This is a genomic window from Spirosoma litoris (assembly GCF_054776755.1).
The window spans coordinates 57672-173014 of record NZ_BAAHBI010000020.1 but is presented as its reverse complement, the minus strand read 5'-3'; the positions used below and the strand labels follow the sequence as shown (position 1 = coordinate 173014).

The following is a 115343-nucleotide window of genomic DNA, read 5'->3' as shown; positions in this document are numbered from 1 at the left end:
CGCGAAAGCCATCCGCACGATATTTCAATTCAGAAAGAAGCCCCGAACTACTCAGCTCGGTAAGCAAATTAAGGTCAGAGAGGTTACGATTTCTCTGGCCTTAATTTCCAATCATAACCTTTCCAGTGCCTTCCTGAAGGAGTTTCCCACTTCCCAAAAATTGGATTCCCTTAGCCAGTCCTGTATAAGCGTTTGGCAATGTAACCGTGTGCGCGTTCATAATCTGAACAGGTTGCGTTCCATCAGGAATACAAGTACAATTCCAGGTGGTTGGGGCGTTCCAGTTGCCGCTTCTAATCGAATAGACTCCCGTGGGGGCAACTACTGTTACAGTCGCATTCTCACTTTTATCACTCAGACAAACCTTAGTACCCGTCGTTCGCTCACAGCGGGCGTAGTATTGGGTGGTGCCGGTTGGCGAAACAGGCATACTAACCGCTGCATCATCGGCAGCCTGATACCATTTTAGTACGGAGCCTGTATCTGTACAACCGGTGGCATTGAGTGTTATTGAACTACCAGCCGTAATAGTTGTACTCGTACTGGTAACAACGGGCGGAGCGGTACTTAAAATGGTAAACGTAGTAGCAACACGACAGACACTTCGTTCGGGAGTTGACACATAAAACGTTGTGGTACCAGGCGTGGCTGTATTAGGAATGCCGGAGCCCGCTACCCCTACCGGATTGAATGTCGGAATTACAGCTATTGGCGTAGTACTCGTAAGGCTCGTAAACCAGGTTGGGGTGCCCGTAAAAAAAACAGGGGCGCTTCCCTGTAAAGTAAAGCTTCCTGTTACATTGCTAGAATAGGTAGCCACAACCAGGATGTAAGTTACGCCCTGCGTAAGGGAATGCGTTAGCTGAGACAGATAGGCAGGACCACTATCGTCATCACCATGCAGAAAATTAGTAGCTGGGCTTGCGGGATTAAAGGATGTTTGATACAATGATAAGTAAGTATCATTATAGCTATCACTCAGGGTAGCCGATGTAATGCCAAACGTTTGCGTACCACTCGAAGGCGCTGTAAACGTGAATGCCTGATAATAAACTGACCGGCCAGCCGTGTAGCTAGTCACGTCATCTCCCGAAGCACGTATGTACGTTGGCGAACTGGTTGATAGCGTTCGGGTAACTGTATTGGTTTGTGCAATTGGCACGATGAGGCCTCCATCACTAGGTACGGTTGCATTCTGGCAAACCGAATACGAGCCGACAATGGGAGTTACAACGGGGTTGACTATAACATCAACTGGCAAACGTGAGGGACCCGCTCCACAACCACTTGGACTTATCGAAAAGACATAACGAACAGTAATCGGCTGATCGGTTGTATTGATCAATGTTTCATTGACTATCGCCGAACTACCCACCGCACTGGTATTACTGATGCCAACTACAACAGCACGTGTCCAGCTAAAACTAACGCCCGTTGTGCTTGAGGTGGCCGTATAGGTAAATGAATATCCTGAACAGGCGGTTGCCGTTGCTGGTGAGCTGAGTGTATTTCCCCCGATTAGGGTATAGTCTTCAATCACAATCCGATCGTCCGATGAGACTCCCGTTGAGGCATTAGCTCCCAAACCCCGCCGGGCAAAAGCCCGCCCAATAGCGCATCGATACCGCCCTCCAAACAAAAGCTGGTCGGCTTGTAGAATAGCATCGCGAGATTCTACAAAACTGGGGCTACAGGGTTGCAAACGTAAGCCTTCGGTCACCAACTTTAGGGCCGCTATGTTACCCTGCATAGCCGTTACGCTGGTGGGCATATCGTAGATGTTAGCGGTAATCTGGTTATCCTGCAAGATAATTTCCCAGGTCATATCCCACAACATGGTAGCCCAGATGGTGCCAATTCCGTGCGGTATCGAGAAATCCGTATCGCCTACTTTGGCATACGTAACAGCGCTATTGACATTGGCCATATCGTAGGAATAGGGATATTGGCGGATACCCAGTCCGATGGTCGGCTCTCCACTGGCATACGTGCCTATTCCCCGTGGCAGATTAGCGCTGGCAACATTGGCACTCAACGATGACCAGGGGGTTGTCATCATCAACGCCAGGTAATCGCTCCAACCCTCTCCTCCTTGCTCAGCGTTTTGCAGACAGGCTGAATTGGCTGGCCCTCCTGTCAGTCGAGTTGACCAACCATGCCCGTATTCGTGCGAAATAATGCCGTTGTCAAAATCACCATCTGGCTGGTACGTATTCGCATTACTCCAGAGGTACATCTGCATACGGCCATTTACTCCATCTTCGGGTACATAAAAATTGGCATTGTCCAAACCACCCCCATCCTGTGCATCGGCAAATATATAGTCGTTGCCAAGCCCGCCACGCTCCTGATTGTTGTTCTGAAAGTTGCCGCTTGGCTCGTCGAAACCAAATTTCCACAGCACATCATGAAGCAGGTTATTCCAATAAAATAGATTGGTAATGGCTGCATTCTGATTGCTCGTAGCTGTATTTAAACCTTGTGCATAAGGATAATTAAATTCCAGCGTGGCCGATGAAGGACTAGCTCCTACCCCATTATCGTTATCGGTATCTTCCTGTGCCCAAACGTTATTTCCCCGTGTTGTTATATAGTCGACACTACCATCGTTATGCCAGCCATTCGTTGCTCCGGGGCCGGTGCCCGTGGGTGCAAATCGTACGTATGGATTGACCGACTCCGTACGCGAACCGTGATTGGGACTTTCGAGCGGGTAATCAAAAACGGTATAGCCATTGGGCGACAAACTCTCTTTTCTGAATCCAAAATAAGCCGATGAACTGGGGCAATTATGAGGGGAGGTCAGGTGGTTAGGCATGCCGAAGTTACAATGAACGATGTCATCTTTTTTCTTAAGTATCTCGCCCGAAAACGCATCGACATGGATATTCCAACCGTTTCTGGCATCTTTTGTCAGGAAGCGTACATTCCAGGTAAGCGCCAGTTTTTCAACGAGTTTCTGCCCTTTCTGATCAGCTTCGACCGGAAGCCAGTACAGCTTTACATCAATTTTTTCGTCAGACAGATCGGGAATTAAATAGGTGCTTTTGGTAAGCGTCCCATCGGTTAGCTTTGTAATTATCGGTGCCTGCGTTTGCGACAAATTAGCGGAAGACAGTCCTACATTGGCAGTAGCTTTCCGCAAAGCGTCGAACGGGGTAATCGCGCCTTTTAGCGCGCTCGTTCTCGGTAAAAGGTTGATACCAGGAATAAAATTGTGATTTAGAGCAGCCACCTGACCACCGATCAGAACAATACTCATGACCCGATTATATACCTCTACCGACTGATAACCCTGATTAAAATAAACGTGATACCAACCTGTGGTGGGCGACCGATAGGCGCTTGACACGACAAGCCCATTCACATCGGCAGCCGTTAATTTTTGCTGCTCTAGGGTAGAAAGCACGTATTTTCGGGCAGTTTCTACTTCAACCTGCGCATATGACCGAACCGGGTTAATTAGCCATAAACCTAACAAAGTGAGCCAGATACCCGGATATTTACTAGCCTGTGCGTAAAACTGTTCCATCATTGGCAGAACGATGTGTAAAGGGCTTCGGGTATTCTGCAATGAAGATGGGGCAATAACTAATTTTCTCAGCAGAATTCAGATTAGATGTAATACACCGCACTTGTCGTGCCATGTGTAGTAAGGTTAACTTCGCGGATACCGATACGGTAATGATCAACGGCAAATTCCGAAGTATCCTGTCTCATCTGGTAGAAAGTTGACGGCGAAAGCAACACCAGCAGATTACCCCGCTGCACAATTTTATCGACATGATAATGGCCACAAACAACCGTTACATGACAAGGTAATTCGTGGACTAGCTCAAGGAATTCATCACTTTGCCGAAAGGGATACTTGGTATCCATAAATTCTACATCGGCCGGAAGGGGCGGGTGATGCATCATAATCAGCACATTGTTGTCGCGCAATGCCGTTAAATAATCGCGCAGCCAAGTCCACTGGGCCGTCGAAAATTCGCCTTTCGATGAATCTAAAAACAAAGCCGGACGCCCCTCAAGCGGCAATGCATAATACAACTCAGTATCATGCAGATCGTGGTCTTTTTGAAACACATCGGCCAACATAACAGGGTCGTCATGATTACCTGCAATCACGTAATGCGGAATGGGCAAGTCGTCCAGATGCTTTTTCACCCACTCGTAAATAGACCGATCGCCGTGTACATTACACAAATCCCCCCCCACAACTAAACAATTGGGTTTTAGACTTTTCACGAACTCCAGGGCTTTCAGAAAATTCTGCCGGACATCAACACCCTGCATCTTTTCGCCCTCAGCACCAATATGTATGTCTGTTATAAAGGCTATACGCATAATTTATGTATGATATAGGATATAGTAAGTATGAGGGTCAGAATATTTCATATACCCTACATCATATATCTTTCTTTGCTTCGTTCCAGTACACGTCCATCTCAGCTAATGTCATATCATTCAGCGTTTTGCCATTAACACGAGCTTGCTCCTCCAGGTACTGAAATCGTTTGATGAATTTTTTATTGGTACGCTCGAGAGCCGTTTCGGGATTGATATCAATGAAACGGGCATAATTGACCAGTGAGAACAAGAGATCCCCGAACTCGCCCTCGGCTCGCTCATGGTTAATTGCTTCGTTGTTTTCAGCATTAAACTCGGCCTTGAACTCCTGCATCTCCTCCTCTACCTTTTCCCAGACTTGTTGTTTTTCGTCCCAGTCGAAACCAGCGCCACGGGCCTTTTCCTGGATACGCATGGCTTTTACCAGAGCGGGTAACGAGCCGGGTACGCCCCCCAACACCGATTTGTTGCCTTCCTTCAATTTAAGCTGTTCCCAGTTGGCTTTTACCTGCTCTTCCGTTTCGGCGACCACGTTCCCATAGATATGCGGATGCCGACTAATGAGTTTGTCACAAACGCTATTCAGCACATCAGCCATATCGAACCGGTCCGGCGACCCGGCTTCTAGTTCAGAAGCAATTTTAGCATAGAAAACCAGATGTAATTGAATGTCGCCCAGCTCTTTCCGTATTTCCGGAAGATCTTTATCCAGAATAGCATCGGAGAGTTCGTAGGTTTCTTCGATGGTCAGATGTCGTAAGGTATCCATCGTCTGTTTTCGATCCCACGGACACTGTTCGCGCAGTTCGTCCATGATGGTCAGCAGCCGGTTGAATGCCATCAGTTGTTCCTGACGACGAGAGGGTAATTCAGAAAAGGTCATGGTGTAAACTTACACAAAACACTTATTCAAAAACTATTGAAATTGTTCAACTTTGTACTATGTACATCACAAAGGTAGAACTACAGAACTTCAAACGCTTTACTGACTTAACCATTGATGGCATTCCTACGAATGCGAAATTGGTTTTACTTATTGGTTCCAATGGGTCGGGCAAGTCGTCGGTATTCGATGCGTTTGAGTTTTTAAACACAGGATCAAAAACGCATATCCATCAAAAGAGTGGTTCACAGTATAAAGGCGCTATGCAAAGTTTGTTGAGCAGCCTTTCTTCTCTGAAAAAGCGTAATGACTCACAAACCACTATCCTTATAGAAGACAATCAAGGAGAATCATCTCGATTTGAAGAGACAAAATCACCTATATCTATTAGTAACTTATCAGACAAAGCCTTCTATGGCCGAACCAGCTTTCGGCAAGTTGCCAGGTTAACCCGGCGTCAATCAGAAGAGAACAGTGTATCTACAATCGAAGCCGACTCAGACAGGCCTCGTACTTTTATTGACCGCGATAATCGGTTTGAAGCTGATATAGACCGTATATCAAGGCAAATTTTCCAGGAGATTTTCAGGAATGGAGCCTCTGCTCAACAAATAAAGGATAAATATGTAGAGCCTATAAATCAAGCTTTTGATCGCATTTTCGACTCCCAGCTAACTAACAGACTATCGCTTATTGAGTTTATACCACCTGGTGAAGGACAGGCAACTCAGGTAAATTTTAGAAAGGGAGAATCCGAAATATCATACGATTATTTAAGCGCAGGGGAGAAAGAGATTTTCAATATACTCTTCAATCTGCTCGTTCGTCGAGATCAATTTACGGATACGGTTTATTTTTTTGATGAAATAGATCTCCATCTGAATACCAAATTACAATTCAACCTGCTTAAAGAAATCACTGAAAATTGGATTCCAGAAAACTGTCAACTCTGGACAGCTTCGCACTCGCTTGGCTTTATCGACTATGTCCGACAGTATGAAAAAGGGGTAATTATTGATTTCGACGATCTGGATTTCGACCAGCCTCAGACCTTGTTTCCTGAACCCAAGGAGCGCTTAGATGTGTACGACATTGCTGTACCTAAGGAAACTCTACTTGCCTTAATGACTGGAAAGAAATTAGTATTTTGTGAGAACAAGAATGATCAATATTACAATTTACTAGCCATTTCAGACACCATTTTTGTTGGTGTCAATAACTCAGCTGATGTTTTCTTAAAGGTTAAACGAGACTTAGCTTATAGCTCTATACGTGATCGTGATTTCATCTCAGATTCAGAAATAGACTACCTCCATAAACAGTACCCTAATCATCACATCCTGACTTACTACTGTTTTGAGAACTATTTGTATCACCCTAAAAACATTGAAGAACTCAACTTAGGTTGGTTCAATTATAAAACTTATGAGGATGCAATTCGGCGTTTGAAAAACGAGCGGGTAGACTATATTCTGCCCACTCTGGTATCTTCAAGACAGCGATATGAAGAGTTCAAAAACGATCCTAAATTAGACTACAAAGCTACTGACAGCATCGTCGATGACTTTAAAAGTGATGACTTTGAGCGCTTTTATAAGTTTTTCAGCATGAAAGGGCAGCATGAAAAAATAGATCCTGCTCTTGGAAAAATCCCTCAAAAAAACCTCGTTCAAACCAACTGGTTTCGGCAACAAATCCAAGCCGCTCTGAACCGATAGAAATATTTTAGCTGATTTTCTTGATTGTCAATCTTTTTATTCATTTACTTTGCAAAACAAAGTACTTTATATATGCAAACACACTACGCTTCACCGTATAGCCCGGACTTATCACCAATCCGCGACACACAGACGGGAAAAGGCCTTCGGGCCCTAACACTTTTAACGATAGCGGGGCTAACTCTAGTGATAACCCGTGGTCTTTTAACCAACAACTGGTGGTTCTTCGTCATGTTAACCTGGAACCTGTTTCTGGCGTGGTTTCCGTTGGGCGTTGTGCTGGTTCTTCGCGATTTACGAGCAGCGGGCGGCCCGTCGTCGTGGTTTAGAAGCCGATGGCTTTTAATGAGCGCTCTGTTCCTGTGGCTGGCGTTTCTGCCCAATGCGCCCTACATCATTACCGATCTGTTCCACATCAAAAATATCGACCACCCTCTTCTCTGGTTCGATACCATGACGATATTCCTTTTTGCATTAACTGGCTTATTGATCGGCTTATACTCCATTTTGCTGGTTCACCGAATGCTCCGACCACTACTAGGGCAATGGCTAACGTGGGGGCTGATGCTGATTTGCCAGCTTTTGTCGGGATTTGGCATTTATCTGGGCCGTGTTGGCCGCTGGAATAGCTGGGATATATTGACCAATCTATCTGCACTCACCTCGGCTATTGCCCATGTCTATCACGACCATTTGAGCATAAAACTTACGCTGGCTTACGGCTTTGTTCTGATTGTTTTGTATGTAGCTTTTTACTGGTATGCCGAGCACGAGGAAAAGCCACACAAACTATAACCAGACGCCCAGTACGCTTATTTTAATAGTATGTTTGCCCAATGATTGATTTTCGTAAAGTCATCCGCAGTTTTCGATTTGCCGGGCAAGGTATTCTGGATTTGTTCCGTTTCGAGAATAATGCAAAAGTACATCTGTTGATTGCCGGGCTGGTTGTTGTAGCTGGTTTATATTTGCATCTAAACCGTACTGAATGGGCCATTATTCTAACGCAAATCGGATTGGTTTGGGCTGCCGAAGCCTTCAATACAGCCATTGAAAAATTATGTGATTTTGTGTCGCCGGGGCTGCATCCACAAATAAAAGCGATTAAAGATATGTCATCAGGGGCTGTATTAATTTTAGCTATTGTGGCCGTGATTGTCGGTCTAATCATCCTTGGCGGGCGGCTTCTGGAATCCTTTCAATAAATTAGTCATTCATTATTCAGTTACGTTTACTCTTTCTACACTTTCGTTCTTTAGACTATGCACGAATCCCGCGAACACCTGCAAACGCTGACGGAAATCCGTAGCCTGATGGAGCGCTCTTCTAAATTCCTGTCATTGAGTGGCTTATCGGGCGTATCGGCGGGAGTAATTGCCCTGATCGGAGCCTTTCTTGTCTCCATGCGTTTGCAGACAAGTTTCTTAACCCGACTTACTGACAGTGGACATTCAACAGGCGCTACTCAACTAAACTATCACGATCAACGGCAGTTTTTAATCAGTGTAGCGGCTGGTGTGCTTGTATCCGCGCTGCTAGCGGGCACCTATTTCACCCTTCGAAAAGCGCGACGACATGGCCAGCGTGTTTGGAATCAATCGTCTCAGCGGTTACTTTGGGCTATGGCTGTTCCGCTGGCAACAGGTGGTATATTTTGCCTTGCCCTCCTTTTCTATAATCTGATTTGGCTGGCCTTTCCGGCAACGCTTATTTTTTATGGGCTGGCGCTGTACAATGGCAGCAAATACACCTTTCGCGATGTTGAGTCATTAGCCTATTGCGAAATTATACTGGGCCTGCTGTCGGTGTTTTGGCCGGGCTATAACTTGTTGACGTGGTCACTTGGCTTTGGGGTCTTGCACATTGTGTACGGCCTGGCCATGTACTACAAATATGAACGTACTACTGCATGAATAACGACCTGCTCGCTCAGTTTAACAAAGCCTTTGAAAGCAAAGCGCGGCTAAGCATCATGTCGGTTCTGATGGTCAATGACTCCCTGAGTTTTAATGCACTGAAAGAACTGCTTGGCCTCACCGATGGCAATCTGGCCACGCACCTTCGTGCGCTGGAAGAAGCGGGCTATGTAGCTGTACAGAAGCAGTTTATTGGGCGAAAACCGAATACCACTTACTCGGCAACACCACTTGGCCAACAGGCATTTACGGATCACCTGAATGCCTTAGAAGCGTTTATTAAGAATATGTAAACCAATCCTGCACAGTACCCTTACTTGCCTATAACACAAACCTTAAACAGTGTTTGTAAGACCCTATGTCGCTATTTTTTATCATTTTGACTTTGTAAAACAAAGTACTTTTATGAAAATAGAAACGAAAGACAATCAACTGAAAGCTGGTTCTGAACTACCAAGCGCACAGACAGATAACACCGAATATAGCCTGCCTGTATCTCCTCGATCTCGTCTACTGGAACCGTTCCGAGATTCAACATTTGGTTTAGGACTTGTTCTGCTATTGATTTCGGGGGGAGCGTATTTGGTGTATGACTTTTCTGAAACGCGTAAGGAAAGTTCGATGAACAATGTATTGTTTATGCTGCATTACGCCCTGGCCTTATTCTTCTCATTGATGTTAATAACGGGCAATATTCTTCATTTCCACTGGAAGCAGTATCCCGAAGGCCGTCACTCAAGATGGCTGGGTTTGTTGCTATGGCTCATCAGTGCCTACGCCTTGAACCGCAACATGTCTGTCTTTCAGAAATCGACTTCGTGGCTGTGTTGGGCACTCATTTTGGTTGGAGTAGCTATGGTGCTGTATAGCTGGAAAGAATCGCTAACCGTTCGGATGCAGCAGTTACTTTATGCTGTACTAGCGGTTGGCTGGTGGTTGTTTGCGTATATGGCTATTTACGTGTGTCAACTGTACATTATTAGTATACCATTACTACTTGGGTTAGGTTTATCCGTTCATACGTTTGTACCACTCCTTTTCGCGATTGCACTTGGAAAACGATTGTGGGAGGATGCAAAACGCGAAGAACATTTGCGACTTGGTATTAGCATTGGATTATCTGTACCGCTTCTAGCTATCGGTTTATTTCTGAGCGGCTGGATTCGCGACCTTAACTGTATGGAGCAAACGCGGCTGGAAGCTACCATCCGAAAAACCAGCGATCTCCCCGACTGGGTTCTTATTGCTCAACAACTTAAACACAACGGCACTTTATCTGGCTGGATTACCAATCGGCTTTTGTTAAGTAATCGAGTGTATGCACAGGGTCATTTTTTCGATGACAGTAATTGGGGCTTTGGTGGGCTGGTCGCTTCCGACGATGTGCGCGAACATGACCCGCTGGTCGTTATTGCTTCGCAATTGTTTCCTATCGATCTATTAAGCAATGCCGACCAGTTAGCCTTGTTAAAGGTGCTTACGGGTAACCGACATGGTTCAGAAGAGAAGTTCTGGACGGGTCGGCACTTGGCAATACAGGATGTTGTATCGCAGGTGCGTATCTGGCCGCAATTTCGGATGAGTTATACAGAGCAAACATTTCGGATTCGGAATCAGGCACGTAACACCACAGAAGAAGCCCTGCTTACGTTTCATATGCCACCGGGTTCGGTCGTTTCGTCTATGTCACTTTGGGTTAACGATCGCGAGGAGCCAGCACGGCTGACAACCGTTGCCAAAGCCGATTCAGCCTATCGCAGAATTGTAAACGTAGAATCAAAAATCATCGCTCGAGATCCATCAGTCGTGTATTGGCAGGAGGGAAATCGGGTAACTGTGCGTGTATTTCCCTGCCGGGCTGGTGAAGATCGACGCGTAAAACTAGGCATTACATCGCCCCTAAAGTTTACTAGAGGTCAGTTGATTTATCAAGTCCCTTATCTCGAAGGTCCGGATGCGAGTTCGGCGAAAGAGCTTATTCATGTCGATTTTGATTCGACTCCAACCACCCTGCGAACGCCCTGGTTGTGGGAAACATTAGCAGGCAAAACGCTTACGCATCAGGGCCGTTACAATGCTGATTGGCAACTCGTATTCGACGCGCCGAATTTATCTACCGATGCCTTTATACTCAACAATAAGGCGTATAAAACAGAATTACTAACACCAGAAAATGAGCCATTTATACCTACTGATGTGTATCTGGACGTGAACAAATCGTGGAGTCAAAGTGAGTTTAAAGAGGCCTTTCAGATGATTCAAAGGCAACCAAACTGTCGGGCTTGGGTATTCGATGATGGATTAAAAGAGCTTGAAGAAACAGAACTGGAACCAACCTATAAACGACTCCATAAACAAGAATTTAGCCTGTTCCCAATTTATCGGATTCAGAATCCGGCAACGGCTCTACTCATCACGAAAAGCACAGATATGTCGCTCACATTGAGCGACTTAAAGAATAGCCCGTTTGCCGACAATCTGGGACAATTAGCGAAACAGCAAGTGCCTATCCGTACATTTTGTTATCAATCAGATGATCAGCCAAACAACCTTACGCCTTACCTAAAAACCTTGGCCGAACTCAGCGTGCTAAACGTGACAACAGGCTATAGTTTCATTTTGACTCAGCATGTCAACAGTCACGAGTTCCCTTGCCAAACCAATGAACCAGACGTTATCGAGTTGCCCGAAGCCGGGATTGCCATTCGCGAAACATCCAGCCAACCAGACCAGGCGTCGGTAGCTCCAGACCATCTTGCTCGCTTATTTACATACAATCGATTATTACACCAGATTGGGCGACAGTATTTTGCCAAGAACTACCAAACAGAAGCACTCATTCAGGAAGCCCAACAGGCTCATATTGTATCGCCGATATCGAGTTTGGTTGTTCTCGAAACGGCTGCTGATTACGATCGATTTGGCATCAAAAAGGACAATTCAGGCCTTGAAAACGCCACCCTGAAACAAGAAGGAGCTGTACCCGAACCTCAGGAATGGGCCTTGTTGATTATGCTGGCGAATTTAATTGGATGGCTAATTTGGCGAAAGAGATATGCTCTTCATTGATCTGACCACATTACTGGCAATGTTGCTGCTAGTTTACGCTTGGTGGCCAGGCAGCGTAGGCAGAAGCCGCTGGACGGGCCGGTTAGTGGCCTTATGCCTACTCTCACCTGTTCTACGTTACCTTTCTGCCCTGTTCTCGTTTCCAATTCGTTTGCAACTCAGCACTTGGGCAGGTAGTTTGCTTCGATTAATTGGTCTGCATGTGCAGGTAGAGGGCAATGTTCTTATTAAAACCATCCGAGACTTTGGTTCTATTGAAATGGCTGTTGACCCTGCCTGTATGGGACTACAACTCACTGGTATATCGCTTTTGGTTGGGCTGTTCGCGCTAATTTGGCAAGAGCGTGAACAGCAAAAAAAGGTCTACATGGGTTGGATAATACCCTATCAGTCAGCCGTTTTTGGACTAACTATTTTCTGCAATTTGTTTCGAATCGTGTTATTGGTCGCATTAGGAGCCATGCCTGGCACCTGGGAACATGAAGGCATCGGCTTAGCCTGTGTGCTGGTTTATACATGGCTCCCGACCTGGTGGCTGGCGCGTCTACTTGTACAACGAATGGGCCAGGTAGAGTCCCAAAACTCATCCCTGGAGTTAGCCGCTAGCATGTTAAAACCAGCAAGCTGGAGCTTCGGGTTAGTAGTGGTTGGTCTTAGCATCAGAGCTTTAGCGGCTCTACCAAACAATAAGCCGGTCGAAATCAGCACAAATTCTAAATCGACTCCAGGTACTGGCTCTACTTATGAGTCTGGCTGCCAACGAAAAGTTCTTGCCAACGGATTTATTCAGCTTTCCAAACCAGGCTTATTACTCTATCTAAAACCACAGTCCGACTGGTTTAGTGCTGATCATAGCCCGATGGCTTGTTGGCAGGGCAGCGGTTATGAACTTCGCCGGGTTCGGGAAACGGCAGTCGATGGGCACCCGGCTTATGTTGGGGAGTTGCGAAAAAGAGGCCAGACTCTATATACCGCCTGGTGGTTCAGCAATGGAACGTTAACCACAATAAGCCAACTGACGATGCGCGGGCGGATGCTTCGGGGCGAAACGGGTTTTGTGCTTGTCAATTTGACCGTCGAGAAGCCATTCCGGCAATCTTAGGCCATCTATAGTAGATATGCGTGTTGTCAGGTTTATAAACCTGACAACACGCATATCTCTTTCTTAAACTACTTCGTAGAAAATTCTGAGTCTTTTATTCCTTTGTTAATCTTCACATTATCGACCGACATGGTCATGGGGCCACGTGGTGATGTCTGCGTAATGCTCATTGGAAACTTAATGCCGTTGGTATCCTTATAATCGGAGTAGACACTGGTGGTGGTCATTTCGCCCCTCGGCGATTTGTTTGTGGCAATCGACTGTACCTTCAGGCCCGTTGCTACATCAAAATTATCCGTCCAGGTACCTCTCCCATCGGCCAATGCATGGCTCAGTTTATAGGTATCCTTGCCATCTATTTTTTCGGTACCAACGAGCGTGCTGGTTACGCCATTTTCGGCATAATGTAATTCTGGAAAAAGAGTGTTTATCGCCGTCATCTGTTTCGCTTCTGTTCCCTCTATCGTATTGGTGCCCTGCATACCCCCTCGTAAAACCTTCTCACCATCGCCAACTTGGCGCATTATTTCCATTCCGTTGGCATTGATTACCATCGAAAATTTATTGGGCAATTTCTGTTTTCGGGTGATGATGATGGAGTTGCCATTCATATCCGACGACATATTGGTCGTCATGTCTGTCACCTTCATCAAGGTCTCTTTCCCTCCAATAGCCTCAATGTATTTGTTGATCACGTCATCAGCCGTTGGTGCCGTCTGGGCTATGGCTAGTTGCCCCAAAACAAGCAGTATGCCGGTCAGTATTTTTATCTTTTTCATGATGTTTAGGTTATGTCTTTTTCAAAGGTAAAGCATCGTCTAGTAAACGACAATACCCTCACGCAGACGATTTTCGGATTAATTTATCAGTGCAAATTCGATTAGATAGACCAGCGCGCCAGCCACATAACCCACCAACGCAAGCCCGCTAATTTTTCGCAAATACCACCCGAAAGTCAGTTTCTCCATACCCATAATGGCTACTCCTGCTGCCGACCCTATGATCAGTAAACTACCGCCCGTACCCGCACAATAGGCCAGAAATGCCCAAAGTTTGTCATCGACCGGATAAGTTTGCAAGTCGTACATTCTCATAGTGGCAGCCACAATAGGAACATTATCGACTATGGCGGAGACAATACCAATCAGGAATACAATCGCGTCCAGATTACCGATTGCCAGGTTTAACGATCCAGCCAGATTATGTAAAATGCCCGTTGCCTCCAGCACGCCAACGGCCAAAAGAATTCCCAGGAAAAATAGGATACTGGGCGCATCAATTCGACTGAGGGCATAGGCCGCCGTAAATTTTTGTCGCTCGGCTTCATCTTTATCGCTGTGGATCAATTCAGAGACTACCCAAATCATGCCTAGCACCAACATCATACCCATGTAGGGAGGCAAGTGGGTAACTGTCTTGAAAATTGGTACGAAAAGCATGCCCCCTAATCCGGTAGCCAACATCGTCCGACGGTCACGTCGTACCGCTGGGGTCACATAAGGTCGGCTAACCCCCTGTGAGGCTATTTTGACCTGAACGTTCGGTTGCGAACGGCTAAGGATAATTAGTGGCAGCAGCATCGATACCAGGCTGGGCAAAAGCAGCGATTGCATGATGTGAAGCGTAGTGATTTGTCCACCAATCCACAACATTGTTGTAGTCACATCGCCAATTGGCGACCAGGCTCCTCCTGCATTAGCCGCAATAATGATCATACCGGCCATAATATGCCGCTGGTCGGTATCTCGCACCAACTTTCGGGTAACCGCTACCATCACAATCGCCGTAGTTAGGTTATCCAGTAAGGCGGATAAAAAAAATGTGAGTAAGCTAATGATCCAGAGCAGGGTTCGGATATTACGACTGGCAATCCGATCCGTAATTAGCGTAAATCCGTCATGAACATCAATTAACTCCACCACTGTCATAGCTCCTAGCAGAAAAAACAGTATCTCGGCCGTGTTGGTCAAGCTTTCGGCTAAGTGATGTCCAACCGTTTCGGGCTGGGTAGCCATTAAAGCATAGATAGCCCAGCAAACGACGCCCGTAATGAGTGCCGTTGCCGTTTTGTTAATGTTGATTGAGTGTTCGAGTGTAATGAGGATATAGCCAATAACAAAGGCCGTAATCAATAATAAAATCATAGACGCAAGCTAACAACTTAGCACCTTTGTGAAGGTCTACTCAGGGAATATTTTTGTGCTGATCGTTGTTGGTTGCTTATACGCGTATATCTATGTTTGTTGTTCATCTGCCTTCGTTGGGTCCAGACGGGATGGCCTTATTTCCGTTCATTTTAGTAAAACGGCCAAATCCCGGCCCTACTCTACTGAATCACGAACGAATTCATCTGCGACAACAGGCAGAACTAGGGATTCTCCCCTTTTATATTTGGTATGGGCTGGAGTATCTTATCCGGCGACTCCACTACCACGATCATTATAGTGCTTATCGAAATATTAGCTTCGAGCGCGAAGCTTTTTCCAACGATCAGGATCTGGGCTACCTTAAAACCCGGTCGTTCTGGGGCTTTTGGCGCTATATCGCGAATAGTAATGGGGAGTATTGAGCTAATTTAGATTCTATGGTTTCTATAGATTCTTTGGACTTTACGGATTCTATTGATTCTATTTTATGGATAACCAGCAATAATAGAATCCACAAAATCCAGAGAATCTACTAATAACTCTATCACTCTACATTTCTTACTGATTGATTTCTGAGCAGCCCTACCATCGTAGCTACCGAGGATAGTACCACAACCAGTGTGGGAATGCCTTCGCGAAAGCCTACTAACCGTAAGTCTTCCGGGATATTCAGGTAAAGCAAAATAGTGATGAGACCACGAGGTGCAATCCAGAGTAGTGGAATTAGCGGCCCCGAATAGGTCAGCCGGAGTGTTACCCAGCGCCAGAAAAAAATCACGACAACAAATAATACACTAACAATCAGAGCATCTATTTCTACCAGATCGTGCGGAACAGCGGCATATCCCAGAATTAAGTAGAAAAAGGTTCGAACAACGAAAGCTCCTTCGGCTGTCAGGTTTTTGAGTTGATCCAACTCTTTTTCAAACAAATCGTTTTTCAGAATCTGACTCAATCGACCGCGAATAAACAGGTCTGTGTTGTTCAAAAACAGGCCGAAAATCAAAATCAACAGCAGCGACGACATGTGATTTATTTCGGCCAGCGCGTACACCAGAAACAATACCGAAATAATGGGTAGAAATTTGATCCGGTGATTGATCCGTCCAATTAGATAGAGCAGCAAAAAGCAGCAGCCTAAGGATATAATGGCCATTGCGAGCGTATCGCGCGTGAACGACCAGATGGCTCCTAGCACCGATCCTCGGCTTAATAGTAGGAAATTATACGCCATAATGCCCAATATACTGGCATACGCAGACTCATATACGGCGAATTCGCGCTGTCCGCTTGTCAGGTTCGTTACGGACTGAACGGTAACCGAACTACTAACAATGGAGAAGGGCAGGGCGGCAATCAGACAATGGTAAAATGAATCGTTCAGGAGCAGGTAAAGCATACCGGCCATAATGAGCGTTCCGCCAATAATAGCCATTAATGAAGACAACAGTGTTCGCCGGATGCTACTTAAACGATCCGTATGGAGTTCCAGATCGAGCCCACCTTCCAGCACAATCAGAATCAGACCCAACGTACCCAGTGTAGGCAAAATCGTATTGACATAAGGCACCTGAACCTTGAAATACTCGGTTGCCTGCCTTGTGAGCATACCTAACAACAACAGCAGCAAAACGGACGGTGTTTTAAACCGACTGCTGAACAAATCAAAAGCGTACGAAATCAATACCGATAAACTCAGAACTATAATCAGTATAGATGAATCCATAGGTCACAATAGAGTCGAAAGTCGCTAGTCAGGCGTCATTAGGCTAATGACACCTGACTAGCGACTATTTCCGGGCGTAGTAATATAGGTTTATGGATGACGCATTGGCGCGTTCACTGATGGTAAAGAACCCTTTATTGTCTTTATCAAAACAAACCGCTTCACCCTGCGGCTCTGCCCGTACCACTAATTGGCGGCTGTTTCCATACTGTAATGCATCGGCAATGGATTGTCCAGAGTCGCGCTTCCAATAGTAAAGCTGGGTGTAGGTCCGTACCAGGATTTCGGAGCCATCGGGCGAGATCGACGCACCCGTAACAAAGGTCATGGGCAGTTCGCCATAGGCTTTGGCTACGGTTACCTCGTTGATATTTTGTGGATAAGGCAAACTGTATAAATGGACTTTTTCTTCTCGTTTCGAGATAATGTAAATGTCTTTCGTAGCCGGATCGACAAACATAGCCTCAGCATCTCGGGGGCCATCGGGATAGCGGAAATTAACTCGTTCGACCTTCCCAATAGTTGCCTGCAAGGAAGTAGGCTCCGGTAATCGATAGATTTGGCAAGTCGAATATTGGGCATTGTTATCGCCAATATCGCCAATGTAAAGGTAATTGGTACCATCTGTTGGTCCTGGCCCAATCGTCATCTCTTCCCAATCACGATTCGTGCTATTCGGAATATTGATTTTGCCTTTTACTTTCCCGTCGTATCCTAACAGAGCAAGCTCGGCCGGGCTCCCGCTGTCCTGCTCAATCCAAAGGTTACCCGGTTGGCTCCGACTGTCGGCCATACCCGATGCTTCATCTATCTGACCAGCCGTTACGGGTGTAACTGTTGGCTCTGAAGAAAATTGAGCTTCGTACACGCTAGGTATAGCAAGCTTGCAGGAGGCTAGCGCCAACCAAAAAACCAACAAAATGAAATAACGCATGAAAATTCCGGTTGATTCAACTGCCAAAGTAACGAACAGATAGGCAAAAGTGATAAACATGGCTTAATAAAGCTATTTAAGCGCTCGTTTCGGGAATTAGGCTGGCAATAGTATTTTGAAAGTGGCCCCCTGGTTCAGTACTGAATCGGCACGAATATAGCCCTGGTGATTATCAACCACTTTGCGAACAATGGCCAATCCTATGCCCGTCCCCTGGTAGTCAGTCCGATTGTGTAGTCGCTGGAATACCTGAAATATTCGATCGGCCTGGTGCGGTTCGAAACCAATCCCATTATCGGCTACGGTAATCAGATGAAACAAGCGATCAGTATCACTGGCCGAAATATTCATTTCGCTCATTTCTCGTCCGTACAGGCTTCGGGTCGTAATCGCAATAGTGGGTGCAGGAGACGTTGGGTCTGATTTCGAAAACTTTAGTGCATTACTAAGCAGATTTTGAAAAAGTTGACGCAATTGGGCAGAATCGCCCTGTACAATTGGTAAAGGCTCAACCGTTATGTGTGCACGTTTCTCCGTAATGATCGTTTCAAGATCGGCCAACACATCGTTGACGAGTTGATCCAGTTGTACGGCACTCAATGTTTCGCGTATTGTAGTAACCCGAGAATAAGCCAGTACATCTTTTATTAAGACCTGCATACGTGCCGCTGCCGACTGCATCCGCCGAATCATGTCAGCCCCTCCATCGTCGATAACCGACTCATACTGCGATTGAATAATATCGCCAAAGGCCTGAATTTTCCGCAAGGGCTCCTGCAAATCGTGACTGGCGACGTAGGCAAACTGCTCCAGGTTTTTGTTGGATCGTTGCAGATCCACAACCGAGTTTTCTAATTGTTGATGTAGTTGCTTTTGAACCGATATGTCGGTGAAGGTAATAACCAGCCCATCACCAAGTTTATTCGTCGATACATCAACCCAGAAGTTCAGCCCGTCGTAGTTATAGTGCATTTCGATACGAACCGACTCCCCGGTTTCAACCGTATGCGCACAATGAGCGAACAAGCCTGATTTGACATTTTCGGGAAAAACCGCCAAAAGACGTTGCCCAACCAGGTTATTAACTGGTTTAGCGATCATTCGGCAGGATGCCTCGTTGGCCGACAAGAAGGTAAAGTCAATTAGTTTCCCGGCTTCGTCCCGAACCGACGCCAACGACATAATACCATTCGGCGAGCTATCCAGCACACTATTCAGCAAATTCGTTTGCTGCCGATTGGCTTGCTCGGCCCGTTTGAGGGAAGAAATATCGCGCGTAACACAGAGGATTCCGTCGCCCAATTTAGAACGACTCATCAGAAACCAGGCATTCAGGTGCGAATTAAAGAAATCATATTCGTGTGGCTGATTGGTTTTCATAACACCACACATTACCTGAAAGCTTTTCTCGGTGGATCGCCGGAGTTGCTCATTATCACCTAACAACAGAGTTCCGACTGACGCCTTATAAATACCCTCCACCATTTCCTGCGACTTCTTATTGGCGTAGTCTATCCTGAAGTTCAAAATCTCCTTAGCCTCATTACGCATAGCCCGCATCCAGACAACGGCATCCGGCAACGCATCCAGAAGCTGGGCAAATTCGACATCGGTGGGCTGTTCGAGTAACATTGATCGGTACAGGTTGGGGGCGATACTGGAAGCAAGTTACAATAATCTCACTGTTTTATGTAGCTAAAAATAAGTCATTTGAATCCAAATTTTCCCGACGCTACTCTGCCTGGATCAACCCATAACTGAAGTCATTTTTCTAGAGTAAATACCGCCTGCCTACGGCCCAAATACTTAAATCCAAGACAATCCCCCGTATACATAGATTAGTTTCTAAGGCACTTTTGCTTTTAGTAATGGGCACCTCCAAAACCATAACTTGCCCTATTCGTATGAAAAATTGGCTGACTTTTTTTGCGGCTATGCTGCTACTGGGCTTTTGCTTCAGTTTTACCTTACGCCCATCTGCCGATGGTTGGGTTAGTATCTTCGATGGCAAAACGTTTAACGGCTGGAAAGTTACGGAAGATAGCCCATCAACGTTTACTATTCAGGACGGAGCTATTGTTGTAAATGGACCGCGTGCTCACTTGTTTTATGAAGGCCCCGTAAACAACCACAACTTCAAGAATTTTGAGTGGAAAGCTCAGGTCAAAACCATGCCTGGCTCTAACTCAGGTATGTTTATTCACACGGCCTACCAACCAACAGGCTGGCCATCCAAAGGTTACGAAATCCAGGTCAACCAAACCCACACCGACTGGCGGAAAACGGGCAGCGTTTATGGCATTCAGGATGTAAAAGAAACCTTTGTGAAAGACGACGAGTGGTACACTGAACACATCATCGTGCAGGGTAAAAAAGTGATGATCAAAATCAATGACAAACTCATTAACGATTATACTGAGCCAGACAGCATTAGCACGGGAAAATCCTCTAAAAAGCTAAGTATGGGTACAGTGGCTCTACAGGGACACGACCCAAAAAGTAAGGTGTACTATAAAGATATCATGATTAAAGTATTGCCCGACTAATCATTTATAAGACAAGAAGTAACGTGCTCGGAACAGGATTTAATTGATTCTGCTCCGAGCACGTTGTTTTTTCATCCCTGCTTCACGCTCCGTATCCCAGGTGGTTTAAACTATCCGATCTCTTTTGAGTTCTACTACCACACTAAATCGTTACCGTTATGAGCCATATGACCACCCTGACCGAAGTAATGGAAGAGCTCCGGACAAAAGGCTATACACATGAATTCGGTCCCAAAAAGGACTACCTGGAAGAAAAAAGCACTGAAACGAAATTAAAGAGTGAAGACTTCAATGTCGATAAATTTTATCGGTTTGAGGGTACCTCAGATCCTGGCGATGAAATGACCTTGTATGCTATTACAGCATCTAATGGCATGAAAGGGGTTTTTGTGTCGGCCCAGGGTACGTACTCGAATGAAGTATCGCCCGAGCTAATGGCTAAATTTAACACGACAGACCGCGCCCACATCAATACTGAGGGTTCCGTTCAGCCAATTGGGCATGAGGGAACTAACTCCTAGTCATTTCTTCGATATTTGCAAGAAAACTTCCCGAAAAATTTGACTTTTTTCGGGTTTTTTACTATATTTGCGGCCTTTACAAAAAATGCACCGTTCATTTTCGTGCTGATATCCTATGAAGTTATCCGAATTTAAATTCGATTTACCCGAAAGTCTTATTGCCAAATACCCAGTTGAGCGGGGTGAATCTCGGCTTATGGTTGTAGACCGAAAAGCCAAAACGATCGAACACAAGCAATTTTCGGATATGCTGAGTTACTTCGGAGATGGTGATGTAATGGTGATCAATAACACTAAAGTTTTTCCAGCGCGGCTGTATGGCAACAAGGAAAAAACGGGTGCTAAAATCGAAGTATTTCTTCTGCGCGAGCTAAACCGTGAAATGAAACTCTGGGACGTATTAGTTGACCCAGCCCGTAAAATTCGCGTTGGCAACAAACTATATTTCGGAGACAGTGATCTGGTTGCGGAGGTAATTGATAATACAACATCAAGAGGGCGTACAATCCGGTTCTTGTTCGATGGCAATCATGAGGAATTCATGAAAGCGGTTGACGAACTGGGCGAAACACCAATTCCTCGGGCCATGAACCGGGAAGCCGAAGATGCTGACCGTGAAGATTATCAAACCGTTTTCGCCCAACATGTGGGTGCCGTAGCAGCGCCTACCGCTGGGTTGCACTTTACTAAGGCCATGATGAAGCGAATGGAAATCAAAGGCATTAACTTTGCGCCAATCACCCTTCATGTTGGCTTAGGCACTTTCCGCCAGGTAGATGTTGAAGATCTGACCAAGCACAAAACGGATTCCGAAAACTATAAGATTTCTGAAGAATCGGCCAAGATTGTCAATACGGCGCTTGATGCTGGTAAGCGGGTGTGCGCTATTGGTACTACTTCGCTCAAAGCAATTGAATCATCGGTATCGGCAAATAGCCGTCTGAAGCCCGTTGAAGGCTGGACAGATCGGTTCATTTTCCCGCCGTACGACTTTAAAATTGCTAACTCGCTGTTAACGAGCCTGCACTTGCCCGAGTCAATCCTGATCATGATGACTAGCGCCTTCGGTGGTCACGAACTCATCAAGGAAGCTTATCAGGCGGCCATTAAAGAAAAATATCGCTTCTTCAGCTATGGCGACGCGATGTTGATCATCTAACTCGATCGATAGTTGTCAATCGGTAGTGGTAAGTACTTTGTGATTACTATTTTTGGGGGCCAGTAGGCCCCCTTTTTTATGCGTATTGGCTATTCTGACAGCCCACGACGAATGATTGATAACGCCCAACTTACAACCTATTTTGCCATCATTGTGGCTGGCGGCAGTGGCAGCCGAATGAAATCTGACGTGCCTAAACAATTTTTGCTACTGAAAGGAAAACCCATCCTTCAGCACACCATTGAACGTTTTCTGGAGGTGCTTCCAGCATCACAATTAATTCTGGTCTTGCCAGCCAAAGAACAGACTATTTGGGAGACCCTCTGTCAAGAGCATAATTTCCACCCACCCATTCAAACGGCTAATGGGGGAGCCACTCGTTTCCAGTCGGTTCGTAATGGCTTAAATACCATCGGTGCAAGCGAGGGATTAGTGGCTGTTCATGATGGTGTTCGTCCTTTTGTTTCGCCAGCCATTATTCAGGACAGCTTCGAGACGGCAGCACGAACAGGGTCGGCAGTAACCTGCGTACCGGTTAAAGATTCGGTGCGGGTCGTTGGAGTTAATGGCGTTAGTCAGGCTGTTGATCGGAGTCAATATCGCCTGGTTCAAACCCCGCAAACGTTTCGACTAACTTCGTTCCGCCAGGCGTTTCAGGTTGAGGAACAATCGTTTTTTACCGACTGTGCCAGTGTGATGGAATACGCTGGCTTCCCGATTACGCTTATCGAAGGGTCGTACGAAAATATTAAGATTACAACGCCGGAGGACCTCACCTAAACTATTTTCTGAACCGGGATTTTTATGATTTTATTGATTTACAGGATTTTGTAAACCATATACAATTAACTTTTATTATTAGCCTCTAAACTATAAGGTTTTTATATAGTCAGTAAACGAAATCATAAAAATCCCGGTTCAGAATGCGCCAACGACTCCCTGCTCAACACTACATCGACGGCATCCTAGCCGGAGACCGACTAGTGCTCAGTCAGGCCATTACGCTCGTTGAGAGTCGTCGAATTGATGATCAGGGTATAGCCCAACAGGTGCTGGAGGCTGTTCTTCCCCAAACAGGTAATTCCATTCGGATAGGTATTACGGGCGTGCCAGGTGTGGGGAAAAGCACATTTATCGAGGCTTTTGGTACGTATCTAACCCAACAGGCACATCGGTTAGCGGTGCTTACGGTAGATCCAACCAGCCAGCGTACGGGCGGTAGTTTGCTTGGCGACAAAACCCGAATGGAGATGCTCTCGATGAACCCCAACGCCTACATACGCCCTTCGCCAGCGGGCGATTCGCTAGGTGGGGTAGCGCACCGCACTCGGGAGACAATTCTTCTATGCGAAGCTGCCGGATTCGATACTATTTTGGTGGAGACCGTCGGCGTAGGCCAATCCGAAACTGTCGTACACGGTATGGTGGATTTCTTCCTACTGTTGATGTTGGCAGGGGCTGGCGATGAATTGCAGGGAATGAAACGGGGCATTATGGAGTTAGCTGATGCTTTGGTAATTACGAAAGCTGATGGCGAAAATCGAGCGGCAGCCAGCCGCGCTCGTATTGAGTACCAAAATGCTTTGCATTTGTTTCCTCCCACCGGAACAGGTTGGTTTCCACCTGTACTAATCTGTTCGGCCCTACCAACTCAAAGCACCACCCCAGTTGGCATAACCGACGTTTGGAAAATGATTGAAGAACACCAGCAACTTACGACTCACAACGGAGCGCACATTCGTCGACGGCAGGAACAACAGCTGACCTGGTTCCGATCGATTTTGCGGCAACGGCTCGAAGGTCGATTTTATGACCAGCCGGGTATTCATGAACAGCTTCTATTGCTTGAGAATCAGGTATTATCGGGAACGCTCCTTCCCTTACCTGCGGTAAATCTATTGCTAAGTCAATCTCGTGATAGCATATAACGTATGACCCCTTCAGGGTCACATGTTTATATAGAATCTTGCTATAAACATGTGACCCTGAAGGGGTCATACACTGACTATCTATTAAGTGGATGGGTAATGAATCATTGATAATGAAAAATGGTAAATTATTGATTTTTAGCATACAACCATTGTCCATTATTCATTTTGCATTGTCCATTTACTTAACAATAGGACATTCGCAAACTAGGCATTACCCAATGTCCGTTCGGGCTCGTTTGCACGGGTAGCCGGTACGGTATCATCGGTTGTGCTGGTTGTCCAGTCGGGGTTACTTTCTTCGCTGTTTACGGGTGGTTGTCCCCACGAAGCTCGCTTCGACTCTTCGATATCAGCATTGGTAATGCCTTTCTCCTGATCAGCTTCTGCGGCAATGGCATCTGCCTCTGTCACATCGCCCGGCACATCCGTATCGTTACTAGACGCTACGCGGGAAGGAAGGTCATTATCCAGATTTTTATCATTCAACTGTGCCAACGCAGGGGGAATACCCATTGTGTTGTGCATGGCCTGAGCGGCAAACGACTCAGTGCTTTCTTTGCGGGATTTGCTACTTACGCTCATAACGTTTTTTTGTTAAGTGTTGAGAAAGAAAAGTTAATATGCAGGCTTATTGTTCAGGTCGGTCCCGGTTTCTGCAACGTCGGCTTCACGCTCTTTTTGGGTCTCCTCTTCTGACGTTTTCTTATCGCTATTCTGCTCTTTGGCAGCCCGCTCCGCTTTCGGAACAGGAACCTCATTGGCAGAGGCATAATCGTCGGGACCATGTGTCGTGACATCTACCATCGCGGTATTTGTCTTTGCCTCATCGGCAACAGCGCTATTCAGCCCTTCTTCTGTCAATTCAAGGGTGCTGTTAGCATTATCGCCCATCCGCAATACACCATTTTTACTATCCATGTCAGTACTGGCAATAGCCCGATCATTGCGTCCATCCTGACCACCTCTTACTTGTTTACTATCAAGTCCATTCGCTGAATTTTCCTGATCGTATCGGTTTCGATTATCTTCATGAGCCCTGTCGACATCCGTATCGTCAGAACCAAACGGCCCTTCTGTCCGGCCCGTTAGTTGGGCGTTATCACGATCTATATCTTTTTCGTCTTTCATGTCGTTGAGTCGGCTTATTTTATAGAATAACCTCGTTTCAGCCAAAAAGTTTGTACCTGTGTTAGCCAATTATTTTCTATAACGAATCGAATCAAACAGGTCGAAGGAATACTTTCTGAAATTATGGTCGCAACACCCAACCTACCGGAAAATTAATATACCTACCGAAAAATATACATTAGGCTAGGCCTGCTATGATTTTAATAAGAATAGCGTTTAATTTCTAATAGAATCTGGCACATAAGCCGATTCAATCATTTTATAGCAAGCGCCTTACAGTCGATCAATCCTTGCTGAGCCTGAGTGTTGTTAGCCGGTTGATCGTATCTATAGACAGTAAATTTAATAGTTGGATAAAGCGTAATGCAGAAAGCGGCCCGATCATATCGGCCCGCTTTTTTTATACGGGTATCCAGTCCACAAATCACAAAAAAAGAGGCCATCAACATGATGGCCTCTTTCCGTCACTAATCTCCGCTGACTAACTAGTCAACATCCCAGAAGATCTTGGTTGCAAACACATCGATCGTTCCTTGTGCCGTTACGTTAGCCACGTTCGAGCCACCTTCTGTATTCGGATAGAAGAGACGCGTAGGCCGTTTGTTGTCAGGCACCTGAATACTTTGTGGCGTAACTGGCAAGTTTGTCCGACGATATTCAGCCCAGGCTTCCAGACCATTGAAGTTGGTCAGGGCAATCCATTTCTGGATGGCAATAGCGGCCAGTTTATCCGACGACGAATCGAAGTCATAGTTTTCAATTTTGCTACCTTTAAACGCAGCAGCACCAGCTGTATTGGCACCCAATACGCGGAATGACTGAACAATACCTTCTTCGAAATAAGCCTTAGCCGTATTTGGCAGGGTTACATCCGAATAGCGTTGTTTCGCTTCAGCCAACAGGAATTGGACTTCTGATGCGGTCATGAGGATATATGGCCGGTTGTAGTCGCCTTTTACCAGCAAGCTTGGCCCTACAGATGAGGTATTAGCTGGCAGATAACCCGAGCTAGCCCCAAAAGGTGTACCCGCATAGTTTGCTGCAATTTCAGCTTTCGTACTAACACCTGGCGTACCGGTGCTTTCACCACCAGTAGCATAGGCAATCCGCTTCAGCCGCAGGGTATCACCAGCGGCTTTAAGACCGTCGATCAGGAACTTCGTTGGACGAGGGTAGTTATTCAACGCCCGTTTAGCGCCCGTCGCGTCATAACCCCAACGGTCATAAACTGGGTTCAACTGACCTGCTGCTGGCTGGAAGAACGATGGCCCCCCGATGCTGGCTTCGTAGCCAGTGAGGAAACCTGATCCTTCGGTCACAATCTTGTTGATCTCGGTTTTGATATATGAATCGCGACCCGACACTTTAGATTGACGAATAAGGATTCTCATCTTTAATGAGTTCGCAAACTGAATCCACTTTGTAGTATTACCATTGAAGGCAATGTCCGACGTTGTAAAAGCACTTGTGAATGCATTCGCTTTTAAATCAACGATAGCTTCGTCCAGAGCTGTAATTAACGATTCATAAATCGCTTTCTGATCATCAAACTTGGGCGCTAGCACAGCAGCACCCTTTAGCGCATCCGTATAAGGTATATTACCATACATATCAACAAGTTGCTGATATAGCATGGCCTTCATAACCTTGGATGGCCCCTTCAGGAATTTCTGATTATTAGCATCAGCATTGTTGATTACATACTGATAATCTTCCAGGTTATCATAGTAGGTATCCCAGTAATTAAAATCACCATTGGTGAATTGATAGGCAAACTGGGCAGTATTAATAATATATCCATTCCCTTGTGTCCACTGGCCTGCCCAATAAAATCCTAGTTCATTTGAATTTTGACCAGCATTACCCACTGAATTCCCAGCTATGTTTGTCGCTGTAATATTCAGTGCATTAGTAAACACATAGCTGGGAAGTGTACTAGCCGCCTGGTTTGGGTTCGTATTAATATCCAGAAATGACTTGGTATTGCAACTACTACCACCCAATGCTACTAAAGCAGCGATTATAAGTGTTTTGAATTTCATAGTAAGATCTGTATTGCTTTTTGCTAGAATGTCAGGTTGATGTTTACACCGTATTGGCGAACGGGCGGTGTTTGACCAGTTGTATTGATACCAATACCAACGGAGGTGTTCGTAGTAGGCACCGATGTAGCCTGGCTACCTGGCGTTGGGTTACCCTGATAGCTAAATTCAGGGTCAGTGTAGTAGTTCAACTTATCAACGATAGTCAGCAGGTTCCGCCCGTAAATTGCAATGCTGGCACCTGAGAAAATTTTCGTTTTCGTCATCAGGCTCTGTGGCAACCGGTACGACAGGTTAATATCACGGAGTTTGATAAACCAGGCTGGTGTAACGAAGTTCTCCGAAATCAACCGGTAGTTATCTACCCACAATGAGTATTCAGCCTCACGAACGTTTGTCGTGTTCGCCGACACAGTACCATCAGCGTTCAAGATAGCCGAGTTCGGGAATACGTGTGGAGCACGATCTTCGGTCCATTTACCTGTTCCGGTGAAGGTCATCTGACGGCCCAGATCACTGAACATTACGTTACCACCCCGGTATTCGAAGTTAAACGTAAAGCCGAAGTTGCCATATTCCATTTTAGAACCTAAACCAGCGATATGACGGGGCAGAACACCACCACGAGGCAATAACGAGGTATTACGTAGGGGGTAACCCGTCGTGGCATTCACCAAAACACGACCTGAGTTATCAGGCGCATATTGGTAACCATCCGTTTTCAGGATTGGGAAACGTGAATCTTTAATTACGTTCGTATTAGCATACGAGAAACCACCAATCTGGAATTCGTTGATACCTGGGTAGAGGTCAACAACTTTGTTGTCGTTGTACGAGTAACGAACGCTGGCATCCCAGGAGAATTTACCACCCCGGGCAATCAAGTACTTCAATTCGGCCTCATAACCCCAGTTTTTGGTTTCACCCACGTTGATCAATAGGTTCTGAAAACCAGTCGAGTTAGGAACACGAACCGTAATTACCTGACCTTTTGATGTTTGCGTATAAGCCGATACATCGATGTTGATGCGGTTATTCAGCAACTGGAATTCAGCACCAATCTCCGAAGAATATACCTGCTCAGGTTTCAGGTTTGGATCAGGCAGAGTGTTACCAACTGTTTGACCAACTGTGTTACCGTATGGGAAGCTAGTTCCGTTCGGATAGGTCAGGTCAAGACCATAGAGCGGGATATTATCGTTAGCGTTCTTGTTGTAGTTAGCCCGCAGCTTAAAGTAGTTCAGGAACTCGCTCTTGATCGTTGGGAAAGCGTCGGTAGCAATGAACGAAACGGCTGCACCATAATATGGGTACGACCAGAAGCTAGCATCACGCGTTGGCTTGTAGAACTTAGACGTCTGGTCGAAACGGAACGAACCGTTCAAGATCAGGTAGTTCTTATAGTTCATCGTTAAGTCAGCATAATAGCCTAAACGACGCTCCTGTGTGAGCGTTTGACCACCGGTCAGGATTCCCTGACGGTTTGCTACGTTATATACATCAGGTACAACGATTGAGCTTGATCCCACAGCAATGTTATTGGTGGTACGCTGATACAAGCTGTTACCCAAAATCAATCGGTTCGATAATGGACCGAAATCTTTTGCTAACTGAATCTGGAATTCGTTGTTGATGACATTTTCTGTACCCGAGTAGTCTAACACAGAACCTGGAACGTCGGTAATAGCGCGGTAGATACCCGTACCATCACCATCCCGATAGAATGGAGCCGGGATATACGATTTTGTTTTAGCCCAGTCAGAATAGATGAACTTACCCGTTGTGTTTTTACCTGTCCGTGAGTTATTCATCACACCCACCCGGTTCATCAACGACAACCAGTTGGTCGCTTTGAGCGTCAGGGTCAAGTTACCGTTTAAGTTGGCATCTTTGTAGTTCATCCGGTTATTGTCAGCATTGAAATACGGGTTGTTATAATAGTCATTATAAAAACCGTTCGGGTTCGCCAACGGGTTGTTCCGCCAATCGCGCAGGTCGCTCAGAGGCAAGTTAGCGGGCTGGTTCAGAACATCGTTATAGAAGTCAGATGATGTACGATTGTATACACCCTGCACATAACCGGCGTTGAAGCTAGCGCTTAGTTTGCCATATTCTTTCGAAGCTGAAAGACGAGTACCTGTCCGAATACTTTTGTCATTGGGAACAATACCATTTACCGACTGATTCTCGATCGACATGTAGAACGAGCTGGTTTCGTCGCCCCCTTGGAAGCTAACCTGGTTATTTACCGAAACACCAGTATTAAAGGCTTTCTCACGAGCATTTTTAACCGCAGCGTATGGGATAAGGAGCTGAGCACCGTTTTCAGCAGTCCGTCCCTGAATCCGTATCGATCCATCGAAGGCATCACCATACTGCTGGTTTTCATAGGCACGCCAGTTGTCGGCCATACGAGCCAGGTAATCTGTTTTGTAGCCAGTTGTACCAAAAGCTGTCGCATAGTGCGAACCTGAACCGTACTTATCCTGGATTTTAGGCAGGAAGCTGATTTGCTCGAAGTTGGTACTGTTCGAATAATTTACTTTCAGCTTGCCTTTTGCACCCTTTTTTGTCGTGATGATCAGAGCACCATTGATACCCGACGAACCATACAGCGTAGCTGCCTGACCACCTTTCAGAATCGATACACTCTCAATGTCGTTCGGATTGATCGTCGACAGGATCGTCGAAGTGGTCTGCATACCATCCAATACCACCAGTGCTTCGTTATTACCCGTCAACGAACGGTAACCGCGCAAAACGATTTTCACGGCAGGGTCAACGCTGTTGTTAACGTTGTAAACGGCCAGACCAGTTACTTTACCAGAAAGTGCCTGAGCTAACTGTGGAGACCGACCAACGGTAACATCTTCGGTAGCTACTTTCGAAATAGCGTATCCAATTTCCCGTTGACTTTTGCGGATACCCTGAGCTGTTACTACAATTTCCTGAAGCTGAGATGCATCCGGTTTTAGGGCAAGATTCAGAGAAGTTTGATTCTCAATCTTGACACTTTCTGTAGTGAAACCAATAAAGCTGATCTGTAGTACGGATCCTTTCGACGCATTAATCTGGAAAGTACCGTCTGAGTTGGTCGTGGTTCCCTGGTTCGAGCCTTTAATTAGGATGGAAACACCTGGCAGGGGGGAGCCGTCTTCTGATGAAGTGATCTTTCCAGTGATCGCCCTGTTCTGGGCAAGCAATGGAATAGCGAATAAACACAGTAAGAGCTGTGTTAGTAAAAATTTACGCATAGAACGCTGTTTAAGTTAAGAAGTGATACCTAAGTATAAAAACTAAATCAAATTTATTAAAAAAACATTAATCACAACATTTTTTCGATTACCTAAATCTATCTACAAAAAATTATCTATTAACCCATTATTAGAATATTATTTGGCAGAAATCCTAATTATCGGACTTATATGTTAAAATATACATTAAATTATATTTTATATTTCTTTAATTAAAATTTAATGTAACTATAAAATCAGATTAAAATAATTACACACCACCATTCTTTTCTTTACTTTTTCTTCTCGTAGCTGTTATAACTTTTTAATTACTCATTTTCTGGTGAGTAATCTTTATAAATGAAAAGTCACTCATTAGAATTAAATAGAATAAATTTATAAATACATAATATAAAATTTCGACTACATCAATTCTTTAAAAATTATCTCCTTTTCGTAGTGCATTCTTGATAAATTACCGTAACTCTCACCTAAGTATAATCGCCTAAAAATACAATTCAAATAGCAGGAAATCAGAGCACTAATTCAGTCTGCCTGCTAATTTTTTTTTAATCATAAGAGGCCTATATTACCGGTATATTATAATTTCCTGACACTAAAACAGGATAAATTTTACATTTCTTAACTAATCAATTTCATCGTTTTTCCATCAACATTTATGAGAAAAATTCTAATTGGAAGCTGGTTACTCTCGCTCCTTTTCTGCCTGCCAGTACTGGCACAAGACGCGGCAGTAACAGGTCGTGTGACTTCGTCGGACGACGGATCTGGCCTACCGGGTGTAAGCGTCGTTGTAAAAGGTACCAGTCGAGGAACAACCACCGATGTGAATGGCAATTACCGAATCAATGTTGGGCCCAATACCACCCTGACATTTTCATTCGTTGGGTTCAAATCACAGGATGTTGCAATAGGCAGTCAAAGCACAGTCAATGTCGCACTAGCCCCCGATGCATCGACCCTGAATGAAGTTGTTGTTACCGGATTTGGTATTCAACGCACAGAGCGGGAAATCGGGACATCCATCGCCCGAATTAGCAACGCCCAGATTACGCAGGCCGCGCCTATTAACGTAGCGAATGGCTTAACCGGTAAGGTTTCGGGGCTACAGATCAGCACGACCAACAACGGTGTGGGAGCGGGAGTCAGGCTTACGTTACGAGGCAACCGATCTTTTTTGGGTAATAACCAGGCCTTACTGGTTGTCGACGGTGTTATCTCCGATATCACATTCTTAACTTCAATCAATCCGAATGATATTGAAAACACTACTGTACTAAAAGGACCGAGCGCGGCCGCTCTGTATGGATCTGATGCATCGAACGGTGCGCTTATCATTACCACAAAGCGGGGTGCTCAAAATAACAAACCACAGATTACCTATACCAACAATACGCAGTTCGAAAGCATCTCTTATATGCCTGGCCTGCAAACTCAATTTGGAGCAAACGGTGGCGAAGGCGTCCCTTTTTATGATCGCAACTACGCCCGTACCTATGTACCCTATGAGAATCAGCAGTTTGGTAATGCCTTTGATGGCTCGATTCAACCACTGGGCTATGGCGTTCAGATTCGGGGAACCGATGGAAGTGTTCGGCTCGATACGCTGAAAGTACCTTATTCCGCTCCCTCTAAAGATCCTCGGCGCGCCTTTTTCAACACAGGTGTTACGCAGCAGCACGACATCTCCTACCGCATTGGCGACAATCTAAATTATTTTGGGTTGAGCCTGCAACGGGTAGATCAAAAAGGAGTTGTACCGAATGATAAGTATCAGCGGACGAACATTAGCATGAAGGGTGGGCGATCGGTCGATAAGTTTACGGCCAACGCGGGTGTCCAGTTCTCCTATCAGAATACGAATACAGAAAATGGCGACTTCAACCAGAACCGCCCTGTATACTGGAACGTTCTGAATCAGCAACCTCAGGCTCCACTGAATAGCTATCCGCTCAACGACATCAACTCTCCATACGGCGATGTAAACGGCTACTACAATGCGTATTACCCAAACCCCTACTGGCAAATAACGGGCGACAATTCTCGGAAAATTACGGACCTCTACACCCTGCAGGGGTCAGCCGACATATCGTATAAATTTACCAATTGGCTAAGCGTATTATATCGGGTTGGTGGCCAGGTCTACAACTCTCAACTGAAAGCCCACATTGCCGATGTGACGTTCTCAGATTATGCCACAGGTGATCCCTGGGAAGCGGGTAACATTGCCTCATCGGCGGGTGGCCATACCAACGCCAGTGTGCAGGATGCTACCCAGCTAAAAACTCGCTTCACGGGTGATCTGCTTGTTACCTTAAGCCCCAGCTTCGGAGATTTCACCACCAAATTGGTTCTCGGTCAACAAACCCGGCAAGAATATCTGCGGACGACTTACGATTATGCAGGAGCGCTCGTTGTACCCGGTACGTATAACGTAGCTAACCGACTAGGCAACGCCACTCTGGCCGAGTACAGCAGCCAAAGTCGGTTGCAGGGCTTATTTGGTGATCTTACATTGGGCTACAAAAACGCGTTGTATTTACATGCAACTGGGCGTAATGACTGGACCTCTCTGTTAGCTCCAAGCAATCGGTCGTTCTTTTATCCAAGCGTCGATGCATCGGTTGTGTTAAGCGAGTTAATTCCGGCCCTGAAGAGCACCGCAGCCCTTAGTTATCTTAAAGTACGAGGAGGTTTGTCGAAAGTAGGACAGGTAAACGTGGCTCCGTATCAGTTGCAGAACGTATTCAATCCAGGCACAGGATTTCCCTTTGGGAGCCAGGCTGGTTTTGAACAGAGCAATCAACAAAACGACCCAAACCTGAAACCCGAGTTTACAAACAGCCGGGAAGTGGGCGTGGAGGTAGGTCTGTTTGACCGGTTCAATCTGGAAGCCGTTTACTACAATACCGTTACGACCAATCAGACGGTGCCCATTGGCATATCGCAGGCAACAGGTTATTCTGCCGCCCTTATCAATACGGGTAGTATGCAAAACCGGGGCTTTGAGCTGGACTTGCGGACAATTCGCCCATTAGTCAATGCAGGTGGTTTCACCTGGGATCTTAACGCCAACTTCACGTATCTAGAAAGCAAAGTTACCGATCTGTATCAGGAGCTTAACCGTATCAACATACCTTACGGAACTGACCCTTATCGCCCAACCCTGACTGGTGGAGCCTCGAATGTATTTGCGGCTAAAGGTTATGCGTATCCAGCTTTGTTTGTCAGCGATATTCAGCGGGTACAATCAACCGATCCGAAAGCCCCATATTACGATGCAAGTGGCCAGTATACAGGCCGTCCTGTAGTTGATGCTACGGGCTACCCAATTCTGGACCCAACACTTAAATATATGGGCACAACCCAACCCAAATACCGGTTCGGCCTGACGAATACCTTTAAATTCAAAGGTCTTACGTTATCAGCTGTTGTTGAGTATCGTGGTGGTGCCGTTATCTATAATGCTCTTGGGAACGCCCTCGAATTTACGGGAGCGGGTATCCGATCAACATATGCAGGGCGGCAGAATTTTGTATTCCCCAATTCAGTGCTCGTTACAAACAATGCTGATGGAACAACGGCCAGCATTACACCTAATACAAATGTGACAACCAAAGATGGCAACCTGGTTTTCTGGACCAACTCGGGTTATCATAATGCGGCATCCAGCTATGTAACAAGCGCTGATTTCTGGAAACTTCGGGAGGTTGTGCTGAGCTACAATATTCCGACCCGGATTATCAACTACACCAAGTTTATTAAGTCGCTGAATGTTGCGCTGACAGGGCGGAACCTGATTATGCTACGGCCTAAAACGAACGTGTTCACCGATCCTGAGTTCTCGGGAGGCTCCAATGCCAATGATACCAGCAATGCCGTCGGTACAACAACCGAATACCAGACGCCCCCAACGCGGCTTTATGGATTCCGGCTCAGTTTTGGCTTTTAAACTCAATCAGCAAACAACATGATTCATATAAAACGACTGACAGCCGGTATGCTGGCTGTCCTGCTGGCCGTAGTAGCTGGCTGCAAAAGCGATTACCTCGACGTTAATAACAATCCGAACCAGGTTACGGCTGCTAGTCCTCAGTTAGTACTTCCCGATGCTTTGGCCACAACGGGTTGGTACCTTACAGGCAACGCACCCAGTGGTGCTACGGGTAGTTTCTATTTCCTGAACTTATGGATGGGCTACTGGAACTGGAGCGGCAACTACTCGATTGCGACATCGGATAAAAACTATCAGTTTACGCAGGGCTTCAACAACAGTATTTGGACAAGCGCTTACCTCAACCTGAAAAACTACAATTATGTAGATACGCAGGCAGCTGTGCTCGGCCAACCCCTTCTGCAAGGCATGGCCAAAATCATGAAAGCGCTGCATTTCCATATTCTGGTAGATACGTACGGAAATGTACCTTATACAACTGCCTTACAGGGTACGGCCAACATTCTGCCCAAATATGATAATGCACAGGATATCTACGATGATCTGTTCAAGCAGATTGATGCAGGGATCGCGTTGCTGAATAAAGGCGATGGGACACTCAATCCGGGACCTAACGACATTATGTTTCAGGGCGACATTACGAAGTGGCTTAAATTCGCCAATACTCTGAAACTACGGATGCTCCTTCGTCAATCGGAAAAAACGGATCGGGCTTCGTTTATTCAAACGCAGCTGGCAACGATTAAAGCATCAGGTTCGGGCTTTCTGGGAGCTGGTGAAAACGCCAGCGTAAGCCCCGGCTATACCAACTCGCAAAACATGCAGAATCCATTGTACGGTGCATTTTATGCCATCAATGGCAACCCAACAACGCTGAACAACCAGTATAAGGGGAATCTGTATGGCATTACGTTCTACAAAAACACCAACGACCCACGCCTGGGCGCTTACTACAGACCCGTAGCTGGCACAACAAACACATTTAATGGAACACTTTTCGGTACTATAGATGTGGTAGTAAATAGTCTGGTATCTGATGTTGGGCCAGGTGTTCTGAAAAGTGTTGACCAACGCTCGCCAATCATCCAATCACACGAAAGTCTGTTCATGCAGGCCGAAGCGGCACAACGGGGCTGGATTTCGGGCGACCCGAAAACACTGTATCAGTCGGCCATTACGGAATCATTCATCAATGCAGGCCGGACCGAAGCCGAAGCAACGGCTTATTATTCGCAGGCAGGTATAAATGATGTAAACTGGGATGCCTCGACGAACAAGATTGAAGCGATCATTACACAAAAATGGGCTTCTGAAAATGGTACAGCTCCCTTCGAGGCCTGGTCAGATTATCGCCGTTTGGGTATACCAAGCACTATCCCTATTTCGCAGGACCCAAGTACAACGGTGAAACAAATTCCCGTTAGGTTGCTCTATCCCACTTCGGAATACAGTAACAACGCAGTCAATGTAGGAGCCCAAGGGACTATCAATCAGTTTACGAGCAAAATCTTCTGGGAGAAGTAATGCCTAACCAAAACAAGCAGACAACCATGAACAAGTTATTCAATATTATCGTGGCCGTAAGTTTAGCAGTTGGGCTGACTTCATGCCTTAAAGACGATGAACATTTCGTTGACTTTGCCAGTGCTGGCTATGTGGCGGAGATCCCTTATGTGGCAAACCGAAGCATCCTAAAAACGATAGCGGTACCAGCTACCAGTACGTCGCTCGTGGCTCCCGTCGACATCAATATTGCGTCGCCCAATCCGCCATCGCAGGATGTTCCGATTACAGTAGCCATTGACCAGGCGGCATTGACGGCCTATAACACGGCGAACAAAACATCGTATACGATTCCGCCCGCGGCAGCTTTTCAGTTAACCAATCCGATGGTAACTGTAACAGCAGGTCAACGTATTGCGACGGTAAATGTAAATTTTGTCGGTACACAGGTGCCCGCCACTGGTGGCCCTTATGCAATACCGCTTAGCATCACAACCGTGCCTAGCAACGTCGTCATCAGTGCGAACTACCATACGCAAATTTTGGTCATTTCACTGACGAAGTGACCTACTCCCTTTCCTACAAAAGGAGAGGTTAAAACGAGAAAGCCCCGATGTGCATGCACATCGGGGCTTTCTCGTTTTAACCGTTTATTAGGCAGTTACCTCATTCCGTACACTTTCTGGCTTAGCCTGCCCGGTTAATTCAGCCAAAAGTTCTTTCACATTGACGGTCGCAAAACTACTGGCATGATCGGCCATAGCGTATGGGATTATCAATTCATCGTTGTTAATTAATGCGCCACAGCTATAAACTACATTGGGTACATAGCCCTCCCGTTCGTTTTCGTCGGGACTAAGGATCGGCTCAACTGTGCGACCAATTACCTTACAAGGGTCGTTCAGGTCAAGTAAAAAAGCACCAATCGCATACTTCCGCATGGGACCTACGCCGTGACTGAGGACCAGCCAACCCGCTTCGGTTTCAATGGGCGAACCACAGTTGCCTAACTGTACATACTCCCAGTTGTAGGTTGGTTTCAATAGGATGTCTTTGGTCTGCCAGAAGTACAGATCGTCGGAGTACATCAGGTAAATGTTCTCTCCATCCTGACGCGAAATCATGGCATATTTCCCATTGACTTTACGCGGAAACAAGGCCATGCCTTTGTTAGAAACTTCGGCTCCGTTCAGTGTACTTACACTAAAGTGCGTAAAATCCTTAGTTTCAAGCAATTGCGGAAATGTTACTCGACCATTGTAAGCGGTGTAGGTCGCGTAGTAGGTTATCTGCCCATCATCATCCGTAAACTGAACGAAACGTGCATCTTCAATTCCGTTGGTTTCATTCGGTGAATTAGGAAAAATACAGCGCTCGTCCAAGCTCTGATCATCGTCGAAGTGAACTTCGTAATTTGACTTAGCAAGTGCGAGCAATCCACTCGCAATGGTATCGTATTCGGCATTGTAGCGGAATTGGGCTAAAACCCGTTTAATCTGCGATTCGAGTTCAGATAGACTAAATTCATCGCCCAAACCAGCCATCATCTTTTCCTGAATGCTATTTTCCAGCCGCAATTCGTAAAGTTTGCGCTCAAAAATAGCACGGTTAAATACATGATTAGGAACCATATCGGGCGACGTCACATAACGGGATGGTTTCCGTAATACGATTTTCCCCGTATCGTCTATGTAGCCCATCCGAAATGAGATCGACGAAACGTGCCCCTCTCCTGTTGCACGTAAACTCAGGATAAAACGCTTATATCCTGGTGGCACATTGGTCTGATCTGGATGCCAGATCATAGATGGATTGAACAAGGCAGCCGACTCCAGCGAATATTCCATCGTGAAATACGCGCCAAGTAGCAGCTTACGATCTTCCGTTAATGGCTCATCAGTCAACAACTGCGGCTTAATTTGCTCAAACCGCTGTAATAGAAACCGCTCGAGTTTGTAATGGCGCCCGCCAAATTCCCGAATCACCTCGTCGAGCTTTTGTTCGGCTTCTTCATCGGTCATGCTACCGACACGCGCAATAATTTTCAGGGTACGGGTAGTGCTACCCAGTTCAAATGGACGAAACAAGACTCGGGTAGGATCGGGCCGTAAAACAATACCCGTTCGGGTGGCTTTTATACTCATCAGCGTCAGTAAGAAGGTGGTCAGTCAGACAGTTTATTCTCAAAATGGGTCTGAGTACACATAGTACATGACTTCTGCAGAAAGCCGTGCCACGGTTTAATTAAGTGCAATGAGCAAACGTGGCACAGCTTTCCGCGAAAGTCATGTACTATAATCCAACTGTAAAACGAAATAACTGTTTGACTTCTTATCCATTTAGTAAAGCGGGTATATCAACGCTTACCGGCTTTACCGCAACCTTCTTTTTTTGAACCATATGCAATTCGGCCAACGCAATCAGGTAAGACAATGTCGACTCGGCACCCTGATTTTGGTTAACCCGGTCGATGTGCAGACCATCCCGGCAACCACCCGTTTGCTGATCGTAGAGGGGTAAACCCAGATCATTGAATCCTGAAAACCACTTAAATACCCGGATTGCCGTTCGATGCCACTCAGCGTCTCCCGTTACTTCCAGAGCCGCCAAACAGGCAGAAACGGTACTTTGCGCTTCGAGCGGTTGCTGATCGAAATAAGCCCTTGCCTGACCTTTTGTATAAAATCCATTCGATCCAATGGGCTGAAAATGCCCGTAAGAAGCCGTTTGCAAATTTATTAGCCAGCGAAGTGACGTAAGACCAATTTCGATCAACCGTGCATCGCCCGAACGAAGCAGTGCATGTGCCAGTACAGCATTATCGTACGACAAGGTATTTTCGAACCAAGGCCATTCGTCCGTAGCAGTTTCCGTATATCGGAACACCAGCTTATCGAGTAATTGTCGTTGAATGGTTTTGGCCAGACGGTCGTCGTTGAATTTCTTCTGATACTCATGAACGCCCAGCAACGCGAATGCCCAGGATCGTGGCGATGGCATATTTACAACACTCGGAAGTACTTTTTCGAAAAGGTTCATGGCCCAACTAACCGTGTTCCGGTCTGTAGCCCGACCAATGCAAGTTCCTAGCGCCCAGATAGTCCGGCCAGTGCTATCGTCCGAACCTACCTCTTCGAGCCAGCGTCGGTCGTAACTCATGAAGTTGCGGAATCGGCGGTAATCGTGCGCATAAGCATGATTGATGAATGCGCAGTAATTATCAGCTGTACGCGCCAGTTTGGCATCACTTAGTCCAGCTTCCTGCAGAATTTGCGTCAAAATCAGTGCCCGTGCATTATCATCTGTGCAATATCCTTCTTCATAATAAGGTAAATGATGGCGTGCGTGTTGAACAATTCCCGTCGAATCGGTTAAGCGGAACAGATGATCAAGTCGAAGCGTAGGTAGTTTAAAGGCTGCGCTGGTATGGCCACCCACCGAGTAAGGAACCTGGCTGTTGATGCTACTCATTCGTTCCTGGCGAGCCTGTGTAAATGAGTCAGCATATAATTGGATAATCCGCTCCCAGATCATCTCACGGCCCATCATATACGCCTTTTTTCGCATGGCATGACGCATAGGTTCATCCGTTAAGAGATTGATAATCTGATCGGCAATGGCGTCCGAATCGCCAAAAGGCACCAGTATACCTCTGCCTTCTGCCAGAAGTTCTTCGGCGTGCCAGTAAGGGGTCGATATTACCGCTTTTCCACAGCCAAACGCGTAGGATAACGTTCCTGAGGTAATCTGAGCGGGGTTTAGATAAGGTGTAATATAGATATCGGCAGAACCAAGGTATTCGCGTAGATCTTCTAACTCGACAAACTGATTATAAAATCGAATATGATCCCGAACGCCTAGATCGGCCGCCAGTTTTTTCAGGCTATCGCGATAGGCTTCTCCTTCATATTTGATTAAATGCGGGTGCGTTGCCCCCAACACCATATATACTACATTGGGATGTTGTTTTACAATGCGCGGTAGTGCCCGGATTACGTTTTCGATGCCTTTATTGGGCGACAGCAGACCAAACGTCAAAACGGTTTGTTTGCCTTCCATCCCGAATTTATCCTTGTAAAAATGTGGATCAACAAAGGGCATGTCGGGAATACCATGCGCTATAAGGTCAATTTTATCAGCCGGAACTTCGTAAATATTAATCAGAAAATCCCGTCCCTTTTCACTCATACAAACTACCCGAGACGACAGATCAGCAATGCTTTTCAGGACTACGAGTTGCTCTTCATTCGGATCTTTCAGAATCGTGTGGAACGTGGTTACAACCGGCATAGTCAGATTCCGCAACAGCGTCAGAATATAGCTCCCTGCCGAACCGCCGTAAATCCCATACTCATGCTGCAAGCATACGACATCAACATCTTTCGAATTCAGAAACTCAGCGGCTTTACGATAGGCATCCTGGTCATGCTGGTAAAAATCATACCGAACTTCCGACGGGTAATCGTATCCATCAGGCGTATCGTTTACCGATATAACTAAAGCGTTTGAATCAGGTATAAACGAATTATACGATTGATAGAGATCAGATGTAAATGTGGCAATGCCGCACTGCCGCGGTAAATAATCTCCTACGAAGGCCACATTTTTGGGATTGTGCTCCCAGACATTTAATCGTTGATCGTTCTGATTCGGTGCTCCGCTAAAGTTTGTATGAGTTGTCATGGGAGTTGAGTAGGGCTATAATTAGATGGTGTATTACCTACTACTACAATCGACTTGTACCCTCTTTTGTTTGGCCAGACCGAACATTTTGATGAACTAATGGGCTAAACCACTTTCACGACAAATTATTATCCAACTAAACCTTTATTTTGCCCTATAAATGAATAATTACAGCCGTTTCTGATTTACGTACGTAAATCAGAAACGGCTGTAATTATTACCAATCCTATTGAGTTAATTAGTGTTTTTTCAAGCGGCTTACGGCTCGTTATTCATCTTGCATCACGTTTTCAAGCGTCCTCCAATAGCGTATCGAAGGAAATAAACTGATTGCCGAATCGGTGCTGAATCCGTTGCCGTAATGTATCGGCGTGGAATTCCAGATAAATGTTGTAGGCTTCCAGTGTTTCGAAGTCGAGTTGAATTGAATAGGTTGTGCCCCCGTTCTCAAGTTCAGTCAACAGCCGTAAAACCCGGTGGCTTACAGGCAATTTGGTAGCCAACGCAGCTGGTATAAAAAATAATTTCATCCAGCGAAGCCAGTCGGCAGCCACTTCATCGGCAACGCTATAGGTCGTATTGTAAAGAATCATATGGAGACAAACACCCAATCGACAAGGTAAGTTGACGGTTTGGTTGTTTCTTTGCTCTGAGAAATCAATTTATCCGTTAAACTAACCAAGTTATGTATTCTGGACTAGTACATGCCCACTCAGGGCTTCGCTGGGTAGCTCTTATTTTGTTGATCGTTGCCGTTATCACTGCTATTGGCAAGTGGCAAGGGCCTAGCGGCTATACGGATGGAAACCGTAAACTATATCTGTTCACGTTAATCTCCGTACACACGCAATTGCTGCTGGGTCTGGTTTTGTTATTCATCAGCCCTAAAGTTGATTTCAGCATGATGAGCGAGAAATTGTATCGTTTCTACAGCGTAGAGCATACAACGGGTATGTTGATTGCCATTGCCCTAATCACCGTTGGCTATTCCCGTTCGAAGCGCGCTTCTGATGCAACAACCAAACAACGTCTTATTGGTATTTTCTATGGCATAGGTCTGTTGCTTATTCTGGCTTCTATCCCCTGGCCATTCCGTATTATTGGCGCTAACTGGTTCTGATCAATCCTGAAGCACATGCAAGTCGGCCTCATTGATGAATTACCTGCTCATCAATGAGGCCGACTTTTTTGGAATTGATATAACCCTGAATGGGCGCTTATTTAAATATAATACTTTATTAATGTAGCATAATTATCTTACGGTCAACAAGTTGATAAATTTGGCACAAAAAAATTCGGTTAAATGGGGAAAATTTTCCTCAATCTATAGGTAGTTTGGCCATATTACGATACTTTTATAGGCGTAACCTGGATTTGACCTACTTCTATGATGAGAAAAATGCTCCTGGCAGTAGTTTGTACTGTCTCGTTTGGCATCGTTCAAGCTCAAACCGTACCCACCGTATCTAGTGATATACCCGCCGTAACTGACGTACCCACCGTAACTTCAAGCAAGGCAAGCTTTTACGAGCAGATTCCGCTCGTAAACGATGTCATCAATTACGCCAAAGAGCATCTGTCAATTCGTTACCGATCTGGTGGAACGACCACCCGTGGCTTCGACTGTTCAGGATTTACCCGTTTTTGTTATAACAAGTTTGGTATTGCCCTTCCACACTCTAGTGCCGCGCAAGGTGGAGTGGGCGAAGCAGTCGAAAAAGATGCCGCTCAACCTGGTGATCTGATTCTGTTTAAAGGCCATAGCTCTGGCGGTAGCCGCATTGGCCATGTCGGTCTGATTACCGAAGTAATTGGCGATCAGATCAAATTCATTCACTCGGCCTGGAATGGTGGCGTTCGCTACGACTATTTAAATGCCAGTTACTATCAGCGACGGTTTATGGGTGTTCGGCGCGTTGCGCATCTGCTAGCAGAGAAGTAAAAGTAAAGCGGCCCGAAAGCCGCTTCAAGGAAATGTAATATAACATGAGCGGCTTTCGGGCCGCTTTACTTTTTTAAAGTTGTTCCTGCACCCTGATTCACAGCAGTAGCCAATTCATCGGCATGACAGATAATGACCTTCGCTACACCGCTTTCCAGTGCTTTAAAGGCATTGTCTAACTTCGGAATCATGCCTTTATTGATGACTCCGGCCGCTTTGTGTTCGGCATAAAGGGCTGGCGTCAATTCATTAATAACGCTGTTATCATCAGTTGGGTCTTTCAACACCCCCTTTTTCTCAAAGCAATAAATCAACGTCACGCTATTATGCCGAACCATGTCAACCGCAATGGCCGACGCCATCGTATCGGCATTGGTGTTGAGCAAATCACCAGCGGTGCTGTAGGTGATTGGGGCAAAAACGGGCGTTAAATTCTGACGCAGAAAAAACTGAATCTGACCAGAATCGACTTCCTTAATATCCCCGACCATTCCATAGTCGATGTCTTTTACCGGGCGCTTTTTTGCCAGCACAGTTCCTGCATCGGCCCCTGTAAGTCCGATGGCATTAACATCCAGGGCTTGAAGTTTAGCTACAATCTGTTTATTGACTAGGCCACCATACACCATCGTCACCACATCGAGCATGGGCTGATCGGTAATACGCCGACCTTCAACCATCGTAGTTTCAATGCCAAGTTTATCTGCCACCTGGGTAGCCACTTTGCCTCCGCCATGAATCAGCACTTTAGGGCCAGTCAGGCTAGCAAACGAAGTCAGGAAGCGTTTGAGGGCATCTGGGGCGTCAATAACGTTGCCCCCTATTTTTATTACAGTAAGATTATCCATTGAAAGGGAAAAAAGAAGAGAGGAAGGAGGGGGAAGAAAGGGAGAAAACATGTACGTCTTTTCCCCTTTCTTCCCTCTCCTCCTTTATCTGCCTAAGACTTTAGTAATATTTCTTTCAAGACCGCCTGCGCCGACCATTCCCGGTTAGCTGCCTGCTCAATCACAAGCGACTGAGGACTGTCTAATACTTCATCCGACACTTTCAAATTGCGTCGAACAGGTAGGCAGTGCATGAATTTACCGTTGTTCGTCAAACGCAAATCATCCATCGTAACTGCCCAGGAAGGGTCCTGGGTTAACACCTGTCCGTAATGCGTATAGGATGACCAGTTCTTTCCGTAAATAAAGTCGGCTCCTTCAAAAGCTTCGTCCTGGTTGTGAGTGACCCGAGCCTTGCCAACAAATTCAGGTGCAAGGTCATATCCTTCTGGGTGGGTGATCACAAAATCAACGTCGCGGGCATTCATCCACTCGGAAAATGAGTTGGCAACCGCTTGCGGCAACGGCTTGAAATGAGGCAACCAGGTCAGCACAACCTTTGGACGGGCTGGTATTATCGATGATTTTCGTTTCTCTTCCTCAATAGTAATGCAGTCGGCCAACGATTGTAGTGGGTGACGCGTAGCCGATTCGAGATTCACGATGGGTACTTTCGCGTATTTCGCAAACTGATGCATCACTTGCTCGCGGTAATCCTTGTCCCGATCTTTTAACTCAGCAAAAGCCCGAATACCGATGATGTCACAATAGCGTCCCATAACGGCAGCCGCTTCGCGAACGTGTTCTGCCTTATCGCCATTCATCAACACGCCTTCTTCCATTTCCAGCCCCCAACTGTCCTGGCCCACGTTCATTGTCATAACGTTCATGCCAAGGTTTTGGGCTGCTTTCTGGGTACTCATCCGCGTTCGCAGGCTTGAGTTGAAGAAAATCATGCCAATGGTTTTGTTCTTGCCAAGTTGTTGATCGGCAAACGGATTGGCTTTGGCATCGAGGCCAGACTGAACAAGGGCGTCAATATTCGTGACGTCGGCAAGAGAGAGAAAATTGGTCATTTTTTTAAACGCAAAGGGCGCAAGAATATGAAGAGCTTATAAGTCATTTCCAACGTGACTCCATAAACTTAGCTTTACTGGATGCGCCTTTGCCTAATTTTATCAGTTTCAACTACTGTGTGCATATGATCAATTGGATAACCTTCTTTTAGCAAATTCATGACAATGCGCGCAGGCTCATCAGCGGTGATAGTTGGCAAACGAAAATACACAACACCCGGAGGACGGTATCCTAGTTTAAAAATCAGAGTACCATAATCTCCATCAAACGTAAGAATAATGCGATTTTCACGAATTGCAAGTCCAGTTACATCTATATCGGTTATACTGGGCATCTCATAAGCAATATGTTTAATGTCGTACCCAGCTTCAAGCAATATCCGAAAGGCGGTAATAGGAAAGTTTTCATCTGCCAGAAACTTCATGAAGCTTGGCGTAAATTAGTAGGTGGAAAATACACCAAGTTATCTTTCATTGTAGCCGAGACATAGGCAAAAACAGCTTGTAAGGCCTGTTTGGTCAATCTTGGATAATTATCTAACAAATCCTGCTCATTCCAACCATCAGCCAGACGCTCCAGTAAAAATTCGACCGATAATCTGGTGCCTTTAATAACGGGCTTCCCTAAGAGTACCGACTCATCCGAGTGAATATAGTCTTGCCAATTCATAGCTAAGTTATTTTAACAAAAATAGCCCAATAGTGATTTACGCTAATAGACAGGTCATAACTAATCGGAGTTATGCCTCTGCTTTCTCTGCGTTTAAACACACACGCAGTGCCTCCAAGAACTGATCGGCTTCATCAACACCGATGGCTAGTGAAGGCAGCAATCGGATGATGGTTTTGCCCGCTACGCCTGTAAATTGTTTATGTTCGAACAACAAGGTTTTTCGAAGCGTATCTACCGGAAAATCATACTCGATGCCAATCATCAGACCACGGCCACGCAATTCTTTATAGCCACCAATCTGGCGAATACCATCCATCATGTAATTGCCCATACGCGTGGCATTTTCCATCAGACCTTCTTCTTTCATGATATCTAAAACGGCAATACCAGCCGTACAAGCCAGATGGTTTCCGCCGAAGGTTGTACCGAGCAGGCCGTAACTGGCTTTGAATTTGGGAGAAATCAAAATACCACCAATTGGGAATCCGTTACCCATGCCTTTCGCCATCGAAATAATATCGGCTTCGATACCGCTGAACTGATGCGAGAAGAATTTTCCCGACCGGCCATAACCACACTGCACACCGTCCAGAATCAGCACAGCCCCGGTTTCATCGCAACGCTGACGGAGTGCCTGAAGAAACTCGTCAGTAGCTACCTGAATACCACCTACGCCCTGAATACCTTCAACGATAACCGCGCAGGTATCTGAGGTAATTCCCGCCTTTGCCGCTTCGACATTGTTGTAAGGCAGAAAACTAACGTGTTTATTGTAATTGACAGGAGCTACAATAGCCGGATTATCCGTTACGGCAACGGCACCAGCCGTGCGACCATGAAACGATTTAGTAAACGCCACTACGTTTGTCCGTCCGTTATGAAACGATGCCAGTTTCAGGGCGTTCTCATTGGCCTCCGCCCCTGAGTTACACAAAAACAACGCATAATCAGGATGACCGGAAAGATCGCCTAGTTTATCGGCCAATTCCTGTTGTTGCGGAATCCGGACAGAATTTGAATAGAACGAAATCTTATTTAGTTGATCAGTCAGGGCCTGTACATACCGAGGGTGCGTATGTCCAACCGAGATTACGGCATGACCGCCGTAGAGATCTAAATAACGGGTGCCATTGACATCCCAAAGGTAGCTACCCTGCGCACGAACAGGTTCAATGTCGTACAGCGGATAAACGTTAAACAATTCTGCCATTCTTTCTAATGCGCTAAACCGGGGTAGATACTTTACACTTGCCGGTATTTTCACAAACAAGGTGCAAGTTTACGGATAATCAGTTGAAAATGGGCTTAAAACACAAAAAGGGAGACCACTGGCTCCCTCATTTATAGCGATACGACCGTCGAATCAGCACTGCCCCAGAAATTCCTTAAGAACTTCAACCGATTGGGCAGGTTGTTCAATCATACTCAGGTGTCCAGCATGCTCAATAGTTACCACACGAACAGCATCCGACAAGTCGGCCAATTGAGCCGTTTTTTCATAAGGAATTAATTGGTCCTCTCGGCCAAGCACGATTAAAACGGGAAAATTAGCATCCCGTAAAACATGGGTTCGATCAGGACGACCGGCGATGGCTTTCATTCCGGCAATGAGTGCATCGGCAGGCAAGCTACTAAAGCGCTCAACTAAGGCCTGTGTTTTCTCTGACGGAAAATCAGGAGCCACCATTTTAGGTAATTGCTTCTGAATAAACGGTACTGTGCCCTGTGTTTCCAATCCCTCAATCGCTTGCCGTCGAACTTCCTTACGAGCGTCGTCATCGGCAGTTGCCGTAGAGTGATACAAAATCAGCCCCTGAACCATATCTGGATATCGTTCGGCAAAAGCCAGAGCGATATAGCCTCCCATAGAGTGCCCTACCAGCACTACTTTCCCGATCTGTGCCGTCTGTAATCGAGCATACAAATCTTCGGCATACCCTTCAATGGAGGTATGCGTTATCAAATGGGAAAATTCGGGTTTCAACACGGAGGCATCTGATGCCAAATCGGCGTAGATGCCATCCCAAATGGAAGCATCTACGCCGTGACCGTGGATGAGGCAACAAACGATTGACTGACTCATTCCTACTAAGTTGATATTCCTGTTTACGCGTTGATAACGCCGATCAGGATCAATACTAAACCAACGATAAAGCCAATAAGGCCAAGAACACCTAACACACTACCGCCACCCAGTAGCAGTAACAGCAAACCGACGATTCCGATGATAAGTCCCAATCGAACATTCGAATTCATGACCTTCGTTTGATCGGGGGCCACGTGATTCTTGATTTTCTTATCCATTTTCTTGAGCATCGTCCGCTCCATGAACGTCATCTTTTTAGCAGACGCTACGTTAGTCGACGTTACCGCTTTATCGCTGGCGGTATTGAGCAGTTCATTCAGTTTGGCCATTCGCTTAGTCAGCTTTTTGCTCGAAGCCAGCTTATTATCGTTGCGCACGTAAGCTTCAACCTGACTGACAGCTTGCTTGGCTTGGGCAAGTTGTTCAGCAGCAGTTGATTCAGAAGTCGTAGAAACAGCTTCTACCGTTTCGGTCGATTTCACTTCATTAGCAGGCGTTACAACGGCAACAGCATTGGGTTGGGGAGATTTAAAATTCTCGCGCGCGCTGGGTTGAAAATAAGCAACAGGACGGCTGCAGGATGCAAGGATAACTGTGCCCATAACAGCGGCAACGAGAGACTGGGTAAGCGTTCTCATAAATGAGGGGTTAAAAGTGAATGAACGATTGAGATAACATCCGAAAAACTACAACTTTTTGCATTTGTTGTATTAATTCGAAAAAATATAGCCTAAAGATGGAAAATTTATAATTGACTCTCTAGCCGACGCTCGAAATGTTTAGTCAGGCCGAAGTTTTCTCCTAAGAAATCAACTATAGCAAGCCAACCAGAAGCAGAACAGCACCTACTACTAACGCAATTACCCCAACAGTGGCACCCGTACCGGTGGTCAATAAAAGTAGCAATAAACCAATAAGAACCAGAACAGCACCCGTAGCCAGCGTTCCCGAATTCATCATTGTCTTTTCAGGATTGTTAGGGGCGAGTTGTTTGCTGATTTTCTTATTCAACTTCTTGACCATCATCCGCTCCATCAAATTCATTTTTTTAGGAGCAGCCGTTTCCGTAGGTGCCAGACTAGCCTTGGTAGAAGCAGAAGCCAACAACGTACGAACGCGGTTCAGGCGTTTCTGAACGGTTTTGTTCTCGGCTAATTTGGTATTCGTACTCACCATTGCGTCAAGCTCGTTCAGCGATGAGTTGGCTTGTGCCAGTTGTTGAGCGTTGGTTGTTTCGACAACAGGAGTTTGATCTGCTGATGTTGAAGGAGTAACGACAGGAGCAGATTCTGAAGTTTTGGCAGCATAGTGCTCCCGTGCAGTAGGCTGAAAATAAGCGACAGGACGGCTGCAAGAAGATACAACGATTAGTCCGAAGAGTGCAGCAAACAGTTGTTTTGAAGATGTTTTCATAATGTGAGAATTAACGTGAACGATTAAGATATCACCATCAACAACTATAACTTTATTCGTTTGTTAGGTTGCAACAAAAAATTAGTTGAATTGCCCGCACAAAAGCAGAAAAATCATAAAATCTTCACGGCTAAAAGGGCCTGATTTTAAAGAAGATTTTATGATTTTGACTGGATTGGCCTTAGATCAGCTCAATTAGTAAGATGACCAATCCGGCCGCAAATGCGATAGCCCCAAGCGCAAAACCGCCCCCGCTCGTCAAGGCTAACAAGAGAATACCAGCTACGATCAATACAATTGATAACGCCACAATACTTTTACTCGCCAACGATTTTTCTGGGTTGCTGGGCGCGAGCTGTTTGCTGATTTTCTTATTCAACTTCTTGACCATCATCCGCTCCATGAAGGTCATTTTCTTATGCGCTACTGTTTCAGTAGAAGCCACATTCGCTTTGGTCGACGATGAAGTGAATAGTGTACGCGCTCGATTCAGGCGTTTTTGGACAGCTTTGTTTGTTGCTAGTTTGCTGTCATTACGCACTAGTACCTCAAGCTGATTAAATGCCGAATCCGTCCTGACCACCTGCGGAGAAACATGGCCTTCCTCAGTCAGAGCTTTAGACCATGAAGTTTGTGGAGACGTTGGTACATGATAGTCGCGATGAGATGCTTGAAAATAAGCGGGCTGTCGGCTACAGGCAGTAATCAGCAAAAGCAGCAGTAGGCTGCCCAAAAGATGTTGGGTAATCGTTTTCATACGAAATAGGTAGTGAATGGAGTAATGAATTCGTGACAATAAACATACTAACCATTCGACTAGGGTCAGGTTTATTAAAAAATTATCTGCCATAAAAAAAGGGCCACATCTCGTTGGATGCGGCCCTTTTTTTATGATTATCTATTTCTGGTTAAGCTACAGAGCGGAGCTGGTATGTACTGACTTTGCCAAATTTTTCACGGGCATATTCCAGACTGATCGTCAACTCTTTAACGCCCGTTTGCGAAGGCAACTCAAACATAGCATCTGTAATGATCGATTCGCAAATGGAGCGTAATCCACGAGCGCCCAAGCCATACAATAACGCCTGATCAACAATGTAGTTCAAGGCTGTAGGGTCCCAATGAAGTGTGATTCCCTCCATCTGGAAAAGCTTATTATACTGCTTCGTAATAGCATTTTTAGGTTCGGTCAAAATCTGCATGAGCGTTGACCGGTCCAGAGGCTCAAGGTGTGTAAGCACGGGCAAACGCCCAATCAGTTCCGGAATCAGACCGAAGGATTTCAAATCCAGTGCCGAAATGTACCGCATCAGATGACCTTTTTCGAGGGTTTCGTTCAGTCTCCGATCGCCCGAGAAACCAATCGGGCGGGTATTGATCCGCTTGGTAATATGCCGTTCAATACCATCGAACGCGCCCCCACAGATGAACAGAATATTTTCGGTGTTTAACGCAATCAGGCGTTGGTCAGGGTGTTTGCGACCGCCCTGCGGGGGAACATTCACGACCGAACCTTCCAGAAGTTTCAGTAACGCCTGTTGAACACCTTCGCCACTAACATCGCGAGTGATACTTGGGTTATCTGATTTTCGGGCAATTTTATCGATCTCGTCAATATAAACAATGCCTCGTTCGGCCGCTTCGACATTGTAATCGGCCGCCTGGAGCAATCGAGTCAAAATGGTCTCAACATCTTCGCCTACGTAACCTGCTTCGGTAATAACCGTAGCATCGGCAATACAGAATGGCACTTCCAGTATTTTAGCGATAGAGCGCGCCAGATACGTTTTGCCCGTACCCGTTTCGCCCACCATAATGATGTTTGATTTCTCAATCGTCACATCATCATCGGTTCTGGGCTGCATCAACCGCTTGTAGTGATTGTAAACGGCAACCGTAATGGATTTTTTAGCGTCATCCTGACCAATCACGTATTGATCGAGGTGACGTTTCATATCGACCGGCTTGATGAGATTAATTTTCACCTCACTTGGTTCACTACGCTTAGGGCGCATTTCTTCCAGCACCACCTGGTGCCCTTGCTCAATGCAGTAGTTACAGATGTGCGCGTCGATGCCCGACAACAGCAACATCACTTCGTTTTTGCGCCGTCCACAGAACGAGCAACTAATTTGTGGCATGAACGTTTGCAGGGTGAATTGGGAGTTAACGGATCTATGCGAGTCGCACGCCACGATCCGAGTTTACTTAAACAGAACGAAAAAAACTTTGTAAGCCTAAATTTCGGCAGAAAAAAAATGACTCAGGCGAACCTGAGCCATTCGTACTTAGCAAAGTTATTAACTGGCGGGCAAACCATCAAACTATTGATTTACGAAGTACGAGTTACGATGTACGATTTGGGCTGACGCATTCCCAAAAATCGTACATCGTAACTCGTACTTCGTAAATCAGTTTACTTGTCCCGGTGCAGAACTTCGTCGATCAGGCCATATTCTTTGGCTTCTTCCGCTCTGAACCATTTGTCGCGATCAGAAGCCTGCTCGATTTCTTCGTAGGTACGACCCGAGTGGCTAGCCAGAATCCGATACAGATCTTTCTCTAATTCAAGCATTTCCTTCATGGTCACCTGCATGTCTTTCGAGGTTCCCTGCGCACCGCCCGATGGCTGGTGAATCATAACCCGAGCGTGTGGTAAGGCCGACCGTTTTCCGGCAGCACCACCCGCCAGCAATACAGCGCCCATCGAAGCGGCCAGGCTCGTACAAACCGTAGCCACATCCGGACGAACGTATTGCATGGTATCGTAAATACCCAAACCAGCGTATACCGAACCACCGGGGCTGTTCAGGTACATCAGGATATCTTTTTTAGGATCAGCTGATTCCAGGAACAGCATCTGGGCAACGATGATGTTAGCGATGTTATCGTCGACGGGCAGACCCATAAAAATAATACGGTCGGCCATCAGTCGCGAAAACACATCGACTTCACGGAAATTCATCGGACGCTCTTCAATAACTGAACGGGTCATGTTTTGAACCGTACTGTTCTGAATCGTATGGTTCACATACCCGTCTACTGTCAGGCCATTGAGGCCCATGTGATGCACCGCGAAATTGCGGAATTCTTTTTCGTTATTCATAATGGGGTTTACTTCGTTAATTTGAAAACCAATATTGATTGGTGTAAGTTCGAGAATCGTTTCGTTACAAAATTGCGTTATCCTCTCGAAAAACCCTGTCAGTTTAGGTTTAGATTTTATCGTTGTTACTTGATATGAGCACCATCACCTCTCGTGGCCCGGCCGAAAAAATACGTTTAGAGCGACTTCAACGCGGTTTATCGCAGGAAAACATGGCCGATCTACTCAATCTTTCCACCACAGCCTATGGGGATATTGAGCGTGGCAAAACCGACCTGACGCTTTCCCGGCTCAACCAGATTGCCAGCGTTCTGGGTGTTTCGCTCTTGACGCTCCTCTCCGACGAACCCCTTGTGGCTCAGGTAGTCGAATCCAAGCCCGATACCCTTGTCAGTCATGAGCTTGAAACACTTCGACTAACCGTTGAAAAGCAAGATGTTGAACTAGACAAACTCCGTCTGGAAGCCGATTACTGGAAACGCAAATACGACGAACGCGTAGCAATGGAGTTACTGCGCTCGATGGGCGTTGAGCAGAAACGCGAGCGGATTGGGTTTTAGTTTACAGACTACTCCTACTCGTTTATTACATTTGCCTTGATAGCCACAAGTGGCTAAATCAACCTCATTTATGGAAAAGCAACACCTCACCTACTTCAAAATCGAAAACTTCAAACGGTTCGACTCCTTCGAGATGAGTAATCTTGGGCAGTTCAACTTGATTGTTGGGGATAATAATGTAGGGAAGACGTCGGTGTTGGAAGCGTTGACGTTTGATGAGGATTCCCATCAAATGGTCTTCAACTTACTAATGGCACTCTCAGAAAGAAAGTTATTTACAAGGGGCTTTGTTATGAGTGACGATGGGTATTTCCCAAGCTTTAAAAAGGCCAATATATGGCAATTTTTATTTAAAAAAGAAAATTTGCCTATCAAAATTACTTTTTCAACTAACATTCAATCAACTCTATCATTCGAGCTACGCTCTGCAAATCATTTATCGATCGACGAAGTCGCTTATATAGAAAATACACAAAATTTACTACTTCGCTCCTTTAAAAATTTCATCAAAATCACTAAAAACAATGATGCTTTTGATTTGGTAGGACCTTATTTAGAAGATGTCGATATTGATTCTGAAATCCGCTACCCTTTCGTCTCCAATGGCGTAGAGTTACCGAATCTTATGAATCGACTTTTTTATGAATATGTAAATGATGATAGGCATGCTAGAAAAGATATGATTGACTTCCTAAGGACCTTTTTCCCGAATTTAGAAGAAATAAAAACTCATAGATTTGGAAACAGTGATGAAGTATTAGGGATAGTTGTTTCAGATAAAGATGGCATATTGCCTATATCTCATCTGGGAGATGGCACGGCAAAAATTATCAAGTTATTTCTGAGAATATTAGATGTAAAATGCCATCGCCTTCTGGTCGATGAGATTGGTTCCGGTATCCATTTCACTCGTTTAAAAGAGTACTGGAAAACGATCATCCAACTCTGTGCTAAATACAAGGTTCAATTTTTCGCCACAACGCACAGCCTTGAATGCCAGCAAGCCTTTGTTGAAGCTTTAGAAGACCCAGAAATGCAGCAGTATCAGAAGGAAGCCCGAAATATTTCACTACTAGAGAATAAGCATGGAGAAGTTGAGAGCGTTACGTTTGACTTTGAGCAGTTTGAGTATGCTTTGAATATTGGCTTTAATACGCGGGGTGGCAAAGCATGAGTAATGTACAGATTTTTGTAGAAGGTGTTACCGACCAAAAGTTTCTTCAGGATATTGTAGAAGAATGGTATGGCATCAAACTTACATTAGGAAATTTGGGAAAACCATCTGGTGATATAATTTCTCTAGATGGTAAAGATGCTTTTGATACACCGAAAAAACTGCACATTGTCGATAAGCTGTTCGAATATTTAGCAAAGACTAATAAACAAGCAATTGTACTATTTGATGCAGATATTTTTCACATCAATCAAGCCAGATTAGCACAACACAGTGAGCACTTAAATTTCAACTATTTTCTATTTCCAGATCATCAACGAAATGGAGAAATAGAAACTTTGCTTGAAGAGATTATTTGTGTAGACAATCAAGTAATTTTTGATTGCTGGAAAGATTTCGAAAATTGCTTAAAGCAACACAATACACCTTCAACCCTTTCAGGAAAGTTTACAACGCCAGCCAATAAGACAAAAATCTACGCTTATGTTGAAACATTAGTTGGCGAAACCGATTCTGAAAAAGAAAAAATAAAAGATCGGAATCGAGATTATCGAAATAAAAGCCACTGGAACCTCGACCCCAATCACCCACCACTCAAACCGTTAAAAGAATTTTTAGACCCCTATTTTAGTACACAATGAACGAACAGAGTAGAGAATTCCTGTACAAGTACCTAAACAATGCTTCGCCCACCGGCTTTGAGTCGTCGGGGCAGCAGATTTGGTTAGATTACCTCAAACCCTATACCGACGAATACATTGTCGATACCTACGGTACTGCTGTTGGTGTCATTGGACCGGGTAAGGAGTATAAAGTGGTTATCGAAGCTCACTCCGATGAGATTTCGTGGTTTGTGAATTACATCTCCGACGACGGCTACATTTTCGTTCGTCGGAATGGCGGTTCCGATGCGCTCATTGCTCCATCTATGCGGGTGAATCTACATACCAAGAAAGGCGTGGTAGAAGGTGTTTTCGGCTGGCCGGCCATTCACGTTCGTGATCTGGCAAAAGATACTGCTCCTAAAGTAACTGACCTATTCATTGATGTAGGGGCCGCTACCAAACAGGAAGTGACGGATATGGGCATTCATGTCGGCACCGTCTGCACGTTTGTTGATGGCTTGACAGAGCTGAATAACCGCTACTTCGTTGGTCGTGCGCTGGACAACCGGATGGGTGGTTTCATGATTGCCGAAGTGGCCCGGTTACTGAAAGAGAACAACGTCACGCTGCCGTTTACGCTCTATATTGTCAATGCCGTACAAGAAGAAATTGGTCTTCGGGGTGCCGAAATGATTGCCCGCCGACTCAAGCCCGATCTGGCGATCTGTACCGACGTAACCCACGACACCCAATCGCCTAAATACGACAAGAAAGAACAAGGTGATCTGAAATGTGGCGATGGCCCTGTACTTTGTTATGGCCCTGCCGTACAGAACAACGTCCTCGATTTCCTGATTGCGGTGGCGGAACAACAGGGGATTGCGTTCCAACGTCAGGCGGTTAGCCGATCAACAGGCACTGATACCGATGCGTTCGCTTATGCTACCGAAGGCATTGCTTCTGCGCTGATTTCGCTCCCGCTGAAATACATGCACACAACCGTCGAAACGGTTCACATGGACGACGTGCAGAATGTTATTAAGCTTATGTACGAAACGCTTCTAGCCCTGAAAGGCAACGAGGATTTCCGGTATATTAAGTAAGGTTTATTAAACACAGAGTGGGCCGTCATGACGGCCCACTCTGTGTTTAATCTTCGCTACCCATTATTCCGCCGGAAACCACCACCCTGGCCTCGCTGGCCACCCCCATTCTGCTGGAATGGGTCTCTTGGGGCTGTGATGCCTGCACTGAATCGACGCAGGTTATACACGAAGCTGATCATGAAATACCGATTCAGGACGCGGCTCCGAACTTCTTCCGTATAAGTGTCTGTCACGTTCCGAACGATGCTCTGGTTCTGGTTCAGCAAGTCGAACGCCTGGAAGCGGATTTCACCCTGATTCTGCTTGAACAACTGACGGGCCAGGGTTGCATTCCAGAGCGTATATGACTGGTTATAGCTGGCCGAACTTCCTCCATAATGGTTATAGTAAACGTTTGTGGAGAAGGTAAATTTGAGCGGCAATTGGTAATACACGTCAAGCGTAACCGATTGATTCAGATACGTCGTATTTTGCTGAGGTTGGAGTGAATACTTCGCCGATTGCCAGTTAATATTCCCCGACAGGTTCAAATCTAGTTTCTCGGTAAAGTTTGAGCTTATCGTAGCTCCCTGACCAATCAGCCAGTTTTTTGCCTGGTTCGACTGATTGTTGATGAAGCTGGAACCTTGGTTATACGTCAGGTTGGTCGACAGGTTTATGTTTGTTTTCTGGGCGCCTAATTTGAGCGGACGACCAATAACAAACGATCCGTTAACAGTATAATACCCGTTAGTATTTACCGGCTTGGTTGTCTGTGCGCCCGATGCATTGAAGATCGTGGAGTTAACGATTTTGTTATCTGTCCGGCTCGCATTCAGGAAGACAAACATGTTACGGAACGTGGCTGCATCGAACTGGTTATAATTCAGCGATACCGTATGGCTGTATTCCGGTTGCAGGTCGAGATTCCCCAACTGGATATTCAACGGGTTGGTGTTGTTAGGCACGGGCTGTAGCTGACTTACCGACGGCGCGTTAAGGCGAGTTCGGTAGCTAACTCGTAGTCGGCGGCTTTTCGCAAAGTTGTACGTCAGTAAGGCATTGGGTAAAAAGTTGGAAAACGTCCGGTTCAGGTTCGTTTCCTGACTCAGGTTATTCGAATTAAGGCTCGATTGCTGCGCGTCCAACCCAAACGCATAGGTATATTTCAATCGCTTTGTTTGCCATGTCAGCCCGCCCCGATTGGTTACGTAATCGTTTATGAAGTTGTTGCTTAAGGGTGTGTTCAGTAAATCATACCGGTTTGTCAGCCCATTAAAATCATTTACCGCCCGGTTCGATGTGTTGTGGTTATCGGACAGATTGTAGTGAAATTCAAGCGTTTGACGCATCGATAACGGTTCGGTATAACTTACATTGATGGTGTTAGTCATCGAATGCGTTTCCTGGTCGTTGCGCTGATTAATGGTCTGCGTAGTAATTCCCGTTAAGGTATCTTTCGTGATCACCCCAGAAGTCAGCGTTGTCGACGTTCCGTTAAACTTGTTGACCGAGTTATTGATGCCGTTATTATCCTGATTATTAAGTGCTACGGTCCAGTTAACCGAAAAGCTCCGACCTTTCTTCTGAAACTTACGAAATAATAACAACTGGTTGTTTCCAGTAAAACCACTACCGGTTGAGTTGTAGTTCGTTATGCTTGAGTTCGCCATAACTCCCTCATTCGTAAGTGTTGTCGCATTGCTCTGGTTACTATAATTCGAATTCATCCACGACAAGCTAGGGATAACCCGAATTGTTGTCATCGTATCGAGACGGTAATCGAGCCGAAGGTTAACCCGGTGATTGGTGTTTGTATTGTCGGAACCACTTGTCTGATCACGAACAAATCCAGCCTGTGACGTTGTTGGCCTTGTTCCAGCGGTACCGCTCGGAATTATGTTTTCCCGGTGGCTTTGTTGACTGGTCAGTGTATTCGTATTGCTGGCGTTATAGCTACTGACCACATCAATCTTTTTACCCCAACCATCGCGGTAGTTGATACCAGCGGCCCACGATGTAGTGATCGCATTACTGCCCACCTGACCTGCGCCATTTCCACTACCGCCACCAGCGCCACCTCGCACTACGTTACTTCCTCCGCCACCACCCTGCCCCTGGCCAGCTCCGCCGAAGTTATTACCCAAGCCTAAATCACTGGCCGTAAAGCCCTGTTGGTTCACATTGTTGGCCATACCCAGCATCGAAATCTGGCGACCATTGTTAAACTGGTTAAAACTGACCCGGCCCGAATAGCGAGCATCATCGCCCGGTTTGGGACCAGCACCTATGGTTTGCTGACCAAACGAGCCTTTACGCTTGTCTTTTTTGGTCGTGATGTTAATTGTTTTCTCCCGATCACCATCGTCTACCCCCGAAAAAGCCGACTGCTCCGATGCCTGATCGAAGAGTTGCACTTTGTCGATGATGTCGGCGGGAAGGTTACGGGTCGCCATTTTAGGGTCGTTGCCGAAAAACGGTTTCCCATCGACCAAGACTTTTGTAATAGCCTGCCCCTGGGCTTTCACGTTCCCATCGCGGTCAACTTCAACGCCGGGTAATTTCTTCAGCAAATCCTCCACCTGCGCATTGGGGCGGGTTTTGAATGAGCCTGCATTAAATTCCAGTGTATCGCCTTTTACGGCAATCGGCGCTTTTTCCCCTTGAACAGATACTTCCATCAGTGTCTGTGATTGGGCAACAATATCAATCGCTCCGACATCGACCGTAGGATCATTCTGCGTAACTGAAACACGCTTCGAGCGTCCCCGATAACCAACATACGTTACCAGTACCCGGTATTGCCCCACGGCAATTTTAGGAAATTCAAATCTCCCGTCGCCATCCGTAATGCCAAAGTTTACCAGCGAGGAATCTTTGGCCAGCAGCAGCGATACCGATGCCTCCATCAGGGGCTTCCGGGTTATAGAATCCACAACCGTACCCCGAATGGTGCCGGGCGATTGGGCAAAGCCTTTGAGGCTAATGAATAATGTACAATGAATAATGAATAACGAAAGTCGGAGTAAGGGCTTCACTGTCAGCAAGTTTTTCATTTTACATTGTACATTATTCATTATACGTTATCCATTAGTTGTTGTTTACTTAATTTCGGGGAGCCGACATATCCATGTTTTGCATCATTCGCTGACGGAAATCGGCCATGCCTTTCCGGCGTATCTGCTCCATTTCGTCCGACGAGATAGCTTTTGCCTCTTTCGGGGGTTCAACAGCCGCTGCTGCAATCGCTTCCATCGATACGCCAGTTGCCTTATACGACTCCGTATCCGATTCAATCAACAACACGACGCCCTGGGGTGGTGTCAGATCGGCAACGGGCGAATAGGTAAATGGCAAATCTGTAGTGTACCAGATCGTGTAAGGCAGCTTCCGATGCGTAGCCGTGGCTTTGTGACAAACATAGCCCGCAATCTTTTTCGTCTTATCGCTGGCCTGCCAATCAGTAGTAGCTGGTAGTGGCTTCTCGGTACGATATATTTGAGTCGTCGAATCTTTTTTCACGACCAGTACATCGATCCGCTGCCGATTGGCTAAGTCCAGATACGTTTGCTGTTCGAATGGGAAATTAGCCCGCATAGCACCACCTCGATTGGGTCGATCGGCACCGCCCGGTCCACCTGCACCATCGCCCCCTTGTCGGCGAAACATCATACCTCCCTGTGGGCGATCACGTTCTTCTTTGGCCATATTGCCCGCAAAAACGAGTTTCTGCGTAAATGAGATAACATCTGGCGCTCCTTCCGGCGCATCGGGAGCGCCAGGGGCACCAGGCCGGACTTCCTGCCCGTTGATGACCATCCGCATTTGCGACCGGTCGATCTGACGCATGCCTTCGTAAGTAATTTTACCAGATACCGAAGCCGTGGTTTGCGCCAACGATGCTGTGGCAACCAGACCGGTAATGAGACAGGTGAAAAAGGCTTGTTTCATGGAGAAATGAGAGATTCTTGGTGTAAACGTTGCACTATTTTTTCAACTCGCGGCCAAAATCTCGTTAAAACCAGCTAAATCGGCGCTGAGTCGGTAATTTTACCTGCCGAATGACTACGTTATGACCCCCAAACGCATTGTTTCTCTTGTACCCTCGCAAACAGAATTGCTATTCGATTTGGGGGTAGGCGATCAGCTAGTTGGTATCACAAAATTTTGCATTCATCCGGCCGATAAAGTTAAAGGCAAGGCAATTGTAGGCGGCACGAAAACACTGAACATTAATAAGATTCTAACGCTACAGCCCGACCTCATTCTGGCGAACAAAGAAGAAAACACACGCGAGCAAATTGAGGCCCTTCAACAACAGTACTTCGTTCACCTAACTGATGTGGCAACGCTGCCTGATGCACTGTCGATGATTCGAGACGTGGGCGCCTTAGTCGGGAAACAATCAGAAGCCGAAACGATAGCTACACGCATCGAAACGTCACTTTGCCCATTGCCTCAAGCACCGCGCCCTTCCGTCGCTTATTTCATCTGGCGAAAACCCTATATGGTTGCGGCCAACGATACGTTTATTCATTCTATGCTGGAAATAGCCGGATTCTACAACGCGTTTGCTAACCAGACTCGTTATCCCGAAATCACCGCTGAAGAACTGCAAGCCATTCAGCCCGATCTGATTTTTCTGTCGTCGGAACCCTATCCATTTACGGAAAGCCATCTTGCCGAATTTACCACGATTTGCCCATTAGCCAGGATACGGATTGTTGATGGTGAGCTATTTTCGTGGTATGGGAGCCGGTTATTGCGGTCGTCGGACTATTTTAGGAACTTGCGTACCGAAATTGCCCAGCGAAGCACATGATCACCGACATCTCACAACTCGACCCAAATGGCACCTACACCTATGCCGATTATCTGAAATGGCAGTTTGATGAAAGCGTCGAGCTGATAAAGGGAAAATTGTATAGAATGTCGCCTGCTCCTCGGCGCGCTCATCAATTAGCAGTTAGCCATTTACTTGTTGATATAAGCCTTTACTTTGGCAATAAAAGCTGTGAAATTTATACTGCGCCTTTCGATGTGCGGCTACCTGTTCGCAATGAGCGAAAGCCGGAACAACTCCATACGGTTGTTCAACCTGATCTCTGCGTGATCTGCGATCCGAATAAGCTCGATGATGCTGGCTGCCTGGGTGCCCCCGATTGGATTATTGAAATTACATCGCCCCGAACCGTAAAAAACGACTTCAATGAAAAATATAATCTTTACGAAGAAGCTGGAGTCAGGGAATACTGGATCGTTCAACCAAAAGACAAAGCGGTCAATGTTTATGTTCTTGAAAATGGCCGATATGCTTTAGTTGACGTTTACGAATCGGGTGAGATTCCTAGTTGTATTTTCCCCGAATTAATCATTTCTCACGACCGTATCTTTCGTTAAATGCTCACCACCAACGATACGCTTTCCGTTGCGTCGATCAATCTGATTCTGTTCGCGGCCCGGCAACGCGGTGCCGATGCCGATGCACTAGCTCACGCCGTGGGGATCAGTTCAGAGCAGTTACGTGATCCCGATAGTCGAGTATTGGTTCGCCAGGTACAGGCACTCTGGCGCGAAGTCATAACCACCACGGGCGATCCAAACATTGCGCTACAACTCGGCGAACTTGTAAATCCGGTTGCCATTGGCGTATTGGCGTATGTGATGATGCACAGCCCTACCCTGGGCAAAGCCTTTGACAAACTTTGTCAGTATCAGGATATTGTCTGCGAAGGTATTCGAACATCGGGGAAGTTGATCGAGTCCGAGACGCTGGGAAAGCAATTCATGCTCTCGCTTCAGATAACCAGTGCGGATATTATTTACCCTCAACACGCGCTCAACTCCGAGTTTTCGATTTATCTGTCAGCCATGCGGGCTTTAACAGGTCATCGCATCGAAGCTCGCGAAATTTGGTTTTCCTACCCTCGGCCCGTTGATACGCGTGAGCACGAACGGGTATTTGCACCCGCTCGTCTGGTATTCGATGCCCCTGAAACAGCGATGTTCCTGGATACCGTTTTGCTCGATCTTCCCGTATTGAACGCCAGCCCAACATTGTCGATCTTATTTGAAAAACACGCGACGGATATTCTCAGTAAGCTTAAAGCACCATCGCTGACCAGCCGGGTTAAATCAGAAATTATTGCCATCATGAAAGGCGAAGAACCCACGTTAGCCAACGTCGCTGACCGGCTGGCGATGGGCGTTCGAACGCTTCAGCTTCATTTGAAAGATGCTGGCACAACCTACCAGCAACTGCTCGACGAAACCCGCAAAGAATTGGCAGTCAGCCACCTTAGTGAGTCAAATCTTAGCACTACCGACATCGCCTACCTGCTTGGCTTTGCCGAACCGAGTGTCTTTTTCCGATCCTTCAAAAAATGGACGGGTCAAACGCCGGGTGCGTATCGATTAGCGCAAGCTTAGTAACGCGGACATCCTGTCCGCATAGCTGAAGTCTGAGATTTTTAGCTATGCGGACAGGATGTCCGCGTTACAGATTCTCCAAACTCGTGTGCTTGAAACTGTCGAAATATTTCAGGCCATAGCCTAACATCCGATCCATGCTGGAGTGTGCGAAAAGAATGATTCCCGTTAGCATCAATAGCTGACTGCTTATAACTAGTCCAAGCAGGCCAATTACGATACCCAATCCTTTGTGATGCACGAAGTTGTACAACACGGCCCCAACAGCCGGATTAATGACATAGCCAATCATGCTCACGTCGGGCACAAGGATAAGCGCCGGAAACCACCACCACGCAAAACTAAGACGAGAGAACAGGTAAATAGCACCCAGAAATTGAATCAATTCTTCGGATTTCAATAAGGTTTTCATTTGATTATCAGATTTTAGTAAATAAGGAAATAGCGAAATCGATACAGCTTAGTTCGTGGCTCCCACGGGTAAAAACGTCTGTTTACGTTCATGTTTGGCAAACCAGGTCAACGTTTCGGTTAACGCCTGTTTCATGGGTGTTGGGCGAAAGTCAGGGAACAAAGCCAGTACCTTTTGATCGTCGAGCAGAATTGTGTTTTCGTAGAGATAAAGCATCTCCTTCACTTCCCGCAACACGGGCATAAATAAGCCCAGCACACTGATTATAAAGCGGCTATAGAGCTGCACCTTCAAGGGCTTTCCGGTTAGCGAGGTAATCTGCTCAAACCACGCCCGTATTGATGGCACTGTCGTTCCCCCATAATTCCAGACTTCATATGGTTTAGCTGCCGACGTAGTTGCAGTCGGTTGCATCTGGCTAGACCAATCTCGTAAAAGTAACCGGACAATAATTTCGGCAGCATCTTTCGTATAAACCGATTGATGCGGAATGTCGGCGTTCACAATCCAGGGCAGCGCTTTCCCTGTGAGAGCATTTTCAAAAATAGGCTTTACCCCTTCGTTGAGCACGTTTGGGCCCCAGAAATCAGGAAGTCTTACGTTCATAACGCGGCATCGGCCAGCCGTAGCAGCTTGTTCCAGCATCGCTTCAATCTCAACCCGAAGCTGACCTTTTCGCGTACAGGGATTGGGCGTACTATCTTCCCGAATCGATTCGGCAGTATTCCCGAAATTATAGACGTTTCCGGGCAAAATAACGGTTGCATGATTCTGGCCGGCAGCGTCTATTATCTTCTGCGTTGCCGTATCCATATTCCCAAACCACTTGTTGTACGGGTAGTTGATTCCATGAAAAATAAAATTCGTATCGGCCGAAATTCGATTGAGTAAAGCGGCATCCTGCACGTCGCCTTCGATAATAGTCAGGGTAGATTGATTCGGAAACAAAGCCTCTGCCTTAGCCCGGTCGCGAACAAGAATTGTTATAGGTATTCGGCGAGTCAGTAGGTTATCGGCAACAGCATAACCGATGCTACCAGTTGCGCCCAGAACGAGGATAGTTGGTGTAGTATTCATGAGATTTGCGTATCTGTTTGTACAGAACAAAGGTCAGGCTCCTACACGATGTGGTCACTGACGAACCACGCAAATCGACTGACCAATTGCGAAAATCTGGGGCATTGCGGGTAGTAATACCTACGTCTTTCCAGAACTTTTGGCTGGTCAGCAACGTAACTGAAAAAAGCTGCGTAATTGATGTAGTATTTACCGTATTGTTTATTCCATCAGGCTTTTAGTCTACTATGAAACACATTTCACTTCTTCTTTTTCTAATGGGCTTATCCGTGTCGGCATTGGCTCAGGAGGTTGTGATTGATACCAATTATTATGCCCCCCCTCCTGTTGTTCGCAAGAAAGTACTGACCGAAGATCCTGATCAAAATCCCTATCGAAATCGCTCTGCTCGCCAACGTCAGTCCGACCATTCAGCTGATTATCAACTCAAGGAAACCCAAACCTGGTATGTGGGTCTCGAAGGTGGTTTTCGTACCGATGGCACTGTGCTTACCAATACGTTCGATGGACTAATCAGCAGTAGCTCTACCACAAAAGCCACCTGGAGTGCTTTAGTGGGCTATACCTACCGAAATGCGTGGGTCATTGAAGCGGGCTACACCTATGCGCCAGTACACCTGAACATTACGATTGCGAACGGATCGAAACCGCTTATTTACAACTATCAGAACAGCGGGTACGGCATTCCTCTACGCATTAAACGACGTATCGGCTCCGCAAGTCGTGCTGCCAATGGCACTGGATTTTGGCTTTCGGCAGGTGCCTGGCTTGTTCCAAATGGCAGCATCAATACCGACAACTTTCGGCTGATTGGCTATAGTTATCGCAGCAGAACCCGCGTCGCCGATACTTTGCGGTTAGACAATACCACTACGCTCAAAAGCATTTCGGGCATTGCCGAATTAGGCATTGATTACTCCGTTCGCTTATCTTCTTCGCTCGAATTCGGCACGTATATCCGAAAATACTGGGGACTTGGTGAAGCCGTCCGTTCGGATATTACCTATACCGTTAATGGCGTTGCTCAACCGCAATCGACGGTCACGGCGAACGGAACAGGCTGGGGCTTCGGTATCGCTCTGCGCTATATTTACGGGCGACAACAGGAAGTCAAGAAGCCCTAAAGCTGGCACTATTTAGTTGATTGATATGGCGTCTTTAGAAATTCTCAAACGCCCGTAGCGACTATTTACGCTAAATATTATTTTACCATTATCAAATTAAACAAAATATAATTCTAAATATCTTTCCCCATAACGGCTATTATCCTAACTGGTTATTTTCTTACTTTAGCCAGAATTCTAACTTTACAGTTCATGCATATCCATCGTATCTTCCCAAAACAGTTTCGCTACCCCTTACTCGGATTTTTTATCTTTCAGTTCGTTTGGTCAGTCGCTCTTGCTCAACCATCCGAAGCCTTGTTAGGGAAGGTTCATCAGTTAGCCTATGCCGATTCGGCTCGGTTAGTAACGATGTACAAAGACCTGCACACCCACCCGGAACTGGGCTTTATGGAAGTCCGCACGGCGGATATTGTCACTGCCGAACTGAAACAGTTAGGCTATCAGGTTTATTCGGGCATTGGCAAAACGGGTGTCGTGGGCATTCTGAAAAACGGCGAAGGGCCGACTGTCATGTTTCGTGGGGATATGGATGCGCTGCCCGTCAAAGAAACAACCGGACTAGCTTACGCGAGTACCGCTACAGTTAAACTTCCCGATGGTAACGAAGTGCCTACTATGCATGCCTGTGGTCATGATGCCCACACAACCTGGTTGTTGGGCGTTGCTAAAGTTATGAAAACACTCCAGCAGGAATGGAAAGGCACCTTAGTACTGGTAGCGCAACCTGCCGAAGAGCCCATTATGGGCGCACGGGCAATGCGCGAAGACAGCGCTTTTGCCAAATACGTACCTGTTCCCGATTATTTACTGGCCATGCATACGGGTCCATTTCCAACCGGTATGATTTTTAACCTGCCGGGTACGCGCATGGCAGGTACCGATCAGCTTGACGTTACGTTTCGGGGCGTAGGCGGTCATGGCTCTTCGCCACAAACGACCAAAGATCCGATCATTATGGCTAGCGAGGCTATCCTGCAATACCAGACCATTATCAGCCGTAGCAACGATCCGCAAACTCCGGCTGTGCTTACGGTAGGGTCGGTTCAGGCAGGGCAGGATAATAACGTCATTCCAGCCTCGGCACTGGTTAAAATCAATTTCAGGTGGCTGAAACCCGAAACACGGAAGCTTTTGTACGATGGTGTAAGTCGGATTGATAGCGGCATTGCCATTAGTAACGGGCTACCGATGGGTCTTTTCCCGATTATGAAGAAAAAGGGCTACTCGTTCCCGGTAGTTAACGATTCGGCGCTGGTGAGCAAGGTAAACACCACGTTGCAGCGAGTTGTCAAAAAAGGGAATCTGATCGCATCGGGTTTCCCTACCGCAATGGGCTCCGAAGATTTTCATCACCTTGTTCTCGACAACAAGAAATCTGTCTACGATTTCATCTTCGTCGGAACGGCTCCGTTAGACATGGTTCTGAAGGCTCGAAAAGAAGGTAAGGCTACGCCTTTTTCTAATCACAACGGCAATTATATGGTCGATCTGGCTGGTATTCCCTGGGGTGTTCAAATCGGTTCTGATGCCTTATTAGGCGTGTTGAAGGTAAAAAGCAGTAATCAGTAAGACGTCTTTCATGCGCTATCAAGTCTACCTACCTTGCGATAGGCTAAAACCTTACGTCAGGCAACTTATCATTTCGGAGTCAAGCGATGAGCAGACGTATAAAGTACTGCCAGATACTTCGCTGGTGATGGGATTTCAATATCGGGGCAAGATCGCAACTGTACATGGCGCTACCACACAACCCTTAGCAACAGCAGGTATAACGGGGATTCAGCATGGGGTTCGGACCTTCAGAAATTCACCAGCTACGGGTTCGGTACTGGTTATCTTTACGGAAACAGGGACAGCTTCGTTTTTTAAGGAGCCTCTCCACGAGTTAGTTGGCGATAGTGTCTCTCTCGACAGTTTTCTGAATCGTTCTACGATCAGTGGCCTTGAAGACCAATTAGCTGAGGCCCTCTCGGATCAGGCCCGGATCCAGCTTGTTGAGTGCTTTTTGCTGTCAAGATTACAAACGCTTAAATCCGATGCGCTGGTGGAACAGGCGATTCAGCACATCTATCAATCAAGAGGTACTATCCGAATGGTAGCTCTGGCCGATAAACTTTGTATTAGCCAGAGCCCGCTCGAAAAGCGTTTTCGGCAGATGGTTGGTACATCTCCCAAAAAGTTTTCGTCCATTGTCCGAATGAAACACGCTATTGCAGCCTTCTCAAAAACCAATAGCCTGACCGGCATTAGTATCGAAGCGGGCTACTTCGACCAGGCTCATTTTATCAACGGCTTCAAGATATTTACGGGCCTAACCCCTACCGAGTTTCTCCAGAATCTACCCAAGCCCTGACAGGAAGAAAAACGATTTTTTACAATTGTAAGGATGCCCCTTCTCCGACCTTTGTCCTGAACAAAACGAAGAGAAAATGTCGACTGAAGAACGCTTAAAACAAGCCTACGCCACGGCCAAAAACTATCCTGACTTAGCACAAAAACTTGTTGAGGCCGGGGTTCATTCCTATACGGTCGAGGTGTCGTCCAGTATCATCTTGTATCGGTTGGCCGATGGCGAAACCTTACTGCACGCAAGTACAACCGCGCTCAGAGTCATTGCCGCCAACTTCGACGAAGCCACTACCATCCAGGCCATTCGCGACAACCAACAAGGCAAAACGGATTATCCCCAATTCATGCGTGACATCGCACAAGCGGGCGTTCGTTTCTATGATGCCATTCTGACGGGCGCCAACAAACGGGTTATTTATGTGGGCATTGGTGGACACTACGACGAGAAAATCCCGATAGCTTAAAAACGAAAGCGCCTTGTTTGGAAATTGACGCAATTCCCAAACAAGGCGCTAATTAGTTCCGGTGGTCTCGCTAGTTGACCAGCTTTTTCACATCCAGCACTTTAATCTTGTTCTGTTCCGCTTTTTTAAGCGTTTCGGGCGAATAGGTTGACAGGCGCACGTTCTCCTGCATGTCGGCCCGTTTCTGAATGTGTTGCTCCAGATAACGATCAAGGTGCTTACCTTCCAAACCGTAGCTAAAGAATAAAGACACACGCTCTCCTTCCTGCTCGCGGAACAGAAAATCGGGCAGCCGATTTTCCAGACCAACGTGGAGGGGCAAATTGTTCAACACCTTCATCCGGCGGGCATTACCACTGTGGAGCGTCCGCATGTTCCAGAGCACAATATCGCCCGCACGGGTGTCGGCAAACACATCGGCACCGTCGGCGGCATCATGGCTACCTGCTTTGAAACGGATACCTCCGCTGTAGGTATCGTGATTTTGCAGGTAAATACCGAATCGAATCAATGGATACGCCCCCTCCCAATCAGCTCCCTGCCCGAACTGATACCGGTCGATGTTATCGCGGTGAAAGCCGCGCGTACCCGTACCAATTTGATAGGTGCTGTCGGAGAAATAAACCGGCGTGTCACCCAGAATTTCAGTCGCAATGGCAACAATTCGTGGATCGTAAATGACCCAACCCAGTTTCTCTTTACTCAGTAAGTCTCCCTTTACAGAGGCAGCCTGTTTTACTTTCGCGACCAGACCGAGTTTCTGTTGTTGATCGCGATACTCATAAGCGGACTGCCGTAATTGGGTTACTTCATCGGGCGTAAAAACGTTACGGACGATGAGATAGCCCTGTTGCTCAAATTGTTCCCGACGTGTCATTGTTTTTATTGTTTCAAGTTTTATTGTTTCGGGTTCAATGTTCAAGGTTTCAAGTTCTAGTTAGACATGAAACCTTGAACATTAAACTTGAAATAATTCATCAATAAACTCAACTCTGGCCACTCGCGCCATATCATCCCAAAAGCTTGGGTACGATTTATCGACCACTCGTGGCTCTTCGATAATAATCTCTTCGCGCATGGCTACAGGGGCAAACGCCATCGCCATCCGGTGATCGTCGTAGGTTTCAATCGTAGCCGGAACCTCATGATTGGTTGGTAGCCGATGAACCTCATAGAGATGGTTAGGCTCCAGTTCCACTAGCTCAGCACCAATTTTCTGTAACTCGGCCTGTAAAGCCGCTATCCGGTCCGTTTCCTTGATCTTCAGACTTTCGACCCCAGTCAGGTGTAGGGTTACTCCTTTCACGGCGGCACATACAGCAACGGTCTGCGCCAGGTCAGGGCAATCGGTAAAATCCCAGGACAGCGATTCGCTGGTTGGGCCTTTAGTCAATCGAACGCCTTCTTCGGTGAAGGTACTCTCCACACCCAGCGACCGCATAATGTCGACAATAGCGCTGTCGCCTTGCAGCGATTTCGCTTTTAGGCCAAGGAGCGTAATTTCGGCCGTTTCATTCTGGGCCAGAGCCGCCACGCTATACCAATAGCTGGCTCCCGACCAATCAGATTCAATAGCGTAGGGTTTAGGGGTGTAAGGTTTAGGGGCAACCGTAATCGTTTTTGCCTCCCAATCCGCCTGAACATCAGCACCAAAATAAGCCATCTGTTCCAGCGTCATTTCGATATAAGGACGCGAGCCAATGGCTCCGGTCAATTCCAGTGTCAGGCCATTCGGCAACAGCGGAGCGATCATCACCAGCGCCGAAATATATTGGCTGCTCACATCACCCCGAATGCTTACGCGGTTATTGCCTGACGTGCTAAATCCATTAATCTGCGTCGGTGGATAGCCTTCTTTATTCAGGTAAGAAATATCAGCGCCAAGTGTTCGCAACGCATCGACCAGAATACCGATGGGTCGCTCGCACATGCGTGGTGTGCCCGTCATTGTTTTTTTCTGACCTGTTACGGTAAAATAGGCCGTCAGGAAACGCATGGTCGTACCAGCATCCAGCACGTCGGCTGTTGAATCTTTCGATTTCAACAACCGAATCATCGTTTGCGTATCGCGGGCGGTCGATAGGTTTTTCAAATCACACTGAAAGCCGGTCAGGGCATCAATGATAAGAGCACGATTGCTTTCACTTTTCGACGAAGCCAGGGGCACAGTAGCCCGGACGATACCCGGATTCGTCAGCGTAGCGGGAGGAGATAAACGAACAGCGTTCAAGAGATAAACTGATTAGACTAGTTGGGATTTACGGTAGTCGGTTTACTGTTTACGGCGGCTGGCGTGTAAGCCATTTTCTGTGCTAGTCACCATCATCCATAAACTGAATACCGTAAACTGTGAACCCAAAACCCATAAAAGAAATAGTTCGCAAAAAAACGAAATAACTACTAGATTCCGGTCATCATTGGCTTGTTAGCCAACATGAAACCGCTTTTTTCGTATGAATCAGTTTAGTAACGCCACCGTTTTTACTGGCGAAGAATGGCTTTCCAATGCATCTGTGCGCATCGACAATGGCCGCATTCAGGAAATTTCAACTGCAGAAACTTTTGTAGACTCCAGCGATCCGACTGTCATTGATCTCAACGGCGACTACCTGCTTCCGGGTTTTGTAGATTTACAACTATATGGTGGTTCCGATCTGTTTCTGAACGACCAGCCTACGCCCGAAACCGTCCGGCACATTTACGATTCTCACGTTCGAAATGGCACCACTACCCTACTGCCCACGATCCATTCAACGTCACTAGCTATTATGCAGCAATCGATGGCGGCTGTGCAGGTAGTACGAAACGAAAACCCATTTGGCGTGCCGGGCATCCATATTGAAGGGCCTTATTTCAACCCAATTAAACGGGGAGCGCACAGCATGGCCTACGTTCGAACACCCGCCGAAGGCGAACTAGAGGCTTTATTCGGTACGAATGCTGATGTTATTCGAATTCTGACGCTGGCTCCCGAAATACTGACGCCCGAACAATTCAATACCATTAAGCGGCTGAAACACGCGAATACACTCCTCTCGCTTGGTCATAGTAATGCAACCTATCAACAGGCGACAGCGGCTTTCAATGACGGCATGCCTCTGGCAACACACCTGTATAATGCGATGCGTAGTTATGAAAGCCGCGAACCCGGTGTAGTTGGAGCCGTTTTCGACCACCCATCTGTTCGGGCTAGTATCATTGCCGATAGTTACCATTGCAGCCCAATCGCCATCCGTATTGCGTATCGACTACTTGGGGAGCGACTCTTCCTGATTTCGGATGCCCTTTTCGCCAACCCACCCAGACCCGCATTTGATCTGGAGCAATTTATTGTTCACTACGAACCCGATGCAAATGGCCCTGGACGTTACGTCAACAACGAAGGCAATCTGGCAGGCTCAGCCATTACCCTCATTGACTGCGTTCGGATTGCGGTTGAGCAAGCAGGTATTCCGTTAACAAACGCCCTCCGAATGTCGTCAACGATTCCGGCGGAAATTATTGGTTTGGGCGACCATATCGGAAAAATCAAGCCGGGTTATGTGGCCAATCTGGTCGTTACAGATAAAGCGCTGACTACAAAAGGCGTATGGATTTCAGGCGAAAAATTGGTTTGATAATTACTCATTGATAAGCTCCTCGTTATTGAGTAATTACCCCAAATAACCTCTGGGTTAATTACTCAATAACAATCATAAATAGCTCGATAGTATCAAAAATATCACAAAAAACAGGAGATCAATTTAATTATATTGTATTTTTCAAATAATACCATACAATATTCTATAAAATACTTTTTTAACATTATTAAATATCTTACTTTCGATTAAGTACAACAAACATCAACTCCCAAGTTTAGCGCGCAAAAATTCATAGGGGAGTTTATTTATTCAGGAAGCAGGCAACTGGTCAATCATTCCTAGTCAGGCTGGTCGCTGCACAATTTCAATATGTGTTTCGATAATCTCACGGGCGTTAAAAATAGCCTGTCGGTTATTGTATTGCCCAGATTTTCAGTATCCACAGTACGCATAATCTAAGCTTATTACTACCATGAAACGTCCTGAAAAAAGCAGTACTTCTTTAGTACACGGGAGTTATTCGCCCGGTATTATGCAATACACATCGCCTACTTGTTCCTCAAAAAATACTTTCAGAGTGCACACGCTGGCGGGGCGGCCTTATGGATATGGCCGTCAGACACATTCTGAAAGTTCCCAACAAGGCACCAGGCATTAATCCGTAATCATCTTACTATAGCCTTATCTGTTTGGATAAGGGTCACTCCGTCTGCCGGGTTTCCAGCAGTCGCTGGCTGTGTATTTTCTCAACTTTCCCAACATAAATCCCCTATCAACATGCAAAGAAAACTACGTAAGTATGACGTCGTCGCTGTCGTCGCCCTGATGATCATGGCGGTTACCTACCCTATGGATGCCTGGGCACAAGCCAGAAAAATAACCGGTAAAGTGTACACCAGCGGGGCCTCCGAAGCCTTACAGGGAGTCAATATACTTGTAAAAGGCAATAGCCGGAAAGGTGCCATTACCGACAATCAGGGTATGTTTTCGCTGGAAGCCCTGCCAACCGATGTTCTGGTGATTAGCTTTATCGGCTTTAAAGCGCAGGAAATAAAAGTGGGTGATCGAACGAATTTTGATATTCCACTCGAAGAAGATGCTACCCAACTCAGCGAACTGGTGGTAACCGGAACCCGAAACGTTGGGCGAACAATCATTGAATCGCCGGTGCCTGTAGATGTCATCTCAATCAAAGACATTATGGGCTCACTTCCGCAAATGGATCTGGCCCAAATGCTGGCCGTTGTAGCCCCCAGCTTTAACTCGGTTCGCTCGCAGGGTGGCGACCTGAACTCACACGTCGATCCGGTGCAGCTACGCAATATGGCGCCTAACCAGATTCTGGTTCTCGTTAACGGTAAACGACGCCATACATCGGCGCTACTTATTACCGAGACGGCGGTAGGTAGCCCATCTACAACCGTCGATTTGATGACGATTCCTGTTTCGGCCATTGATCGGGTGGAAATTCTTCGGGATGGTGCCGCTGCTCAGTACGGTTCAGATGCGGTGGCTGGTGTGGTGAACATTATCCTGAAAAAAGGAACGAACAAATTAACCGCCAGCCTCACGGGTGGTGGTTACGCCAACACAGGTGGGCAGGCCGGAGCGTTGACCAAAAGTGGAAAACCAGACGGTTTCAACTACCAGTTCGACGCGAACTACGGCTTCAAAATTGGCGACAAAGGGTTTTTGAATGTTTCGGGGCAGATTACCCAACGCCGACCCACGCTTCGGCCATTCGTAAACGACTGGGGCTTCTTTGATAATACCTACCTGAACAATCTTCGCACCGACAAGAACGGCAATCCGATCATCACCAACCCCGAATTGATTAGTGCGCAGGTGGCCGGGAATAGTACCTTAATGGCATCGCTAAAAACAGAAGATGGGTTGATGAGCGCTCGTGGGTTGACAAAAGCCGATTTTGCGGTTTACGCTGGTATGCCTGCCATCACACTCGGTAGTATGTTCTATAACGCAGGGTATGAAATCAACCCAACCACTACGTTTTACAGTTTTGGGGGTGCTTCGTACAAATACCTGGAAGGTTTCTCCTGCTACTTCCGTCGGCCCGCCCAAACTGACCGATTTAACTATCTGCTCTATCCCAACGGCTACCGACCTCAGATGACATCCAATACGTCGGATATTTCAAATACGGTGGGGATTAAAAGCAAAGTCGGCGAATTCAACGTTGACTTCAGCAATACGTTTGGCAGCAATACGATGCGCATTGGAATGGTCAATACCATCAACGCGTCGATGGGTTCCAACTCGCCCGTGAACATGAACATTGGTACACACCAGTTCACGCAAAACTCCACCAACCTCGATTTCTCCCGCTATTTCAAAGGTATCATGAACGGGTTAAACATTGCCTTTGGTGCCGAAATGCGAGTTGAGAATTATAAAATCATGAAGGGGCAGGAAGAGAGCTATACCTATGGCGATGCCGGTATATTGACCGTAGCTCAGGCCGGGCTGCTGGTTGGACCGGATGGAAAACCGCTTGAAAATGAAGCCAGTGCACCCATTGTCGATGCCAATGGCAAACCCTTAACCGTTTATGCCGGTCAGCAAGTGACCGTTAAAAACCTATCGGCAAACTGCCAGTGTTTCTCTGGTTTTGGCCCTAAGAATGAGCGCAATGAATTTCGGACAACAATGGCGGCCTATCTGGATGCAGAGCTGGAACTTAGCCGAAATTTTCTGATTGCGGGTGCCTTCCGCCTGGAAAACTATTCTGATTTTGGTGGTGTAACCATCGGCAAACTGGCCGCTCGCTACTCGATCTCGAAAACGCTGTCTATCCGTGGTTCTATTGCCAGCGGCTTTCGGGCTCCTTCTTTACAGGAGTTGAATTATACGCACACAGCTACGGCTTTCGTACCCGATGCGAACGGGATTCCTCAGCCGCTCGACGTGACCACCTATCCAACAAACAGCACGGCGGCTCGCGTGTTAGGCATTAAAGGCTTGAAGCAGGAGCAATCGCGTACGTATGGGTTTGGTCTTACCTACCAGCCCACTCGCGGCTTCGAAGTAACGGTCGATGCCTATCAGATCGACGTAGACAACCGGATTTTCCAAACCAGCTATTTCAACGCGTCGGAAGTTGGCAATAACTATCAGGAAGTAATTGGCGATGGCGAAGCGCAGTTTTTCGTCAATGGAGCCGATGTTCGTTCAAAAGGAATCGAAGTGGTTGGTAACTACACGCTCGACCTGCCTAAATCGAAAAGTTTAACCTTCACGCTGGCGGCCATTTTGAGTAAGAACTCGGTACTGAACCGGAAAGCCCTCAACCTGAACGTAGCGAATCTGACCGAAGATCAGGTTGTTGAAAAATACCTAAGTCGCAGTGTCATTGGTCAGTTTGAGACCGGAACTCCCCGAACCAAACTGATTGCATCGGCTATCTACCGGTTCAACAAATTTGATGTGATGCTGCGGGGCACCTACTTTGGCTCCGTTACCGAGCGTTCTACCTCCTCCGATCAGGACGGCAATTATTATGACCAGACGTTTTCGGGACAGGCTATTTTTGACCTAAGTGTTGGTTACACGGTGAATCGCAATTTGAAACTATCGCTTGGTGGTAGCAACATTTTGGATAAATATCCGCAAATCCTTCGCCCAGAGAACCAGGGCTTTTATCTGTACTCCAACAACCAGCAAGGTTCCAACGGCGCCTATTACTACGGCCGTGTAGCGTTCAACTTCTAATTGTAACTCCAGCTATGAATCGATATTTTAACACAAAAAGCATTTTCCCCGCATTGGGTCTGTTTCTTTCAGCGCTCATTTTCCTGAGTTCCTGCGAACAGAATAAGTACGAACCCAACACAAGTGTTGCGCCGGGTGGCGGTACTGTAACGACCTATAAGTCCTATACATTAACCTCGGCATCGGGAGCAACGGTTTATGGGCGCGTCGTATTTTACAAGTACAGTTCTACCGTTACACTGGTCGAGATGGGGCTTTACAACACCGTTACGGGAACCACTTATGCGTCCTCAATCTATCAGGGAAAGCTGTCCGACAATTCCAGCACAGCCCTCAAACCGCTTGATGCCATTAGTGGAGCAACGGGCGAGTTCTCCAGCAATAAATACTTTACAATTAGCGAAGCGGGCTTCTTTGATAAATTAAGTACCTACAGTGCCAATGTCAAAATCCTATCCGGCACAACGTTGGTTGCCAGTGGGAATATTGGTGCCAATGCAACTCCTGTGGCGCAATCGAATTAAAGAGTGTTAAAAGTGATACTTGTCTGAATAGCCCCGAATCATTTTTCGGGGCTATTTTTATAGATCGTCAATTCATCTTCCCCAACCATTTCTCTGCTGCTCAGTACTCCCTGCACAACGGGCGCTTTTATTGCACTACCGAGCCGCTCTCTCCCCAACATCATTCGACTGCGGAATACGCGCATTTCATCCCATAAACCAGCCTCAATAAACGATTGTAGAAGGGTAGCTCCGCCTTCAACAAGCACTGATTGAATTTTACGCTGATGGAGGTCTTGCAATAAATGATTGAGTGATTGAGTGAATGAGTGAATGAGGTCGAGATGAGTACCGTTTTCACTCTTTCGCTCTTTCGCTCTTTCACTTTGGTGATACACAATGGTGGGCTGTGTTCCGTCAAATAAATGTAGGTCGTTGGGCAGCGACAAGTTTTTATCAATGACAATCCGCACGGGATTTTTTCCCGGCCACAGACGCGTACTCAGGCGGGGGTTATCTAGGCGGGCGGTGTTTGTTCCCACCATAATGCCATCCTCTTCACTTCGCCAGCGGTGTACCAATCTGTTCGCCAGATCGCCGGTTATTTTAACGGGTTGACTGTCGGTCGCGCCAATAAAGCCGTCTGATGTTTCGGCCCATTTCAGGGTAATGTAGGGTCGGTTTTGTTCGAAGAAGGTAAAAAAACGCGCATTCAATTCACGACCTATTTCAGACAAGACACCGGTTTCGACCGCAATGCCAGCCGTCCGAAGTTTCGCAAATCCCTGACCAGCGACTAATGGGTTGGGATCATCATTGCAGCAAACAACGCGACCAACCTGTTTTTCAATCAGTAAATCGGCACAGGGAGGCTGTTTGCCGTAGTGCGAACAGGGTTCCAGCGTTACGTAAGCCGTACTTTGAGGCAATAAGTGCATATCTTCAGGGCGAACAGATGCTATTGCATTTCGTTCTGCATGGGCCTCACCATAGCGCTGATGCCATCCTTCGCCAATAATTCGTGGCTCGACTCCTTCTGAATCATATACAATGACGCAGCCAACCATTGGATTGGGGCTCACTTGCCCTCGACCTAAGGTGGCTAATTCGAGCGCACGACGCATGAATTGGTTCATAATTTGTACTTTGTGGTTTATAGTTTACGGTTCGTGGTTTATGGTGGCTGACGCTTGCATAAAAGCACTGTAAACCACAAACCGTAAACTGAATACCGTAAACTTCCCTATTTTTGGCAAAATTACTCGACAGAACCCAATGGCCACCGCCAAACCTCTATACGACCGCCTAAGCAAAAACATTACAGCCTACCCACCCGAAGAAGCGCGGGAAATGGCGTTTATGTTGCTCGATCATTATTTCGGATTTCGTAAAACGGATGTACTGACCGACAAACCTCTGCCACCGAACCGGACAGAGCCTGACTGGTTCAAGATTCTGGAACGCCTGAACCGCCAGGAACCCATCCAGCACGTTATTGGCACAACCATTTTCTGCGGTTTAGAATTCGAGGTATCGCCGGATGTACTGATTCCCCGACCTGAAACCGAAGACTTGGTGCGACTCATCATGCACGACTTTGCCGACCGAACCGACGACGTTCCTATTGTAGACATCGGTACGGGCAGCGGCTGTATTGCCATCACATTAGCTCGTTTTCTACCACAATCGGTTGTAACAGGCTGGGATGTTTCGGACGAAGCACTTACCCTTGCCCAGCGAAATGCCGACCATCTGAATGCCGATGTCATTTTCGAGATTCAGGATATTCTGAACGTGCCTGCCGATTTCAGTCGCCGGTTCGATTGCGTCGTGAGTAATCCGCCTTATGTAACTCGTTCGGAAGCGGCTGATATGGACCGCAACGTGCTCGACTACGAGCCAGATTTAGCTCTGTTCGTCGAAGACAACGACCCACTGGTTTTCTATAAAGCAGTCGCTGATTTCTGCATTCGTCACCTAACGAAAGACGGAGCCTGTTACGTTGAGATTAATGAACGATTCGGCGAGGCTACCCGGCAAGTCTTTGCCGACCGCGGCTTCACCAAAATTCAGGTCTATAAAGACATCCACGGCAAGGATCGCAGCATTCGGGCTACGTTTTAGCGAGTTATAAAGTTGTAGAGTTACAATGTTGTACAGTTGTAGTCTCAGATGGCATTAGTTAGCGTCAGCCAACTTTGTAACTCTACAACTTTATAACTCTTAAGAATGTCTACAATTAACCGAATCGAAGACTTACAGGCTTGGCAAAAAGCTCGGTTGTTATCAAGCAATATTCACCAGACAACGCGGGATAAACTATTTCAGGATGATCTGGATTTGAAACGACAGATACGCCGGTCAGGCGGTTCGGTCATGGATAATATTGCTGAAGGATTTGGAAGAGGTAATCGCGGTGAATTTATTCAGTTTTTAGGCATTGCACGAGGTTCGCTTACTGAAGTAAAATCTCAACTATATCGCTCTTTGGATAATCAATATGTGGGCAAGCTTATCTTTGATGATTTATACAGCCAAGCCGATGAAGTAGGCCGAATTATTGACAAACTACTTCTCTATTTGAATAATTCGACGAATAAAGGCAGGCGCTACTCAAAAGGTACTGATGGAGATAATGTAGAGCCATAACTCTACAACTAGTTAACCTCTACAACTTTATAACTCCGAAAGGATGCAATCAAACACATCATTCTCTTACCATACAAAAATTCGCGAGGTGTTTAGCGAAATGAGCCAGGTTGTGATTGGGCAGGAACGACTGCTTAATCGGCTGCTCATCGGGCTGTTCACCGGTGGACATATTTTGCTGGAAGGCGTGCCGGGTCTGGCCAAAACCTTGACCATTAACACCCTGGCCAAAGTACTGGAGTTAGATTTTCAGCGTATCCAATTCACGCCCGATCTGTTGCCCGCCGATCTGATTGGAACCATGATTTTCAACCAGAAAACGGCTGAGTTTGAGGTAAAACAGGGACCTATTTTTGCCAACCTGATTTTGGCCGATGAAGTCAACCGCTCCCCCGCCAAGGTGCAGGCAGCCCTGCTCGAAGCCATGCAGGAGAAACAGGTAACCATTGGTGAAGAAACCTTTGTCCTGGATCGGCCCTTTCTGGTGCTAGCGACTCAGAATCCGGTAGAACAGGAAGGAACCTACCCCTTGCCCGAAGCCCAGGTAGACCGATTCATGATGAAAGTCTTTGTCGATTACCTGAACAAAGAGGATGAACTGGAAGTGATGCGCCGAATGTCGAACATGAATTTCGACTATGAAGTGCAGCCCGTTTTGGGTAAGGAAGAACTGGTAGCCATTCGCAACGAAATCAATGGTATTACCATCTCGGAAACACTCGAAAAGTATATTATTGAGCTAGTCTTCGCTACTCGTCGACCGCTGGAGTACAACCTCCGCGACGAATCCCGTTACATTCAGTTCGGCGTGTCGCCCCGCGCTAGTATCAATCTGAATCTGGCGGCCAAAGCACTCGCCTACTTCGACCGGCGCGATTACGTTCTTCCCGAAGACATTAAGGAAGTAGCTCCTGATGTGTTCAATCACCGCATCATGCTCAACTACGAAGCCGAAGCAGATGGCGTTACGACCTTACAGATCATTGACTCCATTTTGCGTAAAGTCGCCATCGGACGATAGGCGAAGTTGGTGAACGAGGACTGTATAGATAGTGTTTTGGTTTAGAAGGATATATACCCATGAAACCAACTCAACTATTTCTGCTAATTGCCATTTTGATCGCTGGAGGACTCTGGTTCTACGGCACTTACCTGGCCAAGCCTCGCCCTCCTCATAAACGTCCTGAAGGTGTCACCTCTCCTGGCAATCGTCGGGTTGAAAAAACGGATGCCGAATGGAAGCAGATACTGCCACGATCAGTCTACAACATTACCCGCAAACAGGGTACTGAATGGCCCGGCAGCAGTGAACTAACCAACGAACATCGGCAGGGTGTATACGATTGTGTTTGTTGTCACAATCCCCTTTTTCGATCCACAACAAAATTCGATTCCCATACGGGATGGCCAAGTTTCTACGCTCCTATCGTTTCAAATGCAGTTTATAACGAACCCGATGGCAATCGAACCGAAGTTCGCTGTTCGGTTTGCGATGCTCATTTAGGTCATGTGTTCAACGATGGCCCCGAGCCTACTGGGCTTCGTTATTGTATGAATGGCGTGGCGCTAACGTTTGAGATGCAGCCATAAATTTACAATTCGCGAATTGCGAATCATCTACATAACACCCTGTAATTCAGACCCCTACCCTAAATCAGAACTGAAAATAAATGAACTGATTCGAGGAGAAGACCCCGAAGAGATAGGTCACAAATGTAATTAGGCCGAAGAGGACAGCGAAACGAACGGTATTACGGGTTGGAATCGTCAGATAAAAATACTCCTTCACCATCAAGAGTGCGATCAGGAAAACACTGAACCACATCTCGACGGAATTCATCGGGCTTTCGATACGATCACTGAACGATAAGGTTGCAATTTGTTTCAGGACCAGAAAAGCATCGCTAAGATTACGGGCCCGAAAGAACACCCAGGTCAACATGATCAGCACAAACGTGATGAGGGTATTCACAACTACCCGCACAGGCGATTTACGGCTTTGTGTATCGTTTACAGGCGACGTGACTAAACTGGCAGGCGTGCTCGAAAAACCCATTTTCGCCAGCAATTTATCGCGCAGAACGGCCAGAATCTGATAAAGCCCATTTAGTCCACCCCAAATCACATACGTCCAGTTTGGGCCATGCCAGAGACCACTTGCCAGAAATACGATCAGCATATTCACATACTGCCGGAATTCGCCCTTGCGATTGCCCCCCAGCGGAATGTAAAGGTAATCGCGAAACCAGGTCGATAGCGAAATATGCCAGCGTCGCCAGAATTCCGAAATGGATTGAGCAATGTAAGGGGTTCGGAAATTTTCCATCAGATCGAAACCCATGACCCGCGCAGCCCCAATAGCCACATCAGAATAACCCGAGAAATCGCAGTAAATCTGAAATGTATAAAAGAATGTGGCAGCTAATAATGTCAAGCCATTATGCTCCGACGGGTTTCCATAGGCATAATCAACCAGCATAGACAGCCGATCGGCAATCACTAACTTTTTAAATAAGCCGAACGCCATCTGCATCAACCCAGCTTTGACGTTCTCAACATCGTACTTGAAATACTCGTGAAATTGCCACAATACATTTTGTGGGCGCTCAATCGGTCCGGCTACCAACTGCGGGTAGAACATGACGTAAAGCGCATAAATACCAAAATGCTTCTCCGCTTTGTGATTTCCCCGATACACCTCGATGGTGTAGCTCATGGCCTGAAACGTGTGGAACGACAGCCCAATGGGCAGAATGCTCATGTTGTCTTTGTAGGACGAAATATCACTTTTACCAAACACGTGTAAGACTTTCACAAAGACCTGATTCGCCATTCTGGTAACCGTTTCAGCGATATGCGGCATCTGAAACGTATCGAACAAGGCAGCAATATTTTCGGTAAAAAAGCCGAGGTATTTAAAAAACGCCAGGATACCGAGGTTCGAAATCAGGGACAGAATCAGTAGCCATCGTCGTGTTCTTCCACTTGTTTTTTCAATCCAGATACCAGCTATATAATCAATGACAATGGTCAGAAACAGGATCAGGATGTACGCTGGCTGGAAAACCATGTAGAAGTAGCAACTGGCTACTAACAAAAGTATCCATCGCCCCTGCCACTTCAGGCTGAAGTAGCTAAGGGTAACAACAATAAAAAACAGTAAAAACTGTAGTGAATTAAATAGCATTCTCCTGTGGTTTCTGGCCGTTCACCCCAGACAAAGACTGACGTTTCTGCTGGCGAATTACCTCCCGAACAACATAAAGCGGGCGGCCTTTGGCCTGAAAAAATATCCGCAACACATATTCCCCAATTAACCCCAGCGCAATCAGTTGTATACCACTGAACAGAATAATAAAGAACAACAAAGCCGTAAAACCTTGGGGAACATCATGATACACAAATCGTTTGATGAGCGTCTGAATCAAGTACAGACCAGCAATTCCCAACGTGAACATACCCACTCGGGTAATAATCTTGACGGGGTATTCACTGAAATTAAAGATTCCATTGTAGGCCAATCGCTGGAGCATTTTGAACGAGTATTTCGACTCCCCGGCCTGGCGGGCGTCCCGTTCATACTCGAATCCGATTTGCTTAAAGCCTATCCAGCTCCGCATGCCCCGAATAAACCGACTTTCTTCAGGCATCTGATTCAGTACATCGGCTACCCGGCGGCTAATCAGCGAAAAATCACCGCTGTCCAGCGGCATATCCACGTACGAAATCGAGCGCATAAACCTATAAAACGACGCGTAAGCCGTTCGTTTAAACCAGTTTTCTTTCCGCTTTTTCCGAACGGCATACACGACATCGTAGCCTTCCTGATATTTCTGATAGAAATCGGTCAGCAACTCAGGCGGATCTTGCAAATCGCCGTCAATGATAAACAAGGCTTCGGTAGCGTTAGCGCGTGCAATACCCGCCGATAACGCAATCTGGTGACCATAGTTACGGGAGAGAAATATGCACTGATATCGGCCATCGGTCAGGGCAAGCTGCTGCATCTGTATAGCAGTATCATCGCGGCTTCCATCATCAACCAGTACAACTTCAATAGTCAGGGGTGAATTCTCCATTACGGCGTTCAACCGTGTAATCAGGCGCGGCAACGACTCGGTTTCGTTGTACAGTGGAGCGATAATTGAAATCTGAGGATTTGGCAAAATAATAGCTGGTGATTCAGTGACTGAAGTGGCAAAAATAAGATTTTTTGCCATTGAGGGGATAAGGCGTTTTGGTTTCTTAAGGAACGGTTACGACCTGATTACTAAATCGAATCGGGTTTTTCTCATCTGACGGCGACAGAATACCTACGCGATAACGCCCCGGTGCAACCGTCGGATTAATGATTTCACCCTGAATCGTTCTGACAGGTCGGTTCAGGTAATAATTTGTAAATGAATAGGGGATCTCTGATGGAAAGAGATACGTTCGTTCAGACGATTGTATCACAATGGCCGCATTATCAATCGGTTGACCCAGAGAATTATAATCGGTTTCGGCGATATAGCTGTACCCTCCTCCCAACACACGTATGTGTAAACTGGTGTCGGGTTTCAGTTGATTCGGCGAGAGTAGCCGCGATTCGTAAGGTGTATAGTACGTCTCTGGGTATTCATAAATCCCCCGACGAATTGTTTCATTCATCGTTCGCTCGGCTAAGGCAACAAAAGGACTTCCCCAGCTCGGCCCGAGGCCGGTTTTATTATGCTTCTGATTAAACGTATAGGTCAACAACTGGTGCTTTCGGTAGGCAATTTTCGGCAGTTGGACAACATACCAGTTGGCCCAGATGAATAAACTAAGCAGAAGCCCAACGCCCACCCATCGGTTCAGGGTAAACTCAGATTGACGTTCGCTCAGTACATTCAGATAGATAAGACTAACTAGTACGGCTGGGTAAATCATATAATTGCTGATCAACATAACCCCATATCCAAAACGAGGTCGTAGAAAGGCAACGATCACCGCATTAACCATCAAAAATGTATAGCAACCTGTAAAAAAGTAGCGCCGTTTCCAGAGGGCTTTCGTAGCTCGGTTCGAGGATTCATAGGTGCCCATTCGATGCCCCAATCGAGGCTCATTCATGCGCCACAGTAATACTAGCATTGTGAGGATAATGGCAAATCCCGCCAGTGTTGGAAGTATACTCCGCCAGAGAATATCAGCTTTTGAAAAGAAATCAAACAGGCCGCCCGTGAACGTGAAAAAACCCAGGAATACCAGATAAGGATACTTCAGAAAGAAGGATACACTCGTCTCGTTACCTTGTCCATCCGGGAAATCATGAAAGTAAAATACGATCGTTCCTACCCCCACTACAAGCCAGATAAACAACCGAATCCACTGCCGCTGCAAGGCTAATACCACCGCTCCTGCTACCCAGGCAAACAGACCATTACTCATCGAAAGCGATGTCAAAATCTGTACCGCTAATGCAGTTCCAAATCGACTTTGCGTATCGCTAGCCAGCAAATAAATGGCCGTGAACGCCATCATGATCACCACCTGGTGCTGTAGGGCGGTAATTGCCCATAGGCTGGTGAGGTAATACTGAGGCTGGAGCAGCAAAAACGATACGGGAACAAATGCCAAAAGGGGCAGATTAGTTGATCGAAAAACACGATAAAAAAGCCCTAAAAGGCCCAGCAGAAAAGCAAAAGCGGCAAACACCAGCCAACGATAACTGACCTCACCCGTCAGCTTATAAAACGTCAGCGTAATTAACTTGCCAATTAAAATTCGATGTTCATTGTTAGGCCGAATCAACCAATCCAGCTTTTCACTTAGTGTAGGTGCATCGATATAGCCAATAATAAAACTAAGAAATGCATCGATATCATCAATCCAGGGAACATTGGCCACGTACGTTAATAAGAGCGCCCAAAAGCATAAGATGGGTATTGTTACCAGCACAGACGCCAGCACACGTGACTGGCTGGATTGAAACGAATAAGAATTGGATATAGAAATTAGCCTCATAAGATTACAGGACTGACTACTTAGATTTCTCCGTCAGTATAATCGCTTTTTTATGAAAATAATCAGCCCAGCAACGGTTCCAGAGGTGCTTCGGGTCATGCTGAATGTCTTCCAGAAATAAAGAAACAGGGTAAGTACTCAATGGCATCAGTAAACTGATATCTGTATCTGAGTGAGCTAACTGGACATATCGCTGTTCCATTTCGCGATCATATTGAGCTGCCCGTCCGCTCAGCCAGTCGCCATACACAACAGGGATCACAGGCCCAACAGCTGAAGAGGCAAGTGCCCATACCAATAAAACATACGTCAGAGAACGGAAATTTACCTGCCAATGATCGAGTTGTAACCGAGGCCGTAAAAACCTGACCAAAAGGGTTATAGTGTAGATCCAGCTTAGCCAAAAAGTAAGATTCACCACATTGATCAACCGGGGAATTGGTGCAATACCAACGCCATAAAAGTGTAATGAGATCAATGCCAGAACGGTGGCAAATCCCTGTAGAGCACCCAATGCAGGATGTACTCGCAAATAGGAAGGCAACTCACTCAATCGGCCCGTTCCAATTGGTTCTGTCAATTTCCAGGCAATGGGAACATACAACAAGGATAGAGGAAGCCAGGGGGTTCGAACAATTTGCTGAATGATATAAGGCCCCATATAGCGCAATGATGAAATTAACGTTAGGGGAATATTACTGCTATTCGGATTAGCCCCTAGTCGAATGGCGTTACCAGGTGCCTTCATCAGAAAATAACAGGACAGACCCGCTACGACCATCAAAACCACCGTTGGCAGTGCCACTCTCCGGCGTTGAAGCAGATCCACAAAGGCAATCATGGCTAATACGGATAGCATCAGTACCATGGTCATTTCGCTCGATCCAATAATAGCCGACACAAGTAAACTTTCGATCAGCAAATAACCCACTTGCAGGCCAAATCCACGCCGTTGATGAGCCAGTAGCGTAGCCAGCAACAACAAAAATAAGGCGCTGGAAAGGCCGTAACTAGCCAAACCGGTGTACCAGTATAAATATTCGGGAATGCTGGCCAGCGTTACCATAAAACCAACAAAGAGCCCTGACGCCAAAGCGGCTTTAATACCTATCTCGAATTTTCGGTAAAGCCATTGGCTGACTAAGGCATAAAAGCTAGCCAGTAGAATGCCCAGAAAAATGATTGGGTACACTTTAACCCCGCCAAACCAACCAATTACGAGTGGATTGGTATGTACAATGAAATTATGGAAGAATCGCCCAGTCCAACCATCATAATACATTTGCTGTGCTTTCCAGAAACCAAATTGCATGGCTGTATTGGCAAAGCAATAATCGTCGGTTGGCGACGGGTGATTGAACGTCGCCAGGGCAATTAAGGGTATGATTAACACACCGGCAAAAACAAGTAATGCACCGGCAATAACACGCGTTAAAGGCATTGATTCACGCATAATAGCGGACTAAGTTGAGGTGGGTAAGGTAGCTTGTGTTTTGGTAAATCGACTATTCAGAAATGGATAGGCTAAAACAGCTGCCAGAATCACAAGAGTCCCTCCGTAAAAGCCCAGGGTCATTCGTTCCGTATCGCCAAAAATCAATACGGCTAATAAAATACCGTAAACGGGCTCCAGATTTACCGTTAAAACAGCCATATAGGGCGAGAATTTCCGCAACAACCCTACGCCCACCGTGTAGGCATAAACGGTACAAACCATCGACAGCACCAGCAGCCAAAGCCATTGCAGAAGTGAATCAGGTACGTATTGTATGACGTGATTAGCATCCATTGGGTCACTTGACCGAACAAGTAGCCAGAGTACAAATGCGCCCACCGATGCACCTATCATCTCGTAAAAAGAGATAACCAGCGCGTCGTAACGCTGCGTAAATCGGCTGTTAATAATTGTAAACAAAGACGATAGCATAGCCGAAAACACAGCCACCGCTAACCCTACGACTTTATCGAACTCAAACCGAAAAATCAGATAAAGACCAGCCATAACTACAGCACCCAGCACGACCTCAATGGTACGCACGCGCCGACGTAGCACGAGTGGTTCCAGTACGCTAGCCCAAAGTGAACTGGTGGCCATACCCGCTAAACAAACCGAAACATTGGCCAGACGAGCCGCCAGAAAAAATAGAACCCAATGTAGCCCAATCAGCCCTCCTGTCGCCACTAATCGCCAACGGTCGGCCGGAGATACCAGAAGACTCTGCCGGCGCCATAGAAGCACAACGCCCATACCGACCACGGCAAGTAGCGTCCGAAATAAAACCACCCCCGACGAATCGAGGGGCGCTAATAATTTGCCCAGAATGGCTGTAAACCCCCAAATCAGGACAATGAAATGGAGTTGCAGATAATCTGTGAAGGAAGGCTTATAATTCATTCATCACCTCGGTATTGTATTGTACAATAATACCCCGATGAGTGCAAAAATAGCGTTTGGAAGCCAGACTGCTACTATAGGATTGAGGTTGCCAGATTCAGCAATGCCTTTGGCCAGCATAAAAAACAACAGGTAGATAAAGGCTAAAATAAACCCTAAGGCCACTTGCCACCCTACCCCACGGCGACTCTTACGGGCCGACATAATGACGCCAATCACCGTCAGAATGATGATGGCAAACGGACGAGTATCGCGACTGTACTTTTCAATCAGATAAATTTCGATACCATCTGATCCACGGCTTTGCAGCAACTCAATTCGCTTATTGAGTTCAGGCCGGGTCAGGGTTTCGTAAAGGTTAAAATTCGACCCAAAATCGTCTGGTTTCAGATTCAGCGTGGTATCGATACGCGCACCGGGCGTAAGGGTCTCACGCAAACCGTTTATATCCCGGATTTTATAATCCACGATGGTCCACTTTTTCTTTTTCTCATCCCATTCAATATGGTCGGCCGTTAGTTTCTGTTTGAGTTGATTACCCTCTACGCGCTCCAGGGTGAATTTATAACCGGTATTAACCACATTATTGTAGCTCTCCAGATAGGCGTAGGTATTGGGGGCAATTTTCAGATGGACATTCCGATTCGAGTAGGTAAACGAATCGTTGATATACTTGATTTCGAATGCAATCCGGGTTTTGTTAGCTGCCGGAATCACGTAGTTAACCATAAAATAAGTCGCTACAGCTAGCACCGATGCACCTAGTACATAGGGTAGTAACAAGCGCATGAAACTAACACCCGTACTCAGAATTGCAATAATCTCAGTTCGGGCAGCCAGACGGGAAGTCAGGAAAACCGTAGCAATAAACACCATCAATGGGCTGATGTAATTGGCCCAGTACGGAATGAAATTGAGGTAATAATCCCAGAGAATTTCGTTGGTAGGGGCATGTGTCTTATGAAAATTGTCCACCTTTTCGGTGTAGTCAATCATAACAACCACCAACACAATGACCATCACCACGAAGATGTAGGTCTGCAGAAAACGTTTGAGTATATAAGCGTCTAAAAGTTTCATAAATCGTTTAACGGTTTACGGTATATGGCTTAGGGTAGCCGGTGGCTGACACGAAAGCAATATTTATGCGTCAGCCACCGACTACCATAAACCGTAAACCATATACTAATTCACCAATAAATTCTTCGCGACTTCATGGCTGACGAATACAGTACGACCCGTTACGATCTGAACCAGTACCGATTTGTCGAAGGCGTTGATTTCCTCAATTGTTATCGTACAGCCAAGCGTTAAATTTGAGTGATCGAGGTGTTGCAGAAATTCAGGGGAATGTTCTAACACAGCCATCAGGCAGACTTCCTCTCCTATTGCCACCTCCGATAATTGTCGATAACCCATTTCAGGCATTTGACCCGCTGGAGTTGGAATTGGATCGCCATGCGGATCAAACTGTGGACAGCCTAAATACGTATCTAAACGGGCCACTAACTCTTCTGACCGAATGTGCTCTAATTCTTCCGCAATTTCATGGACTTCATCCCAGCCAAAACCGAGCTTCTGGACCAGAAAAACTTCCCAAAGCCGATGCCGCCGAATCACTTGCAGGGCCAGCCGTTCGCCCTCTTCCGTCAAGCGAACGCCCTGGTATTTCTTATAGTGAATTAACTGTTTATCAGCTAGTTTACGAAGCATATCGGTTACTGAAGCGGCCTTTGTCGATGTCATTTCTGCCAATGCATTCGTGCTGACTTCCCCCTGCCGACGATTGGCAAGTGAATAGATCATCTTCAGGTAATTTTCTTCAGTGAATGATTGCATAGACCACGACTCCTTGTACAGAAAGGCAAACTAAATCAAAACAGTTTACCCACAAAGGTAGTTTTTATGTTAAACTTTCTAAAAATTTAGACTGGTCTAAATTTTTATTTCAATAATACTTATATTTGATGCATTGTAAGTTTGCTCAACTGTTCTGATGATTACCAATTGCTTACATGGAAGCAACTAATACACAAACGAAAAACTGGCGACAGGAGTCTAACGAAAACTCATTAGGCGATGTTCATAGCTCTGTTCACGTACCCAAGGGCGCAGGTTTTTTTAAAACATTGCGAGCCTATGCAGGGCCTGGGCTGATGGTAGCTGTAGGCTATATGGACCCCGGTAACTGGGCTACTGATATTGCAGGAGGAGCCCGTTATGGGTATCGGCTGTTGTCGGTCGTTCTGATTTCCAACCTGTTCGCAATTTTACTTCAACACCTGGCACTCAAATTAGGTATTGCTACGGGTCGCGATTTGGCACAAGCCTGTCGCGATCATTTTAGTCGTCCGGTGGGTTTCGGTTTATGGCTGTTGGCCGAAATCGCCATTGCCGCCTGCGATCTGGCTGAGGTTATCGGTTCAGCAATTGCCCTAAATCTACTATTTGGGCTTCCACTTACGATTGGTGTTCTGATTACCTCGTTAGACGTATTGCTGCTGCTTTACTTGCAGAATAAGGGGTTTCAAGTGCTCGAACGGATTGTTGCCAGCCTGATTTTCCTGATTGTTGGTTGCTTCGGCTATGAGTTGCTGGTTTCGCAACCTAACGTTGGCGATGTTTTTGCCGGGCTGATACCGCATACCGATGTGATTACCAATCCGGGGATGCTTTACATTGCCATCGGGATTCTGGGGGCTACCGTCATGCCGCACAACCTCTATCTGCATTCCAGCATTGTACAAACCCGCGATTTCGGGCGTAATGATGCGGGACGACAATTGGCCATTAAATTCGCGACAATCGATTCGACAGTTTCTCTGTTTCTGGCTTTCTTTATCAACGCGGCCATCCTGGTTTTATCGGCTGCAGCGTTTCACTTCTCGGGCAACCAGCACGTTGCCGACATTACCGATGCCCATCGGCTCCTTGACCCAATTTTAGGCGTTAAACTAGCGGGTATTCTGTTTGCCGTAGCCTTGTTGGCCTCGGGCCAAAACTCAACGTTGACGGGTACACTGGCTGGTCAGATTGTGATGGAAGGCTTTCTGAATTTGCGAGTAAAACCTTGGATACGTCGGTTAATTACCCGCTTAGTGGCGATTGTTCCTGCGTTTGTCGTCACAATTCTTTATGGTGAACATGGCACCAGCGAATTACTCGTACTGAGTCAGGTCGTGCTGTCTCTCCAACTCAGCTTCGCCGTTGTGCCTCTGGTACAATTCACCAGCGATAAAGAGAAAATGGGACGTTTCGTTAATCCAGGTTGGCTAAAAACGTTGTCCTGGGCCGTTGCTGCCCTGATTATGGGCCTGAATGGGTATCTGCTTTGGGACACACTAGCGTAATAAACAATTGAATGTCAGCGCGACTCATACACGTCGAACTCAGGGAATCTACGCCTGAGAACATAGTGAGCCGTTGTCAATCCTGGAAATTCAGTTGAAGTCTCGCCAGAACGTGTAATCAAAAAGCGTATCCCCTGTTGGCTGATTTGCTTATCGAAAGCTGAATAATCTAATTTTTTACGAGGATACATAACGGCTGCAATCATGTCTTGCTGAGGAATGATGCAGTTTCGATAAAGCAACCCATTGAGGTAACAGTAGTTATAATTCGTCACAAACACAGCGTCCGTAGACTTTAGCTTAAGCGAATCCCTCAGGTAATCAGCAATCTGTTTTTGTTGCCGATAAGGTGTTTCAGAAAGAGCCCCTGAACGCATGAGCAAAGGCCAGTTGAAATTCGTCATGTTGGGGACAACCGCCCAGAAAATGGCAGAAAATGCCAGCAAGGGCCACCCCATCCCTCGCTTATTTATCAGGAAACTTTGCTCATTTAGCCAAACTGCTACAACTAAACCTGTTAAAGCCACATACTCCGTGAAATAATTTAACGCCGAACCCCATTTTATACTCGTCGACAACGAAAATCCGAACAATACCAGCACGCTCCAGCCCAGCCAGCGATAGTCTGCTTTAGTTTGCCGTATGAGCCAGATACATAGCGGCAAGCCAATGGCAATGTGTACACTAAATGTCCGGAAATAATGATCAACGATGTTGATTTTGAATGACGACCAGTCAACGCCCTGATTCACACCGTTAATAATGTTTGCATACAATAGGATTGGGTCATGTTCGGGCATAAAACCAATCAGGAAAACCAGTCCGGTTAGTCCGATACAACCACCCAGAACAAGCCCTTTCAACCAGTGGCCGTTCACGAACACGTAATAGCCCACCACCGCAAAGGGTAAAACAATTCCCGATTGTTTTGTCGCAATGGCCAACGCGGCTAGTCCAACAGCACCGGCCAACCAGCTAAATTCCGGCTTCTTTTGCTCTGTCTGAATAGCTCGCACAACCGCATATAACGTGGCTATTACCCATAAAATATAAAGGCTATCAGGCCGGGAATAGGCTTGAGGAGGCAATAACACGAACGCCGATATGGCAATCGCCATGCTTGCTTTTGTTGTAAGAGAAAACCGCTTTCCCAACGCAAAAAGTAGTACTGCGTAAAACCCATTAGCCACGAGCGAGACAAGCCGACTTAACCGGTAAATACCCAATGTATCATCAAGCTCTACTCCTGCCAGATAACCAATCGCAGCTACAATCCGATAATAAATAGGGCTATACTGGGTAATGGAATACGGGGCTATTTCTGGATTTGCATAGAGCGGATAACCCGCCATATATCGCTGGATCGAATAGATTGCATTGCTTTCAATTCCACCGATATCGGAACTAACAAAAAAAATCAATCGGTAACGAATCAGCGTCGTTACCAGCAGGCAGCCTATCAGTAAAACCAGCGAGGGGAGCAGTAGGCTCGTCTCCTTTACTGGATAAAGTTTACCATATTTCTCCTGGGTATTCCGATACAGTAAAGGTTTTACATCCGTTTTTTCTACACTTACCATTTTCTGAGGTTGGACTTTGATGTTTGGTACTGTATAGATTGAGCAGCAAAAAGGTCAGTCAGAACAGGTAAAAAAATTATTGATCAAATTTCTGACTTACCTTTTCTACACCTTCCCTATTCATCAATGATTGGCTGTTCGTTAGATGCTGAGCTATCGGGTTTTATCTTCGTACATTCAACCACCTTATGGCAACCCGACCACTACCCATTTACGCAACAGACCAGAATTTTTACGATGCCTTGAGTCGGCGCGATGAGCGGGCATATCAATATTTATATGCTGAATCGTTCCCTTCTTTCCGCTATTGGGTGCAGAACAACAATGGTACCGAAATGGACGCTGAAGACGCTTTCCAGAAAGGGCTGCTCAACTTTTTACTCAACATCGAGACAGGAAAATATCAGCTTCAGGCTGGCACCCGTATCACTACGGTCGTCTTTGATTATTGCAAATGTGTCTGGCTTACCGAGCTAAAATCGGCCCGATTTCGTAACCGAGCCAGTTTGCCGGATACAATCGATGTAATTGACACCACCGATGTGGTAAAGGACTTAGAACGAATGGAAGTTGTGAAGGTGGTTCGACAGTCGTTAGAGCAACTCAAAGACGAATGCCGAAAACTTATTGAATGGTTTTATGTCGAAGAAGTTTCACTGCGGGAAATTGCTGAACGACTCAATATGAAAGAGTCTTCGGTTAAATCGAAACGGTATGATTGCGCCGAAAAGCTGAAAGGGTTTTATCAGAAAGTGGCTAATAAGAACGGATTATGAACCTATCTGAAGAGCAATACGAAGTTATTGAAGCCTACCTCAACAATGAGTTATCGGCAGCAGATCGCACTGTGTTTGAGAACGATATACAGGCCGATGCCGAACTTAGAACAGAGGTTGCCCGTCAGCGCGACATCCGGTTGGGTTTGCGGGCTATTGGCATTGAGCAAGCGTTGGAACGGGCAAAATTGCAGTACAAAGCAACCATAGCCACTGAAGAAACAATTGCAGAGAAACCGATTGTTCGACCGTTGATCAATTGGCGTTATTGGGCTGCAGCTGCTTCGGTCGTAGTAGTGCTCAGTATTGGCTATTATACCTACCAGCAAACCAGCGACCGGCAGTCTGATATCGCCTACGCCGAAACATCTACGCCCGACGAGTTAGTCAAAGACTTTCCATCCGGTGCCGTTTCACCCGATGTTCAGGCTCAATTACTGGATGCGCTGGCGAAGTACAAATCGGGGAAGTACGACCAGGTTATTGCTCAGCTGAAAACTTTACCTACTGATAAGCAGACGATTCACTACAAAAACTATTTCCTGGGATTAAGCTACTTGGCCAATAAACAGCCAACAGAAGCGATCCCTCTATTAAACAAAGCCTTAACAGCCCCCTCGCTCAAAATCCGACAAAAAGCCGAATGGTTTCTGGCGCTGGCTTACGTGAAGAACGACCAAAAAGAAAAGGCCCTACCTATACTGAAAACCATCAGTATCGACAAGGCCAATCCGTTTCAATCGCTGGCAAAACAGGTGTTACAAAAAATTGAGTAACCCTGGTTTACTGGTTAAATAATGTCTGCACTTCAGCAGCAGTTATCGCACGTTTATAAATTCGGATATCGTCCATAGCTCCACTGAAATACTGAGGAAGCGCTTGAGATTGTGCGCCAAATTTCAAATCTCCACCAGGACATGTATCTATACTACTACCAGGTAAAGAATCTGTTTGACCTAGAAGTATGGTATCAAAATACATTCGAATAGACTTACCGGAATAGGTAAAGACTACATGGTGCCATTTGCTCAAATCAGGCGAACTTGAAAAAGTAACTGTTTGCCACCCAGCAGCCGGTTTGCAGTTACTACCTTGCTTAATATCTACGTTAATAGCTATACCAGAGCCGCTTTCACTAGGCTTGATAAGAGAACTATACATTTCATTGGTTCCATCACTGAACTTGGATTTATTGTAAATCAACATCCTGTCATTCACAACATTAGGCTTAATCCAAATACTAATCGAGAGATCATTCGGATTTAAGCTATTGTTTTCGGGCATATAGAAATAATCGCCTGAGCCATTTAGCGAAATCGCAGCATTTGCTTTGCCTTTCCGATCAGACACGAATGTTGGATTCCCGACCAGTTTGACATCATTATTGTTCGCACTGGCATCCAGTAATGACCGATCGGTAAAGGATACGGAGGCTATTAAATCCTGCGAAACGGTATCGACCTGCGTAGTCAAGGTCATGACATCACTGTAAATAACATCGCCCGAAGCCGTTATAGCATAGGAACGGTAGTAATACGTTTTGTTGGGCGTCAGATCGGTAAGCGTCACGACTACATTAGCGCCTGTAGTCGGACTGGTAACTTTTACGGTCGATGAGTTCTTATCAGGCGTACTACTGCTCGATGAGTAGCAGATACCATACTCAACAGCCGCTGGACTTCCTGGATTCGTTACTACAAAATTCACGGATGCTGTTGTGGTTCCCACAGAAGCCGTACCATTAACAGCAACAACTGGGTTTTGTCCAGTTCGGAAGGTTTGCACATCACTATAACCAGGCGTTGAAACTGCCGAATTAATGGCATAACTACGCACGTAATAAGTCGTATTCGGTAAGAGAGGTGTCAGCGTAAACGAAGTCGGGCTATTAATTGGCAGAGCAGTCGGCATATCGATTACGGTTACATTCTCTTTACCAATTTCGGGTGTGGGATTGGTGGCCGAATAACAGATTCCATAGCGAGTAATGGTTGCATTACCCGTAGAGGTTAGGGTCATACGTACCGCTGCTGACGTTGTGGTAACGTCGGTAACAGGTTGTAAGGTTACAGTAGGAGACAATGCATTGCTCACCGAAATTACCTGTTGAAGTACAGTCTCGTTGCCACACGAATTTGTTAGCGTAGCTTTAACGGTGTACGTACCTGAGGCTGGATAAGTATTGCTAACCGTTAACCCAGTAGTAGCCGTAGTACTGTTATTACCAAAATCCCAGTTTACTTTATCGATAGTCCCACTGCTACCGCTGATTGAAAAATCGACTTTCAGTTGCTGTATTTGAGTGGAAAGAGTACCCGCAGGTTTTATACACTCCCGTTGCGATTTACGTGAGGGAATATCCCAGTTACCACAACTCAACAAGAGCATTCCACTGCCAATAACTAAAAAACACGCACTTATATAAACCAATAAACGATTCATTATCAATAGGAAATTAAAGATTCGATGGATAGACAGAATCAAAATGTGTAGCTAACAGCAAGGCCCCATGACTGTGAAGAGGGTTTCCATTGTATAGCACTTGTACGTGGTTTGGGCTTGTGAATCAGCAGGTACAATTCAGCAATGGTGGCTACAGCTGCAACGCCCAGGCAAGCTTTAAACAGTCCATTTTTTTTCTGGGCAGCCTCGGCAGCATTATAGGCATCCGTATACTGAAGATAGGCACTTCGATCACTGATCACACCACTACCCGAAGGATCGACAGTCTGGCTGATCTGGCTCAGTGTACCCATTTTCGATTGATAATCATTGCGCAAGATGAGTGCATAGACTCCCGCCCCTACTGCGACTAATCCCGTAACTACTTTCAGCCCTACTTGCTTTGAATATTTAGGTGCAGTAATTCCATTAATCGTCTGAATTTGAATTAATAGAGTTTCTTTTTTTATCGGCGAAGCATATTTGCTTGCTTCGGTATAGGCCTGTCGGGCTTCTGTATACTGTTTCTGTTTAAAAAACTGATTCCCCTCTCGCTCGTAGAGATCAGCCAGTTGCACCTTTGTCAACGCATCATCTGGATTTAGATTCAGAAGTTGGCCAAACAAACGGACAGCCTCCTGACTTTTACCTTGCTTTATGGCATCATCGGCCTGTTGGCGAAGTTTCAGCCCTATGGTGCATTCCTGAATTTGCTCTTTCGCATAGGCATCGTTTTCAAAACCAGGAACTTCGAGACAGTTCTGATATTGCCGCCGAGCTTCTAGATACTTTCCTTCCTTAAAAAAATCGTCGCCACGTTTCTTGTAGCGATCATATTCATCATCGACAACAGTTGCCACAGTTGTTCGGCCCAGAGCCTGGAAAGCAGGCAGCCCGACAAAAGACAGCAGCAATACTAACATGAAATGGTGTAGTGGTTTGAACATCATAAATTAGGTGGGTTACTGATTGGTACACTGTTTAATTTTCCGTCTGACTTCATCCGTATCTTTCAGAGCCTGTGCCACCTGATACCAGGCCTTCGCTCCGTCGAATTCGTCTGTAGCAAAAATCTTATTCGCTTTGGCCATGTATTGTGCGTAAGCGGCCTCGGCTTTAGCCGTACTTAATTCCTGTCCTTTTGCCAGGTCCTGTGCTTTACTGAACGAGGAGATAGCTTTTGCTTTATTATTACCAGTCGCGATGGCTTTTACGCCTTCCTCAATCAGATCGTCGTATTTAGTCTGCTGTTCCTGCTTTTCTTTCAGTCGCTTAGCACTGGCATCCTCTTCTGGTTCGGCCGATTTTGGTTTCTCTACTTCCGGCGTTGGCGTCGTATTTTTAGGTTGCTCTGGTGTAGCACTAACGGGCTGTTCCTCACTTGACGCTTGTTTCTGGAGTTCCTTCTGAGCAACATCCCGTAGTTTAGTTACGTCCTGCCGGGTCGGGTCAAGCTGGAGGGCGCTGTTTGTCAATACGAGAGCCAGATTATAGTCTTTGGCTTTATACGCCTGATGAGCTTTGCCAAGAGCGACATCGATACGTTTACGTAGATCAGCTTTCGATTCGTCGGGGATTGATTTTATTGCTTCGGAAGATTTCGGCTTCGCATTAGGAACCACACCTGTGGTCGTTGTACTATCTGATTGTTGCCCAGTATTGGTTGTACTGGTATCATTGCTGTGCAAGCTCAAATACAGCCCAAGCCCAGCAACAACGATAGCGGCCGGAGCAGCGATCTTCCAGGGAAATGTCTGCCCGATGGGATTGCTTGTCGATTGTGGAAGGGTTGGTTTTGATACCGTTTGATCCTTGACTTGGGTTGACGCTCTATCTGTAGACGGCGCAACTACAGCAGCTGGTTTGGGGGCTGGTCTGTCAACTGTCGGGCCAGGGCTGGGAGGAGCTACATAAACATCCGTTTTTTCTTCTTCATAAACATCAGTTAATTCCGACTCAATCGCTACGGGTTTAGGCCGAAGCTGCTCAATACACAGCGCCAGCCCTTGAATGGCCGTTTCATCTGTTGGATTGAGTTTCAGCACTTGCTCGTACTGGCTTTTGGCCTGCTCAAAACGCTGTTGTCGACACAGGGCATTAGCTTCGTTCAGTAACTGGGTGAGTTGCTCTTGCTGGAGAGCACTCGTACATTGATTTAGTCGATTCTGGGCTTCAACATGATGCTCCCGCTTGGCCAGTACTTGCTCAAGCACCGCAATAGCCCGCTGGTAATCAGCGTGTTCAAACAGTATATTGGCCTGATTCAGTAATTGCGGAATCTGGTCCAGCAAATCCAGCAATTCATCTTCCTTACGAACACGCTCATGAATGTCGCGAACCAGGCACCGGCGAATCATGGTCCCATAAGGTTCAGCAATCTGGCTTAAGCGAGCGGGTAATTCGACCGTCATAATTTTCTTTTCTACCTCACGTCGCACCGACTGTTCGCTGCTGTTCCGTGAATCAGCCCGGAACGGTTTCTCGCCCGTCATCATTTCGTAGAGAATGACGCCAAACGCCCATAAATCGAGGTTGAAACTCACCCGACTCCCTTCAATTTGCTCGGGCGCTTTATAGGATGGTGTACCTCGACCGTCGCTCAGATCAAAATCTGAGCTATCGAGTTCGTCATCACTCACTAATTTACTAAGCCCAAAATCAGCAATCTTTGGAATGAATCGCCCAGCATTATCTCTGGATATTAGGATGTTAGCCGGTTTAAAATCGCGGTGAACGATGCGGTGGCGATGCAGATGCTGGAGGCCGAGCAAGATCCCTTTTGTAATCTCATAAATTTGCGTGGGTGTCAGCGTTACACGTCGGAGCAAATCGGCCAGATTGCCATCCGGGTAATATTTCATGATCGCGAAATCGCTGACACTGGTATCCGTTTCCAGGCGATGGCAGGAATCGTAGCGCGCTATATTGGTTTGCCTCGGCACTCGTTGCGCCAGTTCAACTTCGGCCTTCAGCGATTTGGTATCATGGCCCTTAAACTCACTGATCTTTATCGCTACCCACTCCGTTTCGAGCTGATCTTCAACTTTGATAACCCGGCCATACGTACCGACACCTAACAGAGCTCCCTCATCATTCGGGTGGATCGGATAACGCTTTTTAAAGTCCAGAAACGTAGTAAACGTCTGATTCATACGAAAGGGTTAGGTGGGTATAATGTGGATCAATCAAAGATACGCTAAAGGCAGGCTATCCGAAAACCGACCATAAAAAACCGGTGTCTGCTTTCCTTTCGTTCGCTGCCTGACCAGTGGAGCTACGTATTTATGCAGCTCTCGTATAGTTACAATGCCATCGCCGTTGAGATCGCCCTGCCCGGTCAATCCTTTGAGCAAAAAGTAGGTAAACGCTCCTCCTGCCAAACGCCGATCTTCAACCGCATACTGAGTTGATCGACTGGCCAGTAACATAGCTACGTTACTTCCGTCTCGCCCTGTCTTTGCCAGTTCAGAACGATTGGTTTGTTGGCGAGTTATGCCACCAGACAGACAGGCATCGGCAATACACAGTTTTGTCAGGGCTTTAGACGCACGAAAAGCCGCTTTAATGGCGGCATAGGTTAGCAATTTCCGTCGATCGTCCGGACGGGCATCGTATGGAACAAAACTATCGGGAAGGCCATGTCCCGAAAAATACAGGATAACCCGGTCGTTTGTGCCCGCTTGTCGGAAGAGTGTCAGTGCTTGTTCAATGGTAGCTTGTGTTGCCTGCCGATTGGTTAACAATCGAATGTGTGATGCCAATACACGGCCGCCCGACTTGCTCTGCAAAAAATCAACTACCTGACGGGCATCCCGATCGGCAAACCGCAAATCGCCGGTTGAATACGACAGCGCTTGATAATCAGCAATGCCTACGACAACCGCATAGGTTTGCCCCTGTACCATCGGCGGCTGAAAGCCCAACAATATGCCTAAACTAATCAGTAATGGAGTCAACATAGCTTTAGAAGGCATTCACGGATTGAACAGGCTTAGCCTGGGTTACCTGACTAATTCCTATCAAATAGCCTGAGTAATTATCTTTAATATGTCCATCGCACAGGGCCTGTAACGAGCCGATTTTAGCCTGATCGGGCATGTCACTGGCAAGTAGTGTTGCCAGCACATAGTCATCGATTTTTTCCAGTACGCCATCTGTACACATGAAAAAATAATCGCCCGCCCGCACATCCGATAAAACTGTTATCTCGGACATAGGCCGGGTAGCCTGCCCGTCTTTATCAGCAGCACTGGCCACCACCGCCCGACTCAGGCGATTACGCCAGGGGTGTGTCAGTGCCTGAGTGGCCGTGATGATACCAGCCTCTACCATGTCGTTTACCTGCCGATGATCCTGCGTCTGAAACACAATCTTACCTGCCCGAATCTGATACACACGGCTGTCGCCAATGTGGATTACCGTTGCTCCCTGCTCATGAAACTGCAAGAGGGCCAGCGTTGATCCCATACGACTAACCAACGGATGCTGTTTCAGATAATCGTCATAGGCCGAATAAGCCAGATCGAGAGCCGCTTGTATATGAGCCCTATCAAAAATGGGCTCATTCATCGAGGCAGAATAGCCGATCAACGCATCACAAAGCAACTGGCTGGCAATCTCTCCCTTATCGGCCCCGCCCATTCCATCGCACACAATAAAAAGCTGCGTCTGCTCGGTAGCCATCGTCACAGCCGGATATACTGCATCCTGATTGATCGTCCGTTGGCCAATGTGCGAAAAGGCAATGGGCAAAGCTGGCTGAATCTGCATAGTTTACTGAGTTCGGTCAGGGTTGAAATCCAGTTCGATTTTATAGGTATCGAGCATTGCTGAGGGAATTGTGTAGTGCTCTAGCCGAAACCGATCTACACCACCCAACGTGATAATTCCTCCATCGCTAACATCGATCAGTTCGGTTTTCAGCAAAGGGACTCCATTTAGTTGCGTGCCATTCAGACTGGGTTGGCTCAGTTGTGTGGTCGCATCCACAGCGCCATCCTGAAGTTGGTAGCGCAATTGACCCGTCCATTTATCAAATACAATAGTCAGCGTACAATGCCGACGGCTAATGAAGCACCGACCGTTATGAACAAAGCGGGCAACCTGAACCGTACTGGCATCGGATGTACCGATGACGTTACTGCCAAACTGCAATCTGTACGTTGTTTCAGGAGTACCCAGGTACGTCAATTGCCCAAACGAGGGAAGCCCCTGAACAATAGAGTCGTCGTAATGAAACGGCTTTTGCAATACATTAACAGCGCCACAACCCACGTGCGAACACACAATTGACCCACGTTCGGTATCGACGGCACGAACCATAATGCGTCGACCACACTGCTGGCAATTAATAAGCGTTGTTTTAAATCCACTCATATCTCTTACTCGTCCATATCCTGAACATTGCCGTCGTTGATATAGGTATCATCGTCGTATGTATCAGCCGCGTGGGTTTCGTGGTTATCTGTTGGCTCATCCAGATCGGCCGCTTCATGCGATGCTACTAATACAGTGGATGTCGGAGGCTCAGATTCAAGAATTGAATCGACGATTTCTTTCGACATACTTTCTTCTAGCCCCTGATTAAACTGGTCGTTACTCAAGACTATTGGGTGGTCTAAACGAATGGCTGCCGTTAATTCACCATCCAGCGAATCATAGCGATAAATAGTATCTAAGCCATCATCGCCACTGGCGTCGACTATCCGATATGTATTGCTATCCGCTCCATCCAAAACCAGCGTGTCGATCACACCATCATGATCAAAATCGAGACCCATTATTCGCTGGCCGTTCAGGTGGCCTTCGATGATAGTCGGTTCAGAAGCCGGTTCTTGCGTTAGCGTAGTATCATGAGCACGGTTTACCGGTTGCGCATATGGTTTCACAGGCAGATGCTCACCCGTAATCATTTCGGTATATTCCTGCCGCTGCGTCAACGAAAGACCACTCCATTCTTCTTTCTCAAACGTATTGTACCAATGCCCATGCCAGCTAAACACGCCCCCCATCCCCACTTCTTCGCGAGCGGTTTCGAACGCCTGTTCAAACGTCATGCTATCAGTCGTTTTTCCAGCAACATCAATATCGTCAGGAATTTTGGAGGTAGCGTTCACATCTGACGATGTGGGCTCCTCGTCTGGTTTAGGATGCCCGGGTTTGTGAACAACTGCCCAGGCAGCACCACCTAATAACATAGCGGCAGCCGAAATGCCCAGCATTTTCTTTTTATCCATGGTCAAGTTTGATTTGGTGGGGATAGAAGCGGAAGCATCCATCGTATATGAATCGGTTGATAAATCGGTTTGCTCGGAAAGTTGTGACATGGTGGTGATGTGCTAATTGGTTAAGATCAATCAGAACGCTGATTTTTAGGATTAATAAGATCATTTATAATTTTCCAATTACAGCTAAACCATAAAAATCAAACGAATCAGCGTTCTGTTTTGCAGTTAATAGGCCGTCTCTGAAAAAGGTAAGTCAGAAATAGAAAGTTTTTTTTACTGAACCCAAATCGCCTGGCAACGACGGCAGGTTTTCTGTTGGGCAAGATGCTCCCATTCCCGTGTACCAAAGGGGTCACGACAGGCCGGATTTGGGCAACGATACCGCTCCCGATACTCTTTATCAATCACTTCCAGCTTCTCTTCAGTCGATAATAACGCGGAGCATAGTGTAGGAATCAGGACACTTAAGCCCGCTCCCGACAAGACATGCAGCAAAGGCAACGCAGCTCCTCCCGTCGATACAACAGCACTGACACTGACGATGGAGGACAGAATAACGCTCCCCGTTCGAATCATTTTCTCACGGTTCCGGCAATCCTTTCGCAGTTTTGGGTATTGCTCATAGACCTGTTTCAGGTCGGCAAATTCCTTCGTAAAATTCAACGAATCCGGCGCTACTTCGGGAAGTAGCTTAGGTGGTATTTTGACAGATGGAACTGGCGTTTCGAGCTTAGCTGGCTCAGCCTTTAGTAGTGCCAGAAGCGTATCAATATCAAACGTTGTATCAGCCAATCGAAGCGTATCCTGTTTGTCGACAACCTTACGTGCGATCCGCACTTCATTGACAAACGAGCCATTTTTACTGGCTAGGTCTTCGAAGATAAAACAGGTAGGTGTACACTGAATGAGCCGGGCATGTTGTCCACTTACTTTTCCATTCGCGATAACGATCGAATTTGTCGTCGCTCGGCCAATCGTATAAGTAGGCAAATGACTTAAATCGTCGATCAGTTGGTCAAACTGGCCGTCATTCGTGGAGGTAATCATGAAAGGTCTGGTGTGTACGTACTGTAGGGACTGCAATTTATCAAATGAAACAAACCTAACCTAGATGTCTCCAACTATTTCTTTTTCGACAACTTCGCAACTAATTATTATCATTTTAGCATCAAAATATTTGTTTTTCATACTCACCAAGTTGAAACCCGGTGCAGTTCATCTGCCCCCGGTTGAGCGTAGTCTCTGGACTACGCCGAACAAAGCAATCCAAGCTGCTTCATTAAGCAAGCGGCTAAACTTTTTTCAAAAAAATTAAAAAAACTTTCATCTACGCAAAAAGGCTGCGCAGGTGGTATAAACCTTTGTATCGTCAAGTTCATCAAAACGCCGACGATCATGAAATTCAACATCTTTAGTAACACCGCAACCAAAACCGTCAACCATGAGGGAGCTAAAGCCTATACGCTGACGCCAGAAATGGAATTGTACTCCGCCGTAGTTACGACGATGCTGAACGATTCTTATTATGAGCGAGCTGATCAGCGGCTAGAGCGAATTCAGGAGCTTGTCAGTGAGGCCAATCCAGTTTTTGTAGCAAAGCTAGCCGTGTATGTTCGGGAGCAAATGTACCTGCGTTCGGCACCGGTTGTTTTGCTTGGCGAATTGGCAAAAGTCCATAACGGCGACAATTTGGTTGGCAATGCCGTTGCCCGAACTGTACAACGCCCGGATGAAATCACGGAATTATTGGCCTATTACCAACGCACGAACCAGCGTACGGGAGTCAAGAAACTTAACCGCATCTCGAAACAGATGCAGAAAGGATTGGCTACTGCGTTCAATAAATTCGACGAATACCAGTTCGCCAAGTACGAGCGAAATACGGCTGTCAAACTTCGGGATGCCTTGTTTCTGGTTCACCCTAAAGCCAAGACTGAAACCCAACAGGCGGTTTTCGATAAGATTGTCAACGGCACCTTAAGCACACCCTACACCTGGGAAACTGAGTTGAGTGCAGTGGGGCAAATCAGGTTTGCAACCGAAGCCGAGAAAGCAGCCGCGATTCGCGCAAAATGGGAAGAACTGATTTCCAGCGGACGACTTGGCTATATGGCCACCTTACGGAACCTTCGGAATATGCTCGAAGCGGGCATTAGCGGAGTCCATGTCGAACAAGTTTGCGAATTGCTGTCCAATCCGAAAGCCGTTCGAAACGCCAAACAGTTGCCATTTCGCTTCTTGTCGGCTTACCGGGAATTGAAAGCACTACCGCTTGGCCATGTGCCCGTCGTGCTCGAAGCCCTCGAAGATGCCATTTACGCCAGTGTGGCTAACTTACGCGGCTTCGATTCTCAAACTAGCGTAGTGGTTGCCTGCGACGTATCGGGGTCGATGCAAAAACCTATTTCGCCCAACAGCAAGGTACTTTTGTACGATATTGGTCTGTTATTAGGCATGTTGTTACAGGCCAAATGCCGCAACGTGTTAAGTGGGATGTTTGGCGACCGATGGAAAACGATCGCTTTACCAGCTCGAAGCATACTGGCCAATGTCGATGAATTTTACCGTCGCGAAGGCGAAGTGGGTTATTCAACCAACGGTTATCTGGTAATCGACGACCTGATTCAGCAACGCTATAAAGCCGACAAAGTCATGTTGTTTACGGATACCCAATTATGGGACAGTAACACCAGCAACAACCAGTCGGCAAATACCTTATCGGCCAAATGGATGCAGTACAAACGGCTGTTTCCCGACGCTCGGTTGTATGTGTTCGACCTGGCGGGTTACGGAAACGTACCCTTACGTGTAGAAAAAAACGACGTTTTTTTAATTGCCGGTTGGTCGGACAAAGTGTTCGACGTATTACAGGCCCTTGAAGAAGGTCAAACGACGCTAAGCACGATTGAACAGATTACACTTTAATCTCTCCCCTCTCCCGTTTGGGAGAGGGGCTGGGGTGAGGGTATAAACAGGATGTCGTAGGTACGGGTTACTTCGCGCCATGAAGGGGAGGAATCATGTGGTTTCCATCGTGAAACGAGATGGTCCGGTTCGACTCCGGCTAGCAATGCCCCATTTCCCGTTCCGCTTGTTACTCCTGTTTTTATGATTTTGCAGGTGCCGTAGAGTAGGGTTACTTCGCTTCGGACGAGACGGTCGCCGGTTCGAATCCGGCCAATAGAGCAATCTGTTGTAGCTCAGTGGTAGAGCATCTAACGTACCCTTTTCGCCAATCGCCCTGCATCTAATTTAGTAAGTGCCGTAGACTAGAGTTCCTTCGACTGTGATTCGGGTGGTCGCCGGTTCGAATCCGGCCAGTAGGCAGCGCCTATTGTAGCTCAGTGGTTAGAGCGCCAAACGTACTCTTATCGCCTGTCGCCTTACTATCATTATTGAAACCCCTCCAAAGCCACATTCTAAAATGATGTGACTTCGGAGGGGTTTCTTATTCAGAATATCTAATGCTTTGGCAAAATAGATTTTATAGATTCTTTCGATGCTGTAGTTTGTAATCACCAATTCGATAAAATCAAAAGAATCTATAGGCTCACAATTGGGTGAGTGCTAGTACTTTTCCAATTTAGATTCTAGAGATTCTCGGGTTCGCCCGCGCGGTTGATTCTAATTGATGACTTACAAACTGATTATCAGTAGAATAACAACAATAGAATCCGATAAAATCTACAGAATCTACTATGGTAAAGCACTAGCCTAATCGATATAGCCTTGACCTTTGGACAAAAAAGAGATGGTCCGCTAAGATTGCGAACCATCTACTGAACCCACCTAATTAAACAAAACCCGGCCAGTTTTAGAACGGCCACAGTACATACGGTAACTTGGACGCTATGGTTTTCTTTAATTTATACGCTATTTTCAATCTAAAGCCCATTTAGACTGTTTTTAGCAAATAGGGAACTTTCGATTAAAGCGCGATTAACGAATCTAAACATAGGTTATCTTTGCCCGGTTTTTACCCGCTTATACAGCAGAAGGCGCATGCCTAATTTATGGAAGACAAAAAGCATTTAGATACCGTTACGGCTGCTGGTCTGCTGGTGGCAATGGGTATCATCTACGGCGATATTGGCACATCGCCCCTGTACGTTCTGCGTTCAGTTGTTGGTACCACAGAGCCGATTCGGTCCGATACTGTTCGTGGCGCTCTTTCCTGTATATTCTGGACGGTAACTTTACAAACCACCTTCAAATATGTCATCTTGATTCTCAGGGCCGATAACCGGGGGGAAGGTGGCATTTTCGCTTTATACGCCCTGGTGCGCCGGCATGCCAAGTGGCTTACCATCCCGGCTATTATTGGTGGTAGCTCTCTCCTGGCCGACAGTATAATTACCCCTCCTATTTCTGTTTCGTCGGCCGTAGAAGGGTTACGAATTTTGTACCCACATATTCCAACTGTCCCTATTGTTATCGGTATTCTGGCTTTTCTGTTCCTGATACAAACATTTGGGACTAGCGTTGTAGGCACAGCATTTGGTCCAATCATGCTAGTTTGGTTTACAATGCTAGGCGTTCTGGGTCTTATTCACATCGTTGACGATCCGACCATTCTGACATCGCTGAACCCTATGTATGGGGTCAATTTTCTGACAAAAACGCCGGGAGCATTCTGGTTATTGGGAGCCGTTTTCCTATCGACAACGGGAGCAGAAGCCCTTTATTCCGACATGGGCCACTGTGGCCGGGCCAACATTCGTGTTAGCTGGGCTTATGTAAAAGCCTGCCTGATGCTCAATTATTTCGGTCAGGGGGCGTTTGTCGAAAGTCTGGTTGGGCAGAAGTTAGGCGAACAAAATCCATTCTATTCCCTCATGCCCGAATGGTTTCTGATCATCGGGATTTGCGTGGCTACAGCCGCGACGGTTATCGCCAGTCAGGCCATGCTGACAGGTGCTTTTACCCTCATCAGCGAAGCAATTCGGCTCAATTTCTGGCCTAAAGTCCGGCTGCGGTATCCTTCCAATCAAAAAGGTCAGCTTTATGTGCCTAGTATCAACTGGCTGCTTTTCGCTGGTTGTATCGGTGTGGTACTTTACTTTCAGGAATCGTCGCGAATGGAAGCAGCTTACGGGTTAGCCATTACCCTGACGATGATGATGAGTACCATTCTGTTTAGCTATTACATGTATTCGCATAAGTACAATGCCTGGTTCGTTGTTTTCTTCCTGGTATTTTACCTATCAATAGAAAGTTGCTTTCTGGTAGCTAACCTGGCCAAATTTACCCACGGGGGCTGGGTTTCTATCCTGATTGCGGGTGTGATGGCGTTCGTGATGATCGTCTGGTTAAGAGCTTTCCAGATTAAACTTCGTTTGACCGAATACGTCCGAATCGACCAGTATACTCAGGCCATCAAAGAACTCAGTCGCGACATTAGTATTCCGAAATATGCCACGCATATTGTCTTCATGAGCAATGCGGCCCGGCAATCGGAAATTGAGTCAAAAATTATTTACTCGATTTTCCAGAAACGCCCCAAACGCGCGGATATTTATTGGTTTGTGCACGTCGATACGACCGATGATCCGTATACGATGGAGTATAAAGTAAATACCATTGCTCCCGACGACGCCTACAAAGTGACCTTTAAATTAGGCTTCCGGGTTGAACAGCGCATTAACCTCTTCTTCCGTAAGGTGATTGAAGACATGGTAAAAAACAAAGAAGTGGATATCACGAGCCGCTACGAATCCCTTAGTCGTCAGAATGTTATCGGCGATTTCCGATTTGTAGTTTTGGAGAAATTCCTGTCGTTTGAGAACGAGCTTCCCACTACCGAGCGCCTGATCATGAGCATCTATTTCAGCATTAAGAGCTTTACTACCCCTGAAGACCGCTGGTTTGGCTTAGATAGCAGTTCGGTCAAAATCGAAAAAGTACCCCTAGTCATTCGACCAGTCGAAAACATCCAACTAAAACGCATCACATCTTAATTGTGAATGAGCGAATGAGTGATTGAGCGAATATTGCTTGCGTCAGCTATTCACTCATTCAGTCATTCACTCATTCACTCATTCTATCTATGAAACTTCTCATCACCGGCGGGGCCGGATTTGTTGGCTCATCGCTCGCTATTTCTCTCAAACAGAATTATCCTGACTATCAGATTTTTGCACTCGATAATCTGAAACGACGGGGTTCTGAATTAAGTTTGGCTCGGCTAAAAGCGGCAGGTATCGAATTTATTCACGGCGACATCCGGAATAAAGAAGATTTCGATTCTCTACCCGCCGTCGACACGGTAATTGAAGCCTCCGCCGAACCGTCGGTACTGGCTGGCCTGGATGGTACACCCGATTACCTCATCAATACCAACCTGTTTGGTACTGTCAATTGCCTGAACTATGCGCTGAAACACAAGGCCAATTTTATTTTTCTGTCAACCAGTCGCGTTTACCCGATCAAAACCATCGAAACGCTGAATTTCGAAGAAGCCGATACACGTTTTGTTCTGACAGACGATCAGCCTGTTCCGGGTGTATCGTCGAAGGGTATTGCCGAAGACTTTCCACTCACGGGTGCCCGGTCGCTTTATGGCACCACCAAACTCGCGTCTGAATTGTTGATTCAGGAGTATAACGAGTTTTATGGCTTGAAAACGGTGATCAACCGTTGCGGTGTTATTACTGGCCCCTGGCAGATGGGTAAGGTCGATCAGGGTGTCATGGTGCTATGGATTGCCAAACATTATTTCGAGCAGAAACTCTCGTATATTGGCTATGGTGGCACAGGCAAGCAAACTCGCGACATGCTCCACATCGCTGATCTCTATCGTCTGATTGACTGGGAGTTGCATAACCTGGATAAAGTAAACGGTGAAATCCTGAACGCTGGCGGTGGTGTGGAGAGCAGTGCTTCGTTGCAGGAACTGACCCAAATCTGTCAGGAAGTAACGGGCAAAACTATCCCTATCACAGAGGTGCCCGAAAATCGCGCTGCCGACATTCGTCTGTACATTACCGATAATACGAACGTAACGAAGCTAACCGGCTGGAAACCCCAACTCGGCATCCGTGAAATTGTAAGTGATATTCACGACTGGCTCAACGAAAACCGGGCCGCTCTGGAGCCGATTTTGAAGTAGTCTTTTTTAACTCAAGGCGAAGTCAGGTATAAATTTTCGGCGATTGGGGGCCTGAAAAGCGAGTACGATTTCCTGTTTAGCAATCCCCTCTTCGATTAAACGTTCGGCAATTTTCAAGTCTGTGCCATCGTGCTGAATATGCACTTTGGCATCAGGCCGAACGTCGAGGTGAACAAATGGAACGTACTCTCGGCGATTATTTCCCCAGCCTACTGAAAAAAGCAGATAGTGACCACGCTCTTCATCTATGATTAGCTGCGTTTCCGACTGCTCTTCAGATGGAGTCATTCGGGCAATTTCTTCGACTATTCGTCGAACAATAGTTTTGTGATTGGCTAATCGATCCATTGGACTATTGTTTGTTGATCTTCATCAAAAATAAGCAATTGTACCGCAAATCGTTTAAGGATGCCTGCGAAGAATGAATCATCAAAAAAATCAGTATAAATGCTAACTGGGACTGCCAGGTAAAGCTGGCGATCAGGTTCATCATTTTCCAATGCTACTTTGTAGATTAAAAATTGACCAAGGGCATCTTCAAACTCATCCAATGTTGATGCTCCTAAGAAACTCTTAATTTCGACTGCAATCTTCTGTGTCCCGCGTTGAGCCGCTAATAATTTTTCCGCAGCTAGATCAATATATCCTTTTCTCCTTCCCAATACGACTCGAAAAGGATCGTGTGTAATCAGCCATGATTCTTTTTCAAGAGCAGTACGGACAATATCATGATAAGCATCTTTAGCAGGCATAGTTAAGCTGTTTCCAGCAAAATTATTATTTCCCAAATCCAAGTATGTAACTAATTATAGTTTTCTCTACTCGGCATCCGTGAAATTGTAAGTGATATTCACGACTGGCTCAACGAAAACCGAGCCGCTCTGGAGCCGATTTTGAAGTAGTTATCCCTTTTAGCAAGAATTCATCGCCCCTGACTCTAATATGAATTGGGGGCTGTGGGTTATTCTTGCCAGCCATCTGGTTTAAATGGGGTTTTTGTGTTGCTGGGAACACAGAGCGCTTTAGGAGGACGCAATGGCAAGGGAGCAATGCAAAATTTAGCCGTATCTGGCTCTGGAATAGGCGGGCGGCCATTCTGTGCATAGAACAAACCGGGGTATGTGCCAGTCGCGTCTTTGCGATCAATCCAGTAGCGTTTTGCGGAAGTTGCCGCTGCGGTGAAATACCCGACAACCTTTTCTTTGGCATTTGCTACATTACGCACGTTCCCAACGAGGGCCGACGGGGGTGTGTCGGTCAGACCACCCGTGTTTTGCGTCTGTTGCTGGAATAATAAAAAGAATCGATACGCATCGGCGGTTAGGGCTAATTGCCGGATTTCAACCAGACAGCCTTCTTTCTGATAAAAAGGAATCTGGGCAACCTGGCGTCCTGTTATAGCCCCTCCATTACTAAACTTATCATCGAATACATCGATCGCATGACTATATAGGATTTCCCAGCACTCAGTTCGGCAGTTATAGTCGTATACAAAATAGAGATTCTGGCCGCCATAATTGTATTGCGGCATTGTGATTTCGGGTGGAGAAAAGCAATCCTCATAAAGCTGGTTACCACCTACATAGCAGTTTGTACCAACCCCCTTACCCAATATATTGTATTGCGCATATTCCCCCTGAACACAAGACTTGCACCAATCCTGTTTCTCCCATAACTTCCAGTCCCAACGGTAGTAATTATGCTGATCGGCCGGATCTTTAAAATCGATTGATATATCATGAGCAGCGGGGTAAATACCATTCACTTTAGTAGTCAAACTCGTCGGGTTGAATTGGGCTTTTATGGCGTCAATAGGCGGTACTGGCTGCATGATTTGTTGGGTCGACAGGTACTGTGTTCCATCACTCAGGGTAATCCTGAGCTGATAAGCATGGCCGATCTGCCCTCTAAAATCGCTGGGGAGTTGATAGGTGCCAGCCACCGTTTCATGGCAGGAAATAACGGTCGATGAGTCGACCACGACTTCGACTAATGCTTTTGTAATGGGCAGACTACCGAATCGTCCGGTGAGCCGATCGGCTTTAGAGCGATTCAGTAAAATTTCCTGCGGCTCAGCCAAATTATTGATCGTGCCATCCACAACTAGTACATCTACCGTCCCAAATAAGGAAAGGTCCTCAGGATCAACGCAGGCAAGAGGGATCACGATCAGTAAAAACAGGCTTAGCAACGTGGCCAATGCGCGTACCCTTGAAAAGAATGTAGTCATCATGGCATTAGGGCATTAGGTTAATTCAGTCAATCTCGCCAGCCTACTGGCTTAGCCGGCGTTTGGCTTTCCTTTGATTCACAGATGGCGGTGTACGGTCGGGAATTCAGTGAATTTTCAAGTATTTGTATTTCGGGAACGTTGGGTGGAAATCAACCCGTGAGTGGGTCAGCCTTTGAGCGATTAATTTTAATTATCTGAGGTTCCCCCAGATCCGTAACCATGCCATCCACAACCAGAATATCATTCGTACCACGCAGAAGGATATTCTCCGGATCAACGCAAGCCAGTGGTACCATGACTAGAAGAAACCAGCCCAGTAATACGAAAAACGGTTGAAATGATGAACGAGTGTGAATCATAACGGGCGTGTTAACGTGTCTCAATCCTGCCAGCCTACTGGTTTGACCGGCGTTCGCGTCTCACTGGCCACACATACGGCCAGGGGCGGACGATAACGGCCATAATAACTCGGTTCATTAACTGGATCGTGCCCATTAAGTGCCTGAAATAAACCCGGTGTAAAACCGGTCGCATCATTTCGGCTTAACCAGTACCGCACCGCCGACACACTCGACGCGCTGAAGTAACCCACTACGGGCTCATTCTTCTTGCTTATGTTATAAATATTCCCCACCAGTAGAGCGGGCTGAGAACCAGCCACACCGCCTGAGTTTTTGGTCTGCTCATTTAATTGGTTGAAATAGGTATAAGCCCGTTTGGTCAATGAAGTCTGCCGAATCTCGACTAAGCAATGCTCTTTTGAATACAGAGGAACCTGAGCAACCCGCAGTGCTTTAACTGTATTCCCGTTGGTATACTGATCATCGAATACCGTCAGGTCGTTACTATAAATAATCTCCCAGCACTGAGTTCGACAATTGTAGTCGAAGTTTGGATAGGAGAATTGCTCATTAACACAATCTTCGATCAATTTTCCCTGAGCATCCGTAATTTGGTACCTGCCTCCATTGCAACTCCGGCACCATTCCTGATGCTCCCAATCTTTCCACTCCCAACGGTAATAATTGGTTTGATCGGCAGGGTCGGTAAAGTCTACGTAAAAATCATGAGCAGCCGTATACACGTTATTTAGCCGTTGCGTTAAACTCAGGCTACGTTCATTAAACTGGGCGCGAACCTGCGTAATTGGCGCAACGGGTTGCAACACTTCGGTGGTCGATTCATACTTCGTATCATCGCTCAACGTAAAGCGGAGTTGATAGCTATGGCCAACCTGCCCCTTAAAATCGCTGGGTAGCTGATAGCTCCCGGCTTCGGTTTCATGGCAGGAAATAAGGGTCGATGAGTCAACCACTACCGTTACAGTCGCTTTGGTAATGGGCACAGAACCCGGCCGACCTGTAAGCCGATCTGCCTGCGAGCGACTAAGCCGAATAACCTGCTGTTCAGCCAAATCGGTAATCGTCCCATCGACAATGATGACATTGAGTGAGCTGTTTACCGTTGTTTCGATTGGGTCGACGCACGTGAGAAGCCCAAGGCAACTACATATACAAAGCAGTGTAGGTATAGCCAATGGACGCATACCGCTGAGGAATTACTTGAACTCGAAATTATAGGTCAAACTCGGTATGGGTGCGCCAAAAATGCTGAGCCGGTAGGGGTTTGTGGCCTGACCTTCAGTACGATAAAAGATCGAATACACATTTTTACGACCATAAATGTTGTACACAGTGAACGTCCAGTGGCCTTGCCAGCGTCGGTTTTTCATACTCGGATTGTAGATGTTCCAGGCGAAATCCAGCCGATGATAGTCGGGCAGACGATACTGGTTACGTTCGTCGTAGTACGGGTAGGTCCGACCCTGATAGCGAATGAATCCTTCCGGCGCCGTGTAAGGGCGACCTGTACTATAAGCAAAGTTGAACGAAAAGCTGTGGTGTTTCCCCTGATTAATAGTCAGGCTCATATTCAGGCTATGGGGGCGGTCGTAATTGGCCCGGTACCAGTCGCCACCGTTAATCTGCTGCTGAAAATCAACGCCTTGATTCACCTGATTCAGTGTACGGGCAAAGGTGTAATTGACCCAACCTGTCAGTTCCCCTTTTTTCTTGGACAGCATCAATTCCAACCCATACGCTTTGCTTCGCCCCGGTAGTAATTGCGTTTCAGGATAGGGTTGTAGCAGAAAATCGGCCCCCGGTTTATAGTCCAGAATATGCTGCGTACTTCGCCAGTAAGCCTCCGCCGATAGCTCAAAAATGTTATTCTTCGAGTTCTTGAAATATCCTACCGAAAACAACTGGCTTACCTGCGGCTGAATATGCGCATCGGAGGTTTTCCAGCGCGAGGTGGGCAAAGGTGTGGTTGTGTTCGTAATCACCTGCAAATACTGCCGCATCAGGTTATAGCCAACCTTGATGGACGAATTGGGCGTTAGGGCGTAACGCAAACCCAGTCGAGGTTCCAGCCCACCATATTGCTTCGTCACCTGCCCAGCTCCATAGACTGTCGAATCGACAACGGTGGTGGCATCGGCCACCTCACCATTCGCATAGCGACGAACTACGGATGGTCCCACGTTCAGAAAATGGGAATAACGCAATCCTGCCGATACAGCCAGCTTATCCGACAAACTGATCTCATCTTCGGCATGAATCCCAAATTCCAGCGCATTTTCAAGGGGGGTTTTCTGGTAATTAACGGCCAGACTATTGCCCGGAATTAGCTCGCCCGGATTGAGTCGGTAATGAGTACCGCTGATACCAACTTCGATCTTCTGATTTTCTAACTGGTAGTTCAGGTTCGATTTGATCTGTCGTTGCAACAGTGATTGTTTCAGCACCACTTTATTATTGGTACTGTCTTCGGTCGATAGTATCCGGGGAATATACTGCGCCACCAGAGCCGTTGTTTGCAGATTTGTTCGGTCATTGAACGCATGGAACCAACGAACCATGCCGTTGGCCGTTTGTTGGGCGTATTGGGTATTCACCGCATTAACATTGGCCAGACCCCCCAGTAGATTCGTTTGAAATAAATCCTGGCTCAAATACCCCATTGCCGTCACGGTATTCTTGTCGTTGACCCGCCAGAACAGCTTAGCCGTTCCATCACCGAATTTGGCGCGGATATTATCTAAGCGGGAGGAAACTGCACGAAGTAAAAAGTCATTAAACGCCCCCCGCCCCGATACCATCAAGGCCAGTTTTCCTTTAACGATAGGCGTTTCAACCGTCAGACGATTGGCTACGAAGCTCACCCCACCCGTCAGACGAAATTGATTCAGGTCGGGGTTACGTAAGGCAATATCCAGCACCGAAGCCGCTCGTCCGCCGTAACGAGCAGGCACATTCCCTTTGTACAAATCCAGACTCCCCACAGCATCGGGCGGGAAGACCGAGAAGAGGCCAAACATGTGCGTTGGGTTGAAGATCGGCGTATCGTCAAGCAGAATCAGGTTTTGGTCGGTAGTACCACCCCGAATGTTGACGCCGTTGGCGGCTTCACCAACACTTGTAACGCCCGGCAGCATTTGCAGGCTCCGCAGAATATCCACTTCCCCCAAGGCTGCGGGCATCTTTTTGAGCGTAGCGATATTGATCTGACTAACTCCCAATAGGGGCTGACGTACGTTTCGGTCATAGCCTTTGCTGGTAACCACAACTTCCTCTAGCTGGCTGGATACAGAAGGTAGCAGAACGTTGTAGACGGTATTCTGACGCAGATTAATTGTGGTACGAAACGGCACAAAACCGAGACTCCGCACGACCAGAACGTGTTGGCCAATACGCGCTTTGATCGAGAAATTCCCCTGAGCATCGGTATAGGTACCGGTAGCTGTTTTTTCATAATCGAGCACCACGGCAGCCCGCACAATCGGTTGCTGGCTGGCGGAGTCACGAACGGTACCGGAAAGTGTATAGAGTATCTGGCTATGAGCTACAAACCTTACCAAAACCAGCAAGCAAACTGTCAGTAGTAATCGATTCATGAAAAGAAAGGAAATGCTTTGGTGTGTTTCTTTTAGCGCAGCATACCTATAAGTCCGTTTTTTCTCATAGACGTATTATAGGTCGAAAACGCTGTCGACCTGTTTCGCTTTTCCACAACGTTATGCTTTCGGTAAAAGCAAACCGGTTAACTAACAGGGATTAATGATAAAGGTTAAGGAAACTTTTATATACTTGCATTAGCCAATAACAGCAGAGCCACAGCCCAACTTTTTAGCCATTCACCCGAAAATTTTGGGTGTGAGACTATATTGATCATTTTAACACCAGAATTCCAACTATTTAGCGATTTTTAGGATCAGGAGAGAAAACCAGGTTTACACAATGAAAAAGGCATTTCTACTTCTTTTGACAGCCCTGACAACCAGTTTTTCTTTTGGTCAAAAGACAGAGTCGATACTCGCTCTGAACGCCAATTTATTTTCCTTTCAGGGTTACTCTGCCGAGAAAAGTTCCCAAATAAACTTGTCAACTGATGGCGCTACCGGCTATACGAATAATCCATTTGGGGGGCAAAATGGGGTTTCTTATGGAGCTTCCTATCAGATTCAGCGCGTTTCCCGGCGCAACTTCATTGCTGGTATCAGTGTAGGATACGAGAACCTACGAAGTAAGACGACCTTAAATGCGGTTAATGGCTACAATAAGCAGACTGGTACCTATCAGGATGCAGCATCCGGCCAAACCTATCTATCCAACAATCAACTCAATGCGTTTCCTTATGTGGGCTATCGAATTGGGCTTCAGCAGGTTTCGGTCGATCTAACCGCGGGGTTGGACGTTGGGTATCTGTTGAGTTCAAAGGAAATTGGGAAGGCTACCGACACCAATGGCAAAACATACAGCACCTCCATTGATAGAACAGGTCTGAAAACGGATGTCAGGCCCAGAGCCCAAATCACGGTATTTTACAAACGAGTAGGTGCTTATACCTCCTATGCTTATGGGCTCAGTAACTACAAAAGTGGCTGGGTTGGTGGCCGAAATGATTGCACTTCGACAGTCATACGGTTTGGGGTGATGTACAAAATCAAAGGGAAGTAACACAATTCACTATCCACACTTATGCGTAGAAACTATCATTTCCTTCTTCCAGTCAGTTTACTGGTGCTACTTGGCTGCAATTCCCAAACCACAGATCAGATTATTATAACACCCCTTAATCCACCAGCTACCGGAATGTCGAGTCGATCAATGCCCGATTCGATCGCGACCTACCAACCAGTTTTCGGCACCACAGGTACGCCCCGCCAGTTTCCGTTCGGCCAATTGAATCCAGTGAACACAACGCTTCGTTTAAAGCAAGTGACGCTCAACGGAAAAACCTGGATTACATACCAATATGATGCCCAAAACCGTCTTATCGAACGCACCAATTACTATACAGATGGCGTGCATATTTATTTTCAGCTCACTTACACATATGATAACAATGGGTTAGTGCAGGTTGCCTCTAAGCTAAACAAGGAGGCCCCATTTATAGAAGGCTCTCCTCAACATAACGATCTACTACCTAGCCGAACAATTGGCTACAGCCCCATAGATAAAGGGATAGCCGGGTTGACAAAAACAACAAATACGATTTTTACAGAGTGGTCCCAGCAAGCTGGAATTGCCCAATCTCAATTAGGGTTCAGCCCATCAGGAGCCTATATTTGGTCGGGTACGATTGATAACCAGGGTAAACGTACCGACGGCACCACCTACCGACGAAATGACGCGGGGAATATCCTCTGGGCTCGTTCGATAGCTCCACTCGATTACTGGGCCGTCGATTATTTTACTTACGATACCCACCCAAATCCTTTCCGAACAACGGGCGATTCTGAAATGATG

Annotated in this window: 100 protein-coding genes and 1 tRNA gene (2 of these 101 cut by a window edge); 46 read left to right on the top strand and 55 right to left on the bottom strand. The window is 46.5% G+C overall.

The window, feature by feature from the left end:
• Positions 1 to 63 carry the end of an IMP dehydrogenase gene (gene guaB / locus ACYVGR_RS12935; protein ID WP_460957189.1) on the top strand. Its footprint begins 1410 nt before the window's first position, so the window shows 63 of its 1473 coding nt (coding positions 1411–1473); the start codon falls outside the window, past its left edge; it ends in the stop codon at positions 61 to 63.
• Positions 64 to 100: 37 nt separating this feature from the next.
• Here the strand turns inward: guaB and ACYVGR_RS12930 are convergent, their stop codons facing one another.
• From ACYVGR_RS12930 to mazG, 3 genes are all read right to left on the bottom strand, one after another.
• Positions 101 to 3535, bottom strand: a complete 3435-nt coding sequence (locus tag ACYVGR_RS12930; protein ID WP_460957187.1) for a M36 family metallopeptidase — start codon at positions 3533 to 3535, stop codon at positions 101 to 103.
• Between the two features lie 80 nt (positions 3536 to 3615).
• Entirely contained in the window at positions 3616 to 4347 is a 732-nt protein-coding gene (locus ACYVGR_RS12925) for a metallophosphoesterase family protein (protein WP_460957185.1), read from the bottom strand.
• A 61-nt stretch (positions 4348 to 4408) separates the two neighbouring features.
• Complete coding sequence (gene mazG / locus ACYVGR_RS12920; protein WP_460957183.1) at positions 4409 to 5233, bottom strand: nucleoside triphosphate pyrophosphohydrolase; 825 nt, start codon at positions 5231 to 5233, stop codon at positions 4409 to 4411.
• Positions 5234 to 5292: 59 nt separating this feature from the next.
• On the opposite strand from mazG, the gene ACYVGR_RS12915 reads away from it, so the two are divergent.
• The 7 genes from ACYVGR_RS12915 to xrtN all read left to right on the top strand — a co-directional run bounded on the left by ACYVGR_RS12915 (position 5293) and on the right by xrtN (position 13038).
• On the top strand, positions 5293 to 6951 hold the full coding sequence (locus ACYVGR_RS12915) for an AAA family ATPase (protein ID WP_460957181.1): 1659 nt from the start codon (positions 5293 to 5295) through the stop codon (positions 6949 to 6951).
• 72 nt (positions 6952 to 7023) lie between these two features.
• Positions 7024 to 7746, top strand: a complete 723-nt coding sequence (locus ACYVGR_RS12910) for a DUF1361 domain-containing protein (protein WP_460957179.1) — start codon at positions 7024 to 7026, stop codon at positions 7744 to 7746.
• Positions 7747 to 7787: 41 nt separating this feature from the next.
• Complete coding sequence (locus ACYVGR_RS12905; protein ID WP_460957177.1) at positions 7788 to 8156, top strand: diacylglycerol kinase family protein; 369 nt, start codon at positions 7788 to 7790, stop codon at positions 8154 to 8156.
• A gap of 57 nt (positions 8157 to 8213) precedes the next feature.
• On the top strand, positions 8214 to 8864 hold the full coding sequence (locus ACYVGR_RS12900) for a hypothetical protein (RefSeq protein WP_460957175.1): 651 nt from the start codon (positions 8214 to 8216) through the stop codon (positions 8862 to 8864).
• Entirely contained in the window at positions 8861 to 9160 is a 300-nt protein-coding gene (locus tag ACYVGR_RS12895; protein WP_182457170.1) for a winged helix-turn-helix domain-containing protein, read from the top strand. Before ACYVGR_RS12900 ends, ACYVGR_RS12895 begins: the two co-directional genes overlap by 4 nt.
• 112 nt (positions 9161 to 9272) lie before the next feature.
• A complete protein-coding gene (locus ACYVGR_RS12890) occupies positions 9273 to 11936 on the top strand; it encodes an XrtN system VIT domain-containing protein (RefSeq protein WP_460957172.1) in 2664 nt (887 codons plus the stop codon).
• Complete coding sequence (gene xrtN / locus ACYVGR_RS12885) at positions 11923 to 13038, top strand: exosortase N (protein WP_460957170.1); 1116 nt, start codon at positions 11923 to 11925, stop codon at positions 13036 to 13038. The genes ACYVGR_RS12890 and xrtN overlap by 14 nt, the downstream gene beginning before the upstream one ends.
• Positions 13039 to 13106: 68 nt before the next feature.
• Here the strand turns inward: xrtN and ACYVGR_RS12880 are convergent, their stop codons facing one another.
• Positions 13107 to 13817, bottom strand: coding sequence for a hypothetical protein (locus ACYVGR_RS12880; protein ID WP_460957168.1), 711 nt, complete (start codon positions 13815 to 13817; stop codon positions 13107 to 13109).
• A 78-nt stretch (positions 13818 to 13895) separates the two neighbouring features.
• On the bottom strand, positions 13896 to 15182 hold the full coding sequence (gene nhaD, locus ACYVGR_RS12875) for a sodium:proton antiporter NhaD (RefSeq protein WP_460957166.1): 1287 nt from the start codon (positions 15180 to 15182) through the stop codon (positions 13896 to 13898).
• Between the two features lie 92 nt (positions 15183 to 15274).
• Here nhaD and ACYVGR_RS12870 point away from each other — a divergent pair, with 92 nt between their 5' ends.
• A complete protein-coding gene (locus tag ACYVGR_RS12870; RefSeq protein WP_460957164.1) occupies positions 15275 to 15607 on the top strand; it encodes a hypothetical protein in 333 nt (110 codons plus the stop codon).
• 122 nt (positions 15608 to 15729) lie between these two features.
• On the opposite strand, the gene ACYVGR_RS12865 is transcribed toward ACYVGR_RS12870, so the two are convergent.
• From ACYVGR_RS12865 to ACYVGR_RS12855, 3 genes are all read right to left on the bottom strand, one after another.
• Positions 15730 to 16911 (bottom strand): sodium:proton exchanger, encoded by a 1182-nt coding sequence (locus tag ACYVGR_RS12865; protein WP_460957162.1) that lies wholly within the window; start codon positions 16909 to 16911, stop codon positions 15730 to 15732.
• Positions 16912 to 16975: 64 nt separating this feature from the next.
• Complete coding sequence (locus ACYVGR_RS12860; RefSeq protein ID WP_460957160.1) at positions 16976 to 17845, bottom strand: PE-PGRS family protein; 870 nt, start codon at positions 17843 to 17845, stop codon at positions 16976 to 16978.
• Positions 17846 to 17941: 96 nt separating this feature from the next.
• Positions 17942 to 19477: a sensor histidine kinase gene (locus ACYVGR_RS12855; protein WP_460957158.1), complete on the bottom strand. Its 1536-nt coding sequence runs from the start codon at positions 19475 to 19477 to the stop codon at positions 17942 to 17944.
• A gap of 272 nt (positions 19478 to 19749) precedes the next feature.
• On the opposite strand from ACYVGR_RS12855, the gene ACYVGR_RS12850 reads away from it, so the two are divergent.
• The 5 genes from ACYVGR_RS12850 to meaB all read left to right on the top strand — a co-directional run bounded on the left by ACYVGR_RS12850 (position 19750) and on the right by meaB (position 23999).
• Positions 19750 to 20391: a 3-keto-disaccharide hydrolase gene (locus tag ACYVGR_RS12850; RefSeq protein ID WP_460957156.1), complete on the top strand. Its 642-nt coding sequence runs from the start codon at positions 19750 to 19752 to the stop codon at positions 20389 to 20391.
• A gap of 158 nt (positions 20392 to 20549) precedes the next feature.
• Positions 20550 to 20912: a hypothetical protein gene (locus ACYVGR_RS12845; protein ID WP_182457184.1), complete on the top strand. Its 363-nt coding sequence runs from the start codon at positions 20550 to 20552 to the stop codon at positions 20910 to 20912.
• 115 nt (positions 20913 to 21027) lie between these two features.
• A complete protein-coding gene (queA, locus tag ACYVGR_RS12840) occupies positions 21028 to 22071 on the top strand; it encodes a tRNA preQ1(34) S-adenosylmethionine ribosyltransferase-isomerase QueA (protein ID WP_460957154.1) in 1044 nt (347 codons plus the stop codon).
• 111 nt (positions 22072 to 22182) lie between these two features.
• Positions 22183 to 22851, top strand: coding sequence for a 2-C-methyl-D-erythritol 4-phosphate cytidylyltransferase (locus tag ACYVGR_RS12835; protein WP_460957152.1), 669 nt, complete (start codon positions 22183 to 22185; stop codon positions 22849 to 22851).
• Between the two features lie 143 nt (positions 22852 to 22994).
• Positions 22995 to 23999, top strand: a complete 1005-nt coding sequence (meaB, locus tag ACYVGR_RS12830) for a methylmalonyl Co-A mutase-associated GTPase MeaB (RefSeq protein ID WP_460957150.1) — start codon at positions 22995 to 22997, stop codon at positions 23997 to 23999.
• A 207-nt stretch (positions 24000 to 24206) separates the two neighbouring features.
• Here the strand turns inward: meaB and ACYVGR_RS12825 are convergent, their stop codons facing one another.
• The 4 genes from ACYVGR_RS12825 to ACYVGR_RS12810 all read right to left on the bottom strand — a co-directional run bounded on the left by ACYVGR_RS12825 (position 24207) and on the right by ACYVGR_RS12810 (position 30426).
• Complete coding sequence (locus tag ACYVGR_RS12825; protein WP_460957148.1) at positions 24207 to 24584, bottom strand: hypothetical protein; 378 nt, start codon at positions 24582 to 24584, stop codon at positions 24207 to 24209.
• A gap of 33 nt (positions 24585 to 24617) precedes the next feature.
• Positions 24618 to 25130: a hypothetical protein gene (locus ACYVGR_RS12820; protein WP_460957146.1), complete on the bottom strand. Its 513-nt coding sequence runs from the start codon at positions 25128 to 25130 to the stop codon at positions 24618 to 24620.
• A 485-nt stretch (positions 25131 to 25615) separates the two neighbouring features.
• Complete coding sequence (locus ACYVGR_RS12815) at positions 25616 to 27172, bottom strand: SusD/RagB family nutrient-binding outer membrane lipoprotein (protein WP_460957144.1); 1557 nt, start codon at positions 27170 to 27172, stop codon at positions 25616 to 25618.
• Between the two features lie 23 nt (positions 27173 to 27195).
• A complete protein-coding gene (locus ACYVGR_RS12810; RefSeq protein ID WP_460957142.1) occupies positions 27196 to 30426 on the bottom strand; it encodes a SusC/RagA family TonB-linked outer membrane protein in 3231 nt (1076 codons plus the stop codon).
• 658 nt (positions 30427 to 31084) lie between these two features.
• Here ACYVGR_RS12810 and ACYVGR_RS12805 point away from each other — a divergent pair.
• From ACYVGR_RS12805 to ACYVGR_RS12795, 3 genes are read left to right on the top strand one after another with little or no spacing between them, the layout of a single operon-like run.
• Positions 31085 to 34378, top strand: coding sequence for a SusC/RagA family TonB-linked outer membrane protein (locus ACYVGR_RS12805; RefSeq protein ID WP_460957140.1), 3294 nt, complete (start codon positions 31085 to 31087; stop codon positions 34376 to 34378).
• Positions 34379 to 34396: 18 nt separating this feature from the next.
• Positions 34397 to 35905: a SusD/RagB family nutrient-binding outer membrane lipoprotein gene (locus tag ACYVGR_RS12800; RefSeq protein ID WP_460957138.1), complete on the top strand. Its 1509-nt coding sequence runs from the start codon at positions 34397 to 34399 to the stop codon at positions 35903 to 35905.
• Between the two features lie 26 nt (positions 35906 to 35931).
• On the top strand, positions 35932 to 36450 hold the full coding sequence (locus tag ACYVGR_RS12795) for a DUF1735 domain-containing protein (protein ID WP_460957136.1): 519 nt from the start codon (positions 35932 to 35934) through the stop codon (positions 36448 to 36450).
• Positions 36451 to 36537: 87 nt separating this feature from the next.
• Here ACYVGR_RS12795 and ACYVGR_RS12790 read toward each other — a convergent pair whose 3' ends face one another.
• The 3 genes from ACYVGR_RS12790 to ACYVGR_RS12780 all read right to left on the bottom strand — a co-directional run bounded on the left by ACYVGR_RS12790 (position 36538) and on the right by ACYVGR_RS12780 (position 41160).
• Positions 36538 to 38028 carry a glycoside hydrolase family 130 protein gene (locus ACYVGR_RS12790; protein WP_460957134.1) on the bottom strand — a complete coding sequence of 497 codons (1491 nt, stop codon included), beginning with the start codon at positions 38026 to 38028 and terminating at the stop codon, positions 36538 to 36540.
• Positions 38029 to 38215: 187 nt separating this feature from the next.
• Positions 38216 to 40567, bottom strand: coding sequence for a glycosyltransferase family 4 protein (locus ACYVGR_RS12785; RefSeq protein ID WP_460957132.1), 2352 nt, complete (start codon positions 40565 to 40567; stop codon positions 38216 to 38218).
• Positions 40568 to 40857: 290 nt separating this feature from the next.
• Positions 40858 to 41160, bottom strand: coding sequence for a DUF4286 family protein (locus ACYVGR_RS12780; RefSeq protein WP_460957130.1), 303 nt, complete (start codon positions 41158 to 41160; stop codon positions 40858 to 40860).
• Between the two features lie 92 nt (positions 41161 to 41252).
• On the opposite strand from ACYVGR_RS12780, the gene ACYVGR_RS12775 reads away from it, so the two are divergent.
• Together ACYVGR_RS12775 and ACYVGR_RS12770 are read left to right on the top strand one after the other, a co-directional pair.
• On the top strand, positions 41253 to 41687 hold the full coding sequence (locus ACYVGR_RS12775) for a cytochrome B (protein ID WP_460957128.1): 435 nt from the start codon (positions 41253 to 41255) through the stop codon (positions 41685 to 41687).
• 267 nt (positions 41688 to 41954) lie between these two features.
• A complete protein-coding gene (locus ACYVGR_RS12770; protein ID WP_460957126.1) occupies positions 41955 to 42509 on the top strand; it encodes a C40 family peptidase in 555 nt (184 codons plus the stop codon).
• Positions 42510 to 42574: 65 nt separating this feature from the next.
• Here the strand turns inward: ACYVGR_RS12770 and argB are convergent, their stop codons facing one another.
• The 11 genes from argB to ACYVGR_RS12715 form a co-directional block, all read right to left on the bottom strand.
• Positions 42575 to 43357: an acetylglutamate kinase gene (gene argB / locus ACYVGR_RS12765; RefSeq protein ID WP_460957124.1), complete on the bottom strand. Its 783-nt coding sequence runs from the start codon at positions 43355 to 43357 to the stop codon at positions 42575 to 42577.
• A gap of 92 nt (positions 43358 to 43449) precedes the next feature.
• A complete protein-coding gene (locus tag ACYVGR_RS12760) occupies positions 43450 to 44412 on the bottom strand; it encodes an N-acetylornithine carbamoyltransferase (protein ID WP_460957122.1) in 963 nt (320 codons plus the stop codon).
• Positions 44413 to 44486: 74 nt separating this feature from the next.
• Positions 44487 to 44837, bottom strand: coding sequence for a DUF5615 family PIN-like protein (locus tag ACYVGR_RS12755; RefSeq protein ID WP_460957120.1), 351 nt, complete (start codon positions 44835 to 44837; stop codon positions 44487 to 44489).
• On the bottom strand, positions 44834 to 45082 hold the full coding sequence (locus ACYVGR_RS12750) for a DUF433 domain-containing protein (protein ID WP_460957118.1): 249 nt from the start codon (positions 45080 to 45082) through the stop codon (positions 44834 to 44836). The genes ACYVGR_RS12755 and ACYVGR_RS12750 overlap by 4 nt, the downstream gene beginning before the upstream one ends.
• Before the next feature lie 70 nt (positions 45083 to 45152).
• Complete coding sequence (locus ACYVGR_RS12745) at positions 45153 to 46295, bottom strand: aspartate aminotransferase family protein (protein WP_460957116.1); 1143 nt, start codon at positions 46293 to 46295, stop codon at positions 45153 to 45155.
• Between the two features lie 153 nt (positions 46296 to 46448).
• Positions 46449 to 47168: an alpha/beta fold hydrolase gene (locus ACYVGR_RS12740; RefSeq protein WP_460957114.1), complete on the bottom strand. Its 720-nt coding sequence runs from the start codon at positions 47166 to 47168 to the stop codon at positions 46449 to 46451.
• Positions 47169 to 47191: 23 nt separating this feature from the next.
• Entirely contained in the window at positions 47192 to 47809 is a 618-nt protein-coding gene (locus tag ACYVGR_RS12735) for a hypothetical protein (protein WP_460957112.1), read from the bottom strand.
• 175 nt (positions 47810 to 47984) lie between these two features.
• A complete protein-coding gene (locus tag ACYVGR_RS12730) occupies positions 47985 to 48584 on the bottom strand; it encodes a hypothetical protein (RefSeq protein WP_460957110.1) in 600 nt (199 codons plus the stop codon).
• A gap of 181 nt (positions 48585 to 48765) precedes the next feature.
• Positions 48766 to 49341 (bottom strand): hypothetical protein, encoded by a 576-nt coding sequence (locus ACYVGR_RS12725; RefSeq protein WP_460957108.1) that lies wholly within the window; start codon positions 49339 to 49341, stop codon positions 48766 to 48768.
• A gap of 151 nt (positions 49342 to 49492) precedes the next feature.
• Complete coding sequence (gene clpX / locus ACYVGR_RS12720; RefSeq protein ID WP_460957106.1) at positions 49493 to 50725, bottom strand: ATP-dependent Clp protease ATP-binding subunit ClpX; 1233 nt, start codon at positions 50723 to 50725, stop codon at positions 49493 to 49495.
• A 275-nt stretch (positions 50726 to 51000) separates the two neighbouring features.
• Positions 51001 to 51690, bottom strand: a complete 690-nt coding sequence (locus ACYVGR_RS12715; RefSeq protein ID WP_182457233.1) for a ClpP family protease — start codon at positions 51688 to 51690, stop codon at positions 51001 to 51003.
• Positions 51691 to 51824: 134 nt separating this feature from the next.
• Here ACYVGR_RS12715 and ACYVGR_RS12710 point away from each other — a divergent pair, with 134 nt between their 5' ends.
• The 4 genes from ACYVGR_RS12710 to ACYVGR_RS12695 all read left to right on the top strand — a co-directional run bounded on the left by ACYVGR_RS12710 (position 51825) and on the right by ACYVGR_RS12695 (position 55132).
• Positions 51825 to 52250: a helix-turn-helix domain-containing protein gene (locus ACYVGR_RS12710; RefSeq protein ID WP_460957104.1), complete on the top strand. Its 426-nt coding sequence runs from the start codon at positions 51825 to 51827 to the stop codon at positions 52248 to 52250.
• Positions 52251 to 52320: 70 nt separating this feature from the next.
• Positions 52321 to 53424, top strand: a complete 1104-nt coding sequence (locus tag ACYVGR_RS12705) for an AAA family ATPase (RefSeq protein WP_460957102.1) — start codon at positions 52321 to 52323, stop codon at positions 53422 to 53424.
• Entirely contained in the window at positions 53421 to 54065 is a 645-nt protein-coding gene (locus tag ACYVGR_RS12700; protein ID WP_460957100.1) for a DUF3226 domain-containing protein, read from the top strand. Before ACYVGR_RS12705 ends, ACYVGR_RS12700 begins: the two co-directional genes overlap by 4 nt.
• On the top strand, positions 54062 to 55132 hold the full coding sequence (locus tag ACYVGR_RS12695) for a M42 family metallopeptidase (protein WP_460957098.1): 1071 nt from the start codon (positions 54062 to 54064) through the stop codon (positions 55130 to 55132). Before ACYVGR_RS12700 ends, ACYVGR_RS12695 begins: the two co-directional genes overlap by 4 nt.
• A gap of 56 nt (positions 55133 to 55188) precedes the next feature.
• Here the strand turns inward: ACYVGR_RS12695 and ACYVGR_RS12690 are convergent, their stop codons facing one another.
• Together ACYVGR_RS12690 and ACYVGR_RS12685 are read right to left on the bottom strand one after the other, a co-directional pair.
• Entirely contained in the window at positions 55189 to 58170 is a 2982-nt protein-coding gene (locus ACYVGR_RS12690) for an outer membrane beta-barrel protein (protein ID WP_460957096.1), read from the bottom strand.
• 49 nt (positions 58171 to 58219) lie between these two features.
• The gene (locus ACYVGR_RS12685) at positions 58220 to 59065 is read right to left on the bottom strand and encodes a GLPGLI family protein (RefSeq protein ID WP_460957095.1); all 846 of its coding nucleotides are present in this window, start codon (positions 59063 to 59065) and stop codon (positions 58220 to 58222) included.
• A gap of 121 nt (positions 59066 to 59186) precedes the next feature.
• On the opposite strand from ACYVGR_RS12685, the gene ACYVGR_RS12680 reads away from it, so the two are divergent.
• Genes ACYVGR_RS12680 through ACYVGR_RS12670 form a run of 3 tightly spaced genes read left to right on the top strand, consistent with a single transcriptional unit; the run spans position 59187 to position 61543 of the window.
• Positions 59187 to 59936 carry an ABC transporter substrate-binding protein gene (locus ACYVGR_RS12680; RefSeq protein ID WP_460957093.1) on the top strand — a complete coding sequence of 250 codons (750 nt, stop codon included), beginning with the start codon at positions 59187 to 59189 and terminating at the stop codon, positions 59934 to 59936.
• A complete protein-coding gene (locus ACYVGR_RS12675) occupies positions 59933 to 60514 on the top strand; it encodes a Uma2 family endonuclease (RefSeq protein ID WP_460957091.1) in 582 nt (193 codons plus the stop codon). The genes ACYVGR_RS12680 and ACYVGR_RS12675 overlap by 4 nt, the downstream gene beginning before the upstream one ends.
• Complete coding sequence (locus ACYVGR_RS12670) at positions 60515 to 61543, top strand: AraC family transcriptional regulator (RefSeq protein ID WP_460957089.1); 1029 nt, start codon at positions 60515 to 60517, stop codon at positions 61541 to 61543.
• 67 nt (positions 61544 to 61610) lie between these two features.
• Here the strand turns inward: ACYVGR_RS12670 and ACYVGR_RS12665 are convergent, their stop codons facing one another.
• Positions 61611 to 61955: a DUF4260 domain-containing protein gene (locus ACYVGR_RS12665; protein ID WP_460957087.1), complete on the bottom strand. Its 345-nt coding sequence runs from the start codon at positions 61953 to 61955 to the stop codon at positions 61611 to 61613.
• Positions 61956 to 62003: 48 nt separating this feature from the next.
• Entirely contained in the window at positions 62004 to 63032 is a 1029-nt protein-coding gene (locus ACYVGR_RS12660; protein WP_460957085.1) for an NAD(P)H-binding protein, read from the bottom strand.
• 227 nt (positions 63033 to 63259) lie between these two features.
• Between ACYVGR_RS12660 and ACYVGR_RS12655 the strand changes: the two genes are divergently transcribed.
• From ACYVGR_RS12655 to ACYVGR_RS12640, 4 genes are all read left to right on the top strand, one after another.
• On the top strand, positions 63260 to 64156 hold the full coding sequence (locus ACYVGR_RS12655) for a hypothetical protein (protein ID WP_460957083.1): 897 nt from the start codon (positions 63260 to 63262) through the stop codon (positions 64154 to 64156).
• A gap of 192 nt (positions 64157 to 64348) precedes the next feature.
• A complete protein-coding gene (locus ACYVGR_RS12650; protein ID WP_460957081.1) occupies positions 64349 to 65728 on the top strand; it encodes an amidohydrolase in 1380 nt (459 codons plus the stop codon).
• A 10-nt stretch (positions 65729 to 65738) separates the two neighbouring features.
• Complete coding sequence (locus tag ACYVGR_RS12645; RefSeq protein ID WP_460957079.1) at positions 65739 to 66512, top strand: helix-turn-helix domain-containing protein; 774 nt, start codon at positions 65739 to 65741, stop codon at positions 66510 to 66512.
• Between the two features lie 76 nt (positions 66513 to 66588).
• Positions 66589 to 66972 carry a DUF1398 family protein gene (locus ACYVGR_RS12640; RefSeq protein WP_460957077.1) on the top strand — a complete coding sequence of 128 codons (384 nt, stop codon included), beginning with the start codon at positions 66589 to 66591 and terminating at the stop codon, positions 66970 to 66972.
• 70 nt (positions 66973 to 67042) lie between these two features.
• Here ACYVGR_RS12640 and ACYVGR_RS12635 read toward each other — a convergent pair whose 3' ends face one another.
• Positions 67043 to 67849, bottom strand: a complete 807-nt coding sequence (locus ACYVGR_RS12635) for a phytanoyl-CoA dioxygenase family protein (protein ID WP_460957075.1) — start codon at positions 67847 to 67849, stop codon at positions 67043 to 67045.
• Between the two features lie 81 nt (positions 67850 to 67930).
• On the bottom strand, positions 67931 to 69202 hold the full coding sequence (locus ACYVGR_RS12630; RefSeq protein WP_460957073.1) for a 3-phosphoshikimate 1-carboxyvinyltransferase: 1272 nt from the start codon (positions 69200 to 69202) through the stop codon (positions 67931 to 67933).
• A gap of 223 nt (positions 69203 to 69425) precedes the next feature.
• Between ACYVGR_RS12630 and nagA the strand changes: the two genes are divergently transcribed.
• From nagA to ACYVGR_RS12615, 3 genes are all read left to right on the top strand, one after another.
• The gene (gene nagA, locus ACYVGR_RS12625; protein WP_460957071.1) at positions 69426 to 70589 is read left to right on the top strand and encodes an N-acetylglucosamine-6-phosphate deacetylase; all 1164 of its coding nucleotides are present in this window, start codon (positions 69426 to 69428) and stop codon (positions 70587 to 70589) included.
• A gap of 741 nt (positions 70590 to 71330) precedes the next feature.
• The gene (locus ACYVGR_RS12620) at positions 71331 to 74282 is read left to right on the top strand and encodes a TonB-dependent receptor (RefSeq protein ID WP_460957069.1); all 2952 of its coding nucleotides are present in this window, start codon (positions 71331 to 71333) and stop codon (positions 74280 to 74282) included.
• Between the two features lie 14 nt (positions 74283 to 74296).
• Entirely contained in the window at positions 74297 to 74806 is a 510-nt protein-coding gene (locus tag ACYVGR_RS12615; RefSeq protein WP_460957067.1) for a hypothetical protein, read from the top strand.
• A 38-nt stretch (positions 74807 to 74844) separates the two neighbouring features.
• Here ACYVGR_RS12615 and ribD read toward each other — a convergent pair whose 3' ends face one another.
• On the bottom strand, positions 74845 to 75921 hold the full coding sequence (gene ribD, locus ACYVGR_RS12610) for a bifunctional diaminohydroxyphosphoribosylaminopyrimidine deaminase/5-amino-6-(5-phosphoribosylamino)uracil reductase RibD (RefSeq protein WP_460957065.1): 1077 nt from the start codon (positions 75919 to 75921) through the stop codon (positions 74845 to 74847).
• Positions 75922 to 76060: 139 nt separating this feature from the next.
• On the opposite strand from ribD, the gene prmC reads away from it, so the two are divergent.
• The 4 genes from prmC to msrB all read left to right on the top strand — a co-directional run bounded on the left by prmC (position 76061) and on the right by msrB (position 79024).
• Positions 76061 to 76909 carry a peptide chain release factor N(5)-glutamine methyltransferase gene (prmC, locus tag ACYVGR_RS12605; RefSeq protein WP_460957063.1) on the top strand — a complete coding sequence of 283 codons (849 nt, stop codon included), beginning with the start codon at positions 76061 to 76063 and terminating at the stop codon, positions 76907 to 76909.
• 105 nt (positions 76910 to 77014) lie between these two features.
• The gene (locus ACYVGR_RS12600) at positions 77015 to 77434 is read left to right on the top strand and encodes a four helix bundle protein (RefSeq protein WP_460957061.1); all 420 of its coding nucleotides are present in this window, start codon (positions 77015 to 77017) and stop codon (positions 77432 to 77434) included.
• 43 nt (positions 77435 to 77477) lie between these two features.
• Positions 77478 to 78455 carry an AAA family ATPase gene (locus ACYVGR_RS12595; protein ID WP_460957059.1) on the top strand — a complete coding sequence of 326 codons (978 nt, stop codon included), beginning with the start codon at positions 77478 to 77480 and terminating at the stop codon, positions 78453 to 78455.
• A 59-nt stretch (positions 78456 to 78514) separates the two neighbouring features.
• Positions 78515 to 79024 carry a peptide-methionine (R)-S-oxide reductase MsrB gene (gene msrB, locus ACYVGR_RS12590; protein WP_460957057.1) on the top strand — a complete coding sequence of 170 codons (510 nt, stop codon included), beginning with the start codon at positions 78515 to 78517 and terminating at the stop codon, positions 79022 to 79024.
• Positions 79025 to 79088: 64 nt separating this feature from the next.
• On the opposite strand, the gene ACYVGR_RS12585 is transcribed toward msrB, so the two are convergent.
• From ACYVGR_RS12585 to ACYVGR_RS12555, 7 genes are all read right to left on the bottom strand, one after another.
• Positions 79089 to 80621 (bottom strand): MBOAT family O-acyltransferase, encoded by a 1533-nt coding sequence (locus ACYVGR_RS12585; RefSeq protein WP_460957055.1) that lies wholly within the window; start codon positions 80619 to 80621, stop codon positions 79089 to 79091.
• Positions 80611 to 81654: a glycosyltransferase family 2 protein gene (locus tag ACYVGR_RS12580; RefSeq protein ID WP_460957053.1), complete on the bottom strand. Its 1044-nt coding sequence runs from the start codon at positions 81652 to 81654 to the stop codon at positions 80611 to 80613. The genes ACYVGR_RS12585 and ACYVGR_RS12580 overlap by 11 nt, the downstream gene beginning before the upstream one ends.
• A 25-nt stretch (positions 81655 to 81679) precedes the next feature.
• On the bottom strand, positions 81680 to 83422 hold the full coding sequence (locus ACYVGR_RS12575) for a hypothetical protein (RefSeq protein ID WP_460957051.1): 1743 nt from the start codon (positions 83420 to 83422) through the stop codon (positions 81680 to 81682).
• 16 nt (positions 83423 to 83438) lie between these two features.
• The gene (locus ACYVGR_RS12570) at positions 83439 to 84875 is read right to left on the bottom strand and encodes a DUF6056 family protein (RefSeq protein ID WP_460957049.1); all 1437 of its coding nucleotides are present in this window, start codon (positions 84873 to 84875) and stop codon (positions 83439 to 83441) included.
• A gap of 9 nt (positions 84876 to 84884) precedes the next feature.
• Complete coding sequence (locus ACYVGR_RS12565) at positions 84885 to 85817, bottom strand: DMT family transporter (protein WP_460957047.1); 933 nt, start codon at positions 85815 to 85817, stop codon at positions 84885 to 84887.
• Positions 85818 to 85820: 3 nt separating this feature from the next.
• Positions 85821 to 86897, bottom strand: coding sequence for an LptF/LptG family permease (locus ACYVGR_RS12560; protein ID WP_460957045.1), 1077 nt, complete (start codon positions 86895 to 86897; stop codon positions 85821 to 85823).
• Positions 86898 to 87002: 105 nt separating this feature from the next.
• A complete protein-coding gene (locus ACYVGR_RS12555; RefSeq protein ID WP_460957043.1) occupies positions 87003 to 87656 on the bottom strand; it encodes a metal-dependent transcriptional regulator in 654 nt (217 codons plus the stop codon).
• Positions 87657 to 87832: 176 nt separating this feature from the next.
• Here ACYVGR_RS12555 and ACYVGR_RS12550 point away from each other — a divergent pair, with 176 nt between their 5' ends.
• The gene (locus tag ACYVGR_RS12550; RefSeq protein WP_460957041.1) at positions 87833 to 89167 is read left to right on the top strand and encodes an Nramp family divalent metal transporter; all 1335 of its coding nucleotides are present in this window, start codon (positions 87833 to 87835) and stop codon (positions 89165 to 89167) included.
• A 14-nt stretch (positions 89168 to 89181) separates the two neighbouring features.
• On the opposite strand, the gene ACYVGR_RS12545 is transcribed toward ACYVGR_RS12550, so the two are convergent.
• A complete protein-coding gene (locus tag ACYVGR_RS12545) occupies positions 89182 to 90747 on the bottom strand; it encodes a glycosyltransferase family 39 protein (RefSeq protein ID WP_460957039.1) in 1566 nt (521 codons plus the stop codon).
• A 188-nt stretch (positions 90748 to 90935) separates the two neighbouring features.
• Between ACYVGR_RS12545 and ACYVGR_RS12540 the strand changes: the two genes are divergently transcribed.
• Entirely contained in the window at positions 90936 to 91523 is a 588-nt protein-coding gene (locus ACYVGR_RS12540; RefSeq protein ID WP_460957037.1) for an RNA polymerase sigma factor, read from the top strand.
• A complete protein-coding gene (locus tag ACYVGR_RS12535) occupies positions 91520 to 92299 on the top strand; it encodes a hypothetical protein (protein WP_460957035.1) in 780 nt (259 codons plus the stop codon). Before ACYVGR_RS12540 ends, ACYVGR_RS12535 begins: the two co-directional genes overlap by 4 nt.
• Before the next feature lie 7 nt (positions 92300 to 92306).
• On the opposite strand, the gene ACYVGR_RS12530 is transcribed toward ACYVGR_RS12535, so the two are convergent.
• From ACYVGR_RS12530 to ACYVGR_RS12495, 8 genes are all read right to left on the bottom strand, one after another.
• The gene (locus tag ACYVGR_RS12530; RefSeq protein WP_460957033.1) at positions 92307 to 93965 is read right to left on the bottom strand and encodes a LamG-like jellyroll fold domain-containing protein; all 1659 of its coding nucleotides are present in this window, start codon (positions 93963 to 93965) and stop codon (positions 92307 to 92309) included.
• A 38-nt stretch (positions 93966 to 94003) separates the two neighbouring features.
• Positions 94004 to 94915 (bottom strand): tetratricopeptide repeat protein, encoded by a 912-nt coding sequence (locus tag ACYVGR_RS12525; RefSeq protein WP_460957031.1) that lies wholly within the window; start codon positions 94913 to 94915, stop codon positions 94004 to 94006.
• A 12-nt stretch (positions 94916 to 94927) separates the two neighbouring features.
• Positions 94928 to 97117 carry a protein kinase domain-containing protein gene (locus ACYVGR_RS12520; protein WP_460957029.1) on the bottom strand — a complete coding sequence of 730 codons (2190 nt, stop codon included), beginning with the start codon at positions 97115 to 97117 and terminating at the stop codon, positions 94928 to 94930.
• Between the two features lie 33 nt (positions 97118 to 97150).
• Entirely contained in the window at positions 97151 to 97924 is a 774-nt protein-coding gene (locus tag ACYVGR_RS12515) for a caspase family protein (protein ID WP_460957027.1), read from the bottom strand.
• A 4-nt stretch (positions 97925 to 97928) separates the two neighbouring features.
• Positions 97929 to 98735, bottom strand: coding sequence for a PP2C family protein-serine/threonine phosphatase (locus tag ACYVGR_RS12510; protein ID WP_460957025.1), 807 nt, complete (start codon positions 98733 to 98735; stop codon positions 97929 to 97931).
• 3 nt (positions 98736 to 98738) lie between these two features.
• Complete coding sequence (locus ACYVGR_RS12505) at positions 98739 to 99341, bottom strand: FHA domain-containing protein (RefSeq protein WP_460957023.1); 603 nt, start codon at positions 99339 to 99341, stop codon at positions 98739 to 98741.
• A gap of 5 nt (positions 99342 to 99346) precedes the next feature.
• On the bottom strand, positions 99347 to 100291 hold the full coding sequence (locus ACYVGR_RS12500) for a hypothetical protein (RefSeq protein WP_460957021.1): 945 nt from the start codon (positions 100289 to 100291) through the stop codon (positions 99347 to 99349).
• A 174-nt stretch (positions 100292 to 100465) separates the two neighbouring features.
• Positions 100466 to 101239 (bottom strand): FHA domain-containing protein, encoded by a 774-nt coding sequence (locus tag ACYVGR_RS12495; protein ID WP_460957019.1) that lies wholly within the window; start codon positions 101237 to 101239, stop codon positions 100466 to 100468.
• Between the two features lie 348 nt (positions 101240 to 101587).
• Between ACYVGR_RS12495 and ACYVGR_RS12490 the strand changes: the two genes are divergently transcribed.
• From ACYVGR_RS12490 to ACYVGR_RS12475, 4 genes are all read left to right on the top strand, one after another.
• Complete coding sequence (locus ACYVGR_RS12490) at positions 101588 to 103117, top strand: TROVE domain-containing protein (RefSeq protein WP_460957017.1); 1530 nt, start codon at positions 101588 to 101590, stop codon at positions 103115 to 103117.
• Positions 103118 to 103386: 269 nt separating this feature from the next.
• Positions 103387 to 103516 (top strand) — tRNA-His (locus tag ACYVGR_RS12485).
• A 689-nt stretch (positions 103517 to 104205) separates the two neighbouring features.
• Positions 104206 to 106149, top strand: coding sequence for a KUP/HAK/KT family potassium transporter (locus tag ACYVGR_RS12480; protein WP_460957015.1), 1944 nt, complete (start codon positions 104206 to 104208; stop codon positions 106147 to 106149).
• An 89-nt stretch (positions 106150 to 106238) separates the two neighbouring features.
• Positions 106239 to 107300 (top strand): NAD-dependent epimerase/dehydratase family protein, encoded by a 1062-nt coding sequence (locus tag ACYVGR_RS12475; RefSeq protein ID WP_460957014.1) that lies wholly within the window; start codon positions 106239 to 106241, stop codon positions 107298 to 107300.
• A 6-nt stretch (positions 107301 to 107306) separates the two neighbouring features.
• Here ACYVGR_RS12475 and ACYVGR_RS12470 read toward each other — a convergent pair whose 3' ends face one another.
• The 6 genes from ACYVGR_RS12470 to ACYVGR_RS12445 all read right to left on the bottom strand — a co-directional run bounded on the left by ACYVGR_RS12470 (position 107307) and on the right by ACYVGR_RS12445 (position 113488).
• The gene (locus ACYVGR_RS12470; RefSeq protein ID WP_460957012.1) at positions 107307 to 107648 is read right to left on the bottom strand and encodes a XisI protein; all 342 of its coding nucleotides are present in this window, start codon (positions 107646 to 107648) and stop codon (positions 107307 to 107309) included.
• Positions 107636 to 108094 (bottom strand): element excision factor XisH family protein, encoded by a 459-nt coding sequence (locus tag ACYVGR_RS12465; protein WP_460957010.1) that lies wholly within the window; start codon positions 108092 to 108094, stop codon positions 107636 to 107638. Before ACYVGR_RS12465 ends, ACYVGR_RS12470 begins: the two co-directional genes overlap by 13 nt.
• Before the next feature lie 167 nt (positions 108095 to 108261).
• Positions 108262 to 109533: a DUF4249 domain-containing protein gene (locus ACYVGR_RS12460; RefSeq protein ID WP_460957008.1), complete on the bottom strand. Its 1272-nt coding sequence runs from the start codon at positions 109531 to 109533 to the stop codon at positions 108262 to 108264.
• A 149-nt stretch (positions 109534 to 109682) separates the two neighbouring features.
• Entirely contained in the window at positions 109683 to 109892 is a 210-nt protein-coding gene (locus ACYVGR_RS12455; protein ID WP_460957006.1) for a hypothetical protein, read from the bottom strand.
• A 20-nt stretch (positions 109893 to 109912) separates the two neighbouring features.
• A complete protein-coding gene (locus ACYVGR_RS12450) occupies positions 109913 to 111079 on the bottom strand; it encodes a DUF4249 domain-containing protein (protein ID WP_460957004.1) in 1167 nt (388 codons plus the stop codon).
• 12 nt (positions 111080 to 111091) lie between these two features.
• Positions 111092 to 113488, bottom strand: coding sequence for a TonB-dependent receptor (locus ACYVGR_RS12445; protein ID WP_460957002.1), 2397 nt, complete (start codon positions 113486 to 113488; stop codon positions 111092 to 111094).
• A 343-nt stretch (positions 113489 to 113831) separates the two neighbouring features.
• Here ACYVGR_RS12445 and ACYVGR_RS12440 point away from each other — a divergent pair, with 343 nt between their 5' ends.
• Positions 113832 to 114551: a hypothetical protein gene (locus ACYVGR_RS12440; RefSeq protein ID WP_460957000.1), complete on the top strand. Its 720-nt coding sequence runs from the start codon at positions 113832 to 113834 to the stop codon at positions 114549 to 114551.
• Positions 114552 to 114572: 21 nt separating this feature from the next.
• Positions 114573 to 115343 carry the 5' portion of a hypothetical protein gene (locus ACYVGR_RS12435; protein ID WP_460956998.1) on the top strand. 189 nt of this gene lie beyond the right edge of the window, so 771 of the gene's 960 nt are visible here — the first part of the coding sequence; it begins with the start codon at positions 114573 to 114575; its stop codon lies off the right edge, out of view.

What these genes read in the sequence shown, in the direction of transcription:
- ACYVGR_RS12715 (WP_182457233.1), bottom strand. Translation starts at nt 51,690, where the DNA reads ATGAATAACGAAAAAGAATTCCGCAATTTCGCGGTGCATCACATGGGC.
- ACYVGR_RS12520 (WP_460957029.1), bottom strand. Translation starts at nt 97,117, where the DNA reads ATGAATCAGACGTTTACTACGTTTCTGGACTTTAAAAAGCGTTATCCG.
- ACYVGR_RS12580 (WP_460957053.1), bottom strand. Translation starts at nt 81,654, where the DNA reads ATGGCAAAAAATCTTATTTTTGCCACTTCAGTCACTGAATCACCAGCT.
- ACYVGR_RS12880 (WP_460957168.1), bottom strand. Translation starts at nt 13,817, where the DNA reads ATGAAAAAGATAAAAATACTGACCGGCATACTGCTTGTTTTGGGGCAA.
- ribD (WP_460957065.1), bottom strand. Translation starts at nt 75,921, where the DNA reads ATGAACCAATTCATGCGTCGTGCGCTCGAATTAGCCACCTTAGGTCGA.
- mazG (WP_460957183.1), bottom strand. Translation starts at nt 5,233, where the DNA reads ATGACCTTTTCTGAATTACCCTCTCGTCGTCAGGAACAACTGATGGCA.
- ACYVGR_RS12645 (WP_460957079.1), top strand. Translation starts at nt 65,739, where the DNA reads ATGCGCTATCAAGTCTACCTACCTTGCGATAGGCTAAAACCTTACGTC.
- queA (WP_460957154.1), top strand. Translation starts at nt 21,028, where the DNA reads ATGAAGTTATCCGAATTTAAATTCGATTTACCCGAAAGTCTTATTGCC.
- ACYVGR_RS12440 (WP_460957000.1), top strand. Translation starts at nt 113,832, where the DNA reads ATGAAAAAGGCATTTCTACTTCTTTTGACAGCCCTGACAACCAGTTTT.
- ACYVGR_RS12680 (WP_460957093.1), top strand. Translation starts at nt 59,187, where the DNA reads ATGACCCCCAAACGCATTGTTTCTCTTGTACCCTCGCAAACAGAATTG.
- ACYVGR_RS12615 (WP_460957067.1), top strand. Translation starts at nt 74,297, where the DNA reads ATGAATCGATATTTTAACACAAAAAGCATTTTCCCCGCATTGGGTCTG.
- ACYVGR_RS12445 (WP_460957002.1), bottom strand. Translation starts at nt 113,488, where the DNA reads ATGAATCGATTACTACTGACAGTTTGCTTGCTGGTTTTGGTAAGGTTT.
- ACYVGR_RS12585 (WP_460957055.1), bottom strand. Translation starts at nt 80,621, where the DNA reads ATGCTATTTAATTCACTACAGTTTTTACTGTTTTTTATTGTTGTTACC.
- ACYVGR_RS12740 (WP_460957114.1), bottom strand. Translation starts at nt 47,168, where the DNA reads ATGAGTCAGTCAATCGTTTGTTGCCTCATCCACGGTCACGGCGTAGAT.
- ACYVGR_RS12905 (WP_460957177.1), top strand. Translation starts at nt 7,788, where the DNA reads ATGATTGATTTTCGTAAAGTCATCCGCAGTTTTCGATTTGCCGGGCAA.
- ACYVGR_RS12800 (WP_460957138.1), top strand. Translation starts at nt 34,397, where the DNA reads ATGATTCATATAAAACGACTGACAGCCGGTATGCTGGCTGTCCTGCTG.
- ACYVGR_RS12815 (WP_460957144.1), bottom strand. Translation starts at nt 27,172, where the DNA reads ATGAAATTCAAAACACTTATAATCGCTGCTTTAGTAGCATTGGGTGGT.
- ACYVGR_RS12700 (WP_460957100.1), top strand. Translation starts at nt 53,421, where the DNA reads ATGAGTAATGTACAGATTTTTGTAGAAGGTGTTACCGACCAAAAGTTT.
- ACYVGR_RS12860 (WP_460957160.1), bottom strand. Translation starts at nt 17,845, where the DNA reads ATGCGTTATTTCATTTTGTTGGTTTTTTGGTTGGCGCTAGCCTCCTGC.
- ACYVGR_RS12735 (WP_460957112.1), bottom strand. Translation starts at nt 47,809, where the DNA reads ATGAGAACGCTTACCCAGTCTCTCGTTGCCGCTGTTATGGGCACAGTT.
- ACYVGR_RS12890 (WP_460957172.1), top strand. Translation starts at nt 9,273, where the DNA reads ATGAAAATAGAAACGAAAGACAATCAACTGAAAGCTGGTTCTGAACTA.
- ACYVGR_RS12510 (WP_460957025.1), bottom strand. Translation starts at nt 98,735, where the DNA reads ATGCAGATTCAGCCAGCTTTGCCCATTGCCTTTTCGCACATTGGCCAA.
- ACYVGR_RS12925 (WP_460957185.1), bottom strand. Translation starts at nt 4,347, where the DNA reads ATGCGTATAGCCTTTATAACAGACATACATATTGGTGCTGAGGGCGAA.
- ACYVGR_RS12770 (WP_460957126.1), top strand. Translation starts at nt 41,955, where the DNA reads ATGATGAGAAAAATGCTCCTGGCAGTAGTTTGTACTGTCTCGTTTGGC.
- ACYVGR_RS12570 (WP_460957049.1), bottom strand. Translation starts at nt 84,875, where the DNA reads ATGCGTGAATCAATGCCTTTAACGCGTGTTATTGCCGGTGCATTACTT.
- ACYVGR_RS12555 (WP_460957043.1), bottom strand. Translation starts at nt 87,656, where the DNA reads ATGCAATCATTCACTGAAGAAAATTACCTGAAGATGATCTATTCACTT.
- ACYVGR_RS12495 (WP_460957019.1), bottom strand. Translation starts at nt 101,239, where the DNA reads ATGATTACCTCCACGAATGACGGCCAGTTTGACCAACTGATCGACGAT.
- ACYVGR_RS12895 (WP_182457170.1), top strand. Translation starts at nt 8,861, where the DNA reads ATGAATAACGACCTGCTCGCTCAGTTTAACAAAGCCTTTGAAAGCAAA.
- ACYVGR_RS12550 (WP_460957041.1), top strand. Translation starts at nt 87,833, where the DNA reads ATGGAAGCAACTAATACACAAACGAAAAACTGGCGACAGGAGTCTAAC.
- ACYVGR_RS12675 (WP_460957091.1), top strand. Translation starts at nt 59,933, where the DNA reads ATGATCACCGACATCTCACAACTCGACCCAAATGGCACCTACACCTAT.
- ACYVGR_RS12530 (WP_460957033.1), bottom strand. Translation starts at nt 93,965, where the DNA reads ATGAATCGTTTATTGGTTTATATAAGTGCGTGTTTTTTAGTTATTGGC.
- ACYVGR_RS12540 (WP_460957037.1), top strand. Translation starts at nt 90,936, where the DNA reads ATGGCAACCCGACCACTACCCATTTACGCAACAGACCAGAATTTTTAC.
- ACYVGR_RS12685 (WP_460957095.1), bottom strand. Translation starts at nt 59,065, where the DNA reads ATGAAACAAGCCTTTTTCACCTGTCTCATTACCGGTCTGGTTGCCACA.
- nagA (WP_460957071.1), top strand. Translation starts at nt 69,426, where the DNA reads ATGAATCAGTTTAGTAACGCCACCGTTTTTACTGGCGAAGAATGGCTT.
- ACYVGR_RS12690 (WP_460957096.1), bottom strand. Translation starts at nt 58,170, where the DNA reads ATGAAAAACTTGCTGACAGTGAAGCCCTTACTCCGACTTTCGTTATTC.
- ACYVGR_RS12640 (WP_460957077.1), top strand. Translation starts at nt 66,589, where the DNA reads ATGTCGACTGAAGAACGCTTAAAACAAGCCTACGCCACGGCCAAAAAC.
- clpX (WP_460957106.1), bottom strand. Translation starts at nt 50,725, where the DNA reads ATGCCACAAATTAGTTGCTCGTTCTGTGGACGGCGCAAAAACGAAGTG.
- ACYVGR_RS12475 (WP_460957014.1), top strand. Translation starts at nt 106,239, where the DNA reads ATGAAACTTCTCATCACCGGCGGGGCCGGATTTGTTGGCTCATCGCTC.
- ACYVGR_RS12490 (WP_460957017.1), top strand. Translation starts at nt 101,588, where the DNA reads ATGAAATTCAACATCTTTAGTAACACCGCAACCAAAACCGTCAACCAT.
- ACYVGR_RS12785 (WP_460957132.1), bottom strand. Translation starts at nt 40,567, where the DNA reads ATGACAACTCATACAAACTTTAGCGGAGCACCGAATCAGAACGATCAA.
- ACYVGR_RS12710 (WP_460957104.1), top strand. Translation starts at nt 51,825, where the DNA reads ATGAGCACCATCACCTCTCGTGGCCCGGCCGAAAAAATACGTTTAGAG.
- ACYVGR_RS12545 (WP_460957039.1), bottom strand. Translation starts at nt 90,747, where the DNA reads ATGGTAAGTGTAGAAAAAACGGATGTAAAACCTTTACTGTATCGGAAT.
- ACYVGR_RS12450 (WP_460957004.1), bottom strand. Translation starts at nt 111,079, where the DNA reads ATGCGTCCATTGGCTATACCTACACTGCTTTGTATATGTAGTTGCCTT.
- ACYVGR_RS12820 (WP_460957146.1), bottom strand. Translation starts at nt 25,130, where the DNA reads ATGAAAGACGAAAAAGATATAGATCGTGATAACGCCCAACTAACGGGC.
- ACYVGR_RS12560 (WP_460957045.1), bottom strand. Translation starts at nt 86,897, where the DNA reads ATGAAACTTTTAGACGCTTATATACTCAAACGTTTTCTGCAGACCTAC.
- ACYVGR_RS12930 (WP_460957187.1), bottom strand. Translation starts at nt 3,535, where the DNA reads ATGATGGAACAGTTTTACGCACAGGCTAGTAAATATCCGGGTATCTGG.
- ACYVGR_RS12655 (WP_460957083.1), top strand. Translation starts at nt 63,260, where the DNA reads ATGAAACACATTTCACTTCTTCTTTTTCTAATGGGCTTATCCGTGTCG.
- meaB (WP_460957150.1), top strand. Translation starts at nt 22,995, where the DNA reads ATGCGCCAACGACTCCCTGCTCAACACTACATCGACGGCATCCTAGCC.
- ACYVGR_RS12705 (WP_460957102.1), top strand. Translation starts at nt 52,321, where the DNA reads ATGGAAAAGCAACACCTCACCTACTTCAAAATCGAAAACTTCAAACGG.
- ACYVGR_RS12695 (WP_460957098.1), top strand. Translation starts at nt 54,062, where the DNA reads ATGAACGAACAGAGTAGAGAATTCCTGTACAAGTACCTAAACAATGCT.
- ACYVGR_RS12915 (WP_460957181.1), top strand. Translation starts at nt 5,293, where the DNA reads ATGTACATCACAAAGGTAGAACTACAGAACTTCAAACGCTTTACTGAC.
- ACYVGR_RS12460 (WP_460957008.1), bottom strand. Translation starts at nt 109,533, where the DNA reads ATGATGACTACATTCTTTTCAAGGGTACGCGCATTGGCCACGTTGCTA.
- ACYVGR_RS12670 (WP_460957089.1), top strand. Translation starts at nt 60,515, where the DNA reads ATGCTCACCACCAACGATACGCTTTCCGTTGCGTCGATCAATCTGATT.
- ACYVGR_RS12595 (WP_460957059.1), top strand. Translation starts at nt 77,478, where the DNA reads ATGCAATCAAACACATCATTCTCTTACCATACAAAAATTCGCGAGGTG.
- ACYVGR_RS12505 (WP_460957023.1), bottom strand. Translation starts at nt 99,341, where the DNA reads ATGAGTGGATTTAAAACAACGCTTATTAATTGCCAGCAGTGTGGTCGA.
- ACYVGR_RS12660 (WP_460957085.1), bottom strand. Translation starts at nt 63,032, where the DNA reads ATGAATACTACACCAACTATCCTCGTTCTGGGCGCAACTGGTAGCATC.
- nhaD (WP_460957166.1), bottom strand. Translation starts at nt 15,182, where the DNA reads ATGATTTTATTATTGATTACGGCCTTTGTTATTGGCTATATCCTCATT.
- ACYVGR_RS12780 (WP_460957130.1), bottom strand. Translation starts at nt 41,160, where the DNA reads ATGATTCTTTACAATACGACCTATAGCGTTGCCGATGAAGTGGCTGCC.
- ACYVGR_RS12775 (WP_460957128.1), top strand. Translation starts at nt 41,253, where the DNA reads ATGTATTCTGGACTAGTACATGCCCACTCAGGGCTTCGCTGGGTAGCT.
- ACYVGR_RS12480 (WP_460957015.1), top strand. Translation starts at nt 104,206, where the DNA reads ATGGAAGACAAAAAGCATTTAGATACCGTTACGGCTGCTGGTCTGCTG.
- ACYVGR_RS12620 (WP_460957069.1), top strand. Translation starts at nt 71,331, where the DNA reads ATGCAAAGAAAACTACGTAAGTATGACGTCGTCGCTGTCGTCGCCCTG.
- msrB (WP_460957057.1), top strand. Translation starts at nt 78,515, where the DNA reads ATGAAACCAACTCAACTATTTCTGCTAATTGCCATTTTGATCGCTGGA.
- ACYVGR_RS12455 (WP_460957006.1), bottom strand. Translation starts at nt 109,892, where the DNA reads ATGATTCACACTCGTTCATCATTTCAACCGTTTTTCGTATTACTGGGC.
- ACYVGR_RS12790 (WP_460957134.1), bottom strand. Translation starts at nt 38,028, where the DNA reads ATGAGTATAAAAGCCACCCGAACGGGTATTGTTTTACGGCCCGATCCT.
- ACYVGR_RS12845 (WP_182457184.1), top strand. Translation starts at nt 20,550, where the DNA reads ATGAGCCATATGACCACCCTGACCGAAGTAATGGAAGAGCTCCGGACA.
- ACYVGR_RS12525 (WP_460957031.1), bottom strand. Translation starts at nt 94,915, where the DNA reads ATGATGTTCAAACCACTACACCATTTCATGTTAGTATTGCTGCTGTCT.
- ACYVGR_RS12600 (WP_460957061.1), top strand. Translation starts at nt 77,015, where the DNA reads ATGTCTACAATTAACCGAATCGAAGACTTACAGGCTTGGCAAAAAGCT.
- ACYVGR_RS12500 (WP_460957021.1), bottom strand. Translation starts at nt 100,291, where the DNA reads ATGTCACAACTTTCCGAGCAAACCGATTTATCAACCGATTCATATACG.
- ACYVGR_RS12900 (WP_460957175.1), top strand. Translation starts at nt 8,214, where the DNA reads ATGCACGAATCCCGCGAACACCTGCAAACGCTGACGGAAATCCGTAGC.
- ACYVGR_RS12730 (WP_460957110.1), bottom strand. Translation starts at nt 48,584, where the DNA reads ATGAAAACATCTTCAAAACAACTGTTTGCTGCACTCTTCGGACTAATC.
- ACYVGR_RS12855 (WP_460957158.1), bottom strand. Translation starts at nt 19,477, where the DNA reads ATGTTACTCGAACAGCCCACCGATGTCGAATTTGCCCAGCTTCTGGAT.
- ACYVGR_RS12810 (WP_460957142.1), bottom strand. Translation starts at nt 30,426, where the DNA reads ATGCGTAAATTTTTACTAACACAGCTCTTACTGTGTTTATTCGCTATT.
- ACYVGR_RS12760 (WP_460957122.1), bottom strand. Translation starts at nt 44,412, where the DNA reads ATGACCAATTTTCTCTCTCTTGCCGACGTCACGAATATTGACGCCCTT.
- ACYVGR_RS12870 (WP_460957164.1), top strand. Translation starts at nt 15,275, where the DNA reads ATGTTTGTTGTTCATCTGCCTTCGTTGGGTCCAGACGGGATGGCCTTA.
- ACYVGR_RS12835 (WP_460957152.1), top strand. Translation starts at nt 22,183, where the DNA reads ATGATTGATAACGCCCAACTTACAACCTATTTTGCCATCATTGTGGCT.
- ACYVGR_RS12635 (WP_460957075.1), bottom strand. Translation starts at nt 67,849, where the DNA reads ATGACACGTCGGGAACAATTTGAGCAACAGGGCTATCTCATCGTCCGT.
- xrtN (WP_460957170.1), top strand. Translation starts at nt 11,923, where the DNA reads ATGCTCTTCATTGATCTGACCACATTACTGGCAATGTTGCTGCTAGTT.
- ACYVGR_RS12850 (WP_460957156.1), top strand. Translation starts at nt 19,750, where the DNA reads ATGAAAAATTGGCTGACTTTTTTTGCGGCTATGCTGCTACTGGGCTTT.
- ACYVGR_RS12665 (WP_460957087.1), bottom strand. Translation starts at nt 61,955, where the DNA reads ATGAAAACCTTATTGAAATCCGAAGAATTGATTCAATTTCTGGGTGCT.
- ACYVGR_RS12515 (WP_460957027.1), bottom strand. Translation starts at nt 97,924, where the DNA reads ATGTTGACTCCATTACTGATTAGTTTAGGCATATTGTTGGGCTTTCAG.
- ACYVGR_RS12755 (WP_460957120.1), bottom strand. Translation starts at nt 44,837, where the DNA reads ATGAAGTTTCTGGCAGATGAAAACTTTCCTATTACCGCCTTTCGGATA.
- ACYVGR_RS12910 (WP_460957179.1), top strand. Translation starts at nt 7,024, where the DNA reads ATGCAAACACACTACGCTTCACCGTATAGCCCGGACTTATCACCAATC.
- ACYVGR_RS12865 (WP_460957162.1), bottom strand. Translation starts at nt 16,911, where the DNA reads ATGGATTCATCTATACTGATTATAGTTCTGAGTTTATCGGTATTGATT.
- ACYVGR_RS12535 (WP_460957035.1), top strand. Translation starts at nt 91,520, where the DNA reads ATGAACCTATCTGAAGAGCAATACGAAGTTATTGAAGCCTACCTCAAC.
- ACYVGR_RS12795 (WP_460957136.1), top strand. Translation starts at nt 35,932, where the DNA reads ATGAACAAGTTATTCAATATTATCGTGGCCGTAAGTTTAGCAGTTGGG.
- argB (WP_460957124.1), bottom strand. Translation starts at nt 43,357, where the DNA reads ATGGATAATCTTACTGTAATAAAAATAGGGGGCAACGTTATTGACGCC.
- ACYVGR_RS12565 (WP_460957047.1), bottom strand. Translation starts at nt 85,817, where the DNA reads ATGAATTATAAGCCTTCCTTCACAGATTATCTGCAACTCCATTTCATT.
- prmC (WP_460957063.1), top strand. Translation starts at nt 76,061, where the DNA reads ATGGCCACCGCCAAACCTCTATACGACCGCCTAAGCAAAAACATTACA.
- ACYVGR_RS12745 (WP_460957116.1), bottom strand. Translation starts at nt 46,295, where the DNA reads ATGGCAGAATTGTTTAACGTTTATCCGCTGTACGACATTGAACCTGTT.
- ACYVGR_RS12825 (WP_460957148.1), bottom strand. Translation starts at nt 24,584, where the DNA reads ATGAGCGTAAGTAGCAAATCCCGCAAAGAAAGCACTGAGTCGTTTGCC.
- ACYVGR_RS12750 (WP_460957118.1), bottom strand. Translation starts at nt 45,082, where the DNA reads ATGAATTGGCAAGACTATATTCACTCGGATGAGTCGGTACTCTTAGGG.
- ACYVGR_RS12470 (WP_460957012.1), bottom strand. Translation starts at nt 107,648, where the DNA reads ATGGATCGATTAGCCAATCACAAAACTATTGTTCGACGAATAGTCGAA.
- ACYVGR_RS12805 (WP_460957140.1), top strand. Translation starts at nt 31,085, where the DNA reads ATGAGAAAAATTCTAATTGGAAGCTGGTTACTCTCGCTCCTTTTCTGC.
- ACYVGR_RS12650 (WP_460957081.1), top strand. Translation starts at nt 64,349, where the DNA reads ATGCATATCCATCGTATCTTCCCAAAACAGTTTCGCTACCCCTTACTC.
- ACYVGR_RS12575 (WP_460957051.1), bottom strand. Translation starts at nt 83,422, where the DNA reads ATGAGGCTAATTTCTATATCCAATTCTTATTCGTTTCAATCCAGCCAG.
- ACYVGR_RS12725 (WP_460957108.1), bottom strand. Translation starts at nt 49,341, where the DNA reads ATGAAAACGATTACCCAACATCTTTTGGGCAGCCTACTGCTGCTTTTG.